At 68.4% G+C, this 115,343-nt stretch carries 93 protein-coding genes and 2 riboswitches (1 of these 95 running past the window's edge); of the genes, 45 read left to right on the plus strand and 48 right to left on the minus strand.

What is annotated here, in order from left to right:
* Both rpoD and dtd read right to left on the minus strand, forming a co-directional pair.
* On the minus strand, nt 1-1,494 hold a 1,494-nt coding region (gene rpoD / locus VER16_RS18525; RefSeq protein WP_324810633.1), incomplete at its 3' end, for an RNA polymerase sigma factor RpoD.
* A gap of 90 nt (nt 1,495-1,584) precedes the next feature.
* Entirely contained in the window at nt 1,585-2,025 is a 441-nt protein-coding gene (gene dtd / locus VER16_RS18530) for a D-aminoacyl-tRNA deacylase (RefSeq protein ID WP_324810635.1), read from the minus strand.
* A 60-nt stretch (nt 2,026-2,085) separates the two neighbouring features.
* Between dtd and VER16_RS18535 the strand changes: the two genes are divergently transcribed.
* The 4 genes from VER16_RS18535 (at nt 2,086) to VER16_RS18550 (ending at nt 6,329) form a co-directional block, all read left to right on the plus strand.
* On the plus strand, nt 2,086-3,006 hold the full coding sequence (locus VER16_RS18535) for a lauroyl acyltransferase (RefSeq protein ID WP_324810637.1): 921 nt from the start codon (nt 2,086-2,088) through the stop codon (nt 3,004-3,006).
* 69 nt (nt 3,007-3,075) lie between these two features.
* Nucleotides 3,076-4,209 carry a GTP cyclohydrolase II RibA gene (ribA, locus tag VER16_RS18540; protein ID WP_324810639.1) on the plus strand — a complete coding sequence of 378 codons (1,134 nt, stop codon included), beginning with the start codon at nt 3,076-3,078 and terminating at the stop codon, nt 4,207-4,209.
* Between the two features lie 153 nt (nt 4,210-4,362).
* The gene (locus VER16_RS18545) at nt 4,363-4,794 is read left to right on the plus strand and encodes a PH domain-containing protein (RefSeq protein WP_414716077.1); all 432 of its coding nucleotides are present in this window, start codon (nt 4,363-4,365) and stop codon (nt 4,792-4,794) included.
* The gene (locus VER16_RS18550) at nt 4,791-6,329 is read left to right on the plus strand and encodes a PH domain-containing protein (protein WP_324810643.1); all 1,539 of its coding nucleotides are present in this window, start codon (nt 4,791-4,793) and stop codon (nt 6,327-6,329) included. The genes VER16_RS18545 and VER16_RS18550 overlap by 4 nt, the downstream gene beginning before the upstream one ends.
* Nucleotides 6,330-6,439: 110 nt before the next feature.
* On the opposite strand, the gene VER16_RS18555 is transcribed toward VER16_RS18550, so the two are convergent.
* Nucleotides 6,440-7,498, minus strand: coding sequence for a CDP-glycerol glycerophosphotransferase family protein (locus VER16_RS18555; RefSeq protein WP_324810645.1), 1,059 nt, complete (start codon nt 7,496-7,498; stop codon nt 6,440-6,442).
* On the opposite strand from VER16_RS18555, the gene VER16_RS18560 reads away from it, so the two are divergent.
* The gene (locus tag VER16_RS18560; RefSeq protein ID WP_324810647.1) at nt 7,497-8,303 is read left to right on the plus strand and encodes a glycosyltransferase family 2 protein; all 807 of its coding nucleotides are present in this window, start codon (nt 7,497-7,499) and stop codon (nt 8,301-8,303) included. The two genes, VER16_RS18555 and VER16_RS18560, sit on opposite strands and share 2 nt — an antisense overlap.
* A gap of 115 nt (nt 8,304-8,418) precedes the next feature.
* On the opposite strand, the gene VER16_RS18565 is transcribed toward VER16_RS18560, so the two are convergent.
* From VER16_RS18565 to def, 5 genes are all read right to left on the minus strand, one after another.
* Nucleotides 8,419-9,588: an O-antigen ligase gene (locus VER16_RS18565; protein ID WP_324810893.1), complete on the minus strand. Its 1,170-nt coding sequence runs from the start codon at nt 9,586-9,588 to the stop codon at nt 8,419-8,421.
* A 230-nt stretch (nt 9,589-9,818) separates the two neighbouring features.
* Nucleotides 9,819-11,534, minus strand: a complete 1,716-nt coding sequence (locus tag VER16_RS18570; protein WP_324810648.1) for a glycosyltransferase family 39 protein — start codon at nt 11,532-11,534, stop codon at nt 9,819-9,821.
* A gap of 22 nt (nt 11,535-11,556) precedes the next feature.
* On the minus strand, nt 11,557-12,888 hold the full coding sequence (rsmB, locus tag VER16_RS18575) for a 16S rRNA (cytosine(967)-C(5))-methyltransferase RsmB (protein WP_324810650.1): 1,332 nt from the start codon (nt 12,886-12,888) through the stop codon (nt 11,557-11,559).
* A gap of 4 nt (nt 12,889-12,892) precedes the next feature.
* Nucleotides 12,893-13,816, minus strand: coding sequence for a methionyl-tRNA formyltransferase (gene fmt / locus VER16_RS18580; RefSeq protein WP_324810652.1), 924 nt, complete (start codon nt 13,814-13,816; stop codon nt 12,893-12,895).
* 121 nt (nt 13,817-13,937) lie between these two features.
* Nucleotides 13,938-14,450 (minus strand): peptide deformylase, encoded by a 513-nt coding sequence (gene def, locus VER16_RS18585; RefSeq protein ID WP_324810654.1) that lies wholly within the window; start codon nt 14,448-14,450, stop codon nt 13,938-13,940.
* Between the two features lie 128 nt (nt 14,451-14,578).
* On the opposite strand from def, the gene VER16_RS18590 reads away from it, so the two are divergent.
* From VER16_RS18590 to VER16_RS18630, 9 genes are all read left to right on the plus strand, one after another.
* Nucleotides 14,579-15,706, plus strand: a complete 1,128-nt coding sequence (locus VER16_RS18590; protein WP_324810655.1) for a LysM peptidoglycan-binding domain-containing protein — start codon at nt 14,579-14,581, stop codon at nt 15,704-15,706.
* 159 nt (nt 15,707-15,865) lie between these two features.
* Entirely contained in the window at nt 15,866-16,999 is a 1,134-nt protein-coding gene (dprA, locus tag VER16_RS18595; RefSeq protein WP_324810657.1) for a DNA-processing protein DprA, read from the plus strand.
* A 43-nt stretch (nt 17,000-17,042) separates the two neighbouring features.
* On the plus strand, nt 17,043-17,516 hold the full coding sequence (locus VER16_RS18600; protein ID WP_108770130.1) for a DUF494 family protein: 474 nt from the start codon (nt 17,043-17,045) through the stop codon (nt 17,514-17,516).
* 39 nt (nt 17,517-17,555) lie between these two features.
* Nucleotides 17,556-18,281 (plus strand): pilin, encoded by a 726-nt coding sequence (locus VER16_RS18605; RefSeq protein WP_324810660.1) that lies wholly within the window; start codon nt 17,556-17,558, stop codon nt 18,279-18,281.
* Between the two features lie 55 nt (nt 18,282-18,336).
* Entirely contained in the window at nt 18,337-19,254 is a 918-nt protein-coding gene (locus VER16_RS18610) for an RDD family protein (RefSeq protein WP_324810662.1), read from the plus strand.
* Between the two features lie 213 nt (nt 19,255-19,467).
* On the plus strand, nt 19,468-21,951 hold the full coding sequence (locus tag VER16_RS18615) for a DNA topoisomerase I (RefSeq protein WP_324810664.1): 2,484 nt from the start codon (nt 19,468-19,470) through the stop codon (nt 21,949-21,951).
* A gap of 141 nt (nt 21,952-22,092) precedes the next feature.
* A complete protein-coding gene (locus VER16_RS18620) occupies nt 22,093-22,653 on the plus strand; it encodes a Sua5/YciO/YrdC/YwlC family protein (RefSeq protein ID WP_324810666.1) in 561 nt (186 codons plus the stop codon).
* Between the two features lie 43 nt (nt 22,654-22,696).
* The gene (locus tag VER16_RS18625; RefSeq protein ID WP_324810668.1) at nt 22,697-23,383 is read left to right on the plus strand and encodes a DUF4124 domain-containing protein; all 687 of its coding nucleotides are present in this window, start codon (nt 22,697-22,699) and stop codon (nt 23,381-23,383) included.
* Between the two features lie 133 nt (nt 23,384-23,516).
* Complete coding sequence (locus VER16_RS18630; protein ID WP_324810670.1) at nt 23,517-24,233, plus strand: hypothetical protein; 717 nt, start codon at nt 23,517-23,519, stop codon at nt 24,231-24,233.
* 30 nt (nt 24,234-24,263) lie between these two features.
* Here VER16_RS18630 and VER16_RS18635 read toward each other — a convergent pair whose 3' ends face one another.
* The gene (locus tag VER16_RS18635; RefSeq protein WP_324810672.1) at nt 24,264-25,040 is read right to left on the minus strand and encodes an SDR family oxidoreductase; all 777 of its coding nucleotides are present in this window, start codon (nt 25,038-25,040) and stop codon (nt 24,264-24,266) included.
* A gap of 110 nt (nt 25,041-25,150) precedes the next feature.
* Between VER16_RS18635 and VER16_RS18640 the strand changes: the two genes are divergently transcribed.
* A complete protein-coding gene (locus tag VER16_RS18640; protein ID WP_324810675.1) occupies nt 25,151-25,357 on the plus strand; it encodes a hypothetical protein in 207 nt (68 codons plus the stop codon).
* 100 nt (nt 25,358-25,457) lie between these two features.
* Here the strand turns inward: VER16_RS18640 and sppA are convergent, their stop codons facing one another.
* The 4 genes from sppA to VER16_RS18660 form a co-directional block, all read right to left on the minus strand.
* Nucleotides 25,458-27,380: a signal peptide peptidase SppA gene (gene sppA, locus VER16_RS18645; protein ID WP_324810677.1), complete on the minus strand. Its 1,923-nt coding sequence runs from the start codon at nt 27,378-27,380 to the stop codon at nt 25,458-25,460.
* 115 nt (nt 27,381-27,495) lie between these two features.
* On the minus strand, nt 27,496-28,860 hold the full coding sequence (locus VER16_RS18650; RefSeq protein WP_324810679.1) for an MATE family efflux transporter: 1,365 nt from the start codon (nt 28,858-28,860) through the stop codon (nt 27,496-27,498).
* Between the two features lie 181 nt (nt 28,861-29,041).
* A complete protein-coding gene (locus VER16_RS18655) occupies nt 29,042-29,617 on the minus strand; it encodes a DUF3106 domain-containing protein (protein ID WP_324810681.1) in 576 nt (191 codons plus the stop codon).
* The gene (locus VER16_RS18660) at nt 29,610-30,608 is read right to left on the minus strand and encodes a hypothetical protein (RefSeq protein ID WP_324810683.1); all 999 of its coding nucleotides are present in this window, start codon (nt 30,606-30,608) and stop codon (nt 29,610-29,612) included. Before VER16_RS18660 ends, VER16_RS18655 begins: the two co-directional genes overlap by 8 nt.
* A gap of 414 nt (nt 30,609-31,022) precedes the next feature.
* Between VER16_RS18660 and VER16_RS18665 the strand changes: the two genes are divergently transcribed.
* Entirely contained in the window at nt 31,023-33,200 is a 2,178-nt protein-coding gene (locus VER16_RS18665; protein WP_324810895.1) for a primosomal protein N', read from the plus strand.
* Between the two features lie 36 nt (nt 33,201-33,236).
* On the opposite strand, the gene VER16_RS18670 is transcribed toward VER16_RS18665, so the two are convergent.
* Nucleotides 33,237-33,857 carry a glutathione S-transferase gene (locus VER16_RS18670; RefSeq protein WP_324810685.1) on the minus strand — a complete coding sequence of 207 codons (621 nt, stop codon included), beginning with the start codon at nt 33,855-33,857 and terminating at the stop codon, nt 33,237-33,239.
* Nucleotides 33,858-33,936: 79 nt separating this feature from the next.
* Here VER16_RS18670 and VER16_RS18675 point away from each other — a divergent pair, with 79 nt between their 5' ends.
* Nucleotides 33,937-34,128, plus strand: coding sequence for a hypothetical protein (locus VER16_RS18675; RefSeq protein ID WP_324810687.1), 192 nt, complete (start codon nt 33,937-33,939; stop codon nt 34,126-34,128).
* A 34-nt stretch (nt 34,129-34,162) separates the two neighbouring features.
* Here the strand turns inward: VER16_RS18675 and VER16_RS18680 are convergent, their stop codons facing one another.
* Nucleotides 34,163-34,939, minus strand: a complete 777-nt coding sequence (locus tag VER16_RS18680) for an NYN domain-containing protein (RefSeq protein ID WP_324810689.1) — start codon at nt 34,937-34,939, stop codon at nt 34,163-34,165.
* 108 nt (nt 34,940-35,047) lie between these two features.
* On the opposite strand from VER16_RS18680, the gene VER16_RS18685 reads away from it, so the two are divergent.
* A complete protein-coding gene (locus VER16_RS18685) occupies nt 35,048-36,325 on the plus strand; it encodes an NAD(P)/FAD-dependent oxidoreductase (RefSeq protein WP_324810691.1) in 1,278 nt (425 codons plus the stop codon).
* 91 nt (nt 36,326-36,416) lie between these two features.
* Here VER16_RS18685 and VER16_RS18690 read toward each other — a convergent pair whose 3' ends face one another.
* From VER16_RS18690 to VER16_RS18700, 3 genes are all read right to left on the minus strand, one after another.
* The gene (locus tag VER16_RS18690) at nt 36,417-36,872 is read right to left on the minus strand and encodes a hypothetical protein (RefSeq protein WP_324810897.1); all 456 of its coding nucleotides are present in this window, start codon (nt 36,870-36,872) and stop codon (nt 36,417-36,419) included.
* A gap of 5 nt (nt 36,873-36,877) precedes the next feature.
* Nucleotides 36,878-37,309, minus strand: a complete 432-nt coding sequence (locus tag VER16_RS18695; protein ID WP_324810693.1) for a nuclear transport factor 2 family protein — start codon at nt 37,307-37,309, stop codon at nt 36,878-36,880.
* Between the two features lie 72 nt (nt 37,310-37,381).
* Entirely contained in the window at nt 37,382-37,657 is a 276-nt protein-coding gene (locus VER16_RS18700) for a GIY-YIG nuclease family protein (RefSeq protein ID WP_324810695.1), read from the minus strand.
* Nucleotides 37,658-37,697: 40 nt separating this feature from the next.
* Nucleotides 37,698-37,787: riboswitch (glycine riboswitch) on the plus strand.
* 13 nt (nt 37,788-37,800) lie between these two features.
* A riboswitch (glycine riboswitch) is annotated at nt 37,801-37,906 on the plus strand.
* 82 nt (nt 37,907-37,988) lie between these two features.
* On the opposite strand from VER16_RS18700, the gene VER16_RS18705 reads away from it, so the two are divergent.
* The 4 genes from VER16_RS18705 to VER16_RS18720 all read left to right on the plus strand — a co-directional run bounded on the left by VER16_RS18705 (nt 37,989) and on the right by VER16_RS18720 (nt 46,154).
* Nucleotides 37,989-38,606 (plus strand): trimeric intracellular cation channel family protein, encoded by a 618-nt coding sequence (locus VER16_RS18705; RefSeq protein WP_079223669.1) that lies wholly within the window; start codon nt 37,989-37,991, stop codon nt 38,604-38,606.
* Between the two features lie 230 nt (nt 38,607-38,836).
* Complete coding sequence (locus VER16_RS18710) at nt 38,837-40,024, plus strand: MdtA/MuxA family multidrug efflux RND transporter periplasmic adaptor subunit (RefSeq protein WP_324810698.1); 1,188 nt, start codon at nt 38,837-38,839, stop codon at nt 40,022-40,024.
* Nucleotides 40,021-43,098 (plus strand): multidrug efflux RND transporter permease subunit, encoded by a 3,078-nt coding sequence (locus VER16_RS18715; protein WP_324810700.1) that lies wholly within the window; start codon nt 40,021-40,023, stop codon nt 43,096-43,098. Before VER16_RS18710 ends, VER16_RS18715 begins: the two co-directional genes overlap by 4 nt.
* A complete protein-coding gene (locus tag VER16_RS18720) occupies nt 43,095-46,154 on the plus strand; it encodes an efflux RND transporter permease subunit (RefSeq protein WP_324810702.1) in 3,060 nt (1,019 codons plus the stop codon). The genes VER16_RS18715 and VER16_RS18720 overlap by 4 nt, the downstream gene beginning before the upstream one ends.
* Before the next feature lie 194 nt (nt 46,155-46,348).
* On the opposite strand, the gene VER16_RS18725 is transcribed toward VER16_RS18720, so the two are convergent.
* The gene (locus VER16_RS18725) at nt 46,349-47,422 is read right to left on the minus strand and encodes a 3-deoxy-7-phosphoheptulonate synthase (protein ID WP_324810704.1); all 1,074 of its coding nucleotides are present in this window, start codon (nt 47,420-47,422) and stop codon (nt 46,349-46,351) included.
* A gap of 257 nt (nt 47,423-47,679) precedes the next feature.
* The gene (locus tag VER16_RS18730) at nt 47,680-47,940 is read right to left on the minus strand and encodes a hypothetical protein (protein ID WP_324810706.1); all 261 of its coding nucleotides are present in this window, start codon (nt 47,938-47,940) and stop codon (nt 47,680-47,682) included.
* A gap of 621 nt (nt 47,941-48,561) precedes the next feature.
* On the opposite strand from VER16_RS18730, the gene VER16_RS18735 reads away from it, so the two are divergent.
* Complete coding sequence (locus tag VER16_RS18735; protein WP_324810708.1) at nt 48,562-48,921, plus strand: hypothetical protein; 360 nt, start codon at nt 48,562-48,564, stop codon at nt 48,919-48,921.
* 89 nt (nt 48,922-49,010) lie between these two features.
* Here the strand turns inward: VER16_RS18735 and VER16_RS18740 are convergent, their stop codons facing one another.
* A complete protein-coding gene (locus VER16_RS18740; protein WP_324810710.1) occupies nt 49,011-49,757 on the minus strand; it encodes a DNA alkylation repair protein in 747 nt (248 codons plus the stop codon).
* Entirely contained in the window at nt 49,754-50,254 is a 501-nt protein-coding gene (locus tag VER16_RS18745) for a MarR family transcriptional regulator (RefSeq protein WP_324810712.1), read from the minus strand. Before VER16_RS18745 ends, VER16_RS18740 begins: the two co-directional genes overlap by 4 nt.
* A gap of 79 nt (nt 50,255-50,333) precedes the next feature.
* On the opposite strand from VER16_RS18745, the gene VER16_RS18750 reads away from it, so the two are divergent.
* The gene (locus tag VER16_RS18750) at nt 50,334-50,705 is read left to right on the plus strand and encodes a hypothetical protein (RefSeq protein ID WP_324810714.1); all 372 of its coding nucleotides are present in this window, start codon (nt 50,334-50,336) and stop codon (nt 50,703-50,705) included.
* A 142-nt stretch (nt 50,706-50,847) separates the two neighbouring features.
* Here the strand turns inward: VER16_RS18750 and groL are convergent, their stop codons facing one another.
* Together groL and VER16_RS18760 are read right to left on the minus strand one after the other, a co-directional pair.
* Nucleotides 50,848-52,497, minus strand: a complete 1,650-nt coding sequence (gene groL, locus VER16_RS18755; protein WP_006473018.1) for a chaperonin GroEL — start codon at nt 52,495-52,497, stop codon at nt 50,848-50,850.
* Nucleotides 52,498-52,578: 81 nt separating this feature from the next.
* Nucleotides 52,579-52,866: a co-chaperone GroES gene (locus VER16_RS18760; RefSeq protein ID WP_079223700.1), complete on the minus strand. Its 288-nt coding sequence runs from the start codon at nt 52,864-52,866 to the stop codon at nt 52,579-52,581.
* A gap of 322 nt (nt 52,867-53,188) precedes the next feature.
* Between VER16_RS18760 and VER16_RS18765 the strand changes: the two genes are divergently transcribed.
* From VER16_RS18765 to VER16_RS18785, 5 genes are all read left to right on the plus strand, one after another.
* A complete protein-coding gene (locus tag VER16_RS18765; RefSeq protein WP_324810716.1) occupies nt 53,189-55,000 on the plus strand; it encodes an endonuclease in 1,812 nt (603 codons plus the stop codon).
* A 67-nt stretch (nt 55,001-55,067) separates the two neighbouring features.
* Nucleotides 55,068-55,406: a divalent-cation tolerance protein CutA gene (gene cutA / locus VER16_RS18770; RefSeq protein ID WP_079223704.1), complete on the plus strand. Its 339-nt coding sequence runs from the start codon at nt 55,068-55,070 to the stop codon at nt 55,404-55,406.
* Nucleotides 55,403-57,757, plus strand: a complete 2,355-nt coding sequence (locus VER16_RS18775) for a protein-disulfide reductase DsbD domain-containing protein (RefSeq protein WP_324810719.1) — start codon at nt 55,403-55,405, stop codon at nt 57,755-57,757. The genes cutA and VER16_RS18775 overlap by 4 nt, the downstream gene beginning before the upstream one ends.
* The gene (locus tag VER16_RS18780; RefSeq protein ID WP_324810720.1) at nt 57,754-58,311 is read left to right on the plus strand and encodes a TlpA disulfide reductase family protein; all 558 of its coding nucleotides are present in this window, start codon (nt 57,754-57,756) and stop codon (nt 58,309-58,311) included. The genes VER16_RS18775 and VER16_RS18780 overlap by 4 nt, the downstream gene beginning before the upstream one ends.
* Before the next feature lie 638 nt (nt 58,312-58,949).
* Nucleotides 58,950-61,478 carry a sulfite reductase flavoprotein subunit alpha gene (locus tag VER16_RS18785; RefSeq protein WP_324810722.1) on the plus strand — a complete coding sequence of 843 codons (2,529 nt, stop codon included), beginning with the start codon at nt 58,950-58,952 and terminating at the stop codon, nt 61,476-61,478.
* 41 nt (nt 61,479-61,519) lie between these two features.
* Here the strand turns inward: VER16_RS18785 and VER16_RS18790 are convergent, their stop codons facing one another.
* Entirely contained in the window at nt 61,520-64,057 is a 2,538-nt protein-coding gene (locus VER16_RS18790) for a methyl-accepting chemotaxis protein (protein WP_324810724.1), read from the minus strand.
* Nucleotides 64,058-64,260: 203 nt separating this feature from the next.
* Here VER16_RS18790 and VER16_RS18795 point away from each other — a divergent pair, with 203 nt between their 5' ends.
* Nucleotides 64,261-65,097: an arylamine N-acetyltransferase gene (locus VER16_RS18795; protein WP_324810725.1), complete on the plus strand. Its 837-nt coding sequence runs from the start codon at nt 64,261-64,263 to the stop codon at nt 65,095-65,097.
* A gap of 44 nt (nt 65,098-65,141) precedes the next feature.
* Here VER16_RS18795 and VER16_RS18800 read toward each other — a convergent pair whose 3' ends face one another.
* From VER16_RS18800 to VER16_RS18810, 3 genes are read right to left on the minus strand one after another with little or no spacing between them, the layout of a single operon-like run.
* Nucleotides 65,142-65,513, minus strand: a complete 372-nt coding sequence (locus tag VER16_RS18800; protein ID WP_324810726.1) for a VOC family protein — start codon at nt 65,511-65,513, stop codon at nt 65,142-65,144.
* A 17-nt stretch (nt 65,514-65,530) separates the two neighbouring features.
* On the minus strand, nt 65,531-66,169 hold the full coding sequence (locus VER16_RS18805) for a response regulator transcription factor (protein ID WP_324810728.1): 639 nt from the start codon (nt 66,167-66,169) through the stop codon (nt 65,531-65,533).
* A complete protein-coding gene (locus VER16_RS18810; protein ID WP_324810730.1) occupies nt 66,166-67,263 on the minus strand; it encodes a sensor histidine kinase in 1,098 nt (365 codons plus the stop codon). Before VER16_RS18810 ends, VER16_RS18805 begins: the two co-directional genes overlap by 4 nt.
* Nucleotides 67,264-67,413: 150 nt before the next feature.
* Here VER16_RS18810 and VER16_RS18815 point away from each other — a divergent pair, with 150 nt between their 5' ends.
* The 3 genes from VER16_RS18815 to VER16_RS18825 all read left to right on the plus strand — a co-directional run bounded on the left by VER16_RS18815 (nt 67,414) and on the right by VER16_RS18825 (nt 70,160).
* Complete coding sequence (locus tag VER16_RS18815; RefSeq protein WP_324810732.1) at nt 67,414-67,836, plus strand: DUF2141 domain-containing protein; 423 nt, start codon at nt 67,414-67,416, stop codon at nt 67,834-67,836.
* A 26-nt stretch (nt 67,837-67,862) separates the two neighbouring features.
* On the plus strand, nt 67,863-69,383 hold the full coding sequence (locus VER16_RS18820; protein WP_324810734.1) for a carotenoid oxygenase family protein: 1,521 nt from the start codon (nt 67,863-67,865) through the stop codon (nt 69,381-69,383).
* A 63-nt stretch (nt 69,384-69,446) separates the two neighbouring features.
* Nucleotides 69,447-70,160 carry a transporter substrate-binding domain-containing protein gene (locus VER16_RS18825; protein ID WP_324810736.1) on the plus strand — a complete coding sequence of 238 codons (714 nt, stop codon included), beginning with the start codon at nt 69,447-69,449 and terminating at the stop codon, nt 70,158-70,160.
* A gap of 123 nt (nt 70,161-70,283) precedes the next feature.
* On the opposite strand, the gene VER16_RS18830 is transcribed toward VER16_RS18825, so the two are convergent.
* Nucleotides 70,284-71,222: an AEC family transporter gene (locus tag VER16_RS18830; protein ID WP_324810739.1), complete on the minus strand. Its 939-nt coding sequence runs from the start codon at nt 71,220-71,222 to the stop codon at nt 70,284-70,286.
* A gap of 93 nt (nt 71,223-71,315) precedes the next feature.
* Here VER16_RS18830 and VER16_RS18835 point away from each other — a divergent pair, with 93 nt between their 5' ends.
* Nucleotides 71,316-72,191, plus strand: a complete 876-nt coding sequence (locus VER16_RS18835; RefSeq protein WP_324810741.1) for a LysR substrate-binding domain-containing protein — start codon at nt 71,316-71,318, stop codon at nt 72,189-72,191.
* Between the two features lie 101 nt (nt 72,192-72,292).
* Here VER16_RS18835 and VER16_RS18840 read toward each other — a convergent pair whose 3' ends face one another.
* The 3 genes from VER16_RS18840 to VER16_RS18850 form a co-directional block, all read right to left on the minus strand.
* The gene (locus tag VER16_RS18840) at nt 72,293-73,849 is read right to left on the minus strand and encodes an alkaline phosphatase (RefSeq protein WP_324810742.1); all 1,557 of its coding nucleotides are present in this window, start codon (nt 73,847-73,849) and stop codon (nt 72,293-72,295) included.
* A gap of 112 nt (nt 73,850-73,961) precedes the next feature.
* The gene (locus VER16_RS18845; protein WP_324810744.1) at nt 73,962-74,558 is read right to left on the minus strand and encodes a TetR/AcrR family transcriptional regulator; all 597 of its coding nucleotides are present in this window, start codon (nt 74,556-74,558) and stop codon (nt 73,962-73,964) included.
* A gap of 17 nt (nt 74,559-74,575) precedes the next feature.
* A complete protein-coding gene (locus VER16_RS18850) occupies nt 74,576-75,169 on the minus strand; it encodes an NAD(P)H-dependent oxidoreductase (protein ID WP_324810746.1) in 594 nt (197 codons plus the stop codon).
* Nucleotides 75,170-75,405: 236 nt separating this feature from the next.
* On the opposite strand from VER16_RS18850, the gene VER16_RS18855 reads away from it, so the two are divergent.
* On the plus strand, nt 75,406-77,457 hold the full coding sequence (locus tag VER16_RS18855) for a TonB-dependent receptor domain-containing protein (protein WP_324810748.1): 2,052 nt from the start codon (nt 75,406-75,408) through the stop codon (nt 77,455-77,457).
* A 75-nt stretch (nt 77,458-77,532) separates the two neighbouring features.
* Here the strand turns inward: VER16_RS18855 and VER16_RS18860 are convergent, their stop codons facing one another.
* Genes VER16_RS18860 through VER16_RS18870 form a run of 3 tightly spaced genes read right to left on the minus strand, consistent with a single transcriptional unit; the run spans nt 77,533 to nt 79,025 of the window.
* On the minus strand, nt 77,533-77,664 hold the full coding sequence (locus VER16_RS18860) for a hypothetical protein (protein WP_324810751.1): 132 nt from the start codon (nt 77,662-77,664) through the stop codon (nt 77,533-77,535).
* A 4-nt stretch (nt 77,665-77,668) separates the two neighbouring features.
* On the minus strand, nt 77,669-78,496 hold the full coding sequence (locus tag VER16_RS18865; protein WP_324810753.1) for an isocitrate lyase/phosphoenolpyruvate mutase family protein: 828 nt from the start codon (nt 78,494-78,496) through the stop codon (nt 77,669-77,671).
* A gap of 52 nt (nt 78,497-78,548) precedes the next feature.
* Nucleotides 78,549-79,025, minus strand: coding sequence for a hypothetical protein (locus VER16_RS18870; protein ID WP_324810755.1), 477 nt, complete (start codon nt 79,023-79,025; stop codon nt 78,549-78,551).
* 148 nt (nt 79,026-79,173) lie between these two features.
* On the opposite strand from VER16_RS18870, the gene VER16_RS18875 reads away from it, so the two are divergent.
* The 4 genes from VER16_RS18875 to accC all read left to right on the plus strand — a co-directional run bounded on the left by VER16_RS18875 (nt 79,174) and on the right by accC (nt 82,534).
* Nucleotides 79,174-79,881: a DOPA 4,5-dioxygenase family protein gene (locus tag VER16_RS18875; protein ID WP_324810757.1), complete on the plus strand. Its 708-nt coding sequence runs from the start codon at nt 79,174-79,176 to the stop codon at nt 79,879-79,881.
* Between the two features lie 290 nt (nt 79,882-80,171).
* Nucleotides 80,172-80,615: a type II 3-dehydroquinate dehydratase gene (gene aroQ / locus VER16_RS18880; RefSeq protein ID WP_324810759.1), complete on the plus strand. Its 444-nt coding sequence runs from the start codon at nt 80,172-80,174 to the stop codon at nt 80,613-80,615.
* A 61-nt stretch (nt 80,616-80,676) separates the two neighbouring features.
* Nucleotides 80,677-81,156, plus strand: a complete 480-nt coding sequence (gene accB, locus VER16_RS18885; protein ID WP_324810761.1) for an acetyl-CoA carboxylase biotin carboxyl carrier protein — start codon at nt 80,677-80,679, stop codon at nt 81,154-81,156.
* Between the two features lie 10 nt (nt 81,157-81,166).
* Entirely contained in the window at nt 81,167-82,534 is a 1,368-nt protein-coding gene (accC, locus tag VER16_RS18890; protein WP_324810762.1) for an acetyl-CoA carboxylase biotin carboxylase subunit, read from the plus strand.
* 129 nt (nt 82,535-82,663) lie between these two features.
* Here the strand turns inward: accC and VER16_RS18895 are convergent, their stop codons facing one another.
* Together VER16_RS18895 and VER16_RS18900 are read right to left on the minus strand one after the other, a co-directional pair.
* Nucleotides 82,664-83,038: a hypothetical protein gene (locus VER16_RS18895; protein ID WP_324810764.1), complete on the minus strand. Its 375-nt coding sequence runs from the start codon at nt 83,036-83,038 to the stop codon at nt 82,664-82,666.
* Nucleotides 83,035-84,000, minus strand: coding sequence for a hypothetical protein (locus tag VER16_RS18900; RefSeq protein ID WP_324810766.1), 966 nt, complete (start codon nt 83,998-84,000; stop codon nt 83,035-83,037). Before VER16_RS18900 ends, VER16_RS18895 begins: the two co-directional genes overlap by 4 nt.
* 163 nt (nt 84,001-84,163) lie before the next feature.
* Between VER16_RS18900 and prmA the strand changes: the two genes are divergently transcribed.
* The 3 genes from prmA (at nt 84,164) to fis (ending at nt 86,290) form a co-directional block, all read left to right on the plus strand.
* A complete protein-coding gene (gene prmA / locus VER16_RS18905) occupies nt 84,164-85,084 on the plus strand; it encodes a 50S ribosomal protein L11 methyltransferase (RefSeq protein ID WP_324810899.1) in 921 nt (306 codons plus the stop codon).
* 42 nt (nt 85,085-85,126) lie between these two features.
* Nucleotides 85,127-85,900 (plus strand): DUF3426 domain-containing protein, encoded by a 774-nt coding sequence (locus VER16_RS18910; protein WP_324810767.1) that lies wholly within the window; start codon nt 85,127-85,129, stop codon nt 85,898-85,900.
* 114 nt (nt 85,901-86,014) lie between these two features.
* Nucleotides 86,015-86,290, plus strand: a complete 276-nt coding sequence (gene fis / locus VER16_RS18915) for a DNA-binding transcriptional regulator Fis (protein WP_006397198.1) — start codon at nt 86,015-86,017, stop codon at nt 86,288-86,290.
* 78 nt (nt 86,291-86,368) lie between these two features.
* Here the strand turns inward: fis and VER16_RS18920 are convergent, their stop codons facing one another.
* From VER16_RS18920 to VER16_RS18945, 6 genes are read right to left on the minus strand one after another with little or no spacing between them, the layout of a single operon-like run.
* Nucleotides 86,369-87,364 carry a phosphatidate cytidylyltransferase gene (locus VER16_RS18920; RefSeq protein ID WP_324810770.1) on the minus strand — a complete coding sequence of 332 codons (996 nt, stop codon included), beginning with the start codon at nt 87,362-87,364 and terminating at the stop codon, nt 86,369-86,371.
* Complete coding sequence (locus VER16_RS18925; RefSeq protein WP_324810772.1) at nt 87,361-87,990, minus strand: lysophospholipid acyltransferase family protein; 630 nt, start codon at nt 87,988-87,990, stop codon at nt 87,361-87,363. Before VER16_RS18925 ends, VER16_RS18920 begins: the two co-directional genes overlap by 4 nt.
* Before the next feature lie 12 nt (nt 87,991-88,002).
* On the minus strand, nt 88,003-88,440 hold the full coding sequence (locus VER16_RS18930; RefSeq protein ID WP_324810775.1) for a hypothetical protein: 438 nt from the start codon (nt 88,438-88,440) through the stop codon (nt 88,003-88,005).
* Entirely contained in the window at nt 88,437-89,771 is a 1,335-nt protein-coding gene (locus VER16_RS18935) for a phosphatase PAP2/dual specificity phosphatase family protein (RefSeq protein ID WP_324810777.1), read from the minus strand. The genes VER16_RS18930 and VER16_RS18935 overlap by 4 nt, the downstream gene beginning before the upstream one ends.
* Nucleotides 89,771-91,525 carry a bifunctional alpha/beta hydrolase/class I SAM-dependent methyltransferase gene (locus VER16_RS18940; RefSeq protein ID WP_324810779.1) on the minus strand — a complete coding sequence of 585 codons (1,755 nt, stop codon included), beginning with the start codon at nt 91,523-91,525 and terminating at the stop codon, nt 89,771-89,773. Before VER16_RS18940 ends, VER16_RS18935 begins: the two co-directional genes overlap by 1 nt.
* Before the next feature lie 39 nt (nt 91,526-91,564).
* Complete coding sequence (locus VER16_RS18945) at nt 91,565-92,182, minus strand: CDP-alcohol phosphatidyltransferase family protein (RefSeq protein ID WP_324810781.1); 618 nt, start codon at nt 92,180-92,182, stop codon at nt 91,565-91,567.
* Nucleotides 92,183-92,363: 181 nt separating this feature from the next.
* Here VER16_RS18945 and purH point away from each other — a divergent pair, with 181 nt between their 5' ends.
* Genes purH through purD form a run of 3 tightly spaced genes read left to right on the plus strand, consistent with a single transcriptional unit; the run spans nt 92,364 to nt 96,187 of the window.
* On the plus strand, nt 92,364-93,947 hold the full coding sequence (gene purH / locus VER16_RS18950; protein ID WP_324810783.1) for a bifunctional phosphoribosylaminoimidazolecarboxamide formyltransferase/IMP cyclohydrolase: 1,584 nt from the start codon (nt 92,364-92,366) through the stop codon (nt 93,945-93,947).
* Between the two features lie 16 nt (nt 93,948-93,963).
* Entirely contained in the window at nt 93,964-94,830 is an 867-nt protein-coding gene (locus tag VER16_RS18955; protein WP_324810785.1) for a hypothetical protein, read from the plus strand.
* 58 nt (nt 94,831-94,888) lie between these two features.
* Nucleotides 94,889-96,187 carry a phosphoribosylamine--glycine ligase gene (gene purD / locus VER16_RS18960; RefSeq protein WP_324810787.1) on the plus strand — a complete coding sequence of 433 codons (1,299 nt, stop codon included), beginning with the start codon at nt 94,889-94,891 and terminating at the stop codon, nt 96,185-96,187.
* A gap of 67 nt (nt 96,188-96,254) precedes the next feature.
* On the opposite strand, the gene VER16_RS18965 is transcribed toward purD, so the two are convergent.
* The 5 genes from VER16_RS18965 to VER16_RS18985 all read right to left on the minus strand — a co-directional run.
* Nucleotides 96,255-96,587, minus strand: a complete 333-nt coding sequence (locus VER16_RS18965; RefSeq protein ID WP_324810789.1) for a DNA-binding transcriptional regulator — start codon at nt 96,585-96,587, stop codon at nt 96,255-96,257.
* The gene (locus VER16_RS18970) at nt 96,571-96,960 is read right to left on the minus strand and encodes a type II toxin-antitoxin system RelE/ParE family toxin (RefSeq protein ID WP_324810791.1); all 390 of its coding nucleotides are present in this window, start codon (nt 96,958-96,960) and stop codon (nt 96,571-96,573) included. The genes VER16_RS18965 and VER16_RS18970 overlap by 17 nt, the downstream gene beginning before the upstream one ends.
* A 171-nt stretch (nt 96,961-97,131) precedes the next feature.
* A complete protein-coding gene (gene rpoH / locus VER16_RS18975; RefSeq protein WP_079223786.1) occupies nt 97,132-98,007 on the minus strand; it encodes an RNA polymerase sigma factor RpoH in 876 nt (291 codons plus the stop codon).
* A gap of 318 nt (nt 98,008-98,325) precedes the next feature.
* On the minus strand, nt 98,326-102,024 hold the full coding sequence (locus tag VER16_RS18980) for a TonB-dependent receptor (RefSeq protein WP_324810793.1): 3,699 nt from the start codon (nt 102,022-102,024) through the stop codon (nt 98,326-98,328).
* Nucleotide 102,025: 1 nt separating this feature from the next.
* Nucleotides 102,026-115,343, minus strand: partial view of an Ig-like domain-containing protein gene (locus VER16_RS18985; protein WP_324810795.1) — the 3' portion only. The gene runs 1,742 nt beyond the window's last position; only the last 13,318 of its 15,060 coding nucleotides appear in the window; its start codon lies off the right edge, out of view — the gene reads right to left on this strand; the stop codon is at nt 102,026-102,028.

Genomic DNA, 115,343 nt, shown 5'->3' on the forward strand with positions numbered 1-115,343 from the left:
GATCTTGTCTTCCGGCATGTCCATTTCCTTGGCCAGCTCCTCCGGCGTGGCCTCGCGGCCGTACTGCTGGAGCATCTGGCGGGAAATGCGGTTCAACTTGTTGATCGTCTCGATCATGTGCACCGGAATACGGATGGTGCGTGCCTGGTCGGCAATCGAGCGGGTGATCGCCTGGCGGATCCACCAGGTGGCGTAGGTCGAGAACTTGTAACCGCGGCGGTATTCGAACTTGTCCACGGCCTTCATCAGGCCGATGTTGCCTTCCTGGATCAGGTCGAGGAACTGCAGGCCGCGGTTGGTGTACTTCTTGGCGATGGAGATGACCAGGCGCAGGTTGGCCTCGACCATTTCCTTCTTGGCCTTGCGGGCCTTGGCTTCGCCGTAGGCCATGGCGCGGCTGATTTCCTTCAGCTCGTCCAGGTCCAGCAGGGTCAGCTTTTCGATATCGATGGTGGCCTGCTGCTCGGACACGATCTGGTCCTTCACCTCACGCAGCGCCGAGGACCACTTCTGCTTGCGCTTCAGTGCGTCTTCCACCCATTCCAGGTTGGTCTGGTTGCCTTCCCAGGAACGGATGAAGTCCTTGCGCGGCATCCGGGCGGTGACGGTGGCCAGGTTCAGCACGCGGCGCTCATGCGACTTGATGTCGGCCATGGTGTCGCGCAGCTGCTTGGTCAGCACGTCGGTCAGCGGCAGCGGCAGCTTCAGGGTGACGAACACCGCCGACATCTCCTCGCGGAGCTTGAGCAGATTCTTCTTGTCGCCCTTGGCGGCAGCCTTCTTGAAGGCATTGAAGGCGTCGGCCAGCGCCTGCATGCGCGCGGCGACTTCCTCCGGGTCCGGACCGGTCGGCGCGGCTTCTTCATCGCCGCCGTCGACATCATCGTCCTCGTCCTCGTCGCCATCGGCGTCGGCATCGTCGCTGTCGTCGGACGCGGCAGCCGCCGGCGGGGCCGGCTCTTCCTCGGTCAGGTCGTTGAAGCCGACGATCACTTCAGCAAGGCGCTTCTTGCCTTCCTTGTGCGCTTCGTAGTCGTTCAACAGCGATTCGACCGACACCGGGAACTGGCCCAGCGCGGCCTGCACCTGCGAAAGGCCTTCCTCGATGCGCTTGGCGATGGCGATTTCGCCTTCGCGGGTCAGCAGCTCGACGGTGCCCATTTCGCGCATGTACATGCGCACCGGGTCGGTGGTGCGGCCACCTTCGGTGTCCAGCGCGCTCAGCGCTGCGGCGGCTTCTTCAGCCGCAGTGTCGTCGACCTCACGGTTGCCCGTGTTGCCGTCGTTGAGAAGCAGGGTTTCCACATCCGGCGCAACTTCATGGACGTCAATGCCCATGCCGTTGATCATGCCGATGATGTCTTCGATCTGTTCCGGGTCGACCATGTCGTCCGGCAGATGGTCATTGACTTCGGCGTAGGTCAGGTAGCCCTGTTCCAGGCCCTTGCTGATCAGTTGCTTGATTTCGGATTGGGCAGGACGTTCGTTGGCCATGTAGTGCTCGCGCCACCGGCTAGGGAGAAATAGGGAACGTAGCATTATACCAGCCCGGTGCCCCGCCTGCCGGGCGGTGGTCCCGGCGGCTCAGGGCCTGAGGAGGAAGGTCACGGGACCGTCGTTGACCAGGCTGACGACCATATGGGCACCAAACCGGCCTGTTTCCACCCCCGGAGCGTGATTTTCACGGCAGATCCCGACAAATCGATTGAACCCGCGTTCAGCCTCGTCCGGCGGGGCGGCAGTCGTGAAGCTGGGGCGCATGCCCGAACGGGTGTCCGCGGCCAGGGTGAACTGGCTGACCAGCAGCAGCCCGCCCCCGGTATCACGCAGCGAACGGTTCATTTTTCCGGCCTCATCTGCGAATACACGGTAGCCAAGCAGGCGTTCGGCCATCCGCTTCAGCTGGGCCTCGGTGTCACCCGGCTCCATGCCCACCAGGGCCAGCAGGCCGGGGCCGATCTGCCCGACCGCCTCGCCCTCCACATGCACGGCGGCCTGGGTCACACGCTGGATCAGCACGAGCATCGGGGGCTCCAGATAACGGGGCCGGCCACGATAGCAGCGCCCTTGGCTAAACTGGGGCCAATGAATCCGCAACGCAAAGCCCGGCTGGTCCATCGCGCCACCACCCTGTTCGCCCGCCTGCCCTGGCCGCTGCTGAGGGGCATCGCGCACGCCCTGGCCTGGGCCTGGATCCGCGTGAACGCCCGCGAGAGCCGGGTGACCCGGCGCAACCTGGAACTGGCCTACCCGGAAATCACCGGCGCCGCGCGCGACCGCCTGCACCGCGAGCTGCTGCGCTCGACCGCGCTGCAGGCCATCGAAACCCTGCGCCTGTGGAGCCAGACGCCGGCCGACAACCTGCGACTGCACTTGAAGGAGCAGCACGGCGCGGCCCTGTACGACGCGGCCCTGGCCAGCGGCAAGGGCGTGATCGTGGCCGCCCCGCACTTCGGCAACTGGGAGCTGTTGAACCAGTGGCTGGCCTCGCGCGGGCAGATCGCCATCGTCTACAAGCCGCCGGAGGACGAGGCCGGCGATGCCTTCCTGCAGCTGGTGCGCGGTGGCCAGAACGTGCAGCAGGTGCGCGCCGAAGGCCCGGCCGTGCGCCAGCTGTTCAAGGTGCTCAAGGACGGCGGCGCCACTGGCATCCTGCCCGACCAGCAGCCCAAGGCCGGTGACGGTGTGTTCGTGCCGTTCTTCGGCATGCAGGCGCTGACCATGACCCTGGTCAACCGGCTGGCCGAGCGTACCGGTGCCACCGTGCTGTACGGCTGGTGCGAGCGCATCGGGCCGGACATGGAATTCGCCCTGCATATCGAGCCGACCGACCCGGCCGTGGCCGACCCGGACCCGCAGGTGGCCGCCACCGCGCTCAATGCCGGCATCGAGCGCATCGCCCGTCGCGATCCCACCCAGTACCAGTGGACCTACAAGCGCTACACGCTGCGCCCACCGGGCAGCGGCGAGGCCGACCCCTATGCGACCAAGGAACATCCCCACTAACGGCTGCCTCACTGGCGGCAGCCCCACGGGTACGTTGAATACGACGCTGGCGCCCCCATAGAGACTGCGATGTCCGCCTCCCCCGGTCCTGCCATGCCTGCTTCTTCCCTGTTCGGCGATCCTGCCGCGATCCGCTGCGAACGCGCGGTGGCCGAACTGCGCGCCGGTCGTCCGGTGCTGCTGCACGATGGCCAGGGCCAGCGCCTGGCCGTGATCGCACTGGACAGCGCCACGGCCAGCAGCTTCGCCGCCTTCGCCAGCGCCGCACACCAACGCCACTACCTGTTCCTCACCGCCCCCCGCGCCCGGGTGCTCGGCGTGGAGGCGGCCGAGGGCGCGCGCCTGCCGTTGGCCGGCGTGGCCTTCGATGCGCTGCCCTCGCTGGGCTACCTGCGCGAGCCGGGCCCGATGCCGGACGGCTGGAGCGCCGGTGACGCCTTCGATGCCGGTGCGGTGGAACTGGCCCGGCTGGGCCTGCTGCTGCCGGCGATGGTGGCCGTGCGCCTGGATGCCGATGACCACACCTTCGACGGCGCGGCCGAAGTGGCCCTGTGCGACCTGGCCGAGGGCGCGGCCCACGCCGCCCACGATTACGAACTGGTGGCGCGTTCGCCGGTGCCGCTGCGCGATGTCGGCATGACCACCTTCGCGGTGTTCCGCGGCGGCGTGGCCCAGCGCGACCAGGTGGCCATCATCGTCGGTGAGCCGGACCTGTCGGCCGTGGTGCCGGTGCGCGTGCATTCCTCCTGCCTGACCGGTGACCTGTTCGGTTCGCTCAAGTGCGACTGCGGCGACCAGCTGCGGCGCGGCCTGCGCAAGCTGAAGGAACTGGGTGGCGGCGTGCTGCTGTACCTGGACCAGGAAGGCCGCGGCACCGGCATCGCCGCCAAGATGCGCGCCTATGGCTACCAGCACGACGGCCTGGACACCATCGACGCCGATGCACAGCTGGGCTTCGGTGCCGACGAACGCCGTTACGGCAGCGCGGTGGCGATGCTGCGCGGCTTGGGCATTTCGCGCGTGGCCCTGCTCAGCAACAACCCGACCAAGGCCCAGCGCCTGCGCAACGCCGGCATTGAAGTGCTGGACTGCATTCCGGTCACCGGCGAGATCACCGCCGAGAACGAACAGTACCTGCGCACCAAGGCCGACCGTGCCGGCCACATGCTCGACGTCGACGCGCTGATCCAGGCCGCCCAGTAACGCGGCCGACCTGCTACCGTCTTGCGCGGGGCGGCTGCGGCCGCCACCGCCCTGCCCTGCTGCCCGACGGACGCCCGCGTGACCGAACTGCCAATTGCCGACCCTGCAACGCCCCTGGACCACTGGCAACCCCTGCCGCGCCGTGCGGCGCGGATGGCGGCACTGGAGGGCGCCTTCGGTGGTCTGTTCGTACCCGGCGTCCCGCTGGCCGCCGCCTGGTGGTTCCTTGATCTGCCCGGCGGCCTGTGGGGTGCAGTCGCAGGCCTGCTGGTCGGTCTCGCATCCGGCGCGTGGCTGGGCCATCGCCGCCTGACCCGCACCCGCTGGCGACTCGACGCCCAGGGCCTGGGCCTGCGCCGCGACCTGATGTGGCAGCTGGAAACCCGCATCCCCATTTCCCGCGTGCAACACCTGGACCTGCGCCGGGGGCCGCTGCAGCGCCGTGCCGGCCTGGCCACCCTGATCGTGCACACCGCAGGCACGCGCCTGAGCGCGGTGACGGTCAGCGGCCTCGACCAGGCCGATGCCGAACGCCTGCGTGACACCCTGGCGCACCAGCTCGACCAGGACGCCGACGCCCTGTGAGCCTGCCACCACCCCTGCCGCCGTCGCTGCCAGGCGACGGCCATGAGCATCGCCTGCACCCGTGGTCGTGGCTGTTCGTACTGCTGATGCAGCTGCGCCACTATCTGCTGCCGCTGGTGGCACTGCTGGTGTTTGGCCAGCGCGGCGACCGCGACCCGATGTGGGCGCACTTGATCCCGCTGTCAGCCATTGCCGCGCTGGTGCTGGTGTCGGTACTGCAGTACCTCAGCTATCGCTACCGAATCGGCGGTGATGCGATCACCGTGCGCAGCGGCCTGCTGTCGCGCAATCGCCGCGAGATTCCCTTTGCCCGCATCCACAACGTGGAAGTGCGGCAGAACCCGCTGCACCGCCTGTTCGGGGTGGCCGAGCTGCGCCTGGAATCGGCCGGTGGCGTGCGCCCGGAAGCCGAGATGCGCGTACTGAAACTGGACCAGGCGCTGGCGCTGGAGCGGCTGGTACGCCAGCGCGGACAGGCACCGCAGGCGGCGGCTGGCGATGTACCGCAGGACGCTGCCGGCGACGAAACCGAGCGGGTGCTGCTGCACCTGTCTGCAGGCGATGTGGTCCGCATGGGGCTGCTGACCAACCGCGGCTGGACACTGGTGGTGGCCGCTTTCGGCGTGCTGTCGCAGACCGTGCCCAGGCAGGTGATTGACGATGCCATCGAGCGCGGCGGCCGCCAGGTCTTCGGCTTTGTCAGGGACCTGCACCCCGACATGACCATCGCGATGGTGCTGCTGGCTGCGGGGCTGCTGCTGGGCTGGCTGGCGCTGCGTGTGCTGTCGGTGGTGCTGACCGTGCTGCGTTACCACGGCTTCACCCTGAGCGAGCGCGAACGCCGGCTGACGGTGTCCACCGGGCTGCTCAGCCGCACCCGCAGCAGCGTCGCGCGCCGCCGCATCCAGGCCTGGACCCTGCGCGAGGGCACGCTGCAGCGCTGGTTCGGCCTGCGCCAGCTGCGCATCGACAGCGCGGCGGGTGGCCCCTCCCGTGATGATGATCGTGCCCTGCGCGAACTGGCGCCGCTGGCACCGGCCGCCACCTGCGAAGGGCTGGTCAAGCACCTGCTGCCGCAGCTGCAGTGGCCGCCGGCGCAGTGGCACGCACTGCCGCAGCGCGGCTGGTGGCGGTTGAGCCTGGGCAGCCTGGTGCTGGTGCCGCTGCTGGCGGCCGGCGCGTACTGGCGCTGGGGCCCGTGGGGGCTGCTGGTGCTGGGCTGGCTGCCGGTGGCGCTGCTGGTGGCACACCGGCAGATGGCGCGCATGGGCTGGCACCTGGATGGCCAGTTCGTGGCCGTGCGCGGTGGCTGGTGGAAACGCTGGTGGCGCTGGGCCGAACTGGACAAGGTGCAGGGCCTGCGCCTGCAGCGTTCGCCGCTGGACAAACTACTGGGCACCGCCAGCCTGCAGCTGGATACCGCCGGTGCCCATGGTGATGTGGCGCTGGCCCTGAATTACCTGCCGCAGGCCCAGGCACAGCAGGTGATGGAGCAGCTGGCGGCGGCACTGGCGCGGCGCAAGCTGCGCTGGTGACGCGGGGTCGGATCCCTTTCCACGGGAAAGGGCTCTGACCCCTGCCATGCATCCACGCATGGCGTGGATCTACTGCAATTGGATTGCCGGCCAGCGGCCGGCACTACCCATCACCGCTGCGACGGGCCCCAGTACCCCAGGTCCTTGCGGATCTGCAGGTCGCGCACCCAGCTGCCGAACGGCTTGCGGCGCAGCACGCCCATTTCGCCGGACAGGAAATCCTCGGTCGCGGCAATCACCCGCTCGCTGGAGCGGCCATCGCGGAACGGGTGAATGGTATCGGCATAGCGCACGATCTCCGCCTGCAGCGCAGCCTCCGGGTGCAGCGCGCGCTGCAGCATGGCCGGCAGCTGCGTGGCGTCGTCGAAATCGATCATGTGCGGCTTGGGCACGCGGTTGCGGAAGGTCACCACCGGCTTGTGCTGGACGATGAACTCCGAAACGATCGACGAGGTGTCCGACACCAGCACGTCGGCCGCACGCTGCGCGGCCATCACCTGCTCCGGTTCGATGAAGCGCGCATTGGCACCGGCCAGCGCGCGGTAGCGCTCGAACAGGTCCGGCGGGCACTTCGGGTGCAGGGTCAGCAGCCAGTAACGATCACCGGCGGCAATGTCGGCGGCGATCGGGGCCAACAGGTGCGGGGCCGCGCTCAGGCGCTCGGTGAAGGTCGAGCCGAACAGGATGACCGGACGCCCGCCGGCCGGTGCACGCAGCGCGGCACTCTCGCCGCCATCGTCGCGGAACAGCGGGTCCAGCTTCGGCCAGCCGGTTTCGGCCACCGCGAAGTGACCCTGCTGCCCGGCGATCTGCTGGAACGGTGCGGTGGTGGCCGGCCCCTGCGTGCAGTACAGGTCGAACATCCCGCGCACCCGGAAGTGGCCGCGGGCGCTGTCGCGCTTCTCCACGTTGAAGCCATGGAACAGCTGCACCTTGGCCCCGGACAGGAAGGTCGGCACCCAGTTGGCGGCGCTGAACACCGCGCGCGGGCGCATTGCCAGGGCCTGCTTCAGGCCGATGCTGGGCACCCCCGGCAGGCTGCTGCCGGCCGCGCCACCTTCGAACCAGGCGGCCACGTCCTGCCCGGACGCGTGCAAGGCCTGCGCCAACGGGGCGAGAATAGGCAGCGCATAGCGCTCCGTCGCAAACAACAGGTACCCGGCCATCATGTCCTCCACGACCGCTCCCATCGAACGGCCTCGCATCTCGGCGTGCATTATCGCGTTCAACGAGGCCGGGCGCATCGGCGACTGCCTGGCCTCGCTGGCCTTCTGCGATGAGATCGTGGTGGTGGACTCGCACTCCACCGATGCCACCGTGGCCATCGCCGAGGCCGCCGGGGCCCGCGTGCTGCAGCGCCCGTTCGACGGCTTCCGCAGCCAGAAGGCGTTCTGCGTCGAGCAGGCCAGCCACGACTGGGTGCTGTGCCTGGACGCCGACGAGCGCGTCAGCCCCGAGCTGCGCACGGCCATCGAGCAGGCCCGCGACGGTGGCTTCAGCGGCCATGCCGGCTACCGTTTCGCCCGTCTCTCGGAATATTTCGGGAAGTTCCTGCGCCACGGCAACGCTTATCCGGACCGGGTGATGCGGCTGTTCGACCGGCGCCAGGGCGGCTGGCGCGGCAAGCGTGAGATCCACGAAGCGGCCAGCGTCGATGGCAGCGTCGGCACCCTGCGCGGCGACCTCATCCACTACCCCTACCGCTCCCTGCAGCAGCAGCTGGCCAAGACCGAGAAGTACGCGCGGATGATGGCCGAGCACGAGTTCGCCCGCGGCAAGCGCGCCACCCTGGGCAAGCTGGTGCTGGCGCCGGCCTGGCGGTTCTGGCGTGGCTTCGTGTTCCGCGGCGGGTTCCGCGATGGCTGGCACGGCCTGGTGTATGCCTACGTGCGCGCCAACTACGTGCGGCAGAAGACCATCATGCTGTGGATGCTGGGCAACGGCCAGGCCGTGGCCGACCCGCGCAGCGATTGACCCGGCATCCGTGCCGACCAACGGTCGGCCCCTACCAGTAGATCCACGCCATGCGTGGATGAGCCCAACGGTCGGCCCCCACCGGTAGCGCCGGGCCGTGCCCGGCGGCCACGGGTCAGGCCGCCGCCCGGTGCCGTGCGCCTTCCAGCAGCGACAGCCCGGTAAGCAGGGCGACGATGGTGACGTAGAAACTGGCCGTCATCTGGTGGGCGAACATCGACTGGGTCAGCCCGCACAGCACATAGGCGATGACGATCATCACCCCGGCCGCCGCGGGCCCACGGAAGGTGGCCCGCCCGCTGCGCCGGTGCAGGTAGACGAAGACCCACAGCGGCACGCCATACACCGCGATCAGCATCAACAGGCCGGGCAGGCCCTGGGTGGCGGCCCATTCGGCCACGTCGTTGTGCGCATGGCCCAGATGGCAGCGCTGTTCCGCAGGGTCTTCCCGGCACACCGGCACGCGCTGCATGGCGCTGTCGAAGTGGCCGATTCCGACACCGGTCAACGGATGGTCGAGGAAGGTCTCCCAGGCCACCTGCATGCGCTCCACGCGCGCACCGGCGGAGGAGTCGACATCTCCCTGTTCCAGCTTCTGCACATCACTGTGCAGTTCGGTCAGACGCACCTGGTGGCGCAGTTCCGGGACCGACAGCAGCAGGGTGGCACCGATGGCCAGCATGCCGGCCAGCACCGACAGGCGGGCAACGCCGGTACGCCAGCGCAGGCTGAGCGCCAGCACCACCAGCAACGCCAGCAGGGCGGCGAAGACACCGCGACTGCCGGTCAGCACGATGGTGCCGCAGCCGGCGGCCATGCCCAGGATCACCAGCGACCAGCGCCGTGATGGACGGCAGAACACCAGCAGCACCATCAGCATGACCACGATATCGGCCAGCACGATGGCGTTGGTGCTCAGCTCGGCACGCGGTGCGCCCTGCAGGACCTGCACCAGCGACAGCACGAAGGTGGCCAGCAGCCCGGCCAGCGCGCCGCGCCAGAGCCAGCGCAGGTCCGGCCGCAGCGCACAGACCCAGAGCGCGATCCACGGCATGACCAGGAACCGCGAACGGTTGTCCACGTCACGCAGCCCCTGCTCGAACAGCACGACCGACAGCAGGCCCAGCGCCACCGCCGCCAGCATCAGCCAGGTCAGCGCCCGCACAGGCGTCCCGCCCATGCCGCGTACGCGCCACAGCAGCTCTGGCGCCAGCAGTGTGCTGACCAGCAGGGTCAGTGCATACGGCAGCAGGTTCACCGGTACGGTCAGTACCAGTGCGGGCATGCAGAACAGGCCGATCTGTGCGATCCAGTGCGCCGCGCCATGGCGGCCGCCTGCAGGAACCGGCAGCGGATCGGCGCGGGTGGGGCTCAGGTTGTCCAGTGAAGCTGGCACGTCGGAAAGGGTCGCTGCGGTGATGCGGAAGAAAACGGCAGTCCCTGTCGTGGACCGCCCGCCTGATGTTGTACTGCCTTTGTCCACGCTTGGGCAGTCTGGACAAACCTGCCGGCCGGTTATTGCTCTTCTCCCTGCAACCGCCGTTCACGTTTCAGTTCGGCTTCGCTGGCCACGCAGGGGCCGTGCACCGCCGCGGCCGGTACCAACCACCAACGGCGCCGGTTGGCAACACCGGCCAGCACCGCCCCGCTGCGATCCACGCAGCCCAGCAGCGCGTCTTCATGGGCCAGCAGCCAACGCCGCTGCGGCGACAGCTGTTGCCATCGAACTCCGGCCTGCAACTGTTCGTGCCAGCGCACATTGAAGCCGAAGGTCGCCGCCGGGCGCTCGGCCATCAGCAGGTTCTGCTCCTTCCAGGCGACCAGGCCCAGTTCGGCGTCGGCACCGATGCGCGCATTGACCGAACGCATCAGGCCACGGGCCGAGCTGGAATCGTTCAGCACCGGGTAGCCCACCAGGCTGTACAGCACCCACACCACGGTCAGCATGGACACCAGCGCCAGGTGGCGTCGCGCCGGCCCGAACAGCAGCAGGCCGGCCGCACCAGCCCCGCCCATGGCCAGCGCGGCCCAGGCCATCGCATCCATCGCAGCCGGGGTCAGCCCACGCTCCAGCACCAGTCGTGCCTCGAAACCCGGGGTGCCCAGCAGGGACGATGCACCGGCCACCAGCATGCCCAGCGCCAGCAGCAGGGTGAAGCCACCCAGCACGCGCTGCACGTCGCGCCGGCGCAGCAGGCCCGGCACCAGCGGCGCCAGCGCCAGGCAGAACATCGGCAGCGACGGCAGGATGTAGACATCGCGCTTGCCATGCGGAATGGAGAAGAACAGCACGATCAGCAGCCACCAGGCCAGTGGCAGCAGGTAGCGCGGGTCGCGCCGCCGCAGGCGCCGGCGCCAGGCCGGGATCGCCCACGGCAGGGCCAGGAACGCCGGCACCCACATCGAGGGCATGGTGCCCAGGAAGTACCACCATGGCTGATGGTGGTCCCAGGACTGCGTGTAGCGCCTGGCCGTCTGCCGGAACAGGATGTCGTCCAGGTAGGCCTGGTACTCGCCCGACTTCGTCGCCAGCGCGGTCATCACCATCGGCACCAGCCACAGCGCGATGGCCAGCACGAATGCCAGCGGCGCCAGCCAGAAACGCAGATCGCGCGCATGCAGGCGCACCCGCGGCCAGTGCAGGGCCGAGGCGATCGCCGCTGGCAGAATCATCAGCAGCGCCAGCACCCCCACGCCCTTGGTGATGACGCCGATGCCGGCAAAGAACCAGCCGGCCCACCACCAGCGCCAGGCCGGCCCCAGCAGCAGGTGGCGCAGCAGGCCGTAATTGGCCAGGGTGATGAACAGCACCACCAACGGATCGATCTGCGCCTTCTTGGCCTGGAAGGTGAACTGCAGCGCGAACAGCAGCGCCCAACCGGCGTACAGGCCGACCCGGCGCGTCCACAGCCGGCGGCCCAGATCGACCACGCACCACAGGGTGCCCAGCGCAGCGATCAGCGAGGGCAGCAGGAAGGCCACGCGCCAGTTGCCGATCACGCTGTACAGCGTGGCCTGCCACCACATCAGCATGGGCGGCTTGTCCGAGTACAGCTCCAGCCCGCGATGCGGGAACAGCCACTGGCCACTGTCCACCATCTGCCTGGCGACCAGGGCGAAGCGCGGTTCGTCCGACGGCCAGGGGTCGCGCAGTCCGAGCCCCGCCCCCAGCACCAGCAGGGCCATCACTACGAACAACCACGTCTCGCGTGACGCGCGGGTTTTCAGCATGGGAACTCGAACGGCGACGGGGTCAGGCTGTTTTTAGCAGACGCGCGTAGAAGAAACCGTCAGCATCGTCTTCACCGGGCAGGCGCTGGCGGGCGATGCCCTCGCAGTCCAGACCGAAAGCGTCACCCAGGGGTGCCGCCTGGGCATCCGGGTGCCACTTCAGGAAGGCGCGCACCTGGTCGACGTTCTCGGCGCGCAGGATCGAACAGGTGGCATACAGCAGCACGCCACCGGGGCGCAGCATCGCCCAGCAGGCTTCCAGCAGACGCGCCTGCACGCCCACCAGAGCCTCGATGTCCTCGGCACGGCGGTGGAACATCACGTCCGGCTGGCGGCGGATGACGCCGGTGGCCGAGCACGGTGCATCCAGCAGGATGGCGTCGAACGGCGTGCCGTCCCACCAGGCCGCGGTGTCGCTGGCGTCGGCGACCTGGGTCTGCACGTGCTCACCCACGCCGGTGCGGGCGTAGGTGTCCTTGGCCCGGGCCAAACGCCGCGCATCGATGTCCAGCGCCAGCAGGCGCAGGCTGGGGTCGCGTTCCAGCAGATGCGCCGACTTGCCGCCCGGGGCGGCGCAGGCGTCCAGCACCCGCGCGCCGGCCGGCGGCGCCAGCGCATCGGCCGCGCACTGCGCCGACAGGTCCTGCACCGACAGCGCGCCCTCGGCAAAGCCCGGCAGCTGGTTGACCGGGCTGGCCTCGGCCAGGCGCAGCGCATCGGCACTGAGCGGGCTGGGCTCGGCGGCGATACCGGCCTCGGCCAGCGCGGCCAGCGCCTTGTCACGGCCGCCGTGCTGGCGGTTGGCGCGCAGCCACAACGGTGCCGGCTGCAGGCTGGCGCTGAAGATCGCCTCGGCCTGCTGCGGCCAGTCGTGCTCGACCGCCTCGGCCAGCCAGGCCGGGAACGCGTCGCGCGCGGGTTGTTCAGGGAAGCCCTCGCGCTGCGCACGGCGCAGGATGGCGTTGACCAGGCCGGCCTGGCGTTCACGACCCAGCGCGCGCGCCGCATCGACGGTCGCCGACAGTGCCGCATGGGCGGGCAGTTCCAGCACGTCCAGCTGGGCGAAACCGACCATCAGCAGGGTGCGCAGGTCGGCATCGCGCGCCGACAGCGGCTTCTGCATCCACGCCTGCAGCGCGGCATCGTAGGTGCTGCGGCGGCGCAGCACCGCGAAGCACAGGGCCTCCAGCAGCGCGCGGTCGCGGGTGTCGGACAGCTTGGGCAGGGCCCACGCCAGTTCGGCCTTCAGCGAACGGCCGCGGGTGAACACCTGGGCCAGCACGCGCGCGGCCAGCATGCGGGTGGCCGCGCCCGGCGCCGCCTTGGCAATGGAAAAGTCGTTCTGTTTCGACACCGGCTTACGCTCCCACGCGCAGGTCGCGACGCGCATTGAGGTAGTCGGGGGCGGTGATCGCCTTGCCGCCCTCACGCTGCAGCACGCGCAGGCGCAGGGCGCCCTGCCCGCAGGCGATGTCGATGCCTTCGCGGCCAGCGGCCAGCACGGTGCCCGGGGCCTGGCCGTGGGCCAGGTCCAGCGCGACGGCACCATGGATGCGCACGCGCTCGCCGGCCAGCTGTGCTTCGGCAATGGGCCACGGGTTGAACGCCCGTACCGTGCGGGCCAGCGCCTGTGCATCCAGCGCCCAGTCCAGCTTCGCCTCGGCCTTGTCCAGCTTGTGCGCGTAGGTCACGCCCTGTTCCGGCTGCGGCCGTGCGATCGGCTTGATGCCTGCGCGCAGCAGGCCCAGGCCATCGGACAGCACCTGCGCGCCCAGCGCGGCCAGCGCATCATGCAGGTCGCCACCGGTGGCGGTGGCGGCGATCGGCAGCTCCTGGTGCAACAGCACCGGGCCGGTATCCAGGCCCGCTTCCATCTGCATCAGGCACACGCCGGTGGTGGCATCGCCGGCCTGGATCGCGCGCTGGATCGGCGCGGCACCGCGCCAGCGCGGCAGCAGCGAGGCATGCACGTTCCAGCAGCCATGGGTCGGGATGTTCAGTACCGCCCTGGGCAGGATCAGGCCGTAGGCCACCACCACCATCAGGTCCGGCTGCAGGTCGCGCAGCTGCTGCTGGGCCGCCTCGTCCTTCAGCGTTTCCGGCTGGTAGACGGGAATGCCACGGGCGACCGCCTCGAGCTTGACCGGCGACGGCGCCAGGCCACGGCCACGGCCGGCCGGGCGGTCCGGCTGGGTGTAGACGGCCACGACCTCGTGGTGGCGCGCGGCCGCGCGCAGCGACGACACCGCGAATTCCGGCGTACCGGCAAAGACAATCCTCATGGCTACCCCACTTGCAGGATGGATACGTGCAGAAAGAACAACGGCGCCGTCGGCCGGCGCCGTACAGCCCGCGCGGGACGCGCAGGCAGGGGCCACCGCGAAGGGCGGCCCGCGATGGCGGTCAGGCCACGTGCTTGCGCTGCTTGGCCAGCTTCTTGCGGACCATTTCGCGTTTCAGTGGCGACAGATAGTCGATGAACAGCTTGCCGTCCAGGTGGTCCATCTCGTGCTGCACGCACACGGCCAGCAGGCCATCGGTGCTCAGCTCCTGCGGCTGCCCCTGGCGGTCCAGGAACTTCACGGTGATGGTGTCGGCGCGGGTCACGTCGGCGAAGATGCCCGGAACCGACAGGCAGCCTTCCTGGTACACCTGGCCCCCGTCCCTGGCGACGATTTCCGGGTTGATGAACACCCGCGGCTCGTTCTTCTCTTCGCTCACGTCGATGACCATGAAGCGCTTGTGCACATCCACCTGGCTGGCGGCCAGGCCGATGCCGGGGGCGTCGTACATGGTCTGGAACATGTCGTCGAGCAGGGTCTGGAAGGCCGGGGTGGTCACCTCGGCGGCGTCGATCAACGCAGCCTTGGTACGCAGGCGCGGATCGGGGAACTCAAGAATGGGGAGCAGGGCCATGGCTGTTTCCGGGTTGGAGCCGGGGATACGCCGGCATACGTCGCAGATTCTATCTGTAACGCTTGCCTTGCGCCCCGGTTTCTGGACTATAGTGCGCGAACCTGTTGGGGAATCAGGGCTTCACACCTATGTTGCTTCGTTTTCGTACGGTCGTCGCTGCGGCGATGCTGACCGTGGCTGCCTATGCTACCGCCGTTGAAGTGAATGGCGGGCACCCGGACACCTATGTGGTCCGCAAAGGGGACACGCTGTGGGACATCGCAGGCCGTTTCCTGCAGAAGCCCTGGCTGTGGCCGGAGATCTGGCAGGCCAACCCGCAGATCGCCAACCCCCACCTCATCTACCCGGGTGACGTGCTCAGCCTGGCCTATCTGGACCGCGTGACGGCCCAGCCCGGCCCGCGCACGGAAGCCCCGGTGACCGGTGTGCCGCTTGCCGAGGTCGAACCCTTCCTGAAGCAGCTGAGCGTGGTCGACAGCATCGACCAGCTGCCCTACGTGGTCGGCCTGGAAGACAACCGCCTGCGCGCCACCAGTGGCCAGGCTGCCTATGTCCGCCTGGCCGATGCCCAGGTCGGCCAGCGCTGGGCCGTGGTCCGCCCGACCGTGCGCTACGGCCAGCCCAAGCCCACCGAGGACCTGACCGCCAACGGCGATGTCACCCCGGGCAGCGGCAACCTGTGGAAGGCCTACAACGCGCCCAACCACCGCCGCGGCGTGCTGGGCTATGAACTGGCCCAGGTCGGCCTGGGTACCATCACCAAGGTCGCCGGCGGCAAGAGCGAAGCCTCGACCCTGATGCTGGACGCCAACGTCAATGGCCGTGAAGTGCGTGCCGGTGACCGCCTGGTGCAGGTGGAAGCCCAGCCCTACGACCTGCAGTTCTTCCCGCATGTGCCGGCTGCCAGCCTCGAAGGCCTGGACGTACGCGTGCTGGCCGTGGCCGACATGTTCAATGCCGGTGGCCCGCGCGACGTCATCGCCATCTCGGCCGGCCGCAGCCAGGGCGTGGACAACGGCACGGTGTTCTCGCTGTGGCGCCAGGGCAGCCATGTCGCCCACCGCATGAAGTACCCGAACTCCTCGCGCATGGACGATTCACCGTCCACCGGTGCGGGCCGGGTCAGCCTGCCGGACGAGTACGCGGCCCATGCGATGGTGTTCCGCACCTTCGACAACGTCAGCTACGCGCTGGTGATGCAGGGCGTGAAGCCGGTGAACGTGGGCTACAGCGCCCAGCACCCGGACGCGAAGTAGAGTCGACCGTTGGTCGACTGCTACACGAAGGCGCCCGCGGGCGCCTTCGTTGTTTGTGGCCCGGACCACGCGGAAACCCCGCCTGCGGCGGACTCCCCTGACAGCAGAACGCGACGGCGGCCTAGGGCGCCCTCGTCGTCCGTGGCCGATAGTCGGCTGATGCCCCGATCAGATCACTCTGCCGAAGCCCTCGCCCGCCTGGTCCTGGCCGGCGGGCCGCTGGCGCCCCGCCGCGCCCTGCTGCTGGCCCGCGGCGATGCCTCTGCCGCCCTCGCCCTGGGGGTGGCCGGCTGGCGTGCCCATGGCTGCTCCGCCGAGCAATGCGCAGCCCTGCAGCAGCCCGACCCGGCGGCGCTGGCCACTACCCTGCGCTGGCTGCAGCAGCCTGGCCAGCAGCTGCTGGGCTGCACCGACCCGGCCTTCCCGCCACTGCTGCAGGACATCCCGCAGCCGCCGCTGGCCCTGTTCGTGGCCGGCGATGCCAGCCTGGCCTGGCACCCGGCGGTAGCCGTGGTCGGCAGCCGCTCGCCCACCCCGACCGGGCGAGCGCTGGCGGCGCGCTTCGCCGCGTCCTTCGTCGAGGCCGGCCTGACGGTGACCAGCGGCCTGGCCGCCGGCATCGATGCCGCCGCCCATGCCGCAGCGCTGGACGCGGGCGGCCACACGGTAGCCGTCATCGGCACCGGTCCGGACCAGGCGTACCCGCCCGGCAATACCCGTCTGCAGGCCCGCATCGGCAGCGAGGGCTGCCTGCTCAGCGAGTACCCGCCGGGTACCCCGGCACGCCCAGGGCAGTTCCCCGCGCGCAACCGGCTGGTGGCCGGCCAGGCGCTCGCCACGGTGGTCATCGAGGCGGCCCATCGCTCCGGCGCGCTGATCACCGCGCGCCTGGCAGCCGAGGCTGGCCGCGAGGTCGGTGCGGTACCCGGCTCGGTGCTGAGCCCGCGGGCTGCCGGCTGCCATCGGCTGATCCGCGAGGGCGTGGCCCTGGTCGAACGCCCCGAGGACGTCCTGGAACTGCTGGCCCCTGCCCTGCGCCAGCACCTGCCCGGCTTGCAAAGCCGCCTGGCCACCCCCACTGAACAGGCATCGCCGGCAGTCCTGCCGGACCGGTGGGCGAACGACCCTGACTACCAGAGCTTGTGGCAGGCGCTGGACCACAACCCAAGCGGTATGGATTCATTGATCATGCGTTGTGGATTGACGGCGCCTGAGGTGTCCTCCATGCTGCTGGCCATGGAACTGGCGGGAATCGTGGTGTGCGTACACGGCCGCTACTGTCGAACTCCCTAGTTTCTTCACCTCCACAGCGTCGCGCGACGCAGGCCGAGGGGCAATGAAAGAGAGCATCCTTGACGTACTGTTGTACCTGTTTGAACACTATTTCAGCGAAGATGCGGACCTGATCCGTGACCGCGACTCGCTGCAGAATGGCCTGATCCAGGCCGGTTTCAGCCCCACCGAGATCAACAAGGCGTTCGACTGGCTCGACGCGCTGGCCGCACAACGGCCGAGCGTGGCGCAGGCCCGGGTCGATGGCCCCGTGCGCATCTTCCACGGCCCCGAGCTGGACAAGCTGGACGTGGAATGCCGCGGGTTCCTGCTGTACCTGGAACAGCACGGCATCCTTGATGCCGACCAGCGCGAGCTGGTGCTGGACCGTGCCATGGCCCTGGACCAGGACGAACTGGACCTGGACGACCTGAAGTGGGTCGTGCTGATGGTGCTGTTCAACCAGCCGGGCGCCGAAGCGGCCTACGCCTGGATGGAAACGCAGATGTTCATGGACGAGCCAGAACCCCTGCACTGACCGTACACTTGGGGACCGTGCGCATTCAGGAGCGTCCCCGTGAGTGAGTGGTGCCACGCCCAAGGCAACCGCCAGCAAGGCCCGTTGCCGGCGGAACAGTTGATCGCGCTTTTCCGCAGCAACGAGATCACCCTCGACACCCTGGTCTGGCGTGATGGGCTGCCGCAGTGGCAGCCCCTGCGCAGCGTGGTCGACGAACTGGGCCTGATCGTGCCGGCCGTGGACGCACCCGTCGGCGCACCGCCGCCCGTTGCACCGCAACCGCCGGTGCTGCCGCCTGGAACCCCGTACACCGCCGCCAGCGCCCACCTGCCACCGCCGAAGAAGGGCCTGTCCGGCTGCGCGCTGACCGCCATCATCGGTGGCGTCGCCCTGCTCGTTCTGGTGCCGATCGTGGCCATCCTGGCCGCCATCGCCCTGCCCGCCTACAACGACTACACGATCAAGGCCAAGGTCGCCGGGGCGATCACCGCGCTGCAGCCGGTGAAGGAACAGGTGCAGCGCTTTGCCGATGACCAGGGCCGCTGCCCGGGCGCCAACGACGCCGGCTTCCCCGAAGCGGGCAGCTTTGCCAGCCAGGGCCTGTCGGCGGTGCACATCGGCCGCTTCAACAATGGCCATTGCGGCATCGAGGCCACCCTGGCCGTGCCCGGCAAGGCGATCGACGGCGACCTGCTCTGGCAGGAGTACGACCGCGAAAGCGGCCGCTGGGAATGCACCGGCGAAAGCGATGACAAGTATCTGCCGGTGCAGTGCCGCGGCTGAGCCGAAGGCACCACAGGCCACATGACTTCCAAGGACGACCCAACAGGGGACCGCAATGACTGAGTGGTATTACGCAGAAGGCCAGCAACGCCAGGGACCGTTCCCGGTCACCGAGATCCGCCAGCGCTTCCAGCGCGGGCAGCTGACCCTGGACACGCTGGTGTGGCGCGAGGGCATGGGCCAGTGGGCGGCCCTGCGCCAGGTGGTGGACGAGCTGGGCCTGCAGACCCTGGCCGAGGCCACTGACAGCAGCGCCTCGGGCGGCTTCGACCTGCGCGGTGACTATGCTGCCATCGACAACGGCACCGCGCCGTTGCCCGGTACCGGCGCGCTGAGCAGCTCCCCTTACAGCGCCCCGGGCGCGGCCAGCAGCGACTACTCGCAGGCGGTCCAGGGCGGCGAAGTGGTCTACGCAGGCTTCTGGAAGCGCGTGGCCGCCTATCTCATTGATTACATCGTGCTGGTGATACCCAGCGGCCTGCTGGGCGGCGTCTTCGGCGCGGTGATCGGCCTGGCCGGCAGCGGTGGCACCGGCACCGAGGTGCTCATCCAGGCGGTCAGCGGCCTGGTCGGCCTGCTCATCGGCATGGGCTACTACGGCTGGTTCCACGCCTCGCGCGGTGGTGCCACCCCCGGCAAGATGGCCGTCGGCATCAAGGTCGTGCGCAGCACGGGCGAACGCATCACCCTGGGCCGCAGCATCGGCCGCTACTTCGCCACCCTCCTCAGCAGCATCCTGCTGTGCATCGGTTACCTGATGGCAGCCTTCACCGACCGCAAGCAGGCCCTGCACGACATGATCTGCGACACCGTGGTGGTGGACCGCTGGGCCTTCACCGACCAGCCGCATCTGCAGCGCCGCGAGCTGGGCACGGTCACCATCGTGGTCCTGGTCCTGGGCGGCATCGGCTTCCTCGGCCTGTTGGCTCTGCTGATCGGCCTGATCGCGATGGCCGCCAGCATGGCCGGCTGAGTCCGGCCATGGCGGGCCGCCCAGCCCCCATCCTCACGCCCCGCCCCTTGACAGGGCCCATCCGGGCGTGATTCCTCTAATAAGGAAACCTGAACGCCCGGCACATTACCGGGCGTTCAGTTTATGGATTTGCCCGTGGCCGCTTCACTAATGCGGCCGTTTGCTCCACCCTAGCGGCCCCTTCCCCCGGTCCGCCCACAGACCTTTCCCGACATGCCCAAGCACCTGCTCATCGTCGAATCGCCGGCCAAGGCCAAGACGATCAACAAATACCTCGGCAAGGATTACACCGTCCTGGCCTCGTATGGGCATGTGCGCGACCTGATCCCGAAGGAAGGCGCGGTGGACCCGGACAACGGGTTCGCCATGCATTACGACGTCATCGACAAGAACGAGAAGCACGTCGATGCCATCGCCAAGGCGGCCAAGGGCGCCGACGACATCCTGCTGGCGACCGACCCGGATCGCGAGGGTGAGGCGATCAGCTGGCACATCGCCGAGATCCTGAAGGAACGCGGCCTGGTCAAGGACAAGCCGATGCAGCGCGTGGTCTTCACCGAGATCACCCCGCGCGCCATCAAGGAAGCCATCAACCAGCCACGCGCCATCGCCAGCGACCTGGTGGACGCCCAGCAGGCGCGCCGCGCGCTGGATTACCTGGTCGGTTTCAACCTGTCGCCGGTGCTGTGGCGCAAGGTCCAGCGCGGTCTGTCCGCCGGCCGCGTGCAGAGCCCGGCGCTGCGCATGATCGTCGAGCGCGAGGAGGAGATCGAAGCCTTCATCGCCCGCGAGTACTGGTCCATCGGCGCCGAATGCGCCCATCCCAGCCAGCATTTCAACGCCAAGCTGATCAAGCTGGACGGGCAGAAGTTCGAGCAGTTCACCGTCACCGACGGCGACACCGCCGAAGCCGCCCGCCTGCGCATCCAGCAGGCCGCGCAGGGCTCGCTGCACGTCACCGACGTGGCCAGCAAGGAGCGCAAGCGCCGCCCGGCGCCGCCGTTCACCACCTCCACCCTGCAGCAGGAAGCCTCGCGCAAGCTCGGCTTCACCACCCGCAAGACCATGCAGGTGGCGCAGAAGCTGTATGAAGGCGTGAACATCGGCGACGAAGGCACCGTCGGCCTGATCTCGTACATGCGTACCGACTCGGTGAACCTGTCGCAGGACGCACTGGCCGAGATCCGCGACGTGATCGCCCGCGATTACGGCATCGCCTCGCTGCCGGACCAGCCCAACACCTACCAGACCAAGTCCAAGAACGCCCAGGAAGCCCACGAAGCCGTGCGCCCGACCTCGGCCCTGCGGACCCCGGCCCAGGTATCGCGCTTCCTCACCGACGACGAACGCCGCCTGTACGAGCTGATCTGGAAGCGTGCGGTGGCCTGCCAGATGATCCCGGCCACCCTCAACACCGTCAGCGTCGACCTGTCGGCCGGCAGCGAACACGTGTTCCGCGCCAGCGGCACCACCGTGGTCGTGCCCGGCTTCCTGGCCGTGTACGAGGAAGGCAAGGACAACAAGAGCGCCGAGGACGAGGACGAAGGCCGCAAACTGCCGGCGATGAAGCCGGGCGACCGCATTCCGCTGGAACGCATCCTGGCCGAACAGCATTTCACCCAGCCGCCGCCGCGCTTCACCGAAGCGGCACTGGTGAAGGCGCTGGAAGAGTACGGCATCGGCCGTCCTTCGACCTACGCCTCGATCATCCAGACCCTGCTGTTCCGCAAGTACGTGGAAATGGAAGGCCGCAGCTTCCGCCCGTCCGACGTCGGCCGTGCGGTGTCCAAGTTCCTGTCCAGCCACTTCACCCAGTACGTGGATTACGACTTCACCGCCAAGCTTGAGGACGAGCTGGATGCCGTCTCGCGCGGGGAGGAAGAGTGGATCCCGCTGATGGCCCGCTTCTGGGAGCCGTTCAAGGAACTGGTGGAAGACAAGAAGGAATCGGTCGATCGCGCCGAGGCCAGTGGCGCGCGCGAGCTCGGCACCGACCCAAAGACCGGCAAGCCGGTGAGCGTGCGCCTGGGCCGTTTCGGGCCGTATGCGGCCATCGGCAGCACCGCCGAGGACGCCGAGGAGAAGCCGAAGTTCGCTTCGCTGCGCCCCGGCCAGTCGATGCACACCATTTCCCTGGAAGACGCGCTGGAACTGTTCCTGATGCCGCGTGCGCTGGGCGAGGACAACGGCGAACCGGTCAGCGTGGGCATTGGCCGTTTCGGCCCGTTCGCCAAGCGTGGCAGCACCTATGCCTCGCTGAAGAAGGAAGATGACCCGTACACCATCGACCTGGCCCGCGCCGTGTTCCTGGTTGAAGAGAAGGAAGAGATCGCGCGCAACCGGATCATCAAGGAGTTCGAGGGCAGCGACATCCAGGTGTTGAATGGCCGTTTCGGGCCGTACATCAGCGACGGCAAAATGAACGGCAAGATCCCCAAGGATCGCGAGCCGGCATCGTTGACCCTGGCCGAAGTGCAGCAGCTGATGGAAGAAACCGGCAAGCCGGTGCGCAAGGGCTTTGGCGCCAAGAAGGCTGCGGCGAAGAAGGCCCCGGCCAAGAAGGCGGCGGTGAAGAAGGAAGCCGCGCCGAAGAAGGCGGCTGCAAAGAAGGCACCGGCCAAGAAAGCGGCGGCCAAGAAGGCCCCCGCGAAGAAGGCGGCGAAGAAAGCAGTGAAGAAGGCCGCGGCCAAGAAGTAGATCCACGCCATGCGTGGATGATCTGCCCGGATGTGCGGACCAGCGGTCCGCACCCACCGCCTGTCCCCACAACCGGTACCCACCACCCGTTCTGAACACCCCGGGGGGATAATGAAGCCCCACGTCGGGCTGGCCTTGTCCATGAAAGAACTCACCCTCGATACTGCTGTGACCACGCTGCGCGCGGGGGGCGTGATCGCCTACCCGACCGAGGCGGTCTGGGGCCTGGGCTGCGACCCCGCGCATGAGGCGGCGGTACACATGGTGCTGCGCCTGAAGCAGCGCCCGGTCGAAAAGGGCATGATCCTGGTCGCTGCCGACCTGCCGCAGCTGGAAGGCTGGGTCCGCCTGGACGCCCTGCCCGACGCCCGCCAGCGCGCGGTGCTGGCCAGCTGGCCCGGCGCCAACACGTGGATCCTGCCGGCCGGCCCCCGGGCACGCAGCTGGGTCACCGGCGAACACAGCGGCATCGCCGTGCGCATCAGCGCGCATCCGCTGGTGGAGGCGCTGTGCCGCGCCTGGGGCGGGCCGCTGGTATCCACCAGCGCCAACCTGGCCGGCGAGCCACCGGCGCGCACCCGCGAAGAACTGGACCCGCGCCTGCTGCGCCTGCTCGATGGCATCCTCGACGGCCAGACCGGGGGCCTGGCCCAGCCGACGCCGATCCGCGACGCGCTCAGTGGCAGCATCCTGCGCTCCTGAGGCGCGGTTTGCGCTGCGGCGGCAATACGCGCAGTCTGCAGCCATGAACCTGCTGCGCCCTGCCCTGTGCCTTGCGTTGTCGCTGCCATTGGCGGCGCTCGCCGATGATGACGTGCGGGTCTACCGCTGCGTGGGCAGCAATGGCGCCGTCGCCCTGCAGGACACGCCCTGCCGCAGTGGCCGCCAGGAAGTGCGCGACCTGCAGCGCCCGCGCGACCCGCCGCCGCGTGCGGCAAGCACCGATACCCCGCCGCCGACGCCCGCGGAAACGCCCGACATGGGCGCTCGCGAGGTCCGCCACGTCTACATCCAGCCGCCGCAACCGATGTACGAATGCGTGCGCGATGACGGCAGCCGCTATACCAGCGACAACAACGAGGGCAACCCGCGCTGGGTGCCGGTGTGGACCACGATCTGGTACGGCCCAGGCCTCGCTGGCGGCCCAGGCCCGGGCGGCGGTGCCGTCGGTATCGGGCCACCGCCCGGTGGTGCCGGTATCCCGGTACACCGGCCACCGCCCGGTTATGGGGTGGGCGTACCCGGCGGCAACGTGCTGGTGCGCGATGCCTGCACCCTGTTGCCGCCACAGGAAGTCTGCTCGCGCCTGCGCGACCGCCGCTGGGAACTGGACCGTCGCTACAACAGCGCCCTGCAGAGCGAACGCACGGCGATCAGCAAGGAACAACGCGGCATCGACGCCCGCCTGCCGCAGGACTGCAGCGGCGGTTGAGCGCCAACGCTTTGGTAGATGCCCACCTTGGTGGGCGCTGACAAACAGCGGTGCCCACCAAGGTGGGCATCTACCAGAGAATCGGCCACCACGCGTGCCAGCCACGCAGTGGCCGCTGCTGTAGGCTTCATGCATGAAGAAACTGATCTGGCTCGCCCTGTCCCTGCTGCCCGGTGCGGCCGTGGCCGATGACGCGGTGATCTACCGCTGCACCGGCAGCAGCGAGGTTCCCACCCTGCAGCGCATGCCGTGTTCGGCCGGCATGAAGCAGGAGATCGTGAAGCTGCCGGGCGCCTCGCCGGCCGCGGCCCCAGCGACCGCTCCCGCGCCCGTGCCGGCCGCCGCCGACGCTGCACCCGCTGCTGCGGCCACCACAGCACCTGCATCTCCGCCACGCGCGGGCCAGGAACGCATCATCAGCGAGGCCTACATGGTCGAGCGCGATGGCGGCGATGCCATTCTCGACAGCGCCCTGCTGCCCCGCGACGGTGATGCCAAGGTCGATGGAAACGCGCCGCCCAAGCCACCGCTGCCACCGATCTTCCAGTGCCTGGATTCGCAGGGCGGGCAATACCTGCACGAGTACGAAGCTGCACCGGGCCGCTGCGAGTTGATGACCGTCAGCGGCCTGGGTGGGGTCACCCCGGTCAATGCGGCGAGCTGTGAGGTGGTCACTGACCGTTGCAACGAAGTGACCGAGGCCCAGCGCTGTGGCAGCTGGCAGCAGCGGTTCCGCAATGCACGCGGCAGCGAGCGCTTTGCCTCGGTAGAGAACCGCGACACAGCCCGCGCCGAGCGTGAGCGCCTGCAGGCCGTGTTGGCCGCCAGTGATTGCCGCGTACCGGATTGATTGTCCGCCGGGCATGGCCCGGCGAGAGGGTCAGAACCCGTAACGCAGGAAGCCGCCGTCGACGGCGATGCACTCGCCGGTGACATAGCTCGACGCCGGCAGGCACAGGAAGCCCACCGCAGCGGCCACTTCCTCGGGCTCTCCGATGCGGCGCATCGGCGTGCGCGCGATCACTTCGTCGTAGTAATCCGCATCGGACAACGGCCCGGAGGTGCGCCGGGTACGGATATACCACGGCGCCACCGCGTTCACCCGGATGCCGTCCTCGGCCCACTCCACCGCTAGGTTGCGGGTCATCTGGTGCATCGCCGCCTTGGTCATGCCGTACACCACGCCGCTGCGCACATGGGTCAGGCCGGACACGCTGCCGACGTTGACGATGGCCGACGACGCATGCCGGGCCAGCAGCGGGTGCGCATAGCGCGACAGCTCGAAGGCCGAGAACAGGTTGGTTTCGAAGATCTGCCGCCACTCGTCCTCGGAGTACTCGGTGGCCGCCTTGGTGACATTGCCACCGGCATTGTTGACCAGGATGTGCAGGCCATGGCTGTGGTCCTCCACCCAGTCCAGGATCTGCCGGCGGTCTTCGTCATCGGAGACATCGGCGGCCAGCGCATGCACCTGCATCTGCGGATGCTCGTCCAGCAGTTCGTCGCGTGCGGTTTCCAGTATGTCGATGTCGCGGCCGACGATCATCAGATCGGCACCGAAACCAGCCAGTTCATGTGCGATTGCCAGGCCGATGCCGGCGCTGGCGCCGGTGATCAGGGCCGTCTGCCCGTCCAGACGCCACCGTTGCTGGGTCATGTGTTCTCCGGGGCCACGCCCGCTGCATTTCGATGCGGCAAGGATACGCGTCACAGCAGGCCGCTGCCGACAGTGCGACACTGCCCCATCACCCGCCCAGGAGCACCACCATGCGTCTGCTGATTCCCGCCTGCCTGTCGGTTGCGCTGCTGGCCGGTTGCCAGAAGCCGGCCCCGCCCAACCCCGAGAAGCCGCCGGAGCCGCAGGCGCTGGCCACGGCCATCAACCAGCCGCTGGACCGCGCCAAGGACGTGCAGAAGACCGTGGACGCCGCTGCCGAGCGCGAGCGCAAAGCCGAGGCCGAAGCAACGCAATGACGCCTGGGGTCGGGGTCCTTTGCGATGCAAAGGGATCCGACCCCGCACAAACAAAAACGCCCGGCCAAAGCCGGGCGTTTTCATTACCAGCAAATGCCGGTCAGAAACCGCAGAAGCAGTACGCCAGTGCCTTCACCGGCGCACCGTTGCCCTTCTCGCGCGCGGCGTTCTCGACGAAGCGCAGCTGGGTATCCACTTCCGGCATCGTGCGCGCCAGCATCATCCGCGCCACGCCCGAATCGGCCAGCATCCAGGCACCGGCATGGCTGCCGGCGAAACCACTGATGAACTGCGCGAACGGGGTAGCGGGCTTCTCGATGTAGCGCACGCGGTACTTCTCGTCATTGCCCAGCTTGGCACGGCTGGCGGCGTCGGCCACGGCGTCCTTCATGCCGCCGAACGCGTCGACCAGGCCGCGCTCCTTGGCCTGCGCACCGCTCCAGACGCGGCCACGGGCCACTTCGTCGATGGCCTCGACCGGCTTCTTGCGGGCCTCGGCCACGCGGCCGGTGAAGTCGGCATAGCCCTTGTTGATCACCGACTGGATGACCTGGCCCACGGCCGGATCCATCGGGCGGGTGACGTCGAAGGCACCGGCGAAGCGGGTCGTGCCCACGCCATCGGTATGCACGCCGAACTTGTCCAGCGCGCGGCTGAAGTTGGGGATCATGCCGAAGATGCCGATCGAACCGGTGATGGTCGACGGATCGGCATAGATGCGATCGGCGTTCATGCTGATCCAGTAACCACCGGATGCGGCAAGGTCGCCCATCGACACCACCACCGGCTTCCCGGCGGCCTGCAGGGCCACCACTTCGCGGCGGATCTGCTCGGAGGCGAACACTTCACCGCCCGGCGAATCCACGCGCAGGACCACGGCCTTGACCTGCTCGTCGTCGCGCGCGGCGCGCAGCAGGGCCGAGGTCGACTCGCCACCGATGCGGCCGGCAGGCAGGTCGCCGCCGCTGATCTCGCCGGAGGCCACCACCACGGCTACCTGCGGACGGTTGTCCACCGGGTTGCGGCGCGCGTCGAGCTGGCTCATGTAGGACGCGAAATCGATGCTGCGGAAGCCGCCGTCAGCATCTTCGTCGGCCACGCCGCGCTCGATCATCAGATCCTCGAATTCCTCGCGGGTCTTCAGCGCGGTCACCAGCTTCTGCTGCAGGGCGAACTTGGCCAGGTCACCACCGGCGGCGGCCACGCCTTCGGGCAGAGTGTCGATACCGGCAGCCAGCTGCGCCGGATCCAGGCGGCGCGCCTTGGCGATGTCACCCAGGTAGCGCTGCCACACGTCGTTCATCCAGAACAGGTCGGCTTCCTTGGACGCCGGCGAGGCCGCGTCCAGTACGTACGGTTCGGCGGCGGACTTGTACTCGCCCACCTTGAACAGGTGCACGTCCACTCCCAGCTTGTCCTGCAGGCCGGTGCGGAAGTACTGGCGGTAACGGCCCAGGCCTTCCAGCACCACCGACCCCATCGGGTCCAGGTAGACCTCGTCGGCCTGCGCGGCCAGCAGGTACTGCGACTGGCCCATGCTCTGGCTGAACGCCACGATCTGCTTGCCCGAGGCGCGCAGATCCTGCAGCGCACCGGCCACTTCACGCAGCGAAGCGAAACCGGACGGCTGCAGCTTGTCCAGTTCCAGCACCACGCGTTCGATCTTCTTGTCGGTCTTGGCCGACTCGATCACGCGCAGCAGGTCACGCAGCTGCACTTCCTCGGCACCGTTGTCACCCACGGCCTTGGCCAGCGCGCGGCTGACCGGGTCGGCGCTGTACTGTTCGACCAGCCGGCCTTCCGGCGCGATCACCAGGGTGGTGCGGTCCTGCATCGATTTGCTGGCGCCGGCGCTCATGCCCGCAGCGACGATGAACATCACCACCACGAACAGCAGCAGGCCGAAGAACACCAGGTTGAGGATCAGCCTGCGGGTGAAATTCATCACGTCCCACAGCCCGATGAAGAAACCGGCGATGGGATTGCGATGCGCCGGGGGCAGCGGGGGCACGGGTTGGTTCATGGAGCGCTCCGGATGGCTTCTTGCCGTGGTAACAGCATAGCCGGTGCCGCGTGAGGTGGCATCGGACACAAGTCAGGGGATCGCCCGCCACGGTCTGTGGCGACGGGCGCAACGATCATTCCAGGACCGACTGGCCGATGCGCTGGCTGCTGCGACGCAGGCGCCAGCCCATCAGGATGGCGGCAGCGGTGAGGCCGACGATCAGGCCGATCCACATGCCCTGCGGCCCCATGCCCAGGCCCAGGCCGAGCCCGGCACCGAGCGGCATGCCCAGGCCCCAGTAGGCGAACATGGCGATGAACATCGGCACGCGGGTGTCCTTCAGCCCGCGCAGCGCGCCGGCAGAGAGCACCTGGATGCCATCGGGGAACTGGAAGGTGGCCGCGTACAGCAGCAGGGTCGAGGCCAGCCCGGCCACGGCCAGGTCGTTGGTGTAGACGCCGACGATGGCGTCGTGGCCGAACAGCAGCACCGCCGCGGACAACGTCTGCGTGCCCATGATGATCGCGTAGCCGGCCCACGCCGCGCGGCGCACGCCGAAGCCATCGCCACGGCCGACCGCATGGCCCACGCGCACGGTGGTGGCCTCGGCCACGCCCATCGGGATCATGAAGCACAGCTGCGCCACGTTGATCGCGATCTGGTGCGCGGCCGCTTCGTTGGCACCGAGGCGGCCGATCAGCAGCGCGGTGACGATGAACAGGCCGCCTTCCATCAGCACGGTGATGCCGATCGGCAGGCCGGTGCGCAGCAGGTCCCAGATCGCCGCCGGGCGCGGGCCTTCGAAGTGCGAAAACAGCTGCAGGTGGGCGAAGCGCTTGGTGAACCACAGGTAGGTGGCGAAGGCGATGGCCTGCAGCCACATCATCACCGCCGAGGCGATGCCCAGGCCTTCGGCGCCCATTTCCGGGAAGCCGAGCTTGCCGTTGGCCAGCACGTAGCCCATCGGCGCCAGCACCAGCAGGCCACCGAAGCCGAGCAGCATGGTCGGCAGCGTCCAGTGCATGCCCTCGCTGAGGTAGCGCATGCAGAAGTACAGGGTCAGCGCCGGGCCACCCCAGCGCACCGCGTGCAGGAAGGCCGTGGCCCCCGGCACGATGTCCGGGGCGATGCCGAAGGCCGGCAGCAGCGGCGGCACCACGGTGAGGAAGGTGAACATGATCAGGCCCAGGCCCAGCGCCAGCCACAGCGCCTGGCGGAACAGCGGGCCGATCTCGCGCTCGCGGCCGGCGCCGTGCAGCTGCGACACCGAGGCGGTGAGGGAGATGAGCGTGCCGATCGGAATCAGCATCGGCAGCCACAAGAGGGCCGTACCGATGGTGACCGCAGCCAGGGTGGCCGTGGCGTGGTGGCCGGCAATGACGTTGTCGACGAAAGAGATCAGACCGGTGGATACATGGCCCAGCACCAACGGCAGGGCGAGCAGACCGGTCGCGCCGACTTCCTTGCGGAAGCGCGGCGTGGAGGTTGCAGTAGACATGGAAGTACGGAACGCCAACTACGGTTGCGCGCGAAGGGCACAGGCACCGGGTTGCGGCCGGCTATTTTACGACCAAACGATCCCGCACCGCTCGCGGGTAGAGTCGACCGTTGGTCGACTGCTCTTCACGTGGATCCCGGCAACACGCCCGTGTTGCGCGATGGTCGACCAACGGTCGACGCTACTGGCCGGCCTGGCGCTTGAGCCAGGCATCGCGTCCGGCGGCCGGCACGGCCAGGAAGGCACTGCGCACGGCATCGCGCTCCTGCGGCGGGGTGCGCTGGGCAACCAGTGCCAATTGCGTCAATTGCGCATCACTGAGCTGGCGCAGCACGGCCAGCGCGGCCTCGCGCTGCTCCGGCGGCACCAGGCCGAACAGACCGTGCAGCTTGGGGAACTGCATGCCCAGCTGCGGGCCAAGCCGCCAGCCATCGCGGAACGACTGGTCCTGGGCCTGGAACTGCTCACGCAGGCGTTGCTGCTGCGCGGCCGGCAGCGCAGCGAAGCGGGCGGCGGCCTGGCGGATGCGGTCGCGCTCGCCTTCCGGCAGCGCCTTCCATGCGGCGTAGTCGGCCCGACGCTGGCGCTGCTGCTCCGGGCGGAGCTGGGCAAAGGCGGCCGGCGAGCGGGTATCGGCCACCGGTGCCGGCAGTGCGCCAGGCGCTGGCGGCGGCAGCGGCACTTCCAGCGATGGCGGTGCGGCAGACAGCGACAACGGCAGGGCCAGCACCAGGCCGGCAAACAGGAACTTATTCATCGGCAGCAGCGGTTTCCAGCGCAGCACCGACCGGCTCTGGGCGGGTCGGCTTGGGTTCGGATTCATCCACCGGCAGCGGCCCGCCCGCAGCACTCCACGCGTACAGGTCGGCATCGGCAGCCAGCGGGTAGTCGCTGTCGGCCAGCATGGCGGCATCCTCGGCCGCATGGGCGTCGGCGCCGGCGCTGGGCTGCACGTCCGTGGCCGGCAGCGCTTCGACGGTGACCGGGCCGGTCTCGGCCACCACGCCTTCCGGCAGCGGTGCATTGCTGGCCGGGGCATGGCCCTGCCAGTAGCGCCAGCCCAGTGCGACGGCCAGCAGCACGGCCACCGTCACCAGCAGAATGACCGGGCCACGCCAGCGCGGTGCGCCCTTGCTGGGGCGGCGGCGCTTGGGGACGGTGCGTTCGTCGCGGTCCGGCGCCCGCCAGCTGGCGGTGGGCGCCTGGTTGTTCGCGGCCGGTGCGGACGGCTGCTGCAGCTGCTGCAGGCGCTTGGCCGGCAGATCGCGGATGCGCAGCTGTACCTGCTCGGCCAGGCTGCGCCAGGCGGCCGCGTCGGGCTGGCCGTGGGCGTCGCGCGGGCAGGCGGCGGCCAGCAGCTGCTGGTAGCCGTCCTCATCGATATCCAGCACGCGGGTGGCGATGCCTTCATCCAGGCTGCCCCCCACCCGCAGCAGCAGGGCCAGGCGTGGCAGCGGCGGGATGTCGCCCAAGGCCGCCAGCGACGGCGGCCATTGCCCGGCGGCCGGCTCGCGCAGCGCCTGGCGCTGGCCCAGCAGGGTCCAGAAACGGGTGGGCCACTGCGCCATCGGCAGGTCGCTGGCCACCGCAGAGAACGCGCGCATCACTGCAACCAGGGTCTGCTCGGCGCGGGTGGGATCACCGCATTGCAGCTCGGCAACCACCAGCGCGCGGCGCTCTACGCCACGCAGGAATGCCGACAGTGCGCCGGCCGCGGTCGAGGAAACAGGGGCGGGCACAGCCGTCATCGGTTACTCCAAAGGTCTGCCGGCATGATAGCGGCAGCCCATCGACGGCCGGCAGGCCTTGCGCCCACCGGCACTTCGTGCTGCAGGTTGTGCACAGCATCAAGACGGTGCGGGGCCAAATTGGCCGGAACGAGCGGATTCACCTTGTTTCAGCAATGTTTCACAATCAAGATATTGATTTTGTTGATCTTTTTACTGTGGCTATTTTTTGACCAACCCAAGTGTAAAGCCGTCGCCATCAGCCTCACACGCGCCCGTCGACCGGTAACGCACAACGTTATCCACAGAAGATGTGGATAAGACTGAATCTCTAACAGCCACCGATATTTAGGTGACATTTATGATTGCATGGCCGTCGCTGGCGACGTCATCGCCTCTGCCATCGGCCCCGGCCCCGCCCGTTACACTGCGCCGATGCTTGCCCCCATTCCGACCCTGCAGGTCGCCCTGCCCGTCCCGCTGCCGCGCCTGTTCGACTACCTGCCCCCGGAAGGCCAAGGCCCGGCCGTACCGGTCGGCTGCCGCCTGAAGGTGCCGTTCGGCAACCGTGAGCTGGTGGGTACGGTGGCCGGCCACGGCGAGGTGAATGACGGCCAGGGCCTGCGCCAGGCGTTGGCCTGGTGCGATCCGCAGCCGCTGCTGCAGGGTGAGCTGTGGCAGAGCCTGCAATGGCTGGCCCGCTACACCCATTCCCCGTTGGGCGAGGTGGTGAACACGGCCCTGCCCAGCCCGCTGCGTCACGGCGAGCCCCTGCCAGACACCCATCACTGGGGCTGGCAGCTGACTGCCGCCGGCCAGGCCCAGCGCGAAAAACTGCGTGCCGGCACCCGCCCGCGGCAACTGGCCGAACTGCTGGGCGAGGCCGTGGTCGACGAGGATGTACTGGGTGCGCGCATGGAGGACTGGCGCACCGCCGCACGCAGCCTGGCCAAGCGCGAACTGGCCGAGCGCGTGGCCCTCAGCGTAGCGCCGCAGCATGCACAGCCCCTGCCCGGCCCCACCCTCAACCCGGAACAGGCCGATGCCGTGGCCGCGATCACCGCTGCCGACGGCTTCCACGCCTTCCTGCTGGACGGGGTGACCGGCAGCGGCAAGACCGAGGTCTACCTGCAGGCCATCATCCACTGCCTGGCGCAGGGGAAGCAGGCGCTGGTGCTGGTACCGGAGATCGGCCTGACCCCGCAGACCCTGGCGCGCTTCCGCGGCCGCCTCGGCATCGCGGTACATGCGCTGCATTCGGGGCTGAACGACAACGAGCGTGCGCGCGTCTGGGCCGCCGCCTCGCGCGGCGAAGCGCGGGTCATCGTTGGCACCCGGTCGGCGGTGTTCACCCCGCTGCCGCAGGCCGGCCTGCTGATCGTCGACGAGGAACACGACGGCAGCTACAAGCAGCAGGACGGCATTCGTTACCACGCCCGCGATTTCGCCCTGGTGCGGGCCAAGGCGCTGGGCATCCCGGTGCTGCTCGGCAGCGCCACGCCTTCGCTGGAAACCCTGCACAACGCTTACGCAGGCCGCTATACCCATCTGCGCCTGAAGCAGCGCGCCGGTGATGCACGGCCGCCACGCGTGCGCATCCTGGATGTCCGCAAGCGCCCGCTGCACGATGGTCTCTCCGCCGATGTGCTGGCCGGCATCGGCGAACACCTGCAGCGTGGCCAGCAGGTGCTGGTGTTCAAGAACCGCCGTGGCTACGCACCGGTGCTGCTGTGCCACGACTGCGGCTGGACCGCGCCGTGCCAGCGCTGCGATGCGCCGATGACCGTGCATGGCGGCGGCCGTCGCCTGCAGTGCCACCACTGCGGTGCGCGGCAGCCGGCGCCCCTGGCCTGCCCGGCCTGCGGCAGCCTCGCGTTGCAGCCGCAGGGCATCGGCACCGAGCGCCTGGAAGAGCACCTGGTCAGCGCCTTCGCCGATTACCCGGTAGTGCGCATCGACCGCGGCACCACCTCGCGCCGCGATGCCCTGGAGCAGCAGTTGGCGAAGCTGGGCGACCAGCCCGGCATCCTGGTCGGCACGCAGATCCTGGCCAAGGGCCACGACCTGCCCAAGCTGACCCTGGTGGTGGTGGTGGGCATCGACGAAGGCCTGTTCTCGGCCGATTTCCGCGCCAGCGAGAAGCTGGCCCAGCAGCTGATCCAGGTGGCCGGCCGTGCCGGTCGCGCGCGCGATCCCGGCGAGGTCTGGCTGCAGACCCACCACCCGGGGCACCCGTTGCTGGAAACCCTGGTGAGCGGTGGCTACCACCCGTTCGCGCAGGCCGAATTGAACCAGCGCCAGGCCGCAGGCTTCCCGCCCTTCGCGCACCTGGCGCTGATGCGTGCCGAAGCGCAGCAGCTTGAACATGCCAACGCCTTCCTGCTGGCGGCGCGGCAGCTGCTGGGCGAACAGAACGTGGTGGAAGCCTATGGGCCGATGCCGGCACCGATGCCACGCCGCGCCGGTTACCAGCGCACGCAGCTGCTGCTGTCTGCGCTGCAGCGGCCACCGCTGCACGGCGTACTGGCCCAGCTGGTGCCGCAGCTGTACGCGCTGCCGGAGGCCCGCAAGGTGCGCTGGTCGCTGGATGTGGATCCGACGGATCTGTATTGAGGGTGCTGCCCGACGCTACCGTTGGTGCGCCTGCGCTTACGTCAGCGGCGACATCACGCCGCGCTGGTAGGCCGGGCGCTCGCGCAGGCGGGCGTACCAGTCGGCCAGGTTCGGCAGGTCCGGGCGCTGGATCGGCAGTTCGAACCAGGCATAGACCAGCGAACCCAGCGGAATGTCGCCCATCGCGAACGTCTCGCCCGACAGCCACGGCTGCCTGCCCAGCGTCTCATCGGCCATCTTCAGGTAATCACCGGCGCGCACGATGGCGGCGTTGATGCGTGCTTCGTCGCGGTCGGCCGGCGCGGTGCGCATGATGCCCCAGATCAGTTCGGAGTACAGCGCGGCCATCCGCGAGGTGCTCCAGTCCATCCACTTCTCGGCCTGCGCGCGTTCCATCGCGTCTTCGGCGTACAGCGTGCCCAGCGAATAGCGCGCGCTCAGGTAGCGCACGATGGTGTTCGATTCCCACAGCGGCAGGCCGTGGTCTTCGATCACCGGCACCAGGCTGTTGGGGTTCATCGCCACGTATTCGGCAGACTGCGTGCCGCCATGGCTGCCGCCCACTTCGATGGATTCGTACGGCAGCCCGATTTCCTCGGCGCACCACAGCACCTTGCGGACGTTGCTGGAATTACGGCGGCCCCAGATCTTCAACATTGCGGATTTCCCTGCCTGCAGCGATGCGCCACGGTGGCGCGGAAACGCTACGATACGCCCATCCACAGGGAGAGACGACGTGACCGCATGGGATGCTTTGAACTACGTTCTGCCGGCAGCAGGGCTGGTGATGCTGGTGCTGGGCTACCGCCGTTCCAACCGCAATCTTCTGCTGTGTGCGGGGCTGTTGCTGCTGGCCTTCAACGGCATCGAGGATTTCGCCGGCGGGTTCGCCGACGGCTATGCGCGTTCCGATGCACGGGTGATCTGAGTCGCGGCGTCGATGTGCCGGCCAGCGGCCGACACTACCGGTTCTTTTTCGGCAGCGCGCGCACGTAGGACGATTTGCCGTCCTTCTTCAGCTCGAACAGGCCGATGGCCGCCAGCAGGTCGCTGAGCTTGCCGTAGCCGTAGTTGCGCGGGTCGAACGAGGCCTGGTTGCCGATCTGGCTGCCGACCGGGCCCAGGTGTGACCAGCCATCCTCGCCCTCGGCCGCCGATACCGCACGCCGCAGCATCTTCACCAGGCGCGTGTCGTTGCGTAGTTCCGCGCTGTTCTTGCGTGGGCGCACCTCGTCGCTGGCCACCTGCCCGTTCTGCGTCTGTCCGCTCTCGGCCTCGGCATCGGGCACGCTGGCGTGGGTCTGGCCCAGCGCCTCCAGGTAGGTGAATTTGGAACACGCGTTGACGAATGGCTCGGGCGTTTTCTTTTCGCCAAAGCCATAGACCTTCACGCCATCGGTCAGCAGGCGCATCACCATCGGGGTGAAATCGGCGTCGCTGGAGACGATGGCGAAGCCATCCAGGTTGCGCGCGTACAGCAGGTCCATGGCATCGATGACCATGGCCATGTCCGAGGCGTTCTTGCCCTTGCTGTAGGCGAACTGCTGGATCGGGCGGATGGCGTATTCGTGCAGCACCGCTTCCCAGCCCTTCAGGCGCGGGCTCTTCCAGTTGCCGTAGGCGCGGCGCACGTTGGCCACGCCATAACGGGCGACCTCGGCCAGCACTTCATCGATCTTCGAGGCCGGCGCATTGTCGGCGTCGATCAGCAGGGCGATGCGCTTTTCTGGTTCGCTCATGGTTTCCTCGGTGGGCTGCAGGCTGAGCGGAGTATCACCCATGGCCACTGGCCGCCATGTGACGTGCGATGATGCAGGGCGACATCCATCCCCCTCTGGAGTACGTCGATGAGCCGCCAACCAGTCCCCCACCTGGTCATCATCGGCGGCGGTTTTGCGGGCCTCTGGGCCACCCGGGCCCTGGCCCGCGAGAAGATCAGGATCACCCTGCTCGACCGCCGCAACCACCACCTGTTCCAACCCCTGCTGTACCAGGTCGCCACCGCCGGCCTGTCCGCCCCCGATATCGCCGCGCCGCTGCGCCACATCCTCGGCCACCAGCGCAACGTGGAGGTGCGCCTGGGCGAGGTCGTCGCCATCGACAAGGCCACCCGCCAGGTGCGGCTGGCCGACGGCAGCTCCGTGGGCTACGACAGCCTGCTGCTGGCCACCGGCGCCACCCACGCCTACTTCGGCAACGACCAGTGGGCCGGCGATGCGCCGGGCCTGAAGACCCTGGACGATGCCATCGCCCTGCGCCGCAAGCTGCTGCTGGCGTTCGAGCGCGCCGAGGCTGAACCGGATCCGGCGAAGAAGGCCGCATGGCTCAGCTTCGCGGTGGTCGGCGGTGGCCCTACCGGCGTCGAACTGGCCGGCACCCTGGCCGAGATCGCCCGCCACACCCTGCGCAACGAGTTCCGCCACATCGACCCGGCCAGCGCCAAGGTGCGCCTGGTCGAGGCCGGCCCGCGCGTCCTGTCCTCCTTCCCGGAAGTGCTTTCGCTGAAGGCACGCCGGCAGCTGGAGAAGCTGGGCGTGGAAGTGCTGACCGGCACCCCGGTGAGCGACATCGACAGCCTCGGCTTCAAGCTGGGCGAACAGTTCGTGCCCGCACGCACCGTGGTCTGGGCCGCCGGCGTGGCCGCTTCGCCGCTGGCGCGCACGCTGGACGTACCGCTGGACCGCGCCGGCCGTGTGCAGGTGCAGCCGGACCTGACCCTGCCTGGCCACCCGGAACTGTTCGTGGCCGGCGACCTGGCCGCGCTGAACCAGGCCAACGGCAAGCCGGTGCCCGGCGTTGCACCGGCTGCCAAGCAGATGGGCAAGTACGTGGCCGACGTCATCCGCGCACGCCTGCATGGCAAGCCGGCACCGGGGCCGTTCAAATACGCCGACTACGGCAACCTGGCCACCATCGGCCGCATGGCCGCCATCGTGCACCTGGGCAGGCTGCAGCTGTCGGGTGTGCTGGCCTGGTGGTTCTGGCTGGCCGCGCACGTGTTCTTCCTGATCGGCTTCCGCAACCGCGTGGTGGTGCTGCTGAACTGGGCGGTGGCGTACTGGAGCTACCAGCGCAGCGCGCGCATCATTTTTGGTGATGACCAGGAAGATCGCCGGCCGAGGTAATGGCTCCTCGAAAACATGCACAGTAGATCCACGCCATGCGTGGATGAATGTCTGCGCGGGGCGCATGGAGAGCATCCACGCGTGGCGTGGTCTACTGGTTCACCGGGCCGCCACGGCCCGGCGGGCGCGGCCACACGTGGCAGAAGTCTTCCTTCCTCGCGGTGTCGGCAATCTGCGCGGCATTCCAATGCCGGGTGATCCAGATCGTCAGCGCCGTGCTGCTCAACTGCCAGCGCAGCATGCCGTGCCGCGGCTGCCGCATCAGGTGGCGGCGGGCAACCCAGTAGGCCTCCTGCTCGACCACGGGCACGTTCGCTTTCCCCGCATCCTCGTCGAAGAGCTGCGCAACGACGCTCCAGGGGTTCATCGGCGGGTACGCCACGCGCGGTTCACTGCTGCATGCCGCTACGCCACTGGGCGCACGGTCTGCCGGCTGCGGCCAGCCATCCACCCAGGCCAGCCCGAGCAGGTAGAGCAGGCCGGGCAGCAGCGCGATGCCGGCCACCAGCACGATGATTGATATCCACGCTTTGCCGGCAGCCCGCATCGCGCTCACTTCGCCTTCGGCTTCGGATACCACAGCGCATTGACGATGACCCAGCGCTGGTCGAAACGGCCCATGTGGAAGTAGTCGACAAACCACGGCGTTTCCAGCCGCACCGAGGCGGCATTGCCGATCACGTCCAGCACCGTGCAGCGGCGGTCCCATTGCGCCTTCGGCGTCTTCAACGCCCCCTGCCTGGTCAGTGCCACCAGTTCTTCCTTCGACATGCGGCGCAGGCCCAGCCGCTCGTCGGGCGTGTCGCCCAGCACTGCACGCTTGGCCAGGTCCGGGTGCAGGGACCGCGCGACGCGCTGCGGGTCGGCCTCCAGCTGGCCATCGACGTAGTCATGGCAGGTGGCCTCGATGGCCGCAAGGGTGGCCGGGTCGGCGACCGGGCTCGTCGCACCGGCAACAGCGAACAGCAGGGCAAGCGTGGACATCCGGGTCTCCAGCTCTGGGGCGCGCGGCGATCATGGCATGGCCGCAGGGCGTCATCCACGCATGGCGTGGATCTACAGGACGGCCTCGACCGGGGCCTGCAGCCAGGCCAGCTTGCGTTCGCGCGGCTGCTGCTTGAGCTGCCATTCGGCGCGGGAGGCGGCCGAGCGGTCCGGGTACTCGCGCACGGCCAGGATGCGCAGCGGCGGCCGGGCCCGGGTGTAGCGGGCGCCCTTGCCCGCCTGGTGGGCGGCGAAACGGGCCGCCACGTCGGTGCTGATGCCGGCGTAATAGCTGCCGTCCCGGCATTCGAGCAGGTACAGGAACCACGGGGCGGACGGACGGACCATGGGGGGATTATGGCGTGCTGCACTGCAGCGGATATACTGGCGCCCGAATGCAGGAGAGAGGCGCCGCGCTGGCGCCCGCCGAAGGCGCAGGCTCCCATGATCGCTCAGGCCGGTGGGCTGGAATCCCACCAACCATGCATTCGACTCGCCGAGCTGGAGAGAGGTCACCGGGCACGCCCGGCACGATCCGCCGAAGGGGCACGCGGTTCATCCCGCTGAACTCTCAGGCAAAAGGACAGCGGGAGCGGCACCGGTCATCGTCATCCCGTCATTGCACGCGCAGTGGCGGTATACGCGCATGGCCGGCCCCACCGCGCCCGGAGCCTGTCCCATGCTGCTGTCCATCATCTATCTCGTTGCCATTTCCGCCGAAGCCATGACCGGCGCGCTGTCCGCCGGCCGCCGCCGCATGGACCTGTTCGGCGTGGTCATGATCGCCTGCGTCACCGCCCTCGGCGGCGGTTCGCTGCGCGACATCCTGCTCGGCCACTACCCGCTGGGCTGGGTGAAGCACCCTGAGTACCTGGGCTTCACCGTGTGCGCGGCGCTCATCGCCACCTGGGTGGCGCGCTGGATGCATCATTTCCGCCGCACCTTCCTGGTACTCGATGGCCTGGGCCTGATCGCCTTCACCCTGATCGGCTGCTCGATCGCGCGCGAGGCCGGCCATGCCATGCCCATCGTGCTGATCGCCGGCATGCTGACCGGTGCCTTCGGCGGCGTGCTGCGCGACATCCTCTGCAACGAGGTGCCGCTGATCTTCCAGAAGGAGCTGTACGCGATCATCTCGCTGCTGACCGGCGCGGTGTATCTGTTGCTGCTGCGCTGGGGCGTGGCCGATGCCACGGCGATCCTGTGCTGCCTGGGCGGCGGCTTCGCGCTGCGCCTGCTGGCGATCCATTACCGCTGGGAAATGCCCAAGTTCGTGTACCACGACGAAGTGCATTGATCGCGTCCGCCGGGCATGGCCCGGCGCTACCGATGGTCGGGCATGACCTTGGTCATGCGGCATTCGCCGGGCTGATTGGCTACCATTGACGCCCCGTCGCCCGCGCGACGGCATCCAGCCACGCCGCGCTCGCGGCCCCGCCAGACAACTCCCCTCCCCCGTTGCCCGCTGCGCATGATGCGCGACCGGGCGTACATGTCCCTGCGCGTGCGCAGGGCGCAGGATGCCCCATGTCCGCTGTTGAGCCGTCCCGTAGCACCCCGCCCCGTTCCCGCCGCGGGTGGGCGATTCCTGCCGTCGTCATCGTCGCCGGCCTGGTGGCCTGGTGGGCGTGGCCGCGCGCCGAGGCAACCGCGGACGCCGGCCCGGGCAAGACCGTGCCGGTGCGCGTGGCCCGCGCCAGTGCCGAACCGCTGCAGCTGCGCCTGAAGGCCGTCGGCACGGTGACCCCGCTGCACAGCGTGGTGGTGCGCAGCCGCGTCGATGGCGAGCTGCTGCGCCTGCACTTCCAGGAAGGCCAGCAGGTGAAGGCCGGCGACCTGCTCGCGCAGATCGACCCGCGCCCATATGAAGTGAAGCTGGCGCAGGCGCAGGGCACCCAGCAGCAGAACCTGGCCGAACTCGAGAACGCCGAGCGCCAGCTGCAGCGCTACCGCGAACTGCAGAAGCAGAACTACGTGTCCGGGCAGGAACTGAGCGACCAGCAGAGCAAGGTGCGGCAGCTGCAGGGCCGCCGCATCAGCGACCAGGCCTCGGTGGACGAAGCGCGCCTGCAGCTGCAGTACACCCGCATCACCGCGCCGGTCAGCGGCCGCGTCGGCCTGCGCCGCCTCGATGTCGGCAACCTGGTGCACGCCAGCGATACCGAAGGCCTGGTAACGCTGGCGCAGACCGCGCCGATCAGCGTGCTGTTCACCGTGCCCGAACCGGAACTGCCGGCCCTGCTGGATGCCGTGCAGGCCCAGGCCGGCCTGCCCGTGGAAGCCTGGGACCGTGGCGAAAGCAAGGCGCTGGCGCAGGGCACGCTGTCCAGCGTCGACAACCGCATCGACACCGCCACCGGCACGCTGAAACTGCGCGCGCAGTTCGACAATGCGGGCCTGGCGCTGTTCCCCAACCAGTTCGTCAACGTGCGCCTGCAGCTGGGCGAACACCCGGCGCTGCTGATTCCCGATGCCGCCGTGCAGTTCGGCAGCCAGGGCAACTACGTGCACATCGTCGACAAGGACAACAAGGCGCAGCGCCGCAGCGTGGTGCTGGGCCCGGCCGATGAGGGCCGCGTGGCCGTGCGCTCCGGGCTGCAGGCCGGCGACCAGGTGGTGATCGAAGGCATCGACGGCCTGGAAGATGGCACCGCGGTGGAGATCGTGGCCGAACAGCCCGCTGCTGCAGCGAAGGCGGCCAAGGCCGGCGCATGAACCTGTCGCGCCCGTTCATCCTGCGCCCGGTCGCAACGACCCTGCTGATGGTGGCGCTGCTGCTGTCGGGCGTGCTGGCTTACCGCCTGCTGCCGGTGGCGGCGCTGCCGCAGGTCGATTACCCGATCATCCAGATCACCACGCTGTACCCCGGCGCCAGCCCCGAGCTGACCACGCGCACCATCACCGCGCCACTGGAACGCCAGCTCGGACAGATTCCCGGCCTGAAGCAGCTGTCGTCCACCAGTTCCGGCGGTGCCTCGGTCATCACCCTGCAGTTCGGCCTGGACGTGTCGCTGGGCGTGGCCGAACAGGACGTGCAGGCGGCGATCAACGCCGCCGGCAGCTTCCTGCCCGGCGATCTGCCGGTGCCGCCGGTGTACCGCAAGGTCAACCCGGCTGATACGCCCATTCTCACCCTGGCGGTGACCTCGCAGGCGCTGGCGCTGCCGCAGGTACACGACCTGGTGGACACGCGCATCGCGCAGCGCCTGGCACAGCTGCCGGGCGTGGGTCTGGTCAGTCTGGCCGGTGGCCAGCGCCCCGCCGTGCGCATCCAGGTGAATCCCGCTGCGCTGGCCGCCAACGGCCTGGGCATGGACCACATCCGCACCGCGATCGCTGCGGCCAACGTCAACCTGCCCAAGGGCAGTTTCGACGGCCCGATCCGCGCGGTGATGCTCGATGCCAACGATCAGATGCGCAGCGTCGATGAGTACCGCGCCCTGGTGCTGGCCTGGCGCGAAGGCGCGCCGCTGCGCCTGGGCGACGTGGCCACCATCACCGATGGCGCCGAGAACCGCCAGCTGGCCGCCTGGAGCGGCACCACGCCTGCGGTGCTGGTGAACATCCAGCGCCAGCCCGGTGCGAACGTGATTGCGGTGGTCGAGCAGGTTCGCACGCTGCTGCCGCAGCTGCAGGCCACGCTGCCGGCCGGCGTGCAGATGACCGTGCTGAGCGACCGCACCGAATCGATCCGCGCCTCCGTGCGCGGCGTGCAGAAGGAACTGGTGCTGGCCATCGGCCTGGTGGTGCTGGTCACCTGGGTATTCCTGCGCAACCTCCCGGCCACGCTCATTCCCAGCGTGGCGGTGCCGCTGTCGCTGATCGGCACGTTCGCAGTGATGCTGCTGGCCGGCTATTCGCTCAACAACCTCACGCTGATGGCGCTGACCATCGCCACCGGCTTCGTGGTGGACGATGCCATCGTGATGCTGGAGAACATCGCCCGCCATCTGGAAGAAGGCGAGAGCCCGCGCGAGGCGGCGCTGAAGGGCGCGGCCGAGATCGGCTTCACCCTGGTCTCGCTCACTGTTTCGCTGATCGCGGTGCTGATCCCGCTGCTGTTCATGGCCGACCTGGTGGGCGCGCTGTTCCATGAGTTCGCGGTGACGCTGGCGGTGGCGATCGGTATTTCACTGCTGGTGTCGCTCACGCTGACGCCGATGCTGTGTGCGCGCTTCCTGAAGCCGCATGCGAAGACCGCGCACGCACCCGATGCCTTCGACCGCATCATCGCCGTCTACGACCGCCAGCTGCAGTGGGTGCTGCAGCGCCAGCCGCTGATGCTGCTGGCCACCGTCGCCACGCTGGCGCTGACCGTGGCGCTGTACTTCGCCGTGCCCAAGGGCTTCTTCCCGGTGCAGGATGCCGGCCTGGTGCAGGGCATCAGCGAGGCCCCGCAGGCGATCTCGTTCCAGGCCATGCGCGAGCGCCAGCAGGCGCTGGCGGCGGCCATCGAAGCCGACGAGGCGGTGGCCAGCGTGTCGTCCTACATCGGCGTGGACGGCAACAACGCCACGCTCAACACCGGCCGCCTGCTGATCGAGCTGAAGCCGCATGGCGACCGCGACGGCGCCGCCGTCGTGATGGAACGGCTGCAGCAGCGCGTATCGAAGATTCCCGGCATCACCCTGTACCTGCAGCCGGTGCAGGAGCTGGGCATCGAGGACCGCATCAGCCGCAACCAGTACCAGTTCACCCTGACCACGCCGGAACAGCAGACGCTGGAAACGTGGACGCCGAAGCTGCTGCAGGCGCTGCGCCAGCAGCCGGCGCTGCGCGATGTGGCCAGCGACCTGCAGATGCAGGGCCGGCAGGCGCGGGTGAACATCGACCGCGATGCCGCCGCACGCCTGAATGTCAGCGTGGAAGCCGTGGCCGATGCGCTGTACGACGCCTACGGGCAGCGGCAGATCTCCACCATCTTCACCCAGGCCAGCCAATACCGCGTGGTGCTGGAAGCCGATCCGTCGCGCCAGCTTGGGCCCGATGCCATCAGCGGCCTGCGCGTGCGCAACAGCGATGGTCAGACCGTGCCGCTGGGTGCGGTGGCGCGGGTGGAACTGGGGCCGGCAGCCCTGCTGCGCAACCATGTCGGCCAGTTCCCGGCCGCCACGCTGTCGTTCAACCTTGCACCGGGGGCCTCGCTGGGCGAAGCCACCGCCGCCGTGGAAGCGGCGCGCACGCAGATCGCCCTGCCCGAAAGCATCGAACTGCGCCTGCAGGGTGCGGCAGCGGCGTTCAGCAGTTCGCTGTCGTCCACGCTGTGGCTGATCCTGGCCGCCGTGGTGGTGATGTACATCGTGCTGGGCGTGCTCTACGAGAGCTTCGTGCACCCGATCACCATCCTCTCCACCCTCCCCTCGGCCACGGTGGGTGCGCTGGCCGCGCTGTGGGTCAGCGGGCGCAGCCTGGACCTGATCGCGGTGATCGGCATCGTGCTGCTGATCGGCTTGGTCAAGAAGAACGCGATCATGATGATCGACTTCGCGCTGGACGCGCAGCGCACGCGAGGCATGACCCCGCGCGAGGCGATCCACCAGGCGGCGCTGCTGCGCTTCCGTCCGATCCTGATGACCACGCTGGCCGCGCTGTTCGGCGCGGTGCCGCTGATGCTGGCCAGTGGTTCGGGCGCGGAACTGCGGCAGCCGCTGGGCTGGGTGATGGTCGGTGGCCTGCTGGTCAGCCAGGTGCTGACCCTGTTCACCACGCCGGTGATCTACCTGGCCTTCGACCGCCTGCAGCGCCGGCGCTCGGCCACCCTCGCCACGCCTGAAGAGGCGCGCGCATGAGCCCCATCGCACGCCTGGCCCAGGCCTGCGTGCAGCGACCGGTAGCGACCATCCTGCTGGCGGTGGCGCTGGTGCTGGCCGGCCTGCTGGCGCTGCGCCTGCTGCCGGTGGCACCGCTGCCGCAGGTGGATTACCCGGCCATCGAAGTGAGCGCCAGCCTGCCCGGTGCCTCGCCTGAGTCGATGGCCGCCACCGTGGCCACACCGCTGGAACGCGCCCTCGGCAGCCTGCCCGGCATCTCGCGCATCGATTCGGCCAGCACCCAGGGCCAGACCTCGGTGGAGCTGAAGTTCGTGCTCGGCCGCGATATCGACGAGGCCGCGCGCGAGGTACAGGCGGCGATCAATCTCGCACGTGGGCAGCTGCCCAGCGGCATGCCGGGCATGCCGCAGTACCGCAAGGTGAACCCCTCGCAGGCGCCGATCCTGGCGCTGGCGCTGACCTCGGACACGCTGCCACCGGGCCAGCTGTACGACCTGGCCTCCACCGTGCTGGCACAGAAGCTGTCGCAGGTGCCGGGCGTGGGCGAAGTGCAGGTGGGCGGCAGTGCGCTGCCGGCCGTACGCGTATCGCTGGACCCGAACGCGCTGAACCACGCCGGCCTGGCACTGGAAGATGTGGCCCAGGTGATCAGCCGCGCCAACGCGGTGCGCCCGCTGGGTGCGGTGGGCGACGACCGCCAGCAGTGGCAGCTGGAAGCGCCGCTGCAGCTGCGCCAGGCCGCGCAGTACCGGGCGCTGGCGCTGAAAGTGAGCGACGACCGCACGCTGCGCCTGGGCGATGTGGCGGTGGTGGCCGATGGCGTGGAAGACCGCTACGCCAGCGGCTTCCACAACGAGCGCCCGGCGGTGCTGCTGATCGTCAGCCGCCAGCCCGGCGCGAACATCATCGCCACCGTCGATGCCATCCAGGCGCAGCTGCCGCAGCTGCACGCGCTGCTGCCGTCCAACGTCGACATGCGCCTGGTGATGGACCGCTCGCCGGTCATCCGCGCGACCCTGCACGAAGCCGAACTGACCCTGGTGCTGGCCATCGCCCTGGTGGTGCTGGTGGTGCTCGGCTTCCTCGGCCACTGGCGCGCGGCGCTGGTGCCCAGCGTGGCCATCCCGGTGGTGCTGTTCGGCACGCTGGCGCTGGTGGCGTTGATGGGCTTCTCGCTCAACACGCTTTCGCTGATGGCGCTGATCGTGGCCGCGGTGCTGGTGGTGGACGATGCCATCGTGGTGCTGGAAAACATCGCCCGCCATCGCGAACTCGGTGCCGACCGCTGGCAGGCCGCGGTGCGCGGCGCGGCCGAAGTGGGCGCCACCCTGCTGTCGATGAACGTGGCGCTGGCGGTGGTATTCGTCTCCATCCTGTTCCTGGATGACTTCGTCGAGCGCCTTTTCCGCGAATTCTCGCTGACCCTGGTGGCGGCGATGAGCGTGTCGGTGGTCGTTGCACTGAGCCTGGTGCCGATGCTGTGCGCGCGCCTGTTCGTCGATGACGCGCAGCACGCCTCGCGCTGGCAGCGCGGCAGCAACGCGCTGTTCGAGCGCGTGCGCGCGGCCTACCTGCGCACGCTGCGGGCCAGCCTGCACCGACTGCGCTGGCCGCTGCTGGCCTTCGTGGCGGTCATCGCGCTCAACGCCTGGCTGTTCCAGCAGGTGCCCAAGGGCGTGGTGCCCAAGCAGGACACCGCACAGCTGCGCGGCTTCGCCCGTGGCGACGATGGCCTCTCGTTCCAGGCCATGCAGCCGAAGATCGATGCCTACCGCAAGCTGCTGCTGTCCGACCCGGCCATCGAGGACATCATCGGCTATATCGGCGGCAGCAACGGGGTCAACAACGCCTTCATCATGATCAAGATGAAGCCGCTGGCCGAGCGCAAGGTGTCCAGCCAGGAGGTGATCGATCGCCTGCGCGCGCGCCTGCCCACGCTGCCCGGCGGCAACCTGTACCTGTGGGTCGACCAGGACATCCGCCTGGAAGGCGGCGGCAGCAGCGGCCAGTACGAGTTCCAGCTGCTGTCGGCGGACATGGCGCCGCTGCGCGAGTGGGCCCCGAAAGTCGGCGCAGCGCTGCGCGCCCTGCCCGAGCTGGTGGACGTGGAAGCACAGGGCGAGGCCGGCATGCGCCAGGTGGTGCTGGACATCGACCGCGAGGCCGCCGCGCGCCATGGCGTGGACCTGAAGACCGTGGCCAACATGCTCAACAATTCCTACAGCCAGCGCCAGGTTGCCACCCTGTACGACAGCCTCAACCAGTACCGCGTGGTGATGGAGCTGGACCCGAAGCACACCCAGGACCCGGGCACGCTGGCGCGCCTGCAGGTGATCGATGGAAATGGCCAGCGCATTCCGCTGTCGACCATCGCCAGCTGGCGCTATGGCATGGCACCGGACCGCATCTACCACAGCGAACAGTTCGCCTCGATCTGGATCGAATTCGCACTGGCACCTGGCGTGGGCCTGGAACAGGCCACGCAGGCGATCAACGCCGCGATGGCCAAGCTGATGCTGCCGCGCACGGTGCAGGCCAAGCTGTCCGGTGAAGCCGGCGGCCTGGACAGCCTGCGTTCGCGCCAGCTGTGGCTGGTGCTGGGCGCGACGCTGGCGGTCTACCTGGTGCTGGGCATCCTGTACGAAAGCTTCCTGCAGCCGCTGGTGATCCTGTCCACCCTGCCCTCGGCCGGCATCGGCGCGCTGCTGGCGCTGTGGGTGTTCGGCAACGAACTGAACCTGATCGCGTTGCTGGGGTTGTTCCTGCTGGTGGGCGTGGTGATGAAGAACACCATCCTGCTGGTGGATTTCGCCCTTGCCGGCGAGCGGCGAGGCTTGAGCGCGCAGGAGGCAGTGATGGACGCGGCGCGGCTTCGCCTGCGGCCGATCCTGATGACGTCGCTGGCGGCGCTGCTGGGCACGCTGCCGCTGATGCTGGCCAACGGCGAAGGCTGGGAGCTGCGGCAGCCGCTGGGCATCGCGATTGTGGGCGGGTTGCTGGTCAGCCAGTGGCTGACGCTGTACACGACGCCGGCGATGTACCTGGCGTTGGCGAGGGTGCGCGCGAAGCGGTGAATGCGGGCGGGGCAATCATCCACGCATGGCGTGGATCTACGGTTCACTCCACCCCGGCGATGTACCTGGCGCTGTCGCGCTTACGCAGCGCCAGGCGCATCGCCGGTGCGGACGGGTCGGTCTCCAACTCCGACCGACCCTGATCGCGGCCGCACCCCCGCAGGCGCTGGCCGCCATCCACACACGTGCCGCACTCAGGCGGCTTCAGACACCTTTACTTCACGGCGGGCGCGCACCGCAGCGGCCAGGCGCTGCAGCACCTGCACGGTGGTGTCCCAATCAATGCAGCCATCGGTGATGCTCTGGCCGTAGACCAGCGGCTGGCCTTCCACCAGTTCCTGGCGGCCGCCGACCAGATGGCTTTCCACCATCACGCCGACGATGCGCTGTTCGCCGTCTTCCAGCTGGGTGGCGATGTCCTCGATCACCTTCGGCTGGTTTTCCGGGTTCTTCAGGCTGTTGGCGTGGCTGGCATCGATCATCAGGCGCGTCGGCAGCTTGGCCTTGGCCAGCGCCTGGCAGGCGTCGGCGACGCTGGCCGCATCGTAGTTCGGCTGCTTGCCGCCGCGCAGGATCACATGGCAATCCGGGTTGCCGGTGGTGGACACGATGGCCGTGCCGCCCTGCTTGGTCACCGACAGGAAGTGGTGCGGGTTGGACGCTGCACCCACTGCATCGGCGGCGATCTTGACGTTGCCATCGGTGCCGTTCTTGAAGCCGACCGGGCACGACAGGCCCGAGGCCAGTTCGCGGTGCACCTGGCTTTCGGTGGTACGCGCGCCAATCGCGCCCCAGGCAACCAGATCAGCGATGTACTGCGGCGAGATCACATCGAGGAACTCGACGCCGGCCGGCAGGCCCAGCTTGTTGATGTCACGCAGCAGGCCGCGGGCAATGCGCAGGCCCTTGTCGATCTTGAAGCTGCCGTCCAGGTCCGGATCGTTGATCAGGCCCTTCCAGCCCACCGTGGTGCGCGGCTTTTCGAAGTACACGCGCATGACGATTTCCAGTTCGCCGGCCAGCGCATCGCGCAGGGGCTTCAGGCGCTGGGCGTATTCGATGGCGGCGTGCGGGTCGTGGATCGAGCACGGGCCCACCACCACGGCCAGGCGGTCGTCACGGCCGTGCAGGATCTCGTGCAGGGCCGCGCGCGAGGCGCTGACGGTGTCAGAGGCTTCATCGTCGCAGGGCAGCATCGCCAGCAGCTGGGCGGGCGGTGTCAGCGGTTCGATGGTGCGGATACGAAGGTCGTCGGTGTGCGGGGGCATTGCGGGGGTTCTCCGGAACGTTGGGGGTCCCCAGCGTGGCGACATGAAAAAAGCCGCCAGGTTCGCTGGCGGCTTTCGGGAATGCGTCTGAAGGTTTCTTCAGGGTGAGCGCAGTCCTTCCTCCGCCGTGGGCTTCGGAAAGTAATACCAATAAAAGTTGGCGTGGACGGCGTTCATGGGGTGTATTGATAGCACAGCTTCTGCGCAGTGCAAAATGTTTCATCGGCAACTGCGGGAGCTGTTCAGGCAGGCGCGCCTCAGCGTTTGCCGTGCACTTCCACATCCAGCAGCAGGCCTTCGTGGATGTCCACCCAGCGCTCCACCACGCGGTCCAGTTCCTTCTGCGCCTCGTCCAGCTGCTCGGGGTTGAGCAGGGATCGGGCGGTGTAGAGATCGGAGACGAGCTGCCGCAGGGTGGATTCCAGGATGGCGACCGACGGCCCTTCCAACCCGGGCAGCTGCAACGCCGGGCTGTCGCCAAGGCTTCCGTACAGCGTGACCTGGAGCTTGCTCTGCATGATCGACTTCCCTGCGGGTGGACATGGGCAGTCGTCATGTTTACCCGGAATCGGTGACAGACGCATGTGCCGGCGTGAAACGGCCCGGCGCGGGTACTTCCAGCAGCCGTACGAAAAGAGCGTCAACGTTGAGTGGCAGCCGGTGCAAGTATTCGGGACTTCCACCTGCAGGTAATTCAATCAGGGCAATGTAGTTGCGTTGTCGCGATTGAACCGCGTCATCGCATGGCAGGTGACGCGCCCGTGAGTTGTCGGAGGCGAAGTTCAACGGCGGCAAACAGTTGGCAGAACACGGGCTTCGCAGGCGTTGGGCGTATGCAATAATTCGCGGCGCTTTTTGAATGTCGCAGTCGCCCTTCGTGTTCTGCGCGAGCATGTGCACTAGATGGATTGCCACCGAAAAAGGGTGGCCGGGTCTGGAAGCCCGTGCAACAGAAGGAACGATTGCCAGCCGGCGCCGGGTGTTGCGGCGCCGGCTGGCATATCGTCCGCGGTCCATGGCGGGCGGTGCGTGGGGACCCTAGGGTCCACCGGTTTACTTCTGTTTCCCGGCTTCCAGACACGTACCGTCCGCCACCTATTCCGGTGGCGCTGCCGTCTTCTCTGTACGGAGCACACGCCATGAACGCAAGACACGTCCCCTTCCCGGGCCGCAACCACGGCGAGCCGGCCAACGCCGACGACGCCGCGCCCGATCCCTATAGCTTCATCGCCACTCTGCAGCGCATCGGTGCCGGGTGTGGCAGTGATGACCGCCCATGGCCCGAACCCAATCTGCCTATCGGCCGCCGCATCCAGCTGGCCGATGGCGATTGTGCGCTGGCCGGGCTGCGCATCCTGCACGAAATGCTGCTGGCCGCAGAGCGCAGCCGCCAGCATGGCGGGCACGAACATGACGTTGGTCCACGCGTGATGGAGGGGCTGATGATGGCCTGTCTGGAACTGGGTACGCATGCGGCAGAGCGGGTGAGGCCGCGGTAGCCAGGCATTGGCGGAAGACTGGGGAGCCGCCGGGCATGGCCCGGCGCTGCCTTGTTGCGTGGGAGGCTTCATCCACGCATGGCGTGGATCTACCTGGGCGTGCTGAGCGAGCGTTGGGCGCGCTTGCGGATGTACGCGTTTGCTGCGCTGCTGTGTTCGTGTTGCCAGCGCGCGCAGAGATCGCGCACCCACTCGGGTTGTGTCTTGCTGGCATCGTTGAGCCAGTTGCCCACAGAGTCCTGCACGTAACGTTCGGGGTCGTTGGCCAGGGCGTCCAGCAGCGGAAGTGCGTGCTGCGGTTGTTGTTTGAAGAGCGCGATGTGGGTGGCCCACACACCGCGCGGGCGCAGTGCTTCGCAGGCGAAGCGACGAAGGTAGGGCGAGGCTGCGTCTATCCAAGGCAGCAGCAGCGTCAGCGCCTGCAGCGGCGCGGCTACGAGGTCGGCGCGTACCGCCAGCCATGCCCATTCGCGCACGCCGAAGTGCGCGTCATCGGCCAGTGGCTGCATCGCCTGCAGCTTCTCGGTAAGGCCCAACGTGGCATCACTACCGATGAGGTAACAGGCCCAACCGCGCACGGTGTCTGAGGGATGCGGCTGCCAGTGGATGACATCGCCCTGCCCCGCTTCGCGCAGCAGTGTTGCCGCCAGGGCCATGCGCTGGGTGATGCCCTTGCTGGCGGCATCGCGCATGCGCTGCACGGCGGCCTCTGGCAGCGTCGCAACCGTCTGCAGCAAGGTTGCGAAGTCCACCGCAAGGCACTCGGCCAGATGCGTGCTGGCGACCAGGCCGGTGTCGAGTTCGTGCTTCCGCGCCGCGCTGATGGCCTGACTCACGGCGTCGCGTCTTGGCCGCTGTCGGTGTGCTGCCAGACCTTGGTCAGCAGCTTCGAGAGCTGCGCCTGCTCACTGGCATCCAGGCCATTGAACAGTCCACCGATCCACTGCGTGTGCTGGTTGAACAGTTCCTCGGCCAAGCGCTTGCCGCGTGCGGTCAGCACGATCTGCAGGCGGCGGCCGTCTTCGGCATCGTGCCTGCGCTGCAGCAGATCCTCACGCTGCAGCCCGTCCAGCAGACCACTGATGGTGGCGCGGGTGACGCCTGCGCGTTCGGCCAGCTCGTGCGGGGGCAGTGTGCCGCCGGCGCCATGCAGCAGGAACAGCACGATGAAGCGGCCTTCGCTGAGACCATGCGGTGCGAGACGTGAGGCGCAGTCGCGGTCGATGGCGGTGGAGAGGGAAAGCAGCTGGAAGCACAGGCGCAGCTGCGCCAGGTTGGCGTGGCCGCGACGGGCGGCTTCGTCGATGAGGGCGGTGTGTTTTGCTTCCAGCATTGCGGCCACCGATGTGATTAGGCGGCTAATCATAAATTGGAGGGAGGCGGATTCCAAGCCGGTAGTGCTTCATCCACGCATGGCGTGGATCTACTGGGCGCCGGATCCGGGCGGCGCGGGATTTACGCGACCTTGGCGGGCGGCGCAGTATAAGAACCAGACACTCGTCTTTCTGGACCGTCGCATGACCCCTTCGCAAGCTGAAGCCATTGCCACCGCCGTGATGCAGCCCGACGACCGGCGTGCCGAGATTGCCGCACGCCAGCAGGAGGAGATGCAGCAGTTGCAGCGGCAGCGCAAAGCCGTGGCCATCGGGATGGTTGGGATGGCGGCGGGGGCGTTGATTGCCTACCAGTCGGGTCTGCCTTGGGTGAAGGGGCTGCTGTATGGCGGTGTGCCGACGTTTTTCATCGCCAAGGTCTGGTTGGATCGGCGCGCGTTGCGCGGTTGAGGCCGCGCGCGGTTCATCCACGCATGGCGTGGATCTACTGTGGGATGCGTCGCGCGGTTTCGTCCACGTATCGCGCGATCCGCACCCACAAAAAAACCCCGCCTTTCGGCGGGGTTCTTCATTGCATCGGTAGCGCGGGGACTTAGAAGTCCATGCCGCCCATGCCACCCATGCCGCCCATGCCACCGGCGCCACCCATGGCCGGCTCGTCCTTCTTCGGAGCTTCGGCAACCATGGCTTCGGTGGTGATCATCAGGCCAGCAATCGAGGCAGCGTTCTGCAGCGCCGAACGGGTCACCTTGGTCGGGTCCAGGATGCCGAACTGCAGCATGTCGCCGAACTCGCCGGTAGCGGCGTTGTAGCCGAAGCTGCCGGTGCCTTCCTTGACCTTGTTGATGATGACCGACGGTTCTTCACCGGCGTTGGCCACGATTTCGCGCAGCGGGGCTTCCATCGCACGCAGGGCGATCTGGATGCCGTGGTTCTGGTCTTCGTTGGCGCCCTTCAGGCCAGCCAGCGAGGTGACCGCACGGACCAGGGCAACGCCGCCGCCCGGGACCACGCCTTCTTCAACGGCTGCACGGGTAGCGTGCAGGGCGTCGTCGACGCGATCCTTCTTTTCCTTCATTTCGATTTCGGTCGAAGCGCCGACCTTGATCACGGCAACGCCGCCGGCCAGCTTGGCCACGCGTTCCTGCAGCTTCTCGCGGTCGTAATCGGAGGAGGTGTCCTGGATCTGGGTCTTGATCTGGCCGACGCGTGCGTCGACGGCAGCCTTGTCACCCACGCCATCGATGATGGTGGTGTTTTCCTTGGAAACCTGCACCTTCTTGGCGCGGCCGAGGTCCTTGATGGTGGCCTTTTCCAGCGACAGGCCCACTTCTTCGGAGATCACGGTGCCGCCGGTCAGCACGGCCATGTCTTCCAGCATCGCCTTGCGACGGTCGCCGAAGCCCGGAGCCTTGACGGCCACGACCTTGACGATGCCACGGATGGTGTTGACGACCAGGGTAGCCAACGCTTCGCCTTCGACTTCTTCGGCGACGATCAGCAGCGGCTTGCCGGCCTTGGCGACGCCTTCCAGCACCGGCAGCAGGTCACGGACGTTGGAGATCTTCTTGTCGTGCAGCAGGATGAACGGGTCATCCAGGTCAGCGGTCTGCGACTGCTGGTTGTTGATGAAGTACGGGGACAGGTAGCCGCGGTCGAACTGCATGCCCTTGACCACGTCCAGCTCGTTGTCCAGGCCCGAGCCTTCTTCAACGGTGATCACGCCTTCCTTGCCGACTTCCTTCATCGCGTCAGCGATGATCTGGCCGATCGACTCGTCCGAGTTGGCCGAGATGGTACCGACCTGGGCAATCGCCTTGTCGTCGGCGGTCGGCTTGGAGATGTTCTTCAGTTCGGCAACGGCGGCCACGACGGCCTTGTCGATACCGCGCTTCAGGTCCATCGGGTTCATGCCGGCGGCCACAGCCTTGGCGCCTTCGCGGATCAGGGCCTGGGCCAGCACGGTGGCGGTGGTGGTGCCGTCGCCCGCGTCGTCGTTGGTGCGGGAAGCGACTTCCTTCACCATCTGCGCGCCCATGTTCTCGAACTTGTCAGCCAGTTCGATTTCCTTGGCGACGGACACGCCGTCCTTGGTGATGGTCGGAGCGCCGAAGCTCTTTTCCAGCACGACGTTGCGGCCCTTCGGGCCCAGGGTGGCCTTGACGGCATTGGCGAGAACGTTGACGCCGCGCACCATGCGCGAACGGGCGTCTTCACCGAAACGAATATCCTTGGCAGCCATTGCGATTACCTCGATGTTTGCGCCGGGCCGGGCCCGGCGACGAATAGGGATGTCTTACAGGAAAGCAGGTCGCGCCGAGGCTCAGCCGATGATGGCGAGCACGTCGTCTTCGCGCAGGACCTTGTACTCGACGCCTTCGCTCTTGTACGAGCTGCCGGCGTACTGGCCGTAGATGACCTTGTCGCCAACCTTCAGCGACGGAGCGCGCACGGTGCCGTTGTCCAGGGCCTTGCCCGGGCCGACGGCCACGACTTCACCCTTGGTGGACTTTTCCTTGGCCGAATCCGGAATGACGATGCCACCGGCGGAGATTTCGTCGGCTTCGATCGGCTTGACCACAACGCGGTCGTGCAGCGGCTTGATGCTCATGAGAGACCTCTTAAGTTATTGATTGGTCTGAAAAAGTCTGGCGATGTTAGCACTCACCCAAGGCGACTGCCAGCATTGCGCGTGAAAAAGCCCGACAGGTCGGGAGCAGGACAGAGATGGAGCTGCCCCGAGGCCTTTCAAGCCCTGCCCCGGAAAATTTTTCGTCGACGCGCTGCGGCAGCGAAATGACGGTTGGACGGGCACGTTCCCGCATTTTTGGTGACGCACGTCGCAGTGTCAGATATCTGGCGTTCAGTTACGACAAAGTGTCATCCGTTCGGCTTTAGGCTCGCCCGGCATTCCCAATCACAAGGAGTAGTCGATGCGATTGCTGTCCCCGCTCGCCGCCGCCTGCCTGCTGGCGCTGGTCGCCGCGCCGGCCCAGGCCGAGGTCTTCATCAACGAACTGCACTACGACGACAGCACCCCGGCCGGTGATGTCGGCGAAGCCATTGAAGTGGTCGCCACCGCCGGCGAGGACCTGTCCGGCTACCGCCTGTACCTGTACAACGGCGCCAACGCCTCGGCCGCCGTGGTCTACGACAACAAGCCGGTGCCGGCCGGCAGCGCCGCCGGCTGCGGCAGCGCCACGATTGCCGTGGTCACCTACCCGACCAACGGCCTCCAGAACGGCCCCAACGACGGCATCGCCCTGGTCGACGCCAGCGGCAAGGTGGTCCAGTTCCTCAGCTACGAGGGTGCCATCACCGCCTCCGGTGGCCCCGCCGCCGGCATGACCAGCCAGAACATTCCGGTTGCCGAAACCAACAGCACCGCCCCGGGCACCTCGCTGCAGCTGACCGGCAGCGGCAGCCAGTACGCCCACTTCACCTGGGCCGAGTCGGCCGGCGAGACCTTCGGCCGCTGCAACAACAACCAGACCTTCAGTGGCGGTGGCGGCACCCCGGGCGGCCCGAACACCCCGCCGTCGGTGACCACCACCACCCCGGCGCAGGGCAGCAGCACCTTCCCGGCCGCAGCCGATCTGGAAGTGGTGTTCAGCGAGACGGTGACCCTGGCCAGCGGCGCCTTCGCCCTGAGCTGCGGCAGCTCCGGCAGCGTGCCGCTGACGTTCCCGGGCAGCGGCAGGACCGTGAAGCTGTCGACCAACACCGCCCTGGTGGCCGGTGAGGCGTGCCGCTTCGACATCCGCGCCGCGCGCATCACCGACAACCAGGGCGCGCACCCGGCCGCCGACAGCCGCATCGCTTTCACCGTGGCCAGCACCACCGGCAACCCGGACCCGGGCAATCCGGACCCCGGCACTCCCGGCGCACCGGAGGGTTACTACTCCAGGGTGAACACCTCCAGCCCGAGCCAGCTGCGCTGCTCGCTGCACGAGACCATCAAGGGCCACACCGCCTACCCGTACAGCGGTTCGGGCACCAGCACCTGGACCATCCTGGAAATTGCCGACGAAGACCCGAACAACAGCGGCAAGATCCTCGACGCCTACCGCAACCACAGCTACACCAAGGTGAGCGGCCGGGCGGGCACGGGCAGCGGCCTGACCTACAACCGCGAGCACACCTGGCCGAACTCGCTGGGCTTTGCCAGCACCACCGGCGACAAGGGCTTGCCGTACGCCCCGTACACCGACACCCACATGCTGTACCTGACCGACGCGCAGTGGAACGCCGACCGCGGCAACAAGCCCTTCGGCAAGTGCGATGCCAACTGCGGCGAGCGCGCCACCGAGGCCAACAACGGCCAGGGCGGCGGCAGCGGCGGCTACCCGGGCAATTCCAACTGGGTGCGCACCCCCGACGGCAACACGGGCACCTTCGAGGTGTGGGGCAAGCGCAAGGGCGACATGGCACGTGCGGTGATGTACATGGCCATCCGCTATGAGGGCGGCAAGGATGCGGCCACCGGCCAGTCCGAACCGGACCTGGAACTGACCGACGACCGCAGCAAGATCGTCAAGACCAGCAGCTCGCCGGCCTACATGGGCCTGTTGTCGACGCTGATCGACTGGCACCTGTCCGACCCGCCGGATGATGCCGAGCGTGCCCGTAATGACGTGATCTACTCGTTCCAGGGCAACCGCAACCCGTTCATCGACCACCCGGAGTGGGCGACCCCGGGCCTGTTCACCTCGGCAAAACCGGCCACCTGCCAGCTGGCCAACTGACCGCGCAACGCAGCGGTCCATGCCGCCGCCGGGCCCTGACCCGGCGGCGGCCCTATACTCGGCGGTCATGTCGACCGTCGATCCCGTCCTGCTGCTGTTGACCACCTGCCCGGACCGGGCCAGTGCCGAGCGCATCGCGCACGCGCTGGTCAGCGAGCGCCTGGCTGCGTGCGTCACCCGCCTGGAGGGGGCACAGTCGACCTACCGCTGGCAGGGCGACGTCATCACCGACGCCGAACTGCAGTTGCTGGTGAAGACCACGGCGAGCCGCGTCGATGACGCCATCGCCCGCATCGTCGAACTGCATCCGTATGAACTCCCGGAGTGCATCGCGGTCGAAACCCGGGCCGGCCTGCCGGCGTATCTGGACTGGATCCGGGCGCAGACCCGGGAGGACACCGATTGATGAAGTTGTTTGCTCGTGGCGCCGCGCTGTGCGCCCTGCTGTGGCTGGCCCTGCCGGCCTTCGCACTGGATGAGAAGGACCTGCTGCCGGTCGACCAGGCGTTCGCCCTGACCGCCAGTGCGCCCGAACGAGGCCAGATCCAACTGCAGTTCAAGATCGCCCCCGGCTACTACCTCTATCGCCACCGCACCAGCGTCAAGGCCGACCCGGCCTTCAACGCCGGTGCGCTGCAGATGCCGGCCGGCAACAAGCACCACGACGATTTCTTCGGCGAGGTGGAAACCTACCGCGAGCGCCTGCAGGCCACCCTGCCCGGCGCCCCCACCGATGCGGCCGGCACCATCAGCCTGGAAGTGCGCTACCAGGGCTGCGCCGACGCGGGCGTGTGCTACCCGCCGCAGAAGCGCGTGGTGCAGGTGACCCTGCCCGGTGGCGGTGGCCAGGCCGCCGTGCCCACCGCGCGCGCCACCGGCGTCACCCCCTTCAACAACCCGCTGGCCGGTACCGGTGGCGGCCTGCGCCTGCCGGGCGCGGGCAATACCCAGGCACTGCCGCTGCCGTCGGAACAGGCCTTCGGTTTCGACGCCATCGCCAGCGACGGCAATACCCTGCTGCTGCGCTTCAGCCCTGCACCGGGTTACTACCTCTACCGCGACCGCACCTCGCTGAAGCTGGAAGGCAGCACCGGCGTGCTGGCCGACAAGCCACGCTGGCCGGCCGCACAGTCGCACCGTGATGAGCACTTCGGTGATGTCTCGGTGTACTTCAACCAGGTGGAAGTGCCGCTGCCGCTGCGCCGTACCCGCACCGACGCCGTGGACAGCACGCTGGTGGTGACCTTCCAGGGCTGCCAGACCGATGGCATCTGCTACCCGCCGATGACCCGCCGGGTGAAGCTGTCGATCCCGGCCGGCACGTTGACCGCCGCCGGCACTGCCGCTGCGGCGGCGGCACCCACCGCGACCGCTGACCGCCTGCCTGCGGAGGCCGACGGCACGCCGCGGCGCCTGCTGCCGACCGTGCCGAACAGTCCCACCGACGCCGACAGCGTCAGCACGGCCGGTACCCATGCCTTCGCCGCCGATGCGCAGCAGGACAACGGCAAGCGCACCAAGCCGCCGGGCAGCGTGCCCAGGACCGACAGCTCGCTGCTGTGGGTGCTGCTGCTGGCGCTGGGCGGTGGCCTGGTGCTGAACCTGATGCCCTGCGTGCTGCCGATCCTGTCGCTGAAGGTGCTGAGCCTGGCGCAGAGTGGTGAAAGCGCCGAGCGCGCCCGCAGCCATGCCATGTGGTACACGCTGGGCGTGCTGGTGGCCTTCGCGGTGATCGGCGCGCTGATGGTGGGCCTGCGCATGCTCGGCAATGCCGTAGGTATCGGCTTCCAGCTGCAGCACCCGGGCGTGGTGGCCGCGCTGGCCTACATCATGTTCGCCGTTGGCCTGAGCCTGTCCGGTGTGTTCACCATGGGCGGTGGCATCGGCAACTTCGGCCAGTCGCTGGCACGCCGCAGCGGCCCGGCCGGTGATTTCTTCACCGGCGTACTGGCGTGCGTGGTCGGCAGCGCCTGCGTCGGTCCGTTCTTCGGCCCAGCCGTGGCCTATGCCTTCGTGGCCCCGCCGATCGCGGCAATGCTGGTGTTCCTGTTCCTCGGCCTGGGCCTGGCGCTGCCGTTCCTGCTGATCGGCTTCGTGCCGGCGCTGGCCCGTCGCCTGCCCAAGCCGGGCCCGTGGATGGAAACGCTGAAGCACGTGCTGGCCTTCCCGATGTACGCCGCCGCCCTGTGGCTGCTGTGGGTGCTGGGCAAGCAGCGCGGCGTGGACGGCATGGCGTTGGCCCTGGGCGGCCTGCTGTTGCTGACGGCTGGCCTGTGGCTGTTCGAGACCAGCCGCTGGCGCAGCCGGCGTGGCGCCAGCCTGCTCGGCCTGCTGCTGGCCCTGGCCGCACTGGGCCCGGTGTGGGGCGTGACCCAGCTGGCCGCGCCGACGCGTGCGGCCCAGGCATCCAGCGACAACGTGGTGGACTATTCGCCGCAGATGCTGGACCGCCTGCGCGCGGACAACCGCGTGGTGTTCGTCAACATGACCGCCGACTGGTGCGTGAGCTGCAAGGCCAACGAACGCGCGGTGCTGTCGCGTCCGGAGTTCAAGGAACTGCTCAAGCGCACCAACGCGGTGTACATGCGCGGTGACTACACCAATGTGGACCCGCAGATCACCGCGTTCCTGGACGAGCACAAGGCCGTGGGCGTGCCGCTGTATGTGGTGTACGGCCCGGGCGCACCGCCGACCGTGCTGCCGACCCTGCTGAGCCAGGCCCTGGTGGAAGAAGCGCTGCTGCGCACCGCCCGATGAGGTGGCAACGGCCGGCACTGCTGTGGACAGCGGTGCTGGCCGCCGGCCTGGGCCTGTGGGCCGGGCACCGGTTGACGCCGACGCCTGCGCCACCGGCTTCAACACCTGCTGATGTGAAGCCTCCGATTCCTGTCCTGCGCCCCGGTGATGTCCTGCCGGCGCTGGTGCTGCCTGGCGTGGACGGACAACCGCTGGATATCCGCCAGCGTTTCAGCGGCCGGCCGCTGCTGGTGAACGTGTGGGCCAGCTGGTGCGGGCCCTGCATCGAGGAAATGCCCGAGCTGGCCCGCTTCGCCGAAGCGCAGGGCGAGCACGGTGTGCAGGTGCTGGGCTTGGCGCTGGATACGCCGGAGGGCGTGGCTGATTTCCTGCAGCGGGTGCCGGTGGGTTACCCGATCGTGCTGGACACCCCGGGCCCACGCGATGCCAGCGTACAGCTGGGCAATGCGCAGGGGCTGCTGCCGTACAGTGTGCTGTTCGATGCGCAGGGGCGGATGGTGAAGGCGAAGCTGGGACCGTTCGCGCACGGCGAGATTGCAGGCTGGGTGGAGTAGGTTTTTTTGCAGGGCTTGCAGCCCTGCACCTGCTCAACGTCAACGTCAACGTCAAAAGCGGGCATTCCGTGGAATGGCGGGGCACTGTGGGTGTGGGTAACGGCGACTGCTGGAACGCTCGGCTTTTGGTAGGTGTCGACCTTGGTCGACACGCTGCTCCTGTCAGATATCGAATGAATTCATCCGTGTCGACCAAGGTCGACACCCACCAGAGCAGAAGGTCGACACCCACGAGAGCAGAATGCCGTTCCGACAGATCGCGGAAAACTGTCGAAGGCGGGGTGGGTCCGGTGGCAGGGGCGTGAGCGCCATGGGCCCGAGGCATGCCTCGGGCGGGTTGGGCAGGACGCCCAACCCCGGCCTTGCCGTGTGCGCAGGACAGCGCACACGAGCAAGGCGCGACCGAGCCTCCATGGACGGATTCACGGCGTCCCCTGCCACCGGACCCACCCCGCCATCCCACGGAAAGCCAGCTTTTGAAGTTGACGTTGCTGTGGCTTGAAGCGGGTGCAGGGCTGCAAGCCCTGCAATAAAACCCTCCTTGACCACAGCCCGTCCGCCCCCGGAGAATTACGGGATTAATTCTCATTTGCTGTTGCGCAGGATGCGGGCGGCAGCCTCGACGGCCTCTCTCCCCGATGTTCAAGAACGTCCTGTTCCAACTGCACTGGCTGCTGGGCATCACGGCCGGCACCATCCTGGCCATCATGGGCCTCAGCGGCGCCACGCTGTCCTTCGAGGATGAGCTGCTGCGTGCCGCCAACCCCGGCTTCGCCGCCATCGCCGAACATCATGCCGAGGGCCAGCAGCCGCTGGCGCTGAGCGAACTGGTGCCACTGCTGCAGGCCGGCAGCGAGCGGCCGCTGCAACGCCTGCGCGTGGACGCTACCGGCCAGCGCCCCTCGGTGGCGCGCTTTGCTGGCGGCAAGGACCACTGGGTCTACTTCAACCCCTACAACGGCGAACGCTTCAGCCACCTGCGTGGCCAGGCGTTCTTCGATTTCGTCGAAGACCTGCACCGGCACCTTGCGGCAGGTGAACGCGGCAAGGTCGTGGTCGGCAGCTGTGCCATCGCTCTGCTGTTCTTCGCCCTGTCCGGCCTGTATCTGCGCTGGCCGCGCCGCTGGTGGCACTGGCGCAGCTGGCTGGTAGTGGAATGGAAGCGCAGCGGCCGCGGCTTCCTGTGGAGCCTGCACTCGGTGATCGGCACCTGGGTACTGCTGATCTACCTGATGAGTGCGCTGACCGGCCTGTGGTGGTCGTTCGACTGGTACCGCAGTGCCGCCAGCAGTGTGCTCGGCGTGCCTGCGCCGGCCAAGCACAAGGTGGATGCCGAGGCCGTGCTTGATCTGCAGCGCGTGGAAGAGACGTTGTACGCGCAGCCTGGCGTGCGCAGCGGCTACATCGACCTGCGCCTGCCGGAAAAGCCGGGCCAGGTACTGAATGTGCGGGTGATGGCCGGCGACCCTGCCCTGCGCGGCGGCGGCCACGACCGCGCGCAGGACCTGCTGCAGCTGGACCCGGCCAGCGGCGCGCTGCTCGATGCGCGACCCTATGAAAGCCAGGGCACCGGCGCCAAGCTGGCCACCAGCATGTTCGCGCTGCACTCGGGCAGCTATTTCGGCCTGCCGGGCCGCGTGGTGGTGATGCTCAGCAGCCTGGCGATGTGCCTGTTCTTCATCACCGGCTGGATGCTGTACCTGGACCGCCGGCGCAGCCAGCGCGCGGCACGTGCGCTGCGGCAGACCCTGCCTGCGGCGCAGGACGGCGGCGGCGAAGGCACGCCGTGGCGGGTGATCCATGCCAGCCAGAGCGGCCTGGCTGAACAGCTGGCCTGGCGCGCGGCGGCGCAGCTGCAGGCCGCCGGGCACCCGGTACAGGTGCTGCCGCTGGCGCGGGTGACCGCCGCGCTGCTGCAGGACAGCCCGCAGGTCCTGTTCGTGCTCAGCACGTTCGGCGATGGCGAACCACCGGACAACGCGCGCCGTGCTTCGCGCCAGCTGCTGGCCCAGCGCGTGGATCTTTCGGGCCTGCGCCATGGCGTGCTGGCGCTGGGAGATCGGCAGTACCCGCATTACTGCGCGTTTGGCGCCGCGGTCGACGCGTGGCTGGCCGGCAACGGTGCGCAGCCGCTGTTCCCGCGCATCGACGTGGACGCCGCCTCGGTGGGGGCATTGCGCCAGTGGCAGCGCGAGCTGAGCGCATTGACTGGCATCGACACCGATGACAGCGTGCTGCCGCCGGCCACGCAGATGCATGACTGGCAGCTGCTGGCACGCAGTGAATTGAACCCGGGCAGCCTGGGCGGCGCGATCTGGAAGATCCGGCTGGCGCCACCGGCCGGCACGACCTGGCAGGCCGGCGACATCCTGCACATCGCACCGCGCAACAGCGTGCAGCACGCCACGGCGGTGCTGCAGGCGCATGGGCTGGACCCGCTGCAGCCGCTGCTGCTCGACGGCACCACACGCACGCTGCTGGAACTGGCAGGCGAACGCGCGCTGCCCGACGAAGGGGCCGCGCTGCCGGTACAGGACGCCGCGCTGTGGCTGGCCGGCCTGCCGGCGCTGCCGGGGCGCGAATATTCCATCGCCTCGTGCGCCGCCGATGGTGCGGTGGAACTGGTGGTGCGCCTGGTGCACGACGCTGCGGGCCGCGCGGGCCTGGGCTCGGGCTGGCTGTCGCTGCATGCGCCGCTGGGCACCCGCATTGCCGCGCGCGTGCACCGCAACCCGGGCTTCCATCGCCAGGACGGCGCGCCGATGGTGCTGGTCGGCAACGGCACCGGCATCGCCGGCCTGCGCAGCCTGCTGCGCGAAGCCGCGCAGCACGACCAGCATGGCCATTGGCTGCTGTTCGGCGAACGCCAGCGCGCGCACGACCAGTTGTTCGCCGAGGAGATCGCGCAGTGGCAGGCCGGGGGCCATCTGGCCCGCGTGGACCTGGCCTTCTCGCGTGATGCCGACGGCGGCGGCTACGTGCAGCACCGTCTGCAGGCCGCTGCGGCGGAACTGCAGGCGTGGCTGCAGCGCGGCGCGGTCATCCACGTGTGTGGTTCGCTGCAGGGCATGGCCGAGGGGGTTGACCAGGTGCTGCGTGCGACGCTGGGCGATGACGAGGTGGAAGCGCTGCTGGAGAACGGGCGCTACCGCCGCGACGTGTATTGAGTGCTTTCGCCGGGCATGGCCCGGCGAAGGCGATCAGACCCTCACGCCGCCACGCGCGACTGTCGCTGCGGCTGCAGGCGGAACGCCGATACGGCTTCGGCCAGTGCCTGCACCTGCGCCTGCATCTGCGCAGTCGATGCCCCGGCCTCTTCCACCAGGCTGGCATTGCGCTGGGTGCTCGATTCCATCTGCACGATGGTCTGGTTCACCTGGGCAATGCCCGCGTGCTGGTCCTGCGATGCGCTGCGGATGGCGGTAAGCAGTTCGGCCAGCTGCTGCACGCTGCCGACGATCTCGCCCATGGTGGTGCCCGCCTGTTCGGCCTGCACATTGCCCTGGCCGACGCGGGTGACCGAATCTTCGATCAGCCCCTTGATCTGCTTGGCCGCCTCGGCGCTGCGCTGGGCCAGCAGGCGCACTTCAGAGGCCACCACGGCGAAGCTGCGTCCCTGCTCGCCGGCACGCGCGGCCTCCACGGCGGCGTTCAGCGCGAGGATGTTGGTCTGGAAGGCGATGCCGTCGATCAGCTGGGTGATGTCGCCGATGCGCCGCGAGGCCTCGCTGATGCCGTGCATGGTCGCCACGACCTGGCCCACGGCCTGGCCGCCGCGTGCGGCCACTGCAGCCGCACCCTGCACCAGCGCATCAGCGCGGCCGGCGGCATCGGCGTTGCGGCCGACGGTATCGGTCAGTTCGTGCATCGACGCGGCGGTCTCTTCCAGGTTGGCCGCCTGCTGCTCGGTGCGCTGCGAGAGGTCATGGTGGCCGGCAACGATCTCGCCCACACCCACATCCAGTCGCGAGGTGGCCTGCTGGATACGGGTGACGATGCGGCCGAGCTGGCCGACAGTTGCGTTGGCATCGTCACGCATGCGCGCGAAAACACCCTGCAGATCGCCCTCCATGCGTACGCTCAGGTCGCCGCGGGCCAGTGCCGCCAGCAGCGTCTGCAGATCGCCCAGATTGGTTTCGAAGGTTGCCAGCAGATGGTTGATGCTGGTGGACAGGGTACGCACGAAGCCCTGCTTGCCCTCCAGCGCGATGCGCCCCTGCAGTTCACCGTGCGCGGCCGCGTCAACCAGCGCAGCCACTTCGGTTTCCAGCAGGGTTTCCAGCGCGCGGCTGCGCCATTCCACCGCCACGCCAAGGAAGTGGTCCTCATCGATGATCGCGTTGGCGATCAACTGGTAACGCACGCCCAGGTGATTGATCTCGTGCTCCTCGCGGCGGCGCACGCCGGCCAGGCGGGTCATTGCCGGGTGCAGGCGCACGGCTTCGCTGCCAACCAGCGTGTCTGCCTGCATGCCCAGCAGCTGCAGCAGGGCGGGATTGGCATAAGCCACCCCGCCTTCCGCGTCGATCACCATCAGGCCGGTCTGTGCACTGTCCAGTGCCTGGCGCACACGGGTGTTGCCGCGGGCTATCGTGCGCTCGTCCTCGATGCGTGCGCGCAGGCGCTGCTGCATGTCGATCAGGCGCTGCGCCAGCTGGCCGATCTCATCGTTGGCGTTGTGCACGCGCAGCGTGGTGTCCAGGCGATCGTCAGCGATGTCACTGGCGAAGCGCAGGGTGTCCTGGATCGGCCGGCGTACTGCACGCAGCACCAGCACCAGACTGGTGATCAGCACGCCCGCCACCAGGGCCAGCGTTGCGGCGAACAGCACGCTCATGGTGCGTGTACCTGCCTGCTGGCGTGCCTGTGCCTGGGCCAGCGCCTGTACCTGGGCCTTCTGGAAGGCGGCCAGTGCAGGCGCCACGCCGGCGGCCGTTTCCAGCAGCGACTGGGCTTCCACATCCAGGCCGACGCGGGCGGCGGTGTAGCCCAACAGCGCGGCCTGGTAGGCATCCATGTCGGTGCGAAGGCTTTCCTGCGCCCCGGTCGGCAAGCCTGCCAGCGCCAGGTCGAAGGGCAGTTTCTCTTCACTGGCACGGTCGGCATGGGTGGAATCGCCGTCGAGCAGCAGCAACGCTTCCTGCCGGCGCATCTTCTGCACGTGCAGGTCCAGCGCCGGACGCTGAAGTGCGGTCACGTTCGCCTGCAGCGTATCGGCGGCCTGCTGCAGCTGCGCGGCCAGGCCCGCGTCGCCGCGGCCCATCTCATCCACGCGCTCGAACAGCGCGGCGATGCCCTGCGAGAAGCCGTCGACCGCTTCGGCCAGCGACTGCAGCGCCTTGCGCCGGCCGGCATCCATCGGCATCGCGCGCAACGCCTGCAGATCCTGCTTCAGCTCCTGCTGGGTGGCCAGCAGCTGGCTGCGGTCGGCATCATCGAAACTGCGCGCATACTGTGTCTGCAGGCGTCGTGCCTCCGCCACGCGGGTGGCCAGCGCCGCGGCCAGATCGCTGCCGTGCTGGTAGCTTGCCTGGCTGCGGGCGGCCTGTGCGCTGCTGTGGCCGGTCCAGGCGTAGACGCCGGCAATGGCGACCAGGCCCAGGCCGCAGACCCACAGGGTGGCCTTCAGCTTGTCGGCCACGCTGAGCCGGTGCGGCTGCAGCCAGCGCAACAGGCCGGGAAACGCCGAGCGCAGCCCATCGAAGTGGGTGCGCAGGGACCGGAGGCGGACAACCACGGTCGACATGACAGACTCCAGGCAAAAGGACGCACCTGTATCGGCCTGGCTCAGCGGGACTTTAGAGCTATTTTCGAGAACTGCCACTGGCGGCGCACTTGCGGTCTTTGTACCGGCCGCAGGCGACGGGGCGATGACACCGGCGCCCTGCTCTTGACCTCAACCCCGGTTGCGGTTGCACAGTAGGTGCCCCTGACCCGCCTGGTGCCGTCATGACCACGCTCGATATCCGCCGTTACCTGCAGCGCCTGCAGCTGCTGGACGCGCCGCCGGCCACCCTGGCCGGGTTGACCCTGCTGCAGCAGCGCCACAACGCCCATGTGCCGTTCGAGACCCTCACCTGCCTGCTGCGCGATGCGGTGCCGATCGACCTGGACAGCGTGCAGCGCAAGCTGCTGGACGCACAGCGCGGGGGCTACTGCTTCGAGCTGAACGGCGCCTTCCTTGCGCTGCTGCAGGCGCTGGGCTTCGATGCCCTTGCACTGAGTGCGCGTGTGCTGCTGTCGGCCGGCGAGGGCGAACTGACGCCGCGTACCCACCTGTTGATCCGGGTGCGCCTGAACGGCGAGGACTGGCTGGTGGATACCGGCTTCGGCAGCCTGACCCCGACCGTGCCGCTGCGCCTGCAGGAAACAGCCGCGCAGGACACGCCGCATGAACGCTACCGGCTGCAGCGCCTGGATGACGGCGACTACCTGCTGGCGGCCAGCAGCGGTGACGACTGGCGGTCGCTGTACCGGTTCGACCTGACGTCGCCGGCGGCGGCCGACAACGAGGTGGGCAACTGGTATGTGTGCACGCACCCGCACTCGAGTTTCCCCGGGGAACTGCGTGCTTCGCTGACGTGGCCGGAGGGGCGGCGCACGATGGGCAGCGGCAACTACACCGAGTACCCCCCGGGCCAGGCGCCGCAGAAGCGTGCGCTGCGCGATGTGGCGGATGTGCGGCAGGTGCTGCAGGAGGGCTTTGGCGTGCGGCTGCCGGACGATGCGCGGCTGGACCCGGCCATTGCCGGGTGGCTGCAGCGGTGGCAGGCGACGGCCGGGTAGCGTTCCAGACAAGCCGAGCGTGGGCTCAGCTCTACCGATGGGCGTCAAGCCACTATAGGTGCCTGCATGGCGATGCGGTTGCCTTCACTGTCGGCGATCTCCGCCACGCGCCAAGCCCCTGCCTCGGCGGGGCCGAATCGCAGCGCGGCACCCGCGTGCAACGCACGGGCAAGGCTGGCATCGAGATCCTGCACACCGACATAGATGCGCGCGCCCCGCTCGGACGGCAGATAATCCGCGCCGTGGACCAGCGCCATGCTGGCACCGCCTGCATCGTCGTCGAACGGCAGGTACGCCATCGTGCAGTCGTGCACCTCCACCGGGGCATCGATTTCCACCTGCAGCCACTGCTGGTAGAACGCGATGGCGCGGGCCAGGTCGACCACCGGAATCTCGACGTGCATGATGGGGTTCATCGCCGCACCATACCGCTTCAGATGATGCGCAGGGTAATCGCCTTCAGCACCGCGCGGGTGCGGTCGCGGGTACCCAGCTTGTCGAGGATGGTGGACACGTAGTTCTTCACCGTGCCTTCGGCCAGGAACAGGCTGCGCGCGATTTCCTTGTTGCTGTAGCCACCGGCCAGCAGGCGCAGGATGGCCACTTCGCGTTCGCCGAACGTGTCGCTGGGCGGCGCCTCATCGTGGAAGCGGTAGCGCGAGCGCACCGGCTCGGTACTCACCGGCAGCAGCAGGGTTTCGCCAGCGGCGACGCGCTCGATGGCTTCGCGCAGGTCGGCCGGCGCTGCATCCTTCAGCAGGAAACCCTGTGCACCCGCTTCGCTGGCGCGCAGCAGCAGGTCGCTTTCATCGAAGGTGGTCAGCAGCAGGCAGGGCGTGGCGTCGCCGCGCGCTCGCAGCTGGCGCAGTGCCTCGATGCCATCCAGGCCGGGCATGCGGATATCACTGAGCACCACGTCCACCGGCTGCGTGGCCAGCGCATCCAGCAGTGCCTGGCCATCCTCGGCTTCCAGCACCACCTGCACCCCCAGGCCCTGCAGCAGCGCGCGCAGGCCGGCGCGGACCAGCGCCTGGTCATCGGCCAGGGCGACACGGATCGGTGCGCCGCTCATGCCGGCAACCGCGCGATCAGGTGCATGCCACCCTGCTCGGTACGGGCCAGCTCGAGCTGCCCCTGCACATCGGCCAGGCGCTCGCGCATGCCGGAAATGCCGTTGCCCTCACGGATGCGCTCGGCGCGCTGTCCGTCATCGCGGATATCGATACGCAACCGGGAGTCCTCTTCCGTCATCGTCAGCCACACAGTATCGGCTTCGCCATGCCGCGCGGCATTGGTCAGCGCTTCCTGCACCAGGCGCAGCACCGTCTCGGCCGTGCGCGGATCGGTGACCCGCACGCCCTCGGCAATCTGCAACTGCAGGCGCGGGCGCGGGAACGGCGCGGCCAGCGCATGCAGGGCGGTGTCCAGGTCCAGGCCACGATCATCGCGCATGGATTGCACGACCTGGCGGATGTCGGCCAGCAGTTCGCCGGACAGCTGTTCGGCAGTCTGCAGGCCCTCGCGCCCGGCCAGCACCGGATCGGCGGCCAATGCGCGCAGATTGAGGCGCATGGCGGTGAGCTTGTGCCCGGCCACGTCATGCAGTTCGCGCGCCAGGCGCAGGCGCTCGGCATCGCGGGCACTGTCGGCCAGCAGGGCGCGGGTGGCCAGCAGATCGGCGTTGACCCGGGCCAGATCGTCGCGGGCCAGTGCGGTGCTGCGCGCGTAGTGCGCGGTGAGCGCGGCGAACGCCTGGAAGCCGCCGTACAGCATCGCCACCAGCAGCGGCTGGTTGAACCCGCTGTGGCGCAGCACGGCGTACTCGGCCAGATTGGCCAGCAGGGCGATACACAGCACGAAGCGCGGTGGCCAGTGTTCGGCCAGCTGTGCGACCAGCACCACCAGCAGTACCGGTGCGGTACCGATGCGTGGCTGCAGGGCGATCAGGACCACTGCCAGCACTGTCTGCGCGATGGCAGCGACAGCACGGACCCGCATCGGCAAGGCCGCCCAGCCGTGCACCACGAACAGCAGCAGGAACACACCGAGCAGCAGCAGGCTCAGGCCCGCATCGGCGCGGCCGGCAAAGGACAGGCCGACCACCAGCACGGTCACCATGCCGGCGAGGCTGAGGGGGCGCATCAGATGGCGGAGCAGGCTGGGCATGGCCGCATGCTGACCGGCGCGGCCCCTGCCGGCAATGGGTCCGCTGCAGAAAGTGACTTCTGGCACGTCGGATCGGTGACCACTGGCCCTGAACCCGGGGAGGCCCCCGGCGCAGACTGGCCCCACACACACCGCACCGGAACCGACGCCATGATCCGCACCGCCCTGACCTGCTCCCTGCTCGCCGGCCTGCTGCTGGCCGGTACCGCCCACGCGGCCGACCTGACCGTCAACGTGCACGACATCCGCGCCCAGACCGGCACCCTGCGCGCCGCCCTGGTGTCCTCCGACGAGGCCTGGAACGGCAAAGCCGCACCGGTGCAGGCGCAGCAGGCACACCCGCAGGGCGACACTCTGCACTTCACCTTCAAGGATCTGCCGGCCGGCAATTACGCCGTGCTGCTGACCCACGATGAGAACGACAACGGCAAGCTCGACACCAATCTGGTCGGCATGCCGGTGGAAGGCTACGGTTTCAGCAACAATCCGCAGGTGATGCGCAAGCCCACCTTCGAAGAGGCGCGCTTCGCGGTGCCCGCCGCCGGTACCGCCATCGACATCACCCTGCGCTGATTTTCCCACCTGCACCGAGGCCCGCCATGGATCGTCGCCGCTTCCTCCGCACCCTGATCAGCAGCACTGCCGGCTTGGCGCTGGGTGCCACCGCCCTGCGCAGCGCACCGGCCTTCGCCAACGACCCGGCGCAGTTCGCCCAAGGGCTGCAGGAACATCCGTGGCTGCTGGGCTGGCGTGGAGTGAGCAGCGAAACGCTGGGCCCAGCCACCGTGCAGTTGCAGGGCCGGCTGCCGGCCGGGCTGGCCGGTACTCTGTACCGCAATGGCCCGGCCTGGAGCGAGCGCGGCAACCTGCGCTACGACCACTGGTTCGACGGCGACGGCATGGTCCACCGCTGGCACTTCAACGGCGACGGCAGCCTGACCCATCGCGCACGCATGGTTGCCACGCCCAAGTTCACCCGCGAGCAGAAGGCCGGACGCTTCCTCTACCCTGCAGCCGGCACCAGCGTTCCCAACGCACAGGCGGTGCGCAACAACGATGACGCCAACGTGGCCAACACCTCGGTGATGGCGCTCAACGGCCGCGTGTTTGCCCTGTGCGAGTCCGGCTCGGCATTCGAGGTGCACCCCGACTCGCTGGACACGGTCGGCCCGGTCACCTGGCGCCCGGATCTGGCGGCACTGCCGTTCTCGGCGCACCCGCTGGTGGACCGCGATGGCAGCCTGTGGAACTTCGGCTCGATCAGCCTGATGGGAGGCGCTGGCCTGCTGGTCTGGCACATCGGCAAGGACGGCCAGCTGCGCAGCGCCGATGTGATTGCCACGCCCGGCCGCGGCTACCTGCACGCGTTCACCATGACCGACCAGCATCTGGTGTTCGTACTGGCACCCTTCGACTTCAATGAAAGCGGCGGCAGCTTCTTCGAACGCATGCAGTTTGCCCCGCAGCGCGCGGCCAACATCGCGGTAGTGTCCAAGGATGCACCGGACAAGGCGCAATGGTTCGAAGCCCCGTTCGCGGCGATCTACCATTTCGGCGATGCACACCGCAGCAGGGACGGCATCGTGGTGCGCGCCGTGCGCCGAGACAACATGGATGAGGCGCGTTCGCCGATGAAGGAAGCCATGGCTGGTGACGGTGCGCATGCCACCAACGGCCACAGCAGCCTGGTGGAACTGCACCTGGACCTGCGCCGTGGCCAGGCGCGCTGGCAGGACACCGGCATCAACACGGTGGAATTCCCGCTGTTCGACCCGCGCACGCCCGACAGCCGAGGCGCGCGCCTGTACGCACCCACCGTCGATGGCACCAGCAACACGCCGTACTTCAATGCGGTGGCCGCCTTTGACGTCGACCGTGGCCGCCGCCAGGTGTGGCGCTATGGCAGCGACATCATGGCCGAGGAACATGTGTTCGTACCCCGCCCCGGCAGCCGCAACCCGGACGACGGCTGGCTGGTGGGTACCCTGCTGGACCCGGTGAACCAACGCAGCGGCATTGCTGTGCTGGACGCGCGCCACCTGCAGGATGGGCCGGTGGCCCAGGCGTGGCTGCCCTATGCGATACCGCTGGGCTTCCACGGCACCTTCGTGCAGGCGTGAGCGCACGCGGAACGCACGCTGCTGCTGGCATGCTGGTCTCCCCGCGTTCTTCCGGAGCACTGCATGCCCTTGTCCGACCATCGCCAGGCGCTGGCACCGTACGGCCATCTGCGGGTCGCCATCAATCTGGGCAACCCGGTGCTGGCCCAGGGGGATGCACGTTCACCGCGCGGGCCATCGCTGGAACTGGCCACGGCGCTGGCGCAGCGGCTGGGTGTGCAGGCGCGCTTCACCTGCCACGATGCGGCGGCTTCGGTCGTGGCTGCGGCTGCTGACGATGGCTGGGATCTGGCGTTCCTGGCGGTGGATCCGGCGCGTGCGGCCTGCATCGCCTTCAGTGCGCCGTATGTCGAGATCGAGGGCACCTATCTGGTGCGCGCAGCCAGCCCGGCGCGCAGCGTGGCCGATCTGGACCGCGAGGGCGTGCGCATCGCGGTGGGCCGTGGCGCGGCCTACGACCTGTACCTGAGCCGCGAGCTGAAGCACGCACGGATTGAACGCGCCGCAACGTCGGCGGCGGCGATCGAGCTGTTCGACCAGCAGCAGCTGGATGCGGCGGCCGGTGTACGCCAGCCACTGCAGGCCTGGGCACAGGCACACCCGGGCCATCGGGTGCTGGCCGACCGCTTCACCGCGATCCAGCAGGCCGTGGCCGCCCCGGCCGCGCGCCCGGCGGATGCACTGCAGGCGCTGTTTGCCGAGGTGGAGGCGATCAAGCGGGGGCCGTTGCTGGGTGAAGCATTTGCGCGGGCCGGCCAGGCGGTAACGCTGTTGTAGCGTCGAGCTTGCTCGACGGAAGTAGAGCCGACGTGCGGCGGCGTCCACCTTTGTAGAGCCGAGCCCATGCTCGGCTGCCGTGTGCAGGGTTGCTGCGAACAGCAGCCGAGCGTGGGCTCGGCTCTACAGCCGCAGCAGCGCCAGGCAGGCAGTCACCGTCAGCAGCGACAACAGCGTGGTACCCAGCACCGTGGCCGCCGTAGTCGATGCCTCACGGTGGTGGAACTCGGCCAGCATGAACGGCCCGGTGCCGGTAGGCAGCACCGCCATCAGCACCGCTACATGCACCAGGGCCGTCGGCAATGCGAACACCTGCGTGGCCAGCAGCCACACCAGCAAGGGATGCAGCAGCAGCTTGAGGCCGCCCAGCAGCAGCGCGCTGCGGCCACTGCCCGGCACCGGGTTGCGGCGCTCGCCCAGGAACAGGCCCAATGCGATCAGCGCGCACGGCGCCGCGGCACCGCCCAGCAGCTTCAGGAAGGTCTCCACCGGTGCCGGCATCGACAGGCCCAGCGCCATCGGCAGCACACCGGCCAGCGGGGCCAGCAGCAGCGTGTTGCGCAGCAGTGATCGCGCCACCTTGGCCAGCAGATGGTGCAGGCGCTGTTCGCGCTGCAGGCCGATCTCGATCAGCACGATGGCGGCGGCGAACAACACGCACACCGTCAGCAGCGTGGCCACCAGCGTCGGCGCGAGCGCCCACGGGCCGAGCGCGGCCACTGCCAGCGGAAAGCCGACGAAGCCGGTGTTGGCGTAGGCGGCGTTGAGCCCGTCGATGCTGGCATCGGCCAGCGCGTGGCCACTGCGTCGGCGCCACCAGACCGTGGCGGCAAACAGCAGCGCCGTCCCGCCACCGAAGCTGGCGATGAACCCCGGTTGCCACAGCTGCTGCCAATGCGCATTGGCCACCACGTCGAACAGCAGCGCGGGCAGCGCCAGCTGCACCACGAACCGGTTCAGCTCGCTGGTCGAATGCGGCCCCAGTGCACCACTGCGGCGCGCCAGCCAACCGGCGAAGATCAGCGCGAACACGGGAAGGACGATGGCCAGGACAGACAGCATGGGCGGCAGGGCGTGAGGGGATGCCGCGCAGGCTACGCGCCCCCATCGATACCTTCCAATGCTTTTGGCGGGCGTCAGCGATACCATTCGCGCATGATCGACATCCGCCCGCTGCGCTACTTCCTGGCCGTCGCTGAGACCCTGCACTTCGGCCGCGCTGCCGAACGGCTCAATGTCACCCAACCGCCGTTGAGCCGGCAGATCGCCGCGCTGGAGGAGACCCTGGGCGTGGTGCTGCTGGAGCGCGACTCGCGCCAGGTTCGCCTGACCGCCGCCGGCCAGCGCTTCCAGGAGGACGCGCAGGCGGTGATGAATGCGCTGCAGCAGGCCTGCCATGCCGCCCGCCAGGTCGGTGCCGGTGAGCTGGGCGAACTGCAGGTGGGCTTCATGATGCACGCCGCACACAGCTCGGTGCCGCCACTTGCGCGCCGCTTCATTGCCACCCTTCCACAGGTGCAGTTGCGCCTGCGCGAGGCACTGCCGATGGCACTGCTGGACGGGGTGCGCTCGGGCGCGCTGGATGCGGGTATCGGTTTCGCACCGGCTTCGCTGCGCGGGCTGGAACTGCTGCCGCTGCAGGAAGAGCCCTTGTGCGTGGTGGTACCGGCGGACCATCGGCTGGCCCGGCGCCGTAGCGTCGATATCACAGCGTTGGCCGGCGAGGCGCTGATCACCGCGCCTGCCGATGTCGTGCCGACCCTGCGTGAGGCCATCGAGGCGAGCTTCCACGCTGCGGGTCTGCAGGCCGATGTGCGGCTGGAAGTGCAGCTTCAGCAGAGCATCGTCAGCCTGGTGGGTGAAGGGCTGGGTGTTGCGCTGGTACCGGCCTCGCTGCAGCGCATGGGCATGCCCGGCGTGTCCTTCGTGCGCCTGAAGGACGCGCCGCGCGTGCAGCAGGTGGTGTTCTGGAAGGCGGACAACCGCAATCCGGTGCTGCCGCGGTTCCTGGCCTGCGTGGTGGATCGGTAGAGTCGAGCTTGCTCGACTGCTTCTGGCGCTTCGGTCGAGCAAGCTCGACTCTACAAAGGGCGAAGAGCAGCCGAGCGTGGGCTCGGCTCTACAGGGGGCGGTCAACGCTGCAGGGCGTCCTGCACGGCCTTGGCCACGTCGGTGTTGTCGATGTAGCTGCCGTCGTTCCAGCGCACATGCTGGCGGTAGCCAGGGTCGACACCACGCACGCGCTGGCCCAGCAGTTCGGCGCCGTTGCCCTTGGCCCACAGCGGCACCAGGCCGTTGGAGTGGTTGCCAGTGGGGCGGAAGCTCATGCCCGGCATCTGCCCGCGGCCGTGGTTGCGCACCGGCTCGAAGGCCACCTGCTGCGCGTCCGGGCCCATCGGCATGCTGTTGTCGTGGTCGGTGGTGACGATCAGCAGGTTGCGTTCCCAGCCGCCGTTCTGCTCGATCCACGCCACTACCGCCGACACTGCATCGTTGAACTCGGCCGTTTCCTCGATCAGGCGGCCATACTGCGGCTGGTCGGTGCAGGCGCCGTAATGCCATTCGGTGCCGCAGGCGCTGGTATGCGCGGCCCAATCGGTGGCGCCGCCTTCAACCATCAGGAACAGGCCCTGGGGCGAACGCTGCTGCAGGAAACGCAGCGCGCCACGGGTCATCGTGGCCAGGTCCGGCACGCTGTCGATCTTCTTCACCCCCGACGGAGTGGCGGCATCGCGCCCGACCACCGGCAACTGGCGCGCCTGCTGCAGGGTGTTGGCCACGCGCGGCACGCCGATCAGCGGGCGGTCTGCCGGCAGGTGCCCATCGGCCAGGGCCACGAAGTCTTCGCGGCTGCGGATCAGGCGCCACGCACCGGACGGGTTGCCGGCAATCGGCGTGCCCGCTTCCAGCTGCTGCCAATCCTGCTGCGACACCCATTCCCACGGGTTCTGGCAGCCTTCGGCGGCGACCTTGTCCATGCCTTCGACGCAGGGTTTGCCGTCCACGCTGTAGCCCGGCCCACCGGTGCCCATCACCAGGTCCATGTGGCCCTGGGCCAGCATCTGGTGGGCGATCTGGTGGTAGCTGTTGCGCGATTCACTCTGCGCCGCGAACGCCGCCGGCGTGGCATGTGCGAATGGCACCGAGGTGACCACGCCGGTGGCCATGCCCAGCGCCTTCGCGCGCAGCGTGTTGAACTCCACCGGCTGGCCATCGTTGTTGTAGTTGATGGCGTTGTTGTAGGTCTTCACCCCCGACGAGAGCGCGGTACCGGCAGCGGCACTGTCGGTCGCGACTGCGGCCAGGTACTGGTAGGCCACGAACGGCAGATCGGGCGCAGGTACTTCAGTGGTGTCCCAGGCCTTGGCCGCGTCGTAGCCGATGCGCTGCGAATCATCGCGGGTGGGCTGGCCACTGGCGTTGAGCGGGAACGTGGTGACGGCCAGGCGCTGCGGGAACGCCGCATACGGTGCGCCCTCGCGGCTGCCGTACTGCCAGTATGCCGCCGCGTCCCAGGTGCCCCAACCGGCACCGTCGTTGATCATCACGATGATGTTGTGCGGACGCGCTTCAGTCGTAGCGGTGGCCGCCTGCGCATCGGGGCGCGTAGAAGACTGGCAGGCAGTGAGCGCGGCAAGCGCAGCCAGGATCGACGGGCACAGCCAGCGTCGCGCGAGGGGTCGGGTCATGGGAGTTCCTGCAGTGCGGGAGGCGGCGGCACCGCCAACAGCGGCCCGTTATAGCAGGGCAATGTTGCAGTTCGTGCGGCCCGCGAAGGCCCCATCCACGCGTGGCGTGGATCTACTGGGCGCGAGTGGCGGTGTGGATGATCAGCTGCTGCAGTTCCGCTTCGGCGACTGGCTGCAGCAGTGCGCCGGCAGCCACGGCTTCGGACAACGCTTCGGCGGCCCCCAGGATTGCCCAGCGCCCAGCCACGGATACATCGCCGCCCGTGGCGAACGGGCCCAGCCACTGCGCGCACTGCTCTACGAACGCCTGCTGGTAGCGGTGGCGCACGTCGCGCAGCTCGGGCGAGCCGGCCAACGCCGCAAGAATCGCCTGGATGTCGCTGCCCTGCGAGAGCACGCAATCGATGTAGCCCGATGCGATGGCCTGCGCACGCTCGTGCAGGCGCGCAGGTGCCGCGCCGATGCGCGCATCGAACACGGCGGTCTGGCGCTGGTCGTAGTCCGCATACAACGCGGCCAGCAGGCCATTGCGAGTGATGAAGTGATCGTAGGCCACCGGCTTGGTCACGCCGGCTGCCTCGGCCAGGCGCCCCAGGCTGAGCGCATCGGTGCCCTCTTCGCCCACCAGGGTCCAGGCCACCTGCAGCAGCTGGCGGCCGCGCTGTTCGCGTGACATCCGGCGACGGGTCGGCGTGGCGGCGGTGGACATGCAGCGGCTCTACATCATCAGGCAGGTGTGCCTATGGTACGGCCGATGTCGGTGGCGGTCTGCAGATGCGCCGCGGCCTGGCCGCTGTCGGCGTCCAGCAGCAGCGTGGACGAGTGCACGGTGGCACCGCAGTAGTCGAAGATGCCCCTGTCGATCTGTGTCTTCATTGCCGCACCGTAACCGCGGCGTTCGATCATCTCCGCGCCCGCGCCGCCGATGCCAACCAGGTGCACCTGCAGCCGCTGCAGCTTCTTTTCCACCTTGCCATCGGCACCGTCGGCGTAGGCCCAGCCCTGGGTGAACACCCGGTCGATCCAGCCCTTCAGCAGCGCGGGGAACGACCACCAGTACAGCGGATAGACCAGCACCAGCGTGTCGGCAGCATCCAGCCGCGCCTGCTCTGCGGCCACGTCGGCCGGCGCTGCCGCAGCCTGCTTGAACAGGCCGATGTCAGCGGCATTGAAGCGGGGATCGAAGCCTTCGGCGGCAAGGTCGGCCACGGTGACGCAGTTGCGCCCATCGGCATCGGTGATGGACTGGGCGATGCGCGCAGCGACGGCTTGGGTGAGCGAGGCGGGATCGGGATGGGCGACGACGATCAGACTGTGCATGGGGAGACTCGCGGCCTGGCTAGTTACCAATGGTAACTAATGGGCGATTTTCCACCAGCTTGCTGCGCAGGACGCTGATTTCAGCCGGGGCGGTGCCGGGCTAGCCAACTGGCACGTCATGTATCGCTCCACTTCAAATGCGAATGATTCGTGATACGATTGTTAAGGAATTCTGAAAACCCCACACACGGACGTCCCAGCCATCGCCAGTGGACCCTCAACAGGAGTACTGCGCGATGTCGCATGCCGTTTTGAAATCCCGTCGTTCCGTTGCCGCCCTGACCGCGGCGATTGGTCTTGCGCTGGCCAGCACCGCCCACGCTGATGCCGCCGCCGACGCTTCGTCGGCCAAGCAGATGGACACCGTGGTGGTCACCGCCACCGGCGCCCAGCAGTGGATCAAGGATGCGCCGGCCAGCATCAGCGTCATCACCCGCGAGGAGATCGAGCGCAAGCCGGTCACCAGCATCGGCCAGCTGCTGAGCACCGTACCGGGCGTGACCGGCGGCTATGCACTGTCCGGTGCGCAGTCGAAGATCCGCCTGCGCGGCCTGCCCGAGCAGTACACGCTGATCCTCATCGATGGCCGCCGCCAAGGCAATTCCTCCGGCGTGAACTACCGCGACGACCTCGGTCCGCAGGATCTGAACTGGCTGTCGCCGGACATGATCGAGCGCATCGAAGTGGTGCGCGGTCCGATGTCCTCGCTGTACGGCTCGGATGCGATGGGCGGTGTGATCAACATCATCACCCGCAGGATCAGCGACCACTGGGGCGGCTCGGTCACCCTCAACCACAGCATGCCCGACTCGGACACGCGCGGTGATACCACGCAGATGGGCGCGCTGTTCAGTGGCCCGCTGACCGACAACCTGGGTGTGCGCATCGGTGCGAACGTGACCGACCACAAATCCGATACCGGTGCGCGGCAGACGCCCGGCAACAAAGCGCAGAACGCCAACCTGCAGTTCCACTGGCGCATCAACGACGACCACGCGCTGACCGTGGAAGGTTCGCGCGGCGAGCAGCGCAACACCGGTGCCGGTGATGTGTATGCCTGGGGCCTGTCCAAGCTGGTGCAGACCGGCTACGTCGTCAGCCACGACGGCCGCTATGGCGACACCACCACGTCCAAGTCGACCCTGGTGCAGAACGACTACAAGGACAAGGGCAGCGTGCTGGGCACGCATGCCAAGGAGACGGTGTTCGACACTGCCTTTACCCACGGCTTCCACTGGGGCTTCGAGCAGAGCCTGAACGTCGGGGCGCAGTGGAAGCGCGAGGAGCTTCAGAACGCGGACACGATCGGCACCGTGCCGGTGACCTGGACCGGCAGCGGCCGCATCAGTCCGGTCAGCGAAGCTGATTCGTGGGCGCTGTTCGCCGAGGACCACATCACCCTGCACGAGCGTTTCGTGCTGACCGTGGGCCTGCGCTGGGACAACACCGACAACTACGATGACAACATCAGCCCGCGCATCTACGGCGTCTGGCACCCGGGCGACGACTGGACCATCCGGGGTGGCGTGTCGCAGGGCTTCAAGGCACCGAACCTGAAGCAGGGCACGGCCGGTGCGGCCACCCAGTCCGGCGGCAACGGCTGCACTTCGCTGGTGGCCGAAGGCTGGACCAACCGCTCGGTCAGCGCAGACGGCACCACCGGCTGCTACATGGCAGGCAACCCCGACCTGGAGCCGGAAACCAGCACCAACTACGAGCTGGGCGTGGGCTTTGACCGCAACGGCTGGTCGGCCTCGGCCACCTACTTCCTCACCGATTTCGACGACAAGATCCAGCAGGTCCCGCTGCGCGAGCTGCCGGGCCAGACCACCAGTTTCGTCAACGGCTTCTGGTGGACCGTGGCGCAGAACGTGCAGAAGGCACGCACGCGTGGCATCGAGGCCAGCGTGACCGTGCCACTGCACGAACGCATCAGCTGGACCACCAACGCCACGCGCATGCTGGAATCGAAGAACCGCACCACCGGCGCCAGCCTGCTGGTGGTACCGAAGATCACCGGCAATACCTCGTTGAACTGGGACGTGACCGATGCGTGGTCGTTGAACCTGAGCGCACAGCACATCGGCAGGCAGCTGGTGTCCTCCACCAGCGCGACGTTTGCCAAGGCCTACACGACGGTGGACCTGGTGACCGGCTATGACGTGAACGAGAACCTGACCCTGCGCGCGGGCGTGCAGAACCTGGGAGACGTGTCCACGATCGAGGAAGGCAACAACTACGACGGTGGCGCGCGCACGTTCTTCGTCGGCCTGACCGCGCGGTTCTGAGGATGCCTTGGGGTCAGAGCCCTTCGCAGAAGGGCTCTGACCCCGGCTGCAGATGCATCCACGCATGGCGTGGATCTACTGCAACGGTACGACCATCGTTTCCTGCAGGTGCTGGTGGTTCCACGTGCTGGCACCACGTGCGTGGCCCTCCAGCCGCAGCGCCTCCATCTCCCTTACCAGCGCGCCATAGGCGGTTACATTGTCCATGGCGTCAACGGAACAGGTCGTTCAAGACCGCGCCTGCGGCGGCCTGCTGCAGGCCGTCGAAACGGCCCTCGCGCAGGATCGGGTCCGTGGCCCGCATCAGCCCTCCCCATGCCGCACGCGCCAAGGCCCCGCCCAGGCTGACCCGGCGCACGCCCAGCGCGGCGATGTCCTGCAAGGTGAGCGGCGTGGGCCCACCGACCAGCAGGTTCACCGGCTTCGGTCCTGCCGCCGCAACGACCGCCATGATCTGCTCGCGCGTGGTGATGCCCGGTGCGTACAGCACGTCGGCGCCGGCTGCGGCATAGGCGCGCAGCCGCTGCAGGGTGTCTTCCAGATCAGGCACGCCGACGAAGAAGTTCTCCGCACGCCCCACCAGCAGGACGTCGGCACCGGCACGGTCGATGGCCGCACGTGCAGCCGCCAGGCGCTGCACGGCTTCCTCCAGCGGCCGCAGCGGCGCCCCCGCCACGCCGCTGGCATCTTCAATGGACAGCGCGGCGATGCCGGCATCCAGGGCGGCGGTGACCGCTGCGCCGACCTCATCCGGCGTCGCACCGAATCCATCGCCGAAGTCCGCGTTCAACGGCAGCGACGTCGCGCCTGCCATCAGGCGCAGGTGTTCCAGCGTGGCTTCCAGCGAAACGGCACCATCGGGCCTGCCCTCGCTCCACGCGCAGCCGGCACTGGTGGTGGCCAGCGCCTGGAAGCCCTGCCGCTGCAGGTAGCGCGCACTGCCCACGTCCCACGGGTTGGGCAGCACGAAGCAGCCCTGCGCATGCAGTTGCCGGAAGGCAGCACGTCGGCGGGCGGTCCCGGTGTCAACAGCGCTCATGGTGAAGGTCCGGTGCATGGCCCGGCCACCCTAGCCCGGTCGCGGGCACGACTCAACGGGGCAGACCCGGGACCAGGCCGGTGTGCTCGCGCAGGGTCCGCTCGATCACCGTGCGGGTGATCCGATCAGACAGGAAGACGCGATGGTCGACACCTGCGTGGTCATGCAGGCTCAGTGCGCCTTCGCCCTCGACAGAGACGAATGCGTAGCCGGCAATGGCCTGCCAGGGCAGCAGCAACGTGCTTTCGCCCTTGATGATGACGATGCCATTCGGCCCATGGGTGACGGTGCGCGGGCTGAGCCAGTAAAAGAAGTAGGTCAGCAGTGCCATCGCGAGGCCGCTGCCGACGCAGATGGCCAGCGACAGGGCGATGTCACCGGCACTGCGCTCCTGCGTGAATGCCGTCACTGCAACGAGGACAGCGAACATGCCGCTCAACACCAGCGCGGTTTTCAGTACCTGCCACTGGAAAGGATTGAATCGCGGCTGGTGCCGCAGGCCCAGCAGCCAGGGTTCACGCCACTTCATCGGTTTGCAACGTCCGCTGTGCAGTCACACGTTGTAGCGCATCGAGGTGACGCCCGGAAGAGGCGTGGCATCAGGTGATGCCGGCTGCTTATTGGACGCCGCAGCCACCCTCGCCGAGCGTAGGGGTTCTGCCCTCAGGACGCTGGTCATGCCACCGCACACCCCTGCCCCGCCGTTCGACGCCGAAGACTCCCTTTGGGCCGACCTGCTCTCCCCCGTCCGTCGGCGCCTGATTGCCTCGGCCGGGGCAGCGGTGGGTGGGCTGGCTGTCACCAGCACGGCCAGCGCCGCGCCCAACACCACCGAGCCGGGCCAGCCGGGCTTCCGGCCGATCGTGCCGCCCCCCGCGCAGGGCCGCAGCCCCTGGGGCCAGAACACCGCCGCCGAGGCGACACCACGCCCGCCCAGCGTGCGCCCGGGCGAATCGCCACTGCCCAGCCGGCCGCGCGCCTATACCGATATCAAGAGCTACCACGCGCACATCTACTTCGATGAGGACAGCTACCAGAAAGCCGCGCTGCTGCGGCGCTGGGCGGCCGAGCGCTTTCCGGTGGAGCTGGGCAACTGGAACCTGGAGCCGCGTGGGCCGCATGTCACGCCGTCGTTCTACTTCGGTTTCACCAACGATCTGCTGCCGGTACTGGTGCCGTGGCTGCAGCTCAACAGCCTGGGCCTGACCATCCTCATCCACCCCAATACCGGCGATGGCCGCGCCGACCATCTGTACTACGCGTTGTGGGTGAACCGCGCGCAGCCGGTGAATGCCTACAACTGGCCCGCGCCGAAACCCGGTGAGACCGAGCCACTGGAAGAGGTGTTCCCGAACGTGGTGCCGACGGTGCCGCTGGAGACCTGAGTGCCGGGTGGGTTCACCCACGCATGGGAGCTGGCCATCCACGCATGGCGTGGATCTACCGGGCGCGGCGGCGGCCATCCACGCGTAGACCGGATCTACGCCATCTTCGGCCTTCGTGCGGGCATCCCCGCCGTCGCGGCGTTCAGCGGGCCTTGATCCGTCGCCACCCGTACAGCCGCAAGCGCTCCCACGATTTTCAAACGATCGCTTTAAACACCTGCAATTTCGCCGAACTGGACAGCATCCACAGGTTCCGCCAGACTGCCGCCCTTTCCCGTTGATCGGATTCCATGGCGAAGCTGCTGGTCCTGCATGGCCCCAACCTCAACCTGCTCGGCACCCGCGAGCCGGAGGTCTATGGGCACACCACGCTGGCCGACATCGACCAGGCGCTGGCCGCCCAGGCCGCTGCGGCCGGGCATGCGCTGGAAAGCCTGCAGTCCAACGCCGAACACGTACTGGTGGACCGCGTGCAGGCCGCACGCACCGACGGTACCACGTTCATCCTGATCAACCCGGCCGCCTTCACCCACACCTCGGTCGCCCTGCGCGATGCGCTGGCGGCGGTGGCCGTGCCGTTCATCGAGATCCACCTGTCCAACCCGCACACCCGCGAACCCTTCCGCCAGCACAGCTATTTCAGTGACAAGGCGGTGGGCGTGGTGTGTGGCTTCGGCGCCGACAGCTACCGCTACGCGATGGACGCGGCGCTGCTGCGGGTGTCGCCCACCTGATTGTCGACCCGGGCGCCAGCCGGCGCTCTACCTCACCTAGATAGAAACCAAAGAGGCCCTCATGGATCTGCGCAAAATCAAGAAGCTGATCGACCTGCTGGAAGAGTCGAACCTGGCTGAAATCGAAATCAAGGAAGGCGAAGAGTCCGTGCGCCTGTCGCGCGCCCCGGTGGCCGGCTATGCCGCCCCGGTCGCTGCCCCGGTGTACGCCGCGCCGGCCGCCCCGGCTGCGCAGGCCATGCCGATGCAGTCGCCCACTGAAGCCTCCACCGGTGGCACCGCCAAGCCGGGCCCGGCCCTGCCGGAAGGCCACGTGCTGCGCTCGCCGATGGTCGGCACCTTCTACGCGTCGGCCGCTCCGGACAAGCCGGCCTTCGTCACCGTTGGCCAGCAGGTCAAGGAAGGCGAGACCCTGGCCATCATCGAAGCGATGAAGATGTTCAACCCGATCGAAGCCGACAAGTCCGGCACCATCGTCGCCATCCTGGGCGAGAACGGCCAGCCGGTGGAATTCGACCAGCCGCTGTTCGTGATCGGCTGAGGGGCACGCCATGCTCGACAAAGTCGTCATTGCCAACCGAGGGGAGATCGCGCTGCGCATCCTGCGCGCGTGCCACACCCTGGGCATCCGCACGGTGGCCGTGCACTCCACGGTCGACCGCAACCTAAAGCACGTGGCCATGGCCGACGAGTCGGTCTGCATCGGCCCGGCACCGTCGCCGCAGAGCTACCTCAACATCCCGGCGCTGATCGCCGCGGCGGAAGTCACCGATGCCCAGGCCATCCATCCGGGCTACGGCTTCCTGTCGGAGAATGCCGACTTCGCCGAGCGCGTGGAGGAGTCCGGCTTCATCTTCATCGGCCCCAAGGCCGACACCATCCGCATGATGGGCGACAAGGTCGAAGCCATCCGCGCGATGAAGTCCGCGGGCGTGCCGTGCGTGCCCGGTTCGGGCGGCCCGCTGGGTGATGACATCGTCGCCAACACCAAGATCGCCCGTGAGATCGGCTACCCGGTCATCATCAAGGCGGCCGGTGGCGGTGGTGGCCGCGGCATGCGCGTGGTGCATGCCGAAGCCTCGCTGAAGACCTCGATCGAAACCACCAAGAGCGAGGCCAAGGCCGCGTTCGGCAATGGCGAGGTCTACATGGAAAAGTTCCTGGAGAACCCGCGCCACGTGGAGATCCAGGTGCTGGCCGACGGCCAGGGCAACGCCATCCACCTGGGTGAGCGCGACTGCTCGATGCAGCGCCGCCACCAGAAGGTGGTGGAAGAAGCACCGGCACCGGGCATCAGCGCCGAACAGCGCGAGCAGATCGGCAAGGTCTGCACCGAGGCCTGCGTGCGCATCGGCTACCGCGGCGCCGGTACCTTCGAGTTCCTGTACGAAGACGGCCGCTTCTACTTCATCGAAATGAACACCCGCATCCAGGTGGAACATCCGGTCACCGAAATGGTCACCGGCATCGACCTGGTGGCCGAGCAGCTGAAGATCGCCGCCGGCCAGAAGCTGTCGATCAAGCAGAGCGACGTGGTGCTCAGCGGCCACGCCATCGAGTGCCGCATCAACGCCGAAGACGCTGAAACCTTCGTGCCGAGCCCGGGTACCATCACCGGCTTCCATCCACCGGGCGGCCCCGGCGTGCGCGTGGACACCCACATCTACAGTGGTTACCGCGTGCCGTCGAACTACGACTCGATGATCGGCAAGCTGATCGTGCACGGCCCGGACCGCGAGACCGCCATCGCCCGCATGCGCGTGGCGCTGAGCGAGATGGTGGTCGATGGCATCAAGACCAACGTGGCCCTGCAGCAGCGCATCATGCGCGACAAGGGCTTCCAGGCCGGTGGGCAGAACATCCACTACCTGGAAAAGCGCCTGGCCGAACGCAAGAACAAGCCGATCGCACTGACCTGATCAGCGCCAGCGGCTGGACACGGAAAGGGCGGGGATTTCCCCGCCCTTTCCTGTTGCAAAAAAGGGGACGGAGGGGATCAAGTCGTTTGTGCCACAAACGACTTGATCCCCTCCGTCCCCTTTTTTGCGTCAGCGCTTGTCGGCGACTTCGGCCGGAATCTGGGTGTCGGCCAGCGGGCGCACACCGTTGGGCGAGGTCGGGTCGACGATCACCATGGTTTCGGTCGAACCATCGGGCCAGACCACCTGGAAGGTGCTGCCGGCCGGCAGCGAGGCAAACGGTGCACCACTCTGCGCGCGATACACCGCGGCCACTTGGCTGGCACCGGCGCGACGCACGTCTTCCTGCGCCTTCACCGAGGTCAGTTCAACCTTGGAAAGGTGCCGGTAGCGATCCTCATAGGTGTCGATCATCAACAGGCCGACCGCACCGGCCGAGTACGCGACAAACAACGCCACCCAGAACCAGAACTTGGCCCCGTGCAGGAATCGACGGTAATTCATTGCCCGTTCCTCTTTCCAATCAATTGCTTGATCCATTCGTTCATCTTCCCCGCACCTTGCCGCGATACCGCAGCGTCATACACGAAATCCTGGAAATCCTGCGTTCCATCCTGCGAACAGATGCCTCCGTTCGCGCAATAGCTGTTCATCAGCACGCTGTCGGCCCCGCACGGCAGGCCAAGCTGGCAGGCCGCAACACGCCAGGCCATCTCACTGAGCTGTTCACCGGCCACCATGTTGGCCAGCGCCTTGTCACCGGCGGCACGTACGCCCATGCCCGGCGCCAGGGCCATGTAGGCCTCCGGGTCACGCGAGGCACGCACGCGTTCCACCAGGTCGCGGCGGTACTGGTCATTGCTGTGCAGCGGCTCACCTTCGGCGAACAGCGCTGCTTCGGCAGCCAGGTTGCCCTGCAGGGCGGCACGACGGCGTTCGTTGAACACCAGCGACGGCCCCAGGTTGTCACCCGGCACGAAACCACCGCAGCGCTGCGCCACGCGTTCGCGCGCCTGCACCATCGCCGGTGCCGCGCTCAGGCCCAGTCCGGCCAGCACGTTGTTGTCCAGCCGGTAGCCACCGGGATCGATCGCGTACTGCGCGCAGTAGTCGTAGACCCGGCTGAGCATCCAGCGTGCTTCATGGTTGCCCTGCTCGGCCTGCGCCTTCAGCCGCTGCGCATATGCGAACAGGTCGGTCTCGCCTTCGATGTCGGCACGCAGGTCCAGTGGCAGGCCCGACGGCAGCCCGTCGCCGCGCTCGAAACCGGCCAGGCGACGGGCCAGCGCTTCGGGCATTACCGGTTGCAGCGCGTCCTCGACGCCGGCGGTGGACACCGCCATCGGCGCGCCCACGTCCACCTGCGCCGCGTGGCCATGGCCGCTGGCCCGATAACCGGCCACGCCCAGCACGGCCACGGCCGGCAGCACGAGCAACCAGGTTTTCAGGGTCGGGGCGAGGGCCATCGGCGGTCGATTACGGCACGTCGGGCAGGAAGGCGCCAAGTCTAGCAAGGCCTGTGAGGCGTGTCTGAATCGATCTCGTTCAGCCCCTCCGAGCATCTCAAGGGATACGGAGACGCCCGGATGGTCTAGCATGGCCCCCTTTCCCGCGATTGCCCCCACCGCCATGCCGTTCCTGGAACTGACCCTGCGTTGCACCGAAGCCACCCAGCCCCGCTATGAGAACGCGCTGGAGGATGTGGGCGCGCTGGCGGTCACCCTGCTCGATGCCGAGGCCGACACCAGCAACGAACAGGCCATTCTGGAACCGGGCGTGGGCGAAACCCCGCTGTGGGACACGCTGGTGCTGAGCGCACTGTTCCCGGCCGACAGCAACGCGCTGCTGCTGCTGGCCGCGCTGGAGGCGTTCGACCCGGAACTGGACTGGACCGGCGGCAGCTTCCGCGCGGTCGAGGATGAGGACTGGGAACGGGCCTGGCTGGACCAGTTCCAGCCGATGGATTTCGGCAGCCGCACCTGGATCGTGCCGTGGAACCATGAACTGCCCGAGGCCGCGCAGGCCGCCGATGCCGCCGTAGTCCGCCTGGACCCGGGCCTGGCGTTCGGCTCGGGCACCCATCCGACCACGGCCCTGTGCCTGCGCTGGCTGGACCAGTTGGCCGTGGATGGCCTGCTGCAGGGCCAGCGCGTACTCGACTTCGGCTGTGGCTCAGGCATCCTGGCGCTGGCCGCATTGAAGCTGGGCGCCGGCGAAGCCATCGGCGTGGACAACGATCCGCAGGCGCTGATCGCCACCGCCGACAATGCCGAGCGCAATGGCGAGCAGGCGCGCATGCACGTCTACCTGCCGCAGGACGAACCAGTGGCCACCTACCCGATCGTGGTCGCCAACATCCTCGCCTCGGCGCTGGATGCACTGGCCGAACTGCTGGCCGCGCGCGTCGCGGCCGGTGGCCGCATCGCCCTTTCGGGCATCCTGCATGGCCAGGAAGGCGAACTGCTGCAGCGCTATGCCGCGTGGTTCGATGAGCTGCAGGCCACCCAGGATGGCGACTGGATGCGCATCACCGGCGTACGTCGCGCCTGATCGTGGTTGAATGACTGCTGGATCCGAACCTGCACCCTGAGCATGTCCGAGCCGAACCCGCCGCGTCGTCCGCTTGCCACCTTCCTGCGTCCCGCGCCGGGAGCCGATACGGCGCCCGGGGCCGGACCCGTGCAGGACCACGCTGAGGACCCGGCCACTGCCAGCAGCGACGAGGCGGCCACGCTTGATCCGCCGGCCGAACCGGCAGTGGAGATCGCGCACGTGTTCGAAACGCGGCCGCTCGATGTCGATGAGCCGGCCGTCGAAACCTCGGCCGGCCCCGACGCGCCCCAGCCGGCCGCGCCGGGCAGCGATGCGCCCAGCTTCCTCGGTGTGCGCCCTCGCGCCCTGCCCGCACCACGCTGGCATTGGGCACTGGTCGCTGCGCTGGCACTGCTGCTGGTACTGCAGAGCGTGCTGGCTGACAGAACGCGATTGGCGGCCGACGCCGGCCACCGCCCGTGGCTCGGCGCGCTGTGCGGCGTCCTCCATTGCAGCCTGCCGGCATGGCGCGAACCCACTGCTTTGACCATGACCAGTCGCGAGATCCGCCCGTTGCCTGGGCAGGCTGGCGTACTGCAGGTACAGGCCAGCATCCGCAACGATGCGCGCTGGGCGCAGGCATGGCCGGACCTGCGGCTGTCACTGGCCGATGCCGATGGCCGGGTGATCGGCACCGGTGTGTTCCCGCCCGCGCAGTACCTGGGTGAGAACCCGGGCGCGGCCCTGCTGGAACCGGGGCAGAGCGCGCGCATCGCCTTCCGCGTGCAGGAGCCGGCAGCATCCACGGTCGCATTCACCTTCGAATTCCTTTGAAGGGGTCGATGGCGTCCAGCCGTGGCAGGTCGGGCACGCTCGCGCTAGACTGACCGCCACCACCTCGTCCGGCCGCGCGCCCCGCGCGCACGGGCCACCGAATCGGGAACCCCCTTGAACGCTGTCCTTTCTCGTCCTGACAATAGTCGTGGCGCTGCCCGGCCACCGCTGCGTGAGCACGTCGCCCAGTCCGTGCGCCGTTACCTGCGTGACCTCGATGGCTGCGATGCGGACGATGTGTACGAGATCGTGCTGCGCGAGATGGAGATTCCGCTGTTCGTGGAAGTGCTCAACCATTGCGAAGGCAACCAGAGCCGCGCCGCGGCGATGCTGGGCATCCACCGCGCCACCCTGCGCAAGAAACTGAAGGAATACGGCATCAGCGCGTAAGCGCGCCGCCGTGTAGAGTCGAGCATGGCTCGACTCTCCAGTAGATCCACGCCATGCGTGGATGAGGGCCGCGCAGAATCAACCGCCCCCGCCTGCCTTCCAGTAGTACCGCACCACGTGGAAGAACACCGGCGCGGCAAAGCACACCGAATCCAGCCGATCGAGCATGCCGCCATGGCCTTCGATCATGTGCCCCCAGTCCTTGATGCCGCGGTCGCGCTTGATCGCCGACATCACCAGGCCGCCCCAGAACCCCATCAGGTTGATCAGCAGCGACAAGCCGAACGCCTGCAGCGGCGTGAATGGAGTAATCCACCACAGCGCCGCACCCAGCGCGCTGGCGCTGAGCACGCCGCCGACGAAGCCTTCCACTGTCTTCGACGGCGACAGCTTCGGCGCGATCAGGCGCTTGCCCAGCAGCTTGCCCCAGATGTACTGCAGCACGTCCGAAGACTGCACCACGATCACCAGGAAGGCGAACAGCAGCACGTTGCGCGCCGGGTCGTGGCCGGGCACGCGCAGGTTCAGCAGCAGTGGCACGTGCGAAATGCAGAACACGCAGATCATCAGCCCCCACTGCACCTTGGCCGTGCGTTCCAGGTAATGCGTGGTGTCGCCGCCGATGGTCGACAGGATCGGCAGGAACAGGAACGCATAGACCGGAATCAGCAGCGTGTACATGCCGTACCAGTCGATCCACACCAGGTAGTACTGCCATGGCAGCACGATGTAGAACGCGGCCAGCAGCGCGTAGTAATCGCCCGAGCGCGTCGGCGCCAGGGTGATGAACTCGCGCAGCGCGAACAGCGAGATGATCGCGAACAGCACGATCACCCCGGTGCGGCCGAACAGCAGCGCACCGCCGACGACAATGGCCATCACCCACCACGCGCGGATGCGCGAGACCAGGTTGGCGATGACCGCGCTGGGGTTGTCGCGCTGGCGCCAGCGCAGCGTCTCCGATACCAGCGTGGCCAGCACCAGCACCGCGCCGACACCGGCAAACAGCAGGCCGGTCTGCTGGCCCACGCTCTGCGTGGCCAGGTCGCCGGATACATCAAGAAGGAAGCTCATGCGCGGCCTCCGTTCGGTGCCAGGTCCAGCAGTGCCTGGCGGCTGCGCGCGAGGAACGCGGCCTTGTCCTCATCGGCCTGCAGGCGCAGCGGGGTGCCGAAGGTGGCCGTGCACAACAGCGGCAGCGGCAGGAAACGCCCCTTCGGCATCACCCGCTTCAGGTTGTCGATCCACACCGGTACGAACTCCAGTTCCGGGCGCTGCCGCGCCAGATGGTAGATGCCACTCTTGAACGGCAGCAGCGGATCCTCACCGATGTTGCGCGTGCCTTCCGGGAACAGGATCAACGAGCATCCTTCATCCACCGCATCGCGCAGCCCCTGCAGCGGATCCTGCTGGCGCCGCGCGGCGTCGCGCTCGACCAGCACGCCGTTGAACACCGCGTCGATCAGGTAACGGCGCAGCGCATCGCCCTGCCAGTATTCGGCGGCCGCCACGGGCCGCACCTGGCGACGCAGCGCCGGCGGCATCGACGACCAGATCAGCACGAAGTCACCATGGCTGGCATGGTTACCGTAGTACACGCGGTGCTCGCTGGACGGCGCACAGCCGATCCACAGCGCGCGCGCACCGGTCACCACATGGATCGCGCCACTGCAGGCGCGGGCGATCAGCTCAGCAAACATCGATACCTCCGCTCAGGTCTGCGGCCACAGCACGGCCAGCAGCAGCACCGAAAACTGCAGCAGCGTGGCCACGTACTGGCGCACCAGCAGGCGGCGCATGCCGATCCAGCGCGCGTCCCAGCCGCGCACCGGCGCCTGCGCATCGCGGCGGCGCAGACCGGCGGTGTGCAGGGCCGCGTCGACCCGCTCGGACGCAGCCTCGCCCTGCAGCTGCTCCTTCAGCAGCAGCTGCAGCAGGCTGGCATCCAGCTGCACGCGCACGGCGTAGTACAACTGCACCACGCCCACCGCCACGCTCAGCAACAGCAGGCCGGCAGCGAACATCGCCAATCCGGGTTCAATCCCCAGCAACAGCAGCGCCACCAGCAGCAGGCCCAGTGACAGCGCGGCAGGCAACCTGCCCTGGCGCAGCAGCAGGTGCATCATCGGCAGATCGGCAGCGGAACTCATGCGTTGCTCTCCCGTGTGGCGGCGGCCGCGATGGCCTGTAGATGAACGTCATGCAGGACGATGGACGGCCGTGCGGCACGCACTTGGGCCACAGCCTCGGCGGCACTGCAGACCCGCCCAGTACGCAGCAGCCAGGTGGCCACGCTGGCTGCACTGCGCGAATAGCCCAATGCGCAGCACACCAGCAGCGGCCCCTGCGCGCGCAGGGCTTCGATGGCATCGGCGGCCTCGGCCAGCTGCACCGGCGCAGGCACCACCAGGTCCAGCATCGGCACGCTGGCATAGGCCGCGCCCGGCGCGTGGCAGGACAGCTCGGCGCAGGCATCGACCACGCCGCGCAACGGCGACGGCAGCGCGGCGCAGGGAATGCGGCCCAGCCACACGCCACCGGCCACTTCCACCGGCTGCGGCGCAGCGCGCGTCCACAGCCGCGAATTGATCCAGGCCGCAGCCAGGTACGGTGCCAGCAGCCAGCGCGCGGCCATGGTCAGTCGCCCATCAGCGCGCTTCTGGAACACCGCCATGCCCAGCCCGGCATAGGCCAGCGCCACCAGCAGCAGCGACACCACCGGCCACAGCAGCCACAGCGCCGCGCCCCCCAGCATCACCACCGGCACCAGCAGCATCGCCGCGCCCAGCAGATAGATCGAGGCCAGGCGCCAACGCTTCGGATCACCCGCCATGCGCCAGGCCCGCAGCGGCGGCGCGCCCTGCTCCGGCCACAGCCACACGCACAGCCAGCCGCCCAGCAGCCCGGTGGGCACATCGATGAAGTGGTGCTGGAAGGTGGTCAGCACCGAAACGCCGATCAGCAGCGCCCAGCCATGCAGCAGCCAGCGCCACGCACCCTGCAGGTACTGCGCGTACTTCACCCACAGCACGATCAGCAGCACGATGTGCAGCGACGGCGCCTGGTTGAACGGCTTGTCGAAACCCAGCAGCACATCGAACAGCCAGCCGAACACCCCGCCGATTTCCGGCCGTGCAAAGCTGAAGCGCAGCGGCCACAGCAGGAAGCAGGCCACCGCGATCAGCTGCGCACTGAACAGCCGCAGCGCGTGCCGGTCCAGCTCCATTCGCTGCCGGCACAGGAAGAAGGAGATCGCATAGAACAGGTCGATCGACCAGTACGGCACGATCGTCCACGGCACGAACGGGATGTGCGTTTCCCAGGCAAACGCCATCACCGGCAGCGTGGCGTGGCGGCCGGCCATCCAGTTGGCAAAACCATAGCTGGCAAAGAAGAACGGCCCCAGCAGCACCAACCACAACAGCGCGCGCCGCCAAGGGCGCCCTTCCGCAGCCAGCGGGGTGGCAGCCAACGTCGCCATCACGCGGTCCGGCGCGCCAGCGATACGGTGAAGATGCCGAACGCGTCGATGCGCTGCGCCACCTTCTCGAACCCGGCCAGGCGCACCAGCTCATCCATTTCCTGCTGGGTACGACGACGCATCACCCACGCCGCACCACCGCGGTGGCTGGTCAGCGCGCGGGCGATGAATTCCAGCTGCGGGTGCCAGGGCTGGCCGGTATAGGCCAGGTAGCCGCCCACCGGCACGGTCGCGGCGATGCCCTGCAGCGAACGCAGCACCGCATCGTTGTCGGGGAACAGTTCGTACAGGCCCGAGACCACCGCCAGTGTCGGCGCCGGGTCGACCTGCGCCAGCTGCACCGGGTCGAACGCATCGCCCTGCTCGAAGCGGGCGATGTCGGACGCGCCGAGACGCTCGATCAACGCCTGTCCCTGGGTCACGTTCAGATCGCTGAAATCACGCAGCACGATGCGCTCGGCGCGCTGTTCGCCCTGGCCCAGCGCTTCCAGCACATAGCGGCCGTGGCCGGCGGCCACGTCCAGCACGCGCACCGGCGTGCCCTGCCCGCGCAGGCGCTGGGCGGCGTCGCGCAGCAGTTCCTGCAGGTGCTGGCCACGGATGCGGATGCCGCGCCAGCCGATCGCATCGAGATAGTTGCGGTCGACCATGCGGCCCAGCGGGCCCTTGCCACGCGCTTCGTCGCGGTAGATGTAGTCCAGCGTGCTGCCCGAATCGAAGCCGGTCCGCAGGCCCAGCGCGATGCCTTCGGAAAGCGTGCCGCCGACGCGCAGTCCGCCACGCACCACGCGCCAGCGCAGGTCGGCCAGGCTGTTGCGCTGCGGCGGCCAGGCCAGGATCTCGGACTCTTCGAAGGTCGGCCCATGGCGGTGCGCATCGCGGCGCGACAGTTCGCGCAGCGGCTCGGCGAAGCGCGCCTGGATGAAGCTGCGGATGCGTGCCAGGGCCGGCGCGCGGTCACGTTCGCCGAGGGTGTCGTGGAAGAAGCCCGGCAGGTGCACGCGTTCCTTGATCGGGCTGGACAGGCGCTCGTAGAAGCGGTCCTGCGGGCCACGGTGCACCACGAAATCCGAACCGGACACCAGCAGCTGCACCGGCACGCTGATCGCCTGCGCATCGGCGACGATGCGGTCGGCGGCCGCGTACAGGCCCAGCAGCACGCGCACCGAGATCGGCCGGGTGATCAGCGGATCGGTGCGGTAGCTTTCCACCCGTGCCGGATCGTGGGTCAGCCACTGCGGCTTGACGTAGCTGTTGACGAAGAAGTTGCCGCGCAGCTTCTGCATCAGGGTCAGGCCAGCGCGCGCGAATGGTACGTACAGCTTCACCTTGAACGCCGGCGAAGCCATGACCAGCGCGCGCAGGCGCGGCGCGTAGTCGTGCACCCAGGTGGCGGCCACCACGGCGCCCACGCTCTGCGCGATCACCACGATGTCCTCCACCGCGATGCCGTGCTCGGCGCCGATGTGGGCGATGAAGCTGTCCAGGTCGCGCACCAGTGCCGGGAAGCCCGGCGCATCGCCGCGTGCGCCCGGCGACCGGCCGTTGCCGCGCGCATCCCAGGCGAAGAACGCGGTATCGGGCAGGTCCAGCTCATCGACCAGGTGGGTGACCCGGCCGGAATGCTCGTGGCCGCGATGCAGCAGCACGATGGCCCTGGCCGGCGTGGTGGTCGCGGTGGTGCTCGCCCAGTACCGGTAGAACAGCGGTACCTGGTCGAAGCTGTGGAATTCCCGTTCCTGCGCCTGACGCATGCAATCTCCTGATTGTCTTTCCGTGCTGTCTTGTTGTGCCTACTGCGGTGGAACCGCCGCTTCCTGCAGCCCGCGACGGACGCGGTTGATCATCGTCAGCACGCACAGTGCGGCCATGGCCGCAGCCACGCCAGTGACCGTCATCGCGCCAACCCACCCGAACGCCAGCAGCAGGCCCAGCGTACCGACCACGAAGGCGCGGTCGCTCTTGCCCATTGGGCCGTCATAGCGGCGGCGGGCACCGACCATCAGCCCGAGGACGCCAGCGTACTCGCTCAGCGCCGCGGTCCAGGCCAGCAGCCACAGCGCCTCGGGCCGCACGCCCGGCACGCTGAGCAGGGCCAGGTACAGCGCGGCGTCGGCGATCACATCGCACAACTCGTTCAGGTAGGCGCCCAGCCGCGACTGCTGGCCGAACTCACGGGCCAGCATGCCGTCCACGGCATTGAGGGCCATGCGCAGCAGCATCCACAACGGCAGCAGCAGGTACAGCAGTGGCTGCGCCGGGCCGCAGCACCACACGGCGGCAGCCACCAGCAGCGAGACCACGGCGGCGGCCACGGTCACCGCGTTGGCGGTGACGCCGAGGCGGTAAAGCCCGCGTACGGCTGGACGCAGGAGGTCCTGGAAACGTCCCTTCAATGCATAGATCGACACGATCCGAACCCGCTGATCCCTGGCAGTTCCGGCATAGCCTACCCCATGGCGTGTTCAGCCCGGCATGCCGATGCAGGCCGCTTTCCCCTGCCGGGGCCAGCAAAGCGCGCCGGCAGCGCCCGCCACCGCCCCCCACGAACTACAATATCGGCCCCGCTCCGCTGCCGATTGCCCTGTCCCCATGACTGCTGATCTGTTGCCCGTCCGTCGGGCCCTCCTTTCCGTTTCCGACAAGACCGGCCTGGTCGAGCTGGCCACCGCGCTGGCCGCCCGCGGCGTCGAACTGCTGTCCACCGGCGGCACCGCCAAGGCGATCCGCGATGCGGGCCTGGCCGTGAAGGACGTGGCCGACGTCACCGGCTTCCCGGAAATGATGGACGGCCGGGTCAAGACCCTGCACCCGATGGTGCACGGCGGCCTGCTCGGCCGTTCGGGCCTGGATGACGCGGTGATGGCCGAGCACGGCATCGGCGCCATCGATCTGCTGGTGCTGAACCTGTACCCGTTCGAATCGGTCACCGCCAAGGCCGACTGCACCCTGGCCGACGCGGTGGAGAACATCGACATCGGCGGCCCGGCCATGCTGCGCTCGGCGGCCAAGAACTTCGCCCGCGTGGCGGTGGCCACCGACCCGTCGCAGTACGCCGAACTGCTGGCCTCGCTGGACGCCAATGATGGCCAGCTGAGCGCGGGCACCCGCTTCGCCTTCTCGGTGGCCGCGTTCAACCGCGTCGCCCAGTACGATGCGGCCATCAGCAACTACCTCTCGGCGGTCACCGCCACCGACGCCGCCGTGCCGGCCCGCGCCGAGTACCCGGCGCAGATGAATTCCACCTTCGTGAAGGTGATGGACCTGCGCTACGGCGAGAACCCGCACCAGAGCGGCGCGTTCTACCGCGACCTCTACCCGGTGCCGGGCACCCTGGCCACGTTCCAGCAGCTGCAGGGCAAGGAACTGAGCTACAACAACCTGGCCGATGCCGATGCGGCATGGGAATGCGTGCGCCAGTTCGATGCGCCGGCCTGCGTCATCGTCAAGCACGCCAACCCGTGCGGCGTGGCCGTCGGTGCCGGCAACGGCGATGCCTACGAACTGGCCTACGCCACCGACCCGACCAGCGCCTTCGGCGGCATCATCGCCTTCAACAAGCCGCTGGATGCGGCCACTGCGAAGGTCATCCTCGACCGCCAGTTCGTTGAAGTGCTGATCGCCCCGGACTACGAGCCGGCCGCGCTGGAATACGCGCAGAAGAAGGCCAACGTGCGCGTGCTGCGCATCCCGCACGGTGATGGCCTGAACAACTTCGACAGCAAGCGCGTGGGCTCGGGCCTGCTGCTGCAGTCCTCGGACAACCGCGGCATGACCCGCGATGAACTGAAGGTGGTCAGCGCGGTGGCACCGACCGACAAGCAGTTCACCGACCTGCTGTTCGCATGGAAGGTGGCCAAGTTCGTGAAGTCCAACGCGATTGTGTACGCCAAGGACAACCGCACGATCGGTGTTGGCGCCGGCCAGATGAGCCGCGTCTACTCGGCACGCATCGCCGGCATCAAGGCCGCCGACGCGAACCTGGTGGTCGAGGGTTCGGTGATGGCCTCCGATGCGTTCTTCCCGTTCCGCGATGGCATCGACGCCGCAGCGGCCGCCGGCATCAAGGCCGTCATCCAGCCGGGCGGTTCGATGCGCGATGCGGAAGTCATCGCCGCCGCCGACGAGCATGGCCTGGCCATGGTGTTCACCGGCGTGCGCCACTTCCGCCACTGATTCTGGAGCGACACGGATGTCCGCAGTTTCGATCAAGCCTCTGCTTCTGCCCGCCCTGATGGGCGCGGCCCTGCTGGCCGGCTGCAAGCCGGCCGCCGAGCCGGCACCCGCCTCTGCCCCGCAGGCAGAGGCGCCGGCCGCGGCCAGCACCGCGGCGGCCGGGCATGTCAGCCGCACCGCGCGCCTGCAGGCGTTCCTGACCGCGCGGTACGGCAAGGACGCGCAGCTGTCGGGTGACTGGCGCGGCCAGTGGACCCAGGACGGCCAAACGCGTCCGGTCAGCTGGCAGGTCTGCGCCGAGCAGCCGGTGGTGAGTGGCGACAGCTGGCAGCAGCTGCTGGCGGTGTGCGGCGCGCTGGTCGAGGCCGGACACCCCGAGCCGGGCACCATCGACTTCTACGTGCTGCGCCCGACGACCAGCGGCTTCGATGTGGCCGCAGAGCTGACCGGTGGCACCTACGGCAGCAGCGGCCAGCCCGGCACGGTGCAGATCGTGCGTGCCGGCAGCGATTTCTACGGCTTCCGCATGGAGGATGGCTGGTTTGGGCAGGGCTATTCGCTGATCTCGCAATCGCTGGTCCTGCCCGGCCCCAAGGGCCTGGTCGACACCGGCAGCATGCGCAGCCACATCGACAACGGCGCCGCCTACGACTGCGACGACGCCGATGCAGCCGAAGACTGCCGCAGCAAGATCTTCAACATCGATTTCATCCAGCGCTTCGACGACAGCGACCGCACCGCACGCGTGTGGCCGCTGCAGGTGGAGGAGACCGGCAGCACCTGCGGCGGCACCCCCGTGCGCCAGCAGCACCGCTTCACCCTGGACCCGAAGTCCTGGACCTATTCCTTCCCCGACGCGCTGCAGCGCGAGGGCTGCGAGTGAACCACGCGCGCCGCCGGGGACATCGCCCTTCCCTTCCCACGCAATCTGGAATCTCGTGATGAACGTACTTGTCATCGGCTCTGGCGGCCGCGAACACGCCCTGGCATGGAAGCTGGCCCAGTCCTCCCGTGTCACCGAAGTGATCGTGGCGCCCGGCAATGCCGGCACCGCCAACGAAGACAAGTGCCGCAACGTGGCGGTGAAGGTGACCGACATCGACGGCCTGCTGGCGCTGGCCCAGTCCGAAGGCGTGGCGTTGACCGTGGTCGGCCCGGAAGTGCCGCTGGTGGCCGGCGTGGTCGACCGCTTCCGCGCCGCCGGCCTGCGCATCTTCGGGCCGACGGCCGCTGCCGCGCAGCTGGAAGGCAGCAAGGCCTACGCCAAGGATTTCCTGGCCCGCCACAACATCCCCACCGCGTTCTACGCCGTGCATACCGAGGTGGACGCGGCGCTCGCCTACCTCCGCGACAAATCCAATGAAAGCGGGGGCGCCCCGATCGTGGTCAAGGCCGATGGCCTGGCTGCCGGCAAGGGCGTGATCGTGGCGATGACCCTGGCCGAAGCCGAGGATGCGGTGCGTGACATGCTCTCGGGCAACGCCTTCGGCGATGCCGGCGCGCGCGTGGTCATCGAGGAGTTCCTTGATGGCGAGGAAGCCAGCTTCATTTCCATGGTCGACGGCGTGCACGCGCTGCCGATGGCTACCTCGCAGGACCACAAGCGCGTCGGCGACGGCGACACCGGCCCCAACACCGGTGGCATGGGCGCCTATTCGCCCGCGCCGGTGGTGACCCCGGAAGTGCACGCGCGGGTGATGCGCGAGGTGGTGAACCCGACCGTGCAGGGCATGATCGCCGACGGCATCCCGTTCACCGGCTTCCTCTATGCCGGCCTGATGATCGATGCCAGCGGCGCGCCGAAGGTGATCGAGTTCAACGTACGCTTCGGCGACCCGGAAACCCAGCCGGTGATGCTGCGCCTGCAGTCGGACCTGGTGGACCTGGTGGAAGCGGCCATCGATGGCCGCCTGGACCAGGTGGACGCGCAGTGGGATCCGCGCCCGTCGCTGGGCGTGGTGCTGGCCGCCAAGCCCTATCCGGAGGCGCCGATCACCGGTGAGGTGATTTCGGGTCTGGACGAGGTGCCTGCCAATGCCAAGGTGTTCCATGCCGGCACCACGCTGGATGCGCAGGGCCAGGTGCTCAGTGCCGGCGGCCGCGTGCTGTGCGTGGCCGCGCTGGGCGACAGCGTGCGCGACGCGCAGGCCAATGCCTATGCAGGCGTCGCCAAGGTGACCTGGGCCAATGAGTTCCATCGCACCGACATCGGCTGGCGCGCGATCGCACGCGAGAGCTGAGTAGATCCACGCCATGCGTGGATCAAGCGCACCGACGAAGGAGGCCCGGCAACGCCGGGCCTCTGCTTTAGAGGACTGCTTCGAGTCCCTTGCGATCAATCAGGTTCAGCAGTTTCAGTGAGGGCCCGCTGGGCTTCTTCTCGCCTTGCTCCCAGCTGCGTACGGTGGAAACGCTGGTATTGAGAACGCCTGCAAAGACCGGCTGACTGAGCTTCAGCGAGGTACGCAGCGCTCGGATCTGGGCACTGCTGTACTCGGGTACGGTTTCAAGGCAGAGGGCCTCATAGGTACTCATCCTGCGCTTGTCGATGACGCCATGCGCGTGCAGGCTCACAGCAGCATCGTGCACCGCCTCAAGAAGCGCACTTTTCGCGCGCCTTCGCTCAAGGGCCTTCGCCATGGCAGATCTCCTGTAAATCCCCGTACTCCACGGCACGCTTCAACTGTGCCGCGCTCATTTTCAGAAATTCCGATGCGTACAACTGCAGCGCATCCCGTTCCACATTGGTGACCGCGGCACGTGCGTTCTTCTCGTATCCAAAAAGAAAGAACCAATGCCCGCCTCGCTGCGTTGCGACAATGGTTCGAGCGCTTCCGCGCTTTCCCCTCCCCGGCAACGCGACGCGTTTTTTGAAGAGGCCTCCGCCAAGATCTGCATCCACCAGACCCGCTTCCATTTCCATTATCGCCCGGCACAACGCTGCGTCGGACAGCATGGTCCTGCGTGTGCTGCGATTGAAAGCTCGAGTACGGAATACGCGCGACATGATCATACCGTGCCACCGAGTGGTACGGCGTGAACATCAGCATTCAGCGCATGACGCGGTCGGCACAGTCCCCGTCCCGCCGTCAGAGCAAATCCACGCCATGCGTGGATGCGCGCGCCCCACAAACAAGAAAGGCCCGGCATTGCCGGGCCCTTCGTCATTGCAACGCCACTCCGCTTACGCGGTGAACAGTGCCTTCATCTTCTTCAGCGCGTTCGCTTCGACCTGGCGGATGCGCTCGGCAGATACGCCGTACTCATCGGCCAGCTCCTGCAGCGTCACCTTGCTGTCAGCATCCAGCCAGCGGCGGCGGATGATGTCGCGCGAGCGGGCATCCAGCTCGGCCAGGCCTTCGCGCAGCAGCTGCATCTGGTTGTCTTCGCTGTCCTCGCGCTCGTAGGCCATCGACGGGTCTTCGTCGTTGGACACCAGGAACGCAGCCGGCGACGGCGGCGCGTGATCGTTGTCCTCGTCGGTCGGTGCATCGAAACCGATATCGCGGCCGGACAGGCGCGATTCCATTTCCATGACTTCGCGCTCGGACACGTTCAGGTCCTTGGCGACGGCGCTGACTTCGGCCGCGTTCATCCAGCCCAGGCGCGTCTTCGACTTGCGCAGGTTGAAGAACAGCTTGCGCTGCGCCTTGGTCGTGGCGACCTTGACGATGCGCCAGTTCTTGAGGATGAACTCGTGCATTTCGGCACGGATCCAATGCACGGCGAAGGACACCAGGCGCACGCCCATGTCGGGGTCGAAGCGCTTGACCGCCTTCATCAGGCCGATGTTGCCTTCCTGGATCAGGTCGCCCAGCGCAAGGCCGTAGCCGTTGTAACCGCGGGCCACGTGCACCACGAAGCGCAGGTGCGAATGCACCAGCTCACGTGCGGCGTCCAGATCGTCACCGTCGCGGAAACGACGGGCCAGGTCCTGTTCGTCATCGACCGACAGCACCGGGATCTGGTGCACGGCACCGATGTAGGCGTCCAGCGAACCGAGCGCACTGGGAATCGGGAGATTGTTTGCCACAAGGGCAGTAGAGGTGTTCTGGCTCATAGGGCTCATCTTAGCAGTCCGGCTTTTGGACTGCTAAAGCGGGAGGAAGTTCCAGTGTTCCGTGAACGAAACAATGGGCGATTCAACATCCCTACCCTATCGCGTATTGATGACAATGGCGAGCAGGCTCGACCATGGTCGAATACGTTAAAAATCAACAACTTGAAACGAATCAGGTGCATGAATGGTCGTTTTGGGCCGCAAAATCCCATCGGCCCACCCCATTCAGCCCGGGGATGTTGCCGGTCGTTCAGCCCACCGAGGCAGACGGCCATATCCGCTCCCCCGGTAGTGCCACGCCATGCGTGGCAGGCGATGCTAGTAATACCCGGCCATGTTCAGGAAGAAGCCCTTCTGGTCGTACTTCAGTTCGGTCATGTCATCACTGAATTCGGTGAAGTTATAGCCGACGCCGACCTTGAAGTTCTCCCCCACCCGCCGGTCCACGCCCAGCAGCCAGCCCTTGCGGACGCCGCCATCACGCACCTTCAGCCAGCGGTGCTCGGCCAGCCCTTCCCACTGCGCGAACAGGCGGTAGCGCAGCTGCAGGGCGGCAAAGTCGGCGCGGCTGTCCAGCCAGGCGCCCTCGCCACGGCCAGTGCGGTAGTCACCCCAGCGTGAGGCCAGCTTGGCCGCCAGCTCCCAACGCTCGCCGATCTGGCGGATGCCTTCCAGCGACAGCACCTGCGAGCGCTGGTCGTACAGGTTGCCGCCTTCCTGGCCCAGCGAAGCCACGTCATAGAGGTAGGTGAACTTGCCGAAGCCGGCCCAGCGCGTGTTGTCGTGCGGGCGCCAGGCGAAGCCGACGTTGGTTTCCACCAGCTTGGCATCGGCCACGGGGTTGATCCGGTCCTGGGTGTCAGCGTAGTTGGCGCGCAGGGCGAAGCGCCAGTCTTCGTTGAGCTTGTACAGCAGGCGGTTGGTGGTCACCCATTGTTCGCGCTGCTCGGCACCGCTGTCGCGGCGGTATTCCAGCTTGCTGCTCCACTGCGCCACCGCATCGGTGCGGCCGCCGCTGACGCTGTACGCACGGCGGTTGATGCGACCCACGGTGGATTCCAGCTCGCCGTCCATCAGGGTGAAGCCGAGGTTCCAGCCCTGTGCCGGGTAGAAGTCCATGCCGAGGGTGTGCACCAGGCCCGCGCTGTCCTGGCGGCGGTCCTTCAGGTACTGGCTCTCGTTGTAGACGTTCACCTGGTTGCTCAGGCGCCAGCGCTGTCCGACCGTCCAGCCGCTCTGCAGGCCGCTGTCGAACAACGGGTCGGTGCCGGTGCGGTCGGTGCTGTAGCTGTAGCTGCCGTAGAGGCTGTGGTCGGGCGCCATGCGGTACTCGGCATCGACCTTGCCGCCGTGGCCGCGGCTGCCGCCACTCAGCTCGGCACCCACGCTGCTGCGGTCGCCGAACAGGTAGCGTGCGCCCAGGGTCAGCAGGTCGTTCTTCTCGTACGCACCGCCGTCATCGTCCAGGGTCACCTGGCCGGTGCCATACAGTTCCCACGACGAACCGAAACGCTGGCGGTAACCGATCGCCGCCAGCAGCGCGGAGACGTCCTGCAGTTCCTGCTCCTCGCGCACCCGGCGCAGTTCGCCGGTCAGCTGGCCATCGTTGCCCAGCCGCCATTCGGCGGTCAGCTGGCTCTGCTCCAGCGCCAGCTCGCCCTGCTCGGTGCGGGTGTGGCGGCCGTACAGGCTGAAATCATCGGTGAGGTAACCGAGGAATTCGGCGCCGTATTCCTGGATCGGCAGGCCGGTGTCCTGCCGGGCCACCGAGAACCCTGCATCGACGTCGCGCCACCACGCGCCCAGGCTCCAGTCCTGGGTGGTCCACCCCAGTTCACGCAGGTTGGCCCGCGCCTCCACCGCCGAAGCCTTGCCCGAACGCCGGCCTTCGTACGGATTGCGGCGGATGAAACTGAGGCCGCCGTTGTCCGAATAGAACACCGGCGCTGCAGTGGCATCGGTGCGGGTCTGCTCCATCTTCAGGTAGGTGCCGCGGCCGGCCTGCAGGGTCAGGTCGGCCCCCTTCAGGCTGTAGTTCTCGCCGCTGCGGTTCTCTTCCACCCAGGTGCCACCCACCGCCACGTGGTCGCCGATCCACTGGCGGCCGCGCGCACCGTAGGTCACATCGTCGCTGCTGAAGCCCAGCGGCACGTATTCGTAGTCCACCAGCAGCAACTGGTCATAGCCATCCAGCGGCATGTCGCGGGTGATGCTGCGCACGTTCTCGCGCGTCAGCTGCGCCAGCGGACGGGTCAGGATCAGCCGGCCCTGCAGGTCGTCGATCTCGTAGTCCACGCCTTCCTGCAGGGTGGCGCGGGTTTCGGTGCGGCCGGTGGTACGGTCGCGCACCTCCAGCACCACCTGTTCCGAGCCCGGCAGCAGGTCGGTATGGCGCAGGTAGTACAGGCTGCCGCCCGTGCCGAGGAATTCGCTGTGGCCCGGTGCCGACTGCGCTTCGGAACCGAACACCTTCAGCTGCGAACGCGCTTCACCCAACGGCGTGGCCGACAGCGAGCGCCAGTTCAACGCGCCGCCGTACAGGGAACGCACGTACTGGCCGTACTCGGTGCCGGTGATGCCGGTGGCGAAGTTGCCCCACAGGGCCTGGCTCTGGTCCCAGTCCACGCGCAGATACAGGCGGCCCTGCGTGTCCACGTCGCGGTAGGTGGTGGAATCGTCGCCGTACACCGGGTAGTACAGGTCCGGATCGAGGCGGCGGAACACGTCCTGCGCATCGGCGCGGCTGAAATCGCGGAACAGGTACTTCAGCTCGCGGTCCTGCGTGTCGGCCTGCGCCGTCACCAGGTATTTGCCGCGCATCTTGCCCTTCAGGTAGAACGCCAGGCGGCCTTCACTGAGGAAGCCATCGGTGTCGCGGTCATCGGCGGCCAGCGGCTGCACGTTGCCGCTGGCGCTGTTCTTGGACAGCGTGACATCGGCGATGGCGACCAGGAACAGGTAGCGGCCGGTCACGTCCACATCCAGCTGGCGCTGCGCGGACGGCGCGTCGCGCGATTCCACCCGCACGTCGTAGCGGTGCTGGCCGACCGGCTCAAGGAACTCGGCGGCGAACTTCTGTTCCAGGTCGACCGGGAAATCCTGGCCGTTGATGCGCACCCGGCTGTTCGGTTCCAGGTTGCGGCCGTACAGGCGCACGCGCGAGCCGTGGATGGGAATGTTCTGCAGGCGCAGCATGCTCTGCCCATAGATGCTGTTGCTGACCTGCAGGTCCTGCGCGCTGGCCCCATCCAGCGCCTGGCCCAGGGTCTTCTGCACGTTGTCACGGGTCACCTGCAGGCCACGGTCGAAGTCGGCCGGGGTGACCAGCTGGATGCGCTGGATCTGCGTTTCATCGAACGCACCGCCGGCGCCGTACGCGCGCGCCACGTAGATCAGCTCATCACCGGTGCGCAGCTTGAACTGCTCCGGCACGCTGCCATCCCATTCGGCATCGCCCACGTAGTCGGACGGCAGCTCGATGCGCGCCAGCGGCGTCACCAGGTCGGTATCCGTGCCGCGGTACAGGGTGACTTCCAGCTTGTCGATGAAAGAGGCGTAGTTGTTGTAGCTGTGGAAGCGCAGCGGGCGGATCACCCGGCCGTTCTCGAACGGCACGGTGGCCGCCGCCTGCACGCTCAGGCTGGGCGGCACCATGCTCGGGTCTTCGGTGGCCCAGACCACGCCGCCGTTGGGCAGCTCGGCCATGAACTGGCCGCCGCGCGCGGACACGTCGGGGGTGACCGCAGGTGCCAGCGGCGCGCTGCCGGTGGCCGATGGATCACTGTGGCCAGGCAGGGGCAGCAGCGGCGCGTCGGCGTCATCACCGATCCGCAGCAGCTCACCGTCATTGCTGCGGCAGGTATCACCCTCGCAGCGCACATCGCTGGCCGGTACCGGCACGCTCTGCTGGGCAAGCACCGGGGGAGTGGCCAGCAGCAGGGCGAACACGCCGCAGGACATCGCATGGGGAAGCAGGGCGCGCACGATCAGGGCAGGACTCCGGTGGTTGGTCTTCATCTCAGCGCCCCTCCCCGCTGCGGGAACCGGCCGGCGGCGGCACCCCGCCGGGCGGCTCGATCGCCAGCTGCTGCAGCACGCGGCCATCGCCACCGTGCACTTCGATGCGTGTGGCGGCCGCAACCTCGGCCGGCAGGCGGCTGGCCAGTGCATCGCGCACCGTCCGCGCACGCTGCCCGGCGAGGGCTTCCTCACCCGCCGCAGCGACCAGCAGCACGCGGCCCCCGCCGCGCGCCACCAGCGCCTGGGCGGCCTTGTCCAGCACGCCCGCGCGGTCGGCTGCCAGCGTGGCGCTGCCGCTGGCGAACAGTGCCTGGCCGAGTTCCACCCGCGCCGGATGCGGCACGACGGCGGCGGGTGCGCTTTCGCTGCTCAGCGAACCATCGGGCATGCGCACGCCGAAGTCGAAGCGCACCGGCAGGCCGGGGGTGATGCGCCGTACCAGCGGGTTGGGCGTGGTGAAGCGCGCACCGGCCGGCAGCGTCGACGGATCGACCTTGAGGATGAAGTTGCGTCCGCGCGCTTCACCGCCCGGAATGCCGACCAGGTGGTAGCGGCCGTAGGCATCGGTTTCCATCACCAGACCTTCCACCGCTGCCACGCGCACGCCGGGGATGCCGCGCTCGCCATCATCCTGGATGCCGTTGCCGTTGCGGTCGTCGAACACGCTGCCGACGATCAGGCTTTCATCCAGCAGCGGATCGACGCTGACATCGACGTCGGCCGTGGCCACGTTGCCGATGCTGCGGTTCTGCCCGTCGATGGCGGTGATGCGGTTGGTGTGCACGCCCGTGCCGGTACCCGCGCCGACGCGCAGGTAATAGACCACCGTGGCGCGCTCGCCCACCGGCACGTCGATGCCGTCGATGCGCAGCGGCTGCACGCCGCTGGTGCGCGCATCGTTGTCGGCATCCTGCACCGCAAAACCACCGCTGACGAAGGTGAAGCCCGGCGGCAGCGTATCCAGCAGCGTGGCGCCGTTGGCATCGACCTCGCCCACGTTGTCGACGGTGACGGTGTAACGCACCAGGTCGCCGATCTGCGCCGTACGCTTGGCGGCCACCTTGGTCAGGCGCAGCACGGCCTGCTGGCCGGCCACGGTCACCGCCACGTTGGCTTCGGCACACAGCGGGGTCGGCACGCTCAGGTCGCAGACCCGATAGCGGAAGCTGTCAGTGCCGCTGAAGTCCGCAGCCGGCGTGTAGGTGCACACTCCGTTGGCACACTGCACGGTGCCGTGTGCCGGGGCAGCAGCCACCTGCAGCGAGGCCGGGTCCAGCGGCGCGGTGCGGGTGCTGTCATTGGCCAGCACATCGATGACCAGCGGGCCGCTGGTTTCGGCAGTCACCGCATCATCGGCCAGGGTCAGCACATTGGGCTCGACGGTGATGGTGACCGCCGCACTGGCGCACAGCGACGGATCGGCGACATCGCAGACCTGGTAGTCGAAGCCCTGCACGCCGGCGAAGTTGGCCAGTACGGCGAAGCGGATGCGCTTGCTCGGCAGCACCGCGGCCTCGCCATACGGCGGCGGCGTGGTGATGGTGACGGTGACGGTGGACGGATCCACCGGCGTGCCATCCTGACGGTCGTTGCCGAGCACGTCGATCTCCACCACGCCGTTCTGCGGCATGTCGATCCGGTCATCCTCAGCCACCACGCCCGGCTCGGCGGCGATCACCGTCACGGTGACCGTGCCGACGTCGCAGACCGTGGGCTGGCTGACCAGGCACAGGGTGTAGGTGGTGCTGTAGCTGCCCGGCGCCAGGCCTGCGGCCACGTCCACCCAGCCATCTGCACTGAAGGTCAGTGCGTTGGTGGCCACCGGCACGAAGTTGACCTGGGCCGGATCCAGCGCGGCACTGTTGAAGGTGTCGTTGGCGAACACGTTCAGCAGGCGGCTGCGCCCTTCCGGCCCGACCGGGCCACCCGTGTCGTCCACCGCCAGCAGCGCGCCCACCGGGCCCTGCACCAGCACCGTGGCAATGGCGGTGGTGCAGTTGGTCGGCACGCCGTTCTCGCACAGCTGGTAGGCCAGCTGAACCTGCCCGGCCTGCACGCCCGGGGCCACCATGATCTGGCCCTGGTTGTTCATGGTGTAACCCGGGGTGCTGCCGGTCAGGCTGGCCACCACGCTGCCGACCGGCGGCGGCGAGACGTTGTTGAAACTGTCGTTGTCCAGCACCGAGCGGGCGATGGTGCCGCCCACCGAGGGATCCACCGGGGTGTTGCTGAAGTCATCGTTCACCGCCAGCACCACGTTGGCCGCGCCGCCCACGTTGAAGGTGACGGTGGCGGTGCTGCACAGGCTGGCATTCGGCGCCGGCAGGCAGACCTGGTAGGTGAAGCTGACCGGCCCGCTGGTACCCACCGGCGGCGTGTAGGTAAAGCTGCCATCGGCGTTGAACACCAGGCCCGTCGGTGTGGCGCCCTGCACGCTCCACACCGAACCGGCCGGCATGTTGTCGTTGCCGGCAACGGTACTCGCCAGAGTCTGCCCGGCCTGCACGCTGAAGGCATCCGGCTGCGGCGCGGGGCTGACCACCACGGTCACGCTGGCGGTGGCGCAGTTGCCGGGTGCAGCCACTTCGCAGACCTGGTAGGTGACCGTGGTCGGCCCGGAGGTGACGCCGGTACCGATGCTGATCGTGCCATCCGGGTTGATGCCGAAACCGGCCGGGGCGCCCACCAGCGTCAGCGTGACGGTACCGGCCGCCGGCGGCGACACGCCGTTGAGCGAATCGTTGGCCAGCACGCTGGGCGTGGTGCCGCCCGGGGCGATGCCGCTGAAGCTGTCATCACCGGCCACCAGGGTGCCGGTGTTGACGTTGAGGGTGACCGACGCGGTGCCGCACTGCGCGGCATTGGGCGCCGGCAGACACACCTGGTAGGTGAAGGTGACCGCGCCGAGGGTGCCGGCCGGCGGCGTGTAGGTGAAGCTGCCATCGGCGTTGAACACCAGGCCCGGCGGCGTTGCGCCCTGCACGCTCCAGGTCGAACCGCCCGGCATGTTGTCATTGCCGGCCACCGTGTTGGACAGCACCTGGCCTGCGCGCACGCTGAAGGCATCCGGCTGCGGCGCCGGGCTGACCACCACGCTCACTGTCGCGTTGGCGCAGTTGCTGGGCGCGGCCACTTCGCACACCTGGTAGGTGATGCTGGTCGGGCCGGACGGCACGCCGCTGCCGATGCTGATCGTGCCATCGGGGTTGATGCTGATCCCGGCCGGTGCGCCGACCAGGCCCACGGTCACGGTGTTCGCCGGCGGCGGAGTGACGCCGTTGAGCGAATCATTGGCCAGCACGCTGGGCGTGCTGCCGCCCGGGGCGATGCCGGTGAAGCTGTCATCGGCGGCCACCAGCGTGCCGGTGTTGACGTTGAGGGTGACCGTGGCGGTGGCGCACACCGCCGCATCCGGTGCCGGCAGGCAGGCCTGGTAGATGAAGGTGACCGCACCGGTGGTACCGACCGGCGGTGCGTAGGTGAAGCTGCCATCGGTGTTGAACACCAGGCCCGGCGGCGTCGTGCCCTGCACGCTGAAGCTGGAGCCGGTCGGCAGGTTGTCGTTGCCTGCCACGGTGTTGGACAGCGTCTGCCCGGCCTGCACGCTGAAGGCATCGGCCTGAGGCACCGGGTTGACCACCAGACTCACGGCAGCGGTAGCGCAGTTGCTGGGCGCGGCGGCTTCGCAGACGCGATAGGTCAGCGTGGTGGCACCCGAGGTGACGCCGCCGCCGATGCTGATCGTGCCGTCAGCATTGATCGCGAAACCGGCCGGTGCGCCGACCAGGCCAAGGGTCACGGTGCCAGCGGCCGGTGGCGACACGCCATTGAGCGAGTCGTTGCTGAGCACACTGGGCGTGATGCCGCCCGGCGCAATGGCGCTGAAGCTGTCGTTGGCCGCCAGCAGCGTGCCGGTGCCGATGGTGACGCTGACCGTGGCGCTGTTGCACAGCGACGCATTCGGCGCGGGCAGGCAGGCCTGGTAGGTGAAATCGACCACACCGGTGGTACCGGCCGGCGGCGTGTAGGTGAAGCTGCCATCGGTGTTGAACACCAAGCCCGGCGGGGTCGCGCCCTGCACGCTGAAGCTGGCGCCGGCAGGCAGGTTGTCGTTGCCCGCCACCGTGTTGGACAGCACCTGACCGGCCTGCACGCTGAAGGTGTCGGCCTGCGGTGCCGGGCTGACCACCACGCTCACCGTGGCCGTAGCGCAGTTGCCCGGCACGGCCACTTCGCAGACCTGGTAGGTCAGCGTGGTGGTGCCGGAGGTGACGCCCGTGCCGACGCTGATCGTGCCATCGGCGGCGATGGTGAACCCGGCCGGCGCGCCGACCAGGCTGACGGTGACGCTGCCAGCAGCCGGCGGCGACACGCCGTTGAGCGAATCATTGGTCAGCACGCTGGGCGTGGCCGTGCCCGGTGCGATGCCGATGAAGCTGTCGTTGCCGGCCACCAGGGTGCCGCTGTTGACGTTCAAGGTGACCGTGGCGGTGCCACACAGCGCCGCGTTCGGTGCCGGCAGGCAGGTCTGGTAGGTGAAGGTCACCGGGCCGGAAGTACCCGCCGGCGGCGTGTAGCTGAAGCTGCCATCGCTGTTGAACAGCAGGCCCGCCGGCGTCGTTCCCTGCACGCTCCAGGTCGAACCGGCCGGCATGTTGTCGTTGCCGGCCACGGTGTTGTTCACCGACTGCCCCGCCTGCACGCTGAAGGCATCGGCCTGCGGCGCCGGGCTGACCACCACGTTGACGCTGGCGGTGCCGCAGTTGCTGGAGGCCGCCACTTCGCAGATCTGGTAGGTCAGCGTGGTGCTGCCCGACACCACGCCGCTGCCGACGCTGATCGTGCCATCCGGGTTGATGGCGAAGCCGGTGGGCGCACCCACCAGGCTCAGCGACACCGAGGCGGCCGGCGGCGGCGTCACACCGTTGAGCGAATCGTTGCCCAGCACGCTGGGCGTGGCCGTGCCCGGGGCAATGCTGCTGAAGCTGTCATCGCCGGCCACCAGGGTGCCGGTGTTGACGTTGAGGGTGACCGTGGCGATGCCGCAGACGCTGCCGTTCGGCGCCGGCAGGCAGGCCTGGTAGGTGAAGCTGACCGCACCGAGGGTGCCCACCGGCGGCGTGTATGTGAAGCTGCCATCGGCGTTGAACACCAGGCCGACGGGCGCGGTGCCCTGCACGCTCCAGTTCGAACCGGCCGGCATGCTGTCGTTGCCGGCCACGCTGTTGACCAGCTGCTGTCCGGCCTGCACCGAGAACGCATCGGCCTGCGGCGTCGGGCTGACCACGATGATCACACTGGCCGTGTCGCAGTTGTTGGCCGCCGCCGCTTCGCACAGCTGGTAGGTCAGCGTGGTGGAGCCGGCCAGCACGCCGCTGCCGACGGTGATCGTGCCATCCGGGTTCAGGGTGAAGCCAGCCGGCGCGCCGACCAGCGACAGGCGCACATCGGCCGCCGGGGCCGGGCTGGCGCCATTGAGGCGGTCATTGGCCAGCACGCTGGCCACCGACGTGCCACCGGCAACCACGCCGGTGATGACGTCATCGCCAGCCACCAGATCGCCGTTGTTGATGTTGAGGGTGAACGTGGTGGTGCCGCACAGCGCCGCGTCCGGTGCCGGCAGGCAGGCCTGGTAGGTCACCGTGATCGGCCCGGCCGTGCCGGCGGGCGGCGCATAGGTGAAGCTGCCATCCGGGTTGAAGGCCAGGCCGGCCGGCACCGTGCCCTGCAGGCTCCAGGTCGAACCCGCCGGCATGTGGTCGTTGCCAGCGACGCTGCCGGCCATCGTCTGCCCGGCCTGCACGGCGAAGGCATCCGGCTGCGGTGCCGGGCTGACCACCACCCGCACGCTGGCGGTGTCGCAGTTGGCCGGCGAGGCCGCCTCGCAGATCCAGTAGGTCAGCGTGGTCGCACCCGACTGCACACCGGTGCCCACGGTAATCAGGCCATCGGCGCTGATCGAGAAGCCGGCCGGTGCGCCGACCAGAGCCAGCGTCACCGTACCGGCTGCCGGCGGCGACACGCCGTTGAGCGAATCGTTGGCCAGCACGCTGGTACCCACGGTCGTGCCCGGCGCGATGTCGCTGAAGCTGTCGTCGCCCGCCACCAGGGTGCCGTTGTTGATGGTGATGGTGGCCGTGGTGGTGCCGCACACCGTCGCATACGGCGCAGGCAGGCACACCTGGTAATCGAAGGTGACCACGCCCAACCGGCCCGGTGGCGGCGTGTAGGTGAACGCGCCGGTGGCGGTCAGCAGCAGGCCATCGGGCGCGGTGCCCTGCACGCTGTACTGCGCACCGGGCGGCACGTTGTCATTGCCGGCCACGCTGGCCGACAGCGTCTGCCCGACCTGCACGGCGAAGGCATCCGGCTGCGGCGACGGACTGACCACCACGACGACCGTGGCGGTATCGCAGTTGCTGGCCGCAGCCGCTTCGCAGATCTGGTAGGTCAGGGTGACCGGACCGGAGACCGCGGTGGACGGCACGCTGATCGTGCCCTGCGCGGTGATCGCGTAACCGGCCGGCGCGCCGACCAGGCTCAGCACCACCGACGAACCGGCCGGTGGCGAGTTGCCATTGAGCGAATCATTGGCCAGCACGCTGGCGCTGGAGGTGGTGCCGGCGACGACACCGGTCAGGGTGTCATCGGTGGCAACCAGCGCGCCATTGTTGATGTTGAGGGTGAGCGTGGCGGTGCCACACAGGTTGGCATTGGGTGCCGGCAGGCAGACCTGGTAGGCCACCACTACCGGACCACTGGTCCCGGCCGGCGGCGCATAGGTGTAGCTGCCATCGGTGTTGAAGCCGAAACCGGCCGGCGGCGTGCCCGGCAGGCTCCAGCTGGAGCCGGCCGGCATGTTGTCGTTGCCGGCCACGCTGGCGCTGAGGCTCTGCCCCACCTGCACGGCAGCGGCATCGTCCTGCGGTGCCGGGTTGACCACCACGGTGACGTTGGCAGTGGCGCAGTTGCCCGGTGCCACTGCTTCGCAGATCTGGTAGGCCAGCGTGGTCGGGCCGGACATCGCGCCGCTGCCGGCGGTGATGGTGCCGTTCGGGTTGAGGGTGAACGCTGCCGGTGCACCGACCAGGCTCAGCACCACGTCGCCCGGTGCCGGTGGGCTGACACCGTTGAGCGCATCGTTGGCCAGCACGCTCGCCGCGGAAGTGCCGCCCGGTGCGACACCGGCCAGCGTGTCATCGCCGGCCAGCAGGGTGCCGGTGGCGATGTTGAGGGTCGCCTGCGCGGTCGCGCACAGCGCGGCATTCGGCGCCGCCAGGCAGGCCAGGTAGGTGAAGGTGACCGCACCGGTGGTGCCGGTGGGCGGGGTGTAGCTGAAGCTGCCGTCCATGTTGAACTGCAGCCCGGCCGGCGCCGTGCCCTGCAGGGTCCAGCTGGAACCCACCGGCATGTTGTCGTTGCTGGCGACGCTGGCCGACAACACCCGCCCGGCCTGCGCGTTGAAGGTATCGTCCTGCGGTGCGGGGCTGACCACCAGCGCGATGCTCGCGGTGTCGCAGTTGCCGGACGCGGCAGCTTCGCAGGCCTGGTAGGTCAGGGTCAGCGGGCCGGACACGATGCCGGTGGGCACGCTGAGGATGCCATTGGCATCCAGCACGAAGCCGGCCGGTGCGCCGACCAGGGTGACCAGCACCGCTCCGGCAGCCGGCGGCGAGACGCCGTTGAGCGAATCGTTGCCCAGCACGCTGCTGCCGGAGGTGCCACCCGGTGCGACGGTGAAGCTGTCATCGACCGCCACCAGCGTGCCGTCGTTGATGTTGATCGTCACCGTGGCGTCTTCGCACAGCGCCGCATCCGGCGCTGGCAGGCAGGCCCGGTAGGTGAAGGTGACTGGACTGGGGGTGTTGGCCGGCGCGGTGTAGGTGAAGCTGCCATCGGCACTGAAGGTCAGCCCGGCAGGTCCGGCCACGGGCAGCGAGAACAGCGAGCCGGCCGGCATGTTGTCGTTGGCGGCCACGTTGCCGTTGCTGATCGTGCCTGCGGCAAGCACCGAGTACGCGTCGGGCTGCGGCGACGGGGTGATGACCAGCGCCACCGTGGCGGTATCGCAGTTGCTGGGCACGGCGGTTTCGCAGATCTGGTAGGTCAGCGTGGTCGCACCGGAGAGCACACCGGTTGGCACCACCAGGGTGCCATCGGCATTGATGGCGAAGCCGGCCGGTGCCCCCACCAGGCTGAGCTGCACGCTGGCCGCCGCCGGCGGCGTGGTGCCGTTGAGGCTGTCGTTGGCCAGCACGCTGGGCGTGGTGCTGCCGGCTGCGATGCCGGTGTAGCTGTCGTTGGCGGCTGCCAGCGTGCCGGTGTTGACGTTGATGGTGGCCGTGGCAGTACCGCACACCGCAGTGTTGGGTGCCGGCAGGCAGGCCTGGTAGGTGAAGGTGACCGCACCGGTGGTACCCACCGGCGGCGTGTAGCTGAAGCTGCCATCGGCGTTGAACGCCAGCCCGGCCGGCGGGGTGCCCTGCACCACCCAGGTGGAGCCGGCCGGCAGGTTGTCGTTGCTCGCCACGCTGGCGCCGGTCAGGCTGGCGCCGGCCTGCACGGCAAACGCATCGGCCTGCGGCGACGGGGTCACCACGAAGGTGATGGCTGCCGTGGCGCAGTTGGTGGGCGAAGCGGTCTCGCACAGCTGGTAGGTCAGCGCGGTCGCACCTGCTGCCGCACCGGCAGGAATCTGCACGCTGCCATCGCTGTTGATGACGAAGCCGGCTGGCGGCGCGACCAGCAGCAGCTGCACGGCCGCGGACGGCGGCGGCGTGGCACCGTTGAGAACGTCGTTGGCCAGCACGCTGGGCGTGACCGAGCCTGCCGTCAGCGGCGCAGCGAAGGCATCGTCGTTGGCAACGATGGCACTGACGGCAATGGTGAGGGTCGCCGTGGCGGTGCCACACACCGCCGCATCCGGCGCGGGCAGGCAGGCCTGGTAGCTGAACGTGACCGGGCCCAGGGTGCCGGCCGGCGGCGTGTAGGTGAAGCTGCCGTTGGCGTTGAACACGAGGCCCTGCGGCGGCGACGGCACGCTCCAGCTGGAGCCTGCAGGCATCGCATCGTTGCCGGCCACGTTGCCGGTGTTGGCCTGCCCGGCCTGCACACCGATGCTGTCGTCCAGCGGCGTCGGCCGCACCACCAGGGCGATGCTGGCGGTCGCGCAGTTGTTGGCCGCCGCCGTTTCGCACACCTGGTAGGTCAGCGTGGTGGCGCCACTGGCCGCATCGGCCGGCACCGACAGCGTACCGGTGGGATTGATGCTGAAGCCGGCCGGTGCACCCACCAGCGTCAGTGCCACAGTGGCCGCTGCCGGCGGGCTGACGCCATTGAGCGTGTCATTGGCCAGAACGCTGGCGGTGACAGCGCCCGGGGCAACGGCGCCGAGGTTGTCGTTGTTGGCCAGCAACGCGCCGTTGTTGATGTTCAACGTCACCGTCGCGGTCGCACATACCGCCGCGTTCGGTGCGGGCAGGCAGGCCTGGTAGACGAAGCTGGTCGGGCTGGTGGTGCCGGCCGGCGGCGCGTACGTGACGCCGCCATCGGCAGTGAACGTGACACCGGCCGGCGGCGTGCCCTGCACGCTGAAGGTCGAACCCACCGGCATGTTGTCGTTGCCGGCCACGTTGGCGGTGACCGACAGGCCCGCCTGCACCGCAAACGCATCGTCGGCCGGCGCCGGTGCGACCACCAGGGCCACGTTGGCGGTGGCGCAGTTGGTCGTAGCGGCGGCTTCACAGACCTGGTAGGTCAGCGAGACCGCCCCTGCGGCGGTGCCGGTGGCCACGGTGATCGTGCCATCGGCGGCAATCGAGAAACCGGACGGCGCGCCGACCAGGCTGAGCACCACATCGGTCGCGGCCGGCGTCGCACCATTGAGCGTGTCGTTGCCCAGCACGCTGGGCGTAGCGCTGCCACCGGCGACCGGCGCGGCGATGCTGTCATCCACCGCCACGAGCGTGCCGCTGTTGACGTTGACGGTGGCCGTGGCGTTGGCGCAGATGCCGGTGTCGGGCGCCGCCAGGCACACCTGGTAGCTGAAGCTGACAGAGCCACTGAAGCCGGCCGCCGGGGTATAGACGAAACTGCCGTCCGGGTTGAACGCCAGCCCCGTCGGCGCGGTGCCAACCACGGTGAACAGCGCGCCGCTGCCGACGTTGTCGTTGGTTGCCACCGAACCGTTCAAGGCCACGCCGGCCGGCGTGGACAGGGCATCGTCGATGGCCGACGGTGCCACCACCAGCCGCAGCGTGGCGTTGGCGCAGTTGCCCGGCGCCGCCGCCTCGCACAGCTGGTAGGTCAGCGTGCGGCCACCGGCCGGGACACCCGCGGCAACGGTGATGGTGCCATCGGGATTGAGGCGGATGCCCGCCGGTGCGCCGGTCAGGCTCAACACAACATCAGCGGCGGCCGGCGGGGTGCTGCCGTTCAGCGCATCGTTGAGCAGCACCGAGGGCGTGCTGCCACCGGTGACCGGATTGACCGGCGCCGTGCTGAAGTCATCGTCATTGGCGGCCAGGCTGCCGACGGTGATGTTGATGCTGGCGCTGGCGGTCGCACACAGCGCGCTGTTCGGCGCAGGCAGGCAGACCTGGTAGTCGAACGTGACCGGGCTTGCCGCGCCCACCGGCGGCACGTAGGTGAAGCTGCCACCGCCGCCGAAGCTGAGCCCGGCCGGAGCGGTGCCGACCACCGTGAACACGGCACCGGCCGGCACGTTGTCGTTGTCACCGACACTGCCGTTCAACGGCTGCCCGGCGGCCGTCGAGTAACTGTCGTTCTGCGCCGACGGCGTCACCACCAGGCGGATGCTGGCACTGGCACAGTTGCTGGGCGCAGCGGTTTCGCAGATCTGGTAGTTCAGCGCCGTGGCACCGGCAGCGGCGCTGGCCGGCACCTGCAGCAGGCCCGCAGCGGTGAGTGCGTAGCCCGACGGCGCGCCCACCAGGGTCAGGGCAACGCTGCCGGCCGGCGGCGGTACGCTGCCGTTGAGGCTGTCATTGGCCAGCACGCTGGTGCCGCTGGTCGCGCCCGGCGCCAACGGCGTGCCACTGAAGTCGTCGTCCACCGCCACCAGGGTGCCGGCGTTGACGTTGATGGTCGCCCCGGCCGTGCTGCACAGCGCGCTGTCCGGTTCCGGCAGGCAGGCCTGGTAACTGAAGCTGACCGGCCCGGTGAAACCGGCCGGCGGGGTGTACTGGAAGGTGCCGTCGCGGCCCAGCAGCAGGCCGGCCGGCGTGGTGCCGGACACGGTGAACACCGCGCCCACCGGCGCGTTGTCATTGCTGGCCACGCTGCCCGACAGCAGCTGCCCGGCCGGCGTGGAGAACACATCGGCCACCGCAGTGGGCGACACCACCAGGCGGATCTGCGCCGAATCGCAGTTGCCCGGCAGCGCGGTCTCGCACAACTGGTAGGTCAACGTCAGCGCACCGGATGGCACGCCTGCATCGATGTTCAACACGCCGTTGGCATCCAGGCTGAAGCCCGACGGCGCACCGACCAGGCCCAGCAGCACATCGGCCGATGCCGGCGGCTGGGTGCCATTGAGGCTGTCATTGAGCAGCACCGACACGGTGCTGCCACCACCGGCACCGATCGGCGTGGCACGGAAGTCATCGTCAGCGGCGACCAGGGTGCCGGCGTTGACGTTGAGGGTGACCGTCGCGCCCGCGCAGACCGTGCCATTCGGCGCCGGCAGGCAGGCCTGGTAGGCGAAGGTGACGATGCCCTGGGTGCCGGCCGGCGGCGTGTAGGTGAACGCACCGTTGGCGGCCAGCACCAGGCCGGCCGGTGCGGTGCCGGTGACGCTGAAGGTGGCACCGGCGGGGACGTTGTCATTGCTGGCGACATTGCCGCTGACCGGCACGCCGACGGCAGTGCTCACGTTGTCGTTCACCGCGACCGGCGCCAGCAGCAGCTGCACCGCACCGTCATCGCAGTTGGTCGGCAGCGCGGCCTCGCACATGCGGTAGCTGAAGTTCACTGCGCCTGCGGCGGCACCAGCCGGCACCGAGATCGTACCGTTGGGGTTGAGCACATAGCCGCCCGGCGCACCCAGCAGGCTCAGGATCACTTCGGCCGGGGCCGGCGGAATCGCGCCATTGATTGTGTCGTTGGCCAGCACACTGACGGTGGTGCCACCGGTGGCCGGATTCAGCAGGCTCGCGCGGAAATCATCGTCATTGGCCACCAGCGTGCCGGCGTTGACGTTGAGGGTCGCCGTGGCCGTGCTGCAGACGGTGCTGTACGGGGCAGCCAGGCAGGCCTGGTAGGTGAACGTCGTGGTACCGGTGTACTGCGCCGGGGGCGTGTAGGTGAAGCTGCCATCGGCGTTGAACACCAGGCCCGACGGCGCGGTGCCGGTGACCGCATAGGTGCTGCCGGCGGCCACACGATCATTCACCCCGACATTGCCACTGACCGCGCGGCCGACCTGGGTAGTGAAGCTGTCGGCCACCGCCTGCGGCGCGATCACCAAGGCGATGGTGGCCGTAGCGCAGTTGCTGGTGCCGGCCTGGCACAGCTGGTAGGTCAGGCTGAGCGGGCCGGCCGATGATCCCGCAGGCACCTGCAGTTCACCGGTAGGCGCCAGGGTGAAGCCGGCCGGCGGGGTATTGATCAGCGACAGGGTGGCCTGCGCGGCAGTGATCGCCACACCGTTGAGGGTGTCGTTGGCCAGCACGCTGGCGGTGGTGCCACCGGTGCCGGGCACAGGCGCGGCGGTGAAGTCGTCATTGCCGGCCACCACCGCGGCGACGGCCACATTGACGGTCACCGTGGCTGCATCGCAGATGCCGCCATTGGGCGCTGGCAGGCAGACCTGGTAACGGAAGCTGTCCGCGCCGGCGTACGTGCCCTGCGCGGTATAGCTGAAGCTGCCATCGGCATTGACGCTGACCGTACCGTGGGCGGCACCGGACAGCAGGCTGAACTGCGAACCCGCCGGCACGTTGTCATTGCCGGCCACCGCGCTGGTCAATGCCACACCGGCCGTTGCGGTGAAGCTGTCATCCACCGCATCAGGGGCGATGACCAGCTGCACGTTGGCGGTCGCGCAGTTGGTACCACCCGGAAGTTCGCAGATCTGGTAGGTGAAGGTGTATGCACCCGATGCCGCGCCGGCCGCCACCTGCAGCTGGCCGGCGGCGTTGGCGGTGATGCTGGCCGGGGCACCGGTGAGCACCAGGCTCACCGCCGCCGGCGTCACCGCCGTGCCGTTGAGCGTGTCATTGCCGAGCAGGCTGGTGGCGGTGGTCGTGCCCGGCTGCAGCGGCGTGGCGAACAGATCATCGGCGGCGGCCAGCTGG

This window comes from Stenotrophomonas sp. (assembly GCF_035634915.1).
Classification (GTDB): Bacteria; Pseudomonadota; Gammaproteobacteria; order Xanthomonadales; family Xanthomonadaceae; genus Stenotrophomonas.

Bases quoted from the DNA above. Each gene is read 5' to 3' on its own strand.
- dtd (WP_324810635.1), bottom strand. From the start codon at position 2,025: ATGCTCGTGCTGATCCAGCGTGTGACCCAGGCCGCCGTGCATGTGGAG.
- VER16_RS18535 (WP_324810637.1), top strand. From the start codon at position 2,086: ATGAATCCGCAACGCAAAGCCCGGCTGGTCCATCGCGCCACCACCCTG.
- ribA (WP_324810639.1), top strand. From the start codon at position 3,076: ATGTCCGCCTCCCCCGGTCCTGCCATGCCTGCTTCTTCCCTGTTCGGC.
- VER16_RS18545 (WP_414716077.1), top strand. From the start codon at position 4,363: ATGGCGGCACTGGAGGGCGCCTTCGGTGGTCTGTTCGTACCCGGCGTC.
- VER16_RS18560 (WP_324810647.1), top strand. From the start codon at position 7,497: ATGTCCTCCACGACCGCTCCCATCGAACGGCCTCGCATCTCGGCGTGC.
- VER16_RS18555 (WP_324810645.1), bottom strand. From the start codon at position 7,498: ATGATGGCCGGGTACCTGTTGTTTGCGACGGAGCGCTATGCGCTGCCT.
- VER16_RS18565 (WP_324810893.1), bottom strand. From the start codon at position 9,588: ATGCCCGCACTGGTACTGACCGTACCGGTGAACCTGCTGCCGTATGCA.
- VER16_RS18570 (WP_324810648.1), bottom strand. From the start codon at position 11,534: ATGCTGAAAACCCGCGCGTCACGCGAGACGTGGTTGTTCGTAGTGATG.
- fmt (WP_324810652.1), bottom strand. From the start codon at position 13,816: ATGAGGATTGTCTTTGCCGGTACGCCGGAATTCGCGGTGTCGTCGCTG.
- def (WP_324810654.1), bottom strand. From the start codon at position 14,450: ATGGCCCTGCTCCCCATTCTTGAGTTCCCCGATCCGCGCCTGCGTACC.
- VER16_RS18590 (WP_324810655.1), top strand. From the start codon at position 14,579: ATGTTGCTTCGTTTTCGTACGGTCGTCGCTGCGGCGATGCTGACCGTG.
- dprA (WP_324810657.1), top strand. From the start codon at position 15,866: ATGCCCCGATCAGATCACTCTGCCGAAGCCCTCGCCCGCCTGGTCCTG.
- VER16_RS18600 (WP_108770130.1), top strand. From the start codon at position 17,043: ATGAAAGAGAGCATCCTTGACGTACTGTTGTACCTGTTTGAACACTAT.
- VER16_RS18610 (WP_324810662.1), top strand. From the start codon at position 18,337: ATGACTGAGTGGTATTACGCAGAAGGCCAGCAACGCCAGGGACCGTTC.
- VER16_RS18615 (WP_324810664.1), top strand. From the start codon at position 19,468: ATGCCCAAGCACCTGCTCATCGTCGAATCGCCGGCCAAGGCCAAGACG.
- VER16_RS18620 (WP_324810666.1), top strand. From the start codon at position 22,093: ATGAAAGAACTCACCCTCGATACTGCTGTGACCACGCTGCGCGCGGGG.
- VER16_RS18625 (WP_324810668.1), top strand. From the start codon at position 22,697: ATGAACCTGCTGCGCCCTGCCCTGTGCCTTGCGTTGTCGCTGCCATTG.
- VER16_RS18630 (WP_324810670.1), top strand. From the start codon at position 23,517: ATGAAGAAACTGATCTGGCTCGCCCTGTCCCTGCTGCCCGGTGCGGCC.
- VER16_RS18635 (WP_324810672.1), bottom strand. From the start codon at position 25,040: ATGACCCAGCAACGGTGGCGTCTGGACGGGCAGACGGCCCTGATCACC.
- VER16_RS18640 (WP_324810675.1), top strand. From the start codon at position 25,151: ATGCGTCTGCTGATTCCCGCCTGCCTGTCGGTTGCGCTGCTGGCCGGT.
- sppA (WP_324810677.1), bottom strand. From the start codon at position 27,380: ATGAACCAACCCGTGCCCCCGCTGCCCCCGGCGCATCGCAATCCCATC.
- VER16_RS18650 (WP_324810679.1), bottom strand. From the start codon at position 28,860: ATGTCTACTGCAACCTCCACGCCGCGCTTCCGCAAGGAAGTCGGCGCG.
- VER16_RS18655 (WP_324810681.1), bottom strand. From the start codon at position 29,617: ATGAATAAGTTCCTGTTTGCCGGCCTGGTGCTGGCCCTGCCGTTGTCG.
- VER16_RS18660 (WP_324810683.1), bottom strand. From the start codon at position 30,608: ATGACGGCTGTGCCCGCCCCTGTTTCCTCGACCGCGGCCGGCGCACTG.
- VER16_RS18665 (WP_324810895.1), top strand. From the start codon at position 31,023: ATGCTTGCCCCCATTCCGACCCTGCAGGTCGCCCTGCCCGTCCCGCTG.
- VER16_RS18670 (WP_324810685.1), bottom strand. From the start codon at position 33,857: ATGTTGAAGATCTGGGGCCGCCGTAATTCCAGCAACGTCCGCAAGGTG.
- VER16_RS18680 (WP_324810689.1), bottom strand. From the start codon at position 34,939: ATGAGCGAACCAGAAAAGCGCATCGCCCTGCTGATCGACGCCGACAAT.
- VER16_RS18685 (WP_324810691.1), top strand. From the start codon at position 35,048: ATGAGCCGCCAACCAGTCCCCCACCTGGTCATCATCGGCGGCGGTTTT.
- VER16_RS18690 (WP_324810897.1), bottom strand. From the start codon at position 36,872: ATGCGGGCTGCCGGCAAAGCGTGGATATCAATCATCGTGCTGGTGGCC.
- VER16_RS18695 (WP_324810693.1), bottom strand. From the start codon at position 37,309: ATGTCCACGCTTGCCCTGCTGTTCGCTGTTGCCGGTGCGACGAGCCCG.
- VER16_RS18700 (WP_324810695.1), bottom strand. From the start codon at position 37,657: ATGGTCCGTCCGTCCGCCCCGTGGTTCCTGTACCTGCTCGAATGCCGG.
- VER16_RS18705 (WP_079223669.1), top strand. From the start codon at position 37,989: ATGCTGCTGTCCATCATCTATCTCGTTGCCATTTCCGCCGAAGCCATG.
- VER16_RS18710 (WP_324810698.1), top strand. From the start codon at position 38,837: ATGTCCGCTGTTGAGCCGTCCCGTAGCACCCCGCCCCGTTCCCGCCGC.
- VER16_RS18715 (WP_324810700.1), top strand. From the start codon at position 40,021: ATGAACCTGTCGCGCCCGTTCATCCTGCGCCCGGTCGCAACGACCCTG.
- VER16_RS18720 (WP_324810702.1), top strand. From the start codon at position 43,095: ATGAGCCCCATCGCACGCCTGGCCCAGGCCTGCGTGCAGCGACCGGTA.
- VER16_RS18725 (WP_324810704.1), bottom strand. From the start codon at position 47,422: ATGCCCCCGCACACCGACGACCTTCGTATCCGCACCATCGAACCGCTG.
- VER16_RS18730 (WP_324810706.1), bottom strand. From the start codon at position 47,940: ATGCAGAGCAAGCTCCAGGTCACGCTGTACGGAAGCCTTGGCGACAGC.
- VER16_RS18735 (WP_324810708.1), top strand. From the start codon at position 48,562: ATGAACGCAAGACACGTCCCCTTCCCGGGCCGCAACCACGGCGAGCCG.
- VER16_RS18745 (WP_324810712.1), bottom strand. From the start codon at position 50,254: ATGCTGGAAGCAAAACACACCGCCCTCATCGACGAAGCCGCCCGTCGC.
- VER16_RS18750 (WP_324810714.1), top strand. From the start codon at position 50,334: ATGGCGTGGATCTACTGGGCGCCGGATCCGGGCGGCGCGGGATTTACG.
- groL (WP_006473018.1), bottom strand. From the start codon at position 52,497: ATGGCTGCCAAGGATATTCGTTTCGGTGAAGACGCCCGTTCGCGCATG.
- VER16_RS18760 (WP_079223700.1), bottom strand. From the start codon at position 52,866: ATGAGCATCAAGCCGCTGCACGACCGCGTTGTGGTCAAGCCGATCGAA.
- VER16_RS18765 (WP_324810716.1), top strand. From the start codon at position 53,189: ATGCGATTGCTGTCCCCGCTCGCCGCCGCCTGCCTGCTGGCGCTGGTC.
- cutA (WP_079223704.1), top strand. From the start codon at position 55,068: ATGTCGACCGTCGATCCCGTCCTGCTGCTGTTGACCACCTGCCCGGAC.
- VER16_RS18780 (WP_324810720.1), top strand. From the start codon at position 57,754: ATGAGGTGGCAACGGCCGGCACTGCTGTGGACAGCGGTGCTGGCCGCC.
- VER16_RS18785 (WP_324810722.1), top strand. From the start codon at position 58,950: ATGTTCAAGAACGTCCTGTTCCAACTGCACTGGCTGCTGGGCATCACG.
- VER16_RS18790 (WP_324810724.1), bottom strand. From the start codon at position 64,057: ATGTCGACCGTGGTTGTCCGCCTCCGGTCCCTGCGCACCCACTTCGAT.
- VER16_RS18795 (WP_324810725.1), top strand. From the start codon at position 64,261: ATGACCACGCTCGATATCCGCCGTTACCTGCAGCGCCTGCAGCTGCTG.
- VER16_RS18800 (WP_324810726.1), bottom strand. From the start codon at position 65,513: ATGAACCCCATCATGCACGTCGAGATTCCGGTGGTCGACCTGGCCCGC.
- VER16_RS18805 (WP_324810728.1), bottom strand. From the start codon at position 66,169: ATGAGCGGCGCACCGATCCGTGTCGCCCTGGCCGATGACCAGGCGCTG.
- VER16_RS18810 (WP_324810730.1), bottom strand. From the start codon at position 67,263: ATGCCCAGCCTGCTCCGCCATCTGATGCGCCCCCTCAGCCTCGCCGGC.
- VER16_RS18815 (WP_324810732.1), top strand. From the start codon at position 67,414: ATGATCCGCACCGCCCTGACCTGCTCCCTGCTCGCCGGCCTGCTGCTG.
- VER16_RS18820 (WP_324810734.1), top strand. From the start codon at position 67,863: ATGGATCGTCGCCGCTTCCTCCGCACCCTGATCAGCAGCACTGCCGGC.
- VER16_RS18825 (WP_324810736.1), top strand. From the start codon at position 69,447: ATGCCCTTGTCCGACCATCGCCAGGCGCTGGCACCGTACGGCCATCTG.
- VER16_RS18830 (WP_324810739.1), bottom strand. From the start codon at position 71,222: ATGCTGTCTGTCCTGGCCATCGTCCTTCCCGTGTTCGCGCTGATCTTC.
- VER16_RS18835 (WP_324810741.1), top strand. From the start codon at position 71,316: ATGATCGACATCCGCCCGCTGCGCTACTTCCTGGCCGTCGCTGAGACC.
- VER16_RS18840 (WP_324810742.1), bottom strand. From the start codon at position 73,849: ATGACCCGACCCCTCGCGCGACGCTGGCTGTGCCCGTCGATCCTGGCT.
- VER16_RS18845 (WP_324810744.1), bottom strand. From the start codon at position 74,558: ATGTCCACCGCCGCCACGCCGACCCGTCGCCGGATGTCACGCGAACAG.
- VER16_RS18850 (WP_324810746.1), bottom strand. From the start codon at position 75,169: ATGCACAGTCTGATCGTCGTCGCCCATCCCGATCCCGCCTCGCTCACC.
- VER16_RS18855 (WP_324810748.1), top strand. From the start codon at position 75,406: ATGTCGCATGCCGTTTTGAAATCCCGTCGTTCCGTTGCCGCCCTGACC.
- VER16_RS18860 (WP_324810751.1), bottom strand. From the start codon at position 77,664: ATGGACAATGTAACCGCCTATGGCGCGCTGGTAAGGGAGATGGAGGCG.
- VER16_RS18865 (WP_324810753.1), bottom strand. From the start codon at position 78,496: ATGAGCGCTGTTGACACCGGGACCGCCCGCCGACGTGCTGCCTTCCGG.
- VER16_RS18870 (WP_324810755.1), bottom strand. From the start codon at position 79,025: ATGAAGTGGCGTGAACCCTGGCTGCTGGGCCTGCGGCACCAGCCGCGA.
- VER16_RS18875 (WP_324810757.1), top strand. From the start codon at position 79,174: ATGCCACCGCACACCCCTGCCCCGCCGTTCGACGCCGAAGACTCCCTT.
- aroQ (WP_324810759.1), top strand. From the start codon at position 80,172: ATGGCGAAGCTGCTGGTCCTGCATGGCCCCAACCTCAACCTGCTCGGC.
- accB (WP_324810761.1), top strand. From the start codon at position 80,677: ATGGATCTGCGCAAAATCAAGAAGCTGATCGACCTGCTGGAAGAGTCG.
- accC (WP_324810762.1), top strand. From the start codon at position 81,167: ATGCTCGACAAAGTCGTCATTGCCAACCGAGGGGAGATCGCGCTGCGC.
- VER16_RS18895 (WP_324810764.1), bottom strand. From the start codon at position 83,038: ATGAATTACCGTCGATTCCTGCACGGGGCCAAGTTCTGGTTCTGGGTG.
- VER16_RS18900 (WP_324810766.1), bottom strand. From the start codon at position 84,000: ATGGCCCTCGCCCCGACCCTGAAAACCTGGTTGCTCGTGCTGCCGGCC.
- prmA (WP_324810899.1), top strand. From the start codon at position 84,164: ATGCCGTTCCTGGAACTGACCCTGCGTTGCACCGAAGCCACCCAGCCC.
- VER16_RS18910 (WP_324810767.1), top strand. From the start codon at position 85,127: ATGTCCGAGCCGAACCCGCCGCGTCGTCCGCTTGCCACCTTCCTGCGT.
- VER16_RS18920 (WP_324810770.1), bottom strand. From the start codon at position 87,364: ATGAGCTTCCTTCTTGATGTATCCGGCGACCTGGCCACGCAGAGCGTG.
- VER16_RS18925 (WP_324810772.1), bottom strand. From the start codon at position 87,990: ATGTTTGCTGAGCTGATCGCCCGCGCCTGCAGTGGCGCGATCCATGTG.
- VER16_RS18930 (WP_324810775.1), bottom strand. From the start codon at position 88,440: ATGAGTTCCGCTGCCGATCTGCCGATGATGCACCTGCTGCTGCGCCAG.
- VER16_RS18935 (WP_324810777.1), bottom strand. From the start codon at position 89,771: ATGGCGACGTTGGCTGCCACCCCGCTGGCTGCGGAAGGGCGCCCTTGG.
- VER16_RS18940 (WP_324810779.1), bottom strand. From the start codon at position 91,525: ATGCGTCAGGCGCAGGAACGGGAATTCCACAGCTTCGACCAGGTACCG.
- purH (WP_324810783.1), top strand. From the start codon at position 92,364: ATGACTGCTGATCTGTTGCCCGTCCGTCGGGCCCTCCTTTCCGTTTCC.
- VER16_RS18955 (WP_324810785.1), top strand. From the start codon at position 93,964: ATGTCCGCAGTTTCGATCAAGCCTCTGCTTCTGCCCGCCCTGATGGGC.
- purD (WP_324810787.1), top strand. From the start codon at position 94,889: ATGAACGTACTTGTCATCGGCTCTGGCGGCCGCGAACACGCCCTGGCA.
- VER16_RS18965 (WP_324810789.1), bottom strand. From the start codon at position 96,587: ATGGCGAAGGCCCTTGAGCGAAGGCGCGCGAAAAGTGCGCTTCTTGAG.
- VER16_RS18970 (WP_324810791.1), bottom strand. From the start codon at position 96,960: ATGATCATGTCGCGCGTATTCCGTACTCGAGCTTTCAATCGCAGCACA.
- rpoH (WP_079223786.1), bottom strand. From the start codon at position 98,007: ATGAGCCAGAACACCTCTACTGCCCTTGTGGCAAACAATCTCCCGATT.
- VER16_RS18980 (WP_324810793.1), bottom strand. From the start codon at position 102,024: ATGAAGACCAACCACCGGAGTCCTGCCCTGATCGTGCGCGCCCTGCTT.